Raw genomic sequence first — 113,563 nt, 5'->3', positions numbered from 1 at the left:
GGTCTGCGCCGCGCCGTGGAGCGCGCCGACACCGCGCCGTCGCCCTTCACCCAGCTCAAGCATGGCCTGCATGTGAGCATGGACATCGCCATCTCCGTGTACCCGGCGATGATGGTGATCGGCTGCCTGGGCCTGTCCCTGGTGGAGTTCACGCCGCTGTTCAAGTACCTCTCGATGCCGCTGGTGCCCTACATGGAGCTGCTGCAGCTGCCGGAAGCCGACAAGGCCGCTCCCGCGCTGCTGGCTGGCATGGTGGATAGCATCATGCCGTCGATCCTCGGGGCCAGCATCGAGAGCGAGGTGACCCGCTTCGTGATGGTGGGCGTGGCGGTGAACCAGATCATCTTCTTCACCGAGGCGGCCATCCTGCTGCTGCGCGCCAACATCGGCCTGCGCCTGCGCGACCTGCTGATGATCTATGTGGTCCGGGTCCTGGTGTCCCTGCCCATCCTCGCGCTGCTCGCCCACCTGATCGTGGGTTGAGCCTCCGGCCGGGGCGTCTCCCACGCCCCGGCCCGACAACAACATGCATTGCTTGTGGATTTCACTGCCATGGACAAACACACCGACTATCGCTCGTCGAACATTCCGGGCGCCCTGGGCGCCGCCGACCTGGTGCTCACCAACGGCCGCATCTACACCGTCGACGAGGCCAAGCCCTGGGCCGAGGCGGTGGCCATTCGCGGGGGGCATTTCATCGCGGTGGGCAGCAACGCCGAGATGGATGACCTGATCGGCCCGCGTACCGAGGTCCGTGACCTCAAGGGCCGTTTCGTCATGCCCGGGATCTACGACATGCACACCCACCCGGACCTGAAGCTGGCGCCCGGCTATGCCGGGTACCTGGAAGTGGGCGTGGAGGACCCGACCCCGGCGCAGGTGCGCCAGGCCATCCTGGACTACGCCGCCGCCCACCCCGGCGATGGCTGGGTCTACGGCCAGTACTTCGTCCGCTACACCTTCAAGCAGGCGGGCCTGGTGGCCGACCGCGACTGGCTGGACAGCGTCCTGCCGGACCGCCCGGTGGCCATCCTCGACCGTTCCTGGGGCTGCATGATGGTCAACTCCAGGGCCCTGGAACTGGCCGGCATCGACCGCGACACCCCGGACCCGCGCCACGGCTATATCGAGCGCGACAGCGTCACGGGTGAACCCACCGGCATCCTGGTGGACGGCGCCTACGCCATGGTCCACGCGGCCATGCCGCCGACGCCGCAGCACGCGCTCAAGCGTGCCTACCGCGAAGGCGTCTGGTTCCAGAGCGGCCACGGCGTAGTCGGCACCAAGTACGTGCACGTCTGCGAGCACCGCCTGAATGCGCTGAAGTCCATCGACCAGGCCGGCGAGCTGTCGGTGCGGGTGGAAGCCGCCATCAGCTGGCAGGACGACATCTTCCCGGTGAAGCGCCGCTGGGAGTTGCTGGCCGGCGAACGCCACTACTACCGCAGCGCCCGCCTCAACGCCAACGCGGTGAAGTTCCATTTCGACGGCACCCATGAATCCCGTTCGTCCTACCTGTCCAGCGCCTGGCCAGGGGACAGCAGCTGGCGCGGCCACCTCAACCTGACCCCGGAACACATCACCGACATGGTGGTGGACATGGACCGCAAGGGCATCCGGGTCATCGCCCACTGCACCGGGGATGGCGCCTCGGACCTGTTCCTCGACGCGGTGGCCGAGGCCCGCCGGCGCAACGGCGACAGCGGCGTGCGCCACCAATGCGCCCACAGCACCACCTTGCTGGACGCCAACCTGCCGCGCTTCGCCGAGCTCAAGGTCACCGCCGAGTTCTCCCCGGTGGGCTGGTTCCCCTCGTCCTTCGCCTATGCCCGCGCGGTGTTCGGCGAGGATCGCATGCAGCGCGCCTACAACTTCAAGGGCGTGCTGGAGCAGGGCGGCGTCGCGGTGATGGGCACCGACTGGCCGGTGTCCAGCATCAACCCCTGGATCGGCTTCGAGGCCATGGTCACCCGCGAGAACCCCTTCGGCGAGGAAGCCGGTCGCTTCTATGGCGAGCCGATCTCCCTCGAGCAGGCGATCCGCGTGATGACCCTCAACGGCGCCTGGTGCATGGGCATCGACGACAAGGCCGGCTCCATCCAGGTGGGCAAGTCCGCCGACCTGATCGTGCTGGACCGCAACCTGTTCGAGGTGTCGCCCAAGGGCAACATCCACAACACCCAGGTGCAGCTGACCCTCCTTGAGGGCGAGGTGACCTGGGATCGCCACGGCGAGTTCGACGACAGCCGCCACGCCGCTACCTGGCGCGGCGAGCTGCCGAACTTCTGAACCCATCCCACGGAGGCAGGACCATGACCAGACAGGCTCCCATTCCGGTCACCCTGGTGTCGGGATTCCTCGGCGCCGGCAAGACCACCTTGCTCAACCGCATCCTCAACAGCGATCACGGGCTGCGCATGGCGGTGATGGTGAACGACTTCGGCGCGATCAACATCGACAGCGACCTGATCGTCAGCCAGACCCAGACCACGGTGAGCCTGGCCAATGGCTGCATCTGCTGCACGGTGGAAAGCGACCTGATCGAGCAGCTCGCGCGCCTGCTGGATGATCGCCAGAACCGCCCCGAGTACATCGTCATCGAGGCCAGCGGTGTTTCCAACCCGAGCAAGATCGCCAACACCCTGCGCTATCCGCAGTTCCGCCAGGACCTGTCCATCGACAGCATCATCACGGTGGTGGATGCCGAGCAGTACGGCGACCTGCAGGGCGAGATGGCGCAGCTGGCCATGGAGCAACTGGACGTGGCCGACATCATCGTGCTGAACAAGCTCGACCGGGTGTCCGCCGAACAGGTGGCGGCACTCAAGGCCCGCTGGCTCTACCCCCGCGCCCGGGTGCTGGAAAGCCGCTACGGCGACGTGCCGCTGGAACTGGTGCTGGGCGTGGGTCGCTTCCGCAGTGCCTGGAGCTTTACCCCGGCTACGGCGGCGCCGCTGCTGGGGGACTCTCGACCGCAGGATCACTCGGCCCTGTTCGATACCTGGAGCTTCGCCTGCGACCGGCCGCTGTCCCTCAAGGCGCTGCGCCAGGCCCTGGCCAGCCTGCCGACGGAGATCTACCGCGCCAAGGGCGTGTGCCGGATCGCCGAAGTGCCAGACAAGCGCTGCGTGCTGCACCTGGTAGGTGCCCGCAGCGAGATCCTGCCGGAGCAGGGCTGGGCGGGACGTGAACCCGGCACCCGGCTCATCCTGATCGGGCGCCGAGGCGCCCTGGACCCGGCCGACCTGCAGGCGCGATTCGAGGCGTGCGTGGCCTGACAGGGCTGATTGGCATCGCAGGAGCCGGCTTGTCGGCGAAGGGCGCGGACTGCTTCGCGAGCGTGTGCGGGGCCTGGTGTCGTAGGAGCCGGCTTGCCGGCGAAGGGTGCGGACTATTTCGCGAGCCTGTGCGGGGCTGATGTCGTAGGAGCCGGCTTGTCGGCGAATAGCGCGGACTGCTTCGCGAGCGAGCTCGCTCCTACAAAAAAGCAGAAGGCGCCACAGGGGGCGCCTTCTGCCTTTCGAGGGGTGCATACATCGTGATTGCCTGCCTCTGAACGGTTGCGGAATCAGCTGATGCGGTTGGCGCCTACGCGGTCGGAGCCACCTTCAGCGACATCGAAGCCCTTGGTGCGGTCGGAACCACCTTCGGCGACATCGAAGCCCTTGGTGCGGTCGGAACCACCTTCAGCGACATCGAAGCCCTTGGTGCGATCGGAGCCGCCTTCAGCGACATCGAAGCCCTTGGTGCGGTCGGAGCCACCTTCGGCGACATCGAAGCCCTTGGTGCGATCGGAGCCGCCTTCAGCGACATCGAAGCCCTTGGTGCGGTCGGAGCCACCTTCGGCGACATCGAAGCCCTTGGTGCGGTCGGAACCACCTTCAGCGACATCGAAGCCCTTGGTGCGATCGGAGCCGCCTTCAGCGACATCGAAGCCCTTGGTGCGGTCGGAGCCACCTTCGGCAACATCGAAGCCCTTGGTGCGGTCGGAACCACCTTCGGCGATATCGAAGCCTTTGGTACGGTCGGAGCCGCCTTCGGCTACGCGGTGGATCGAGGTGCGGTCGGAACCACCTTCAGCGACGGTGCCCTGGGGCAGGGCGAAAGCAGTGGCGGACAGGCTGGCGATGAACAGGCTGGCAAGGATTTGCTTTTTCATGACGGGCACCTCGGTGAGGAAGGGGTTGGAATTCGTCTACGGGGCCCATGTTACCGATGAGATTTCGATGAAGAAGTGATCCTCGCTGATGGTTGCCATCGATGTCGGTGATAGTTGTTTTAATCCATATAAAACAATGTCTTATAAATAAAATCTGATCATTATCGCGCTTCGCTCAAGAGGCTTTTGCGTGGATATTTATAATCGATAGCATCGATATATAGGGCTGATAGGCTGCTGCAATGATTCCGCGAGGAACCGTCGAGAAAGGGTTCGAAGGGGCGGGAGCTGGGCGTTGGGGCGGGGAATGAGCCGGGCGCAAGGCCCGGCGAGGCGAGGGCGCTTGGGCCGTCGCTCAGCGTTTGCCCATGGAGCGGCGGGAGCCGCGAGGGGCGGGGTGCATGCGCTGGCCACGGTCGTGGCCCTTCAGGGTCTGGTGCCAGGGAATGTTCGGCTTCTTCGGCTTGGCCACGGGGGCTTCGGCTGCAGGGCTTTCCTGGTTCTGGGCGTCGGCCTGGTCGAGGTCTTGGCTGGTCATGGTGGTTCCGCTCGTTTCGGGCTTGGCCCGTGGTCGGGCCGGAGGCGCGCATCATACACCATGGGCGGGCCCCGGGCCTCCGGGGAGCATTCCGGAGGCCCGCGGATTCAGGCTGTTTGCGGGTGCGACGGGCCCGTGTGCTCCATGTTCGGGTCGACGTGGTTGATGGTGAAGAGGATGTGCTCGGGATCCGTCAGTGACGGCACCATGGTCCAGCGGTCGATGGGCTCGTTGCCCACGCGCACCATCCCGGTGTGGCTGAGCTGGTTGGCATCCACCTGCGGGTCGACATCGTAGAAGCCCAGGGCATAGCGCAGTTCCAGCATGTCCTGGGGGTCGCCGGTGAAGAAGTCCCAGTTGGGCCCGATCCGGTAGCGATCGATGTATTCCTGGAGGTGCCTTGGCTGGTCCAGTTCCGGCTGCAGCGTCAGCGAGTACATGAAGACGTCCCGCCCCAGCCGGTCTCCCAGCATCCGCTGCACCTTGCGCAGGTTGGCGATGGAGGTGGGGCAGCTGTTTCCGCAGTTGGTGTACATCATGTTCAGGGCCACCACCTTGCCGCGCACCAGGTCGTCGTAGAAGGCGAACCGGCGCCCCTGCTGGTTGAACAGGGGCGTATTGGGCAGGTTGCGGGTACCGGGCCGCCCCGGTCGGGTTTCCCGGCTGCCACCCAGGGCGCCCAGGGCCATCAGCCCGAGCACGCCAGCGCCGAGACCGCCGATGAGGTTTCTTCGAGTGTTCATGGTCGATTCCTCCCGGGCTACTGGACGTCGAAGCGCAGCATCATCGCGTGGTCTTCGTGGATCAGGTTGTGGCAGTGCATGACGTACTTGCCGGCGTAGTCCCTGAAGCGGATGAAGATCCGGATGGTCTCGTTCTCGTGGATGGTGTAGACGTCCTTTCGTCCCCGTTCGTATGGGGGGATAGGCAACTGCTGGCCATCACGTGATCGCGAGAGGATGCGGCCTTCCTCCAGATGGATATGGATGGGGTGGGACCAGCCGTTGTCGATATTCATCAACTCCCAGATCTCCCCACGCCCCTTGGGCACGACGAAGCGCGGCGAACTGAGGTTCACGAACTGCCCGTTGATCGCCCACATGTTCTGCCGGCGTTCGAAGACGAAGCGGCGTACCGGCGCGGCGGCCAGTTCCGCCGGATCAATGGGGGGCAGGGGGCGCAGGTTGGCTGGCACCTGGCTGAGGTCCTGGGCGCTGGGCCAGCGGTCCACCACGATCTTCAGCACGCGGACACCGGGCTCCTTAATGTCCTTGGGCCGTCGGGTTTCCTCCTGGCGCATGCGATTGACCAGGTAAAGGGTGGTGCCCACCAGGTACTTGGAGAAATCCACCACGATATCCGCCCGCTCGGCGACGCCCAGTGTGATGTTCTGCATGTTGAGCAGGGGATTGGGCAGCAGGTTGCCGTCGTTGCCGATGTAGGTGAACTTCTGCTTGACGTTGTTGGGGTTGACCAGGGCGAAGTCGTAGAAGCGGCTTGGCCCGGCGTTCAGCAGGCGGAACCGGTAGCGCCTTGCGGCCACCTTCAGCACCGGTTCGATCAGGCCGTTGACCAGGATCTTGTCGCCCAGCACGCCCTCCGGGTTCACCTGGTCGTAGTAGAGCCGCCCCGAAGCGTCGAACAGCCGGTCGGCGAACATCAGGGGGTAGTCGTAGGGATGGCTGGGCAGGCGCAGGGCGCCCGGCGTGGGATCGGCCTCGTTGCCGGAGTCCAGGTGGTCGTAGAGCAGGTAGAAACCGGCCAGCCCGCGATAGAGGTTGGGGGCGGTGAAGTCCAGAGTGTGGTCATGGTAGAAGAGCGTGCCCAGGGCTTCGCGATAATCGCCCGTGCTGTTGGGCGGTGTGTCGAACCCCGCGTAGGCATTGGGGTAGAGGTGGTCCTTGAACTTGCCCGGAGCGGTGAGGCTGGGGCCCGCCTTGGTGGCGCTGTAGTAGTCCCCGGGGAATCCGTCGCTCTCCGAGCCGCAGTGCAGGTTGTGCAGGTGCGTAGAGATTTCCGGAGTGCCGAACCCGGTGTGGTTGGCCGGCAGGTCGTTGTAGATACGACACAACGTCGGGGTGCCGTAGTGGGCCATCACCGTGGCGCTGAACTCGTTGGACGGGGTGTTCGCGGCACGGTAGCTCCAGATTTTCTGGGACGGATAGGCCGGGTTGAACACCCAGTTGACCTCCTTCGCCCTCAGTTCGTAGTACTCGGCGCCCGGGCGGAACCTGGCCCAGTGCTGATGGCGCCCGCGCCCGGCTTCGCCACCGGCCACGTTGGCCAGCTCGGTGGGCGCGGGGGTGAGGTAGGGGACGTTGGCTGCCGGCACTATCTGCTTGGGCAGTTCCATCACCCAGGGGCTGGTGGCCGGGCTTGGCGGGAGGATGGGGGCCGCGGCGGCCGCTTGCGGCGACCTGAGCAGGGCTGGAGTGGCTGCGGCCAGCGCCGACAGCTTGAGAAAGTCCCTCCGGTCCTCATTGATCGGTTTGTCTTTCGCTTTCTTGTTTTCTGCCCTGGATGATCTGTTTTTCATGGGTGTACTCCACCTCCCCTCAGCGAACTCGCGCGCACGGCCTGCCCTGGATGCAATGCTCCAGGACTCGTTGTCCCCATCCGTTCGCACGAAGGTGCAGGCCGCCAGTTGAAACTGCTCGCGCGACCTAAGCGCCAATAAGCCGACTAAAGACCTTTCACTTGGGATATTCAAATGGCGAAATGCCAAGAATTTGCCGTTCCATGGTGGCCAGTGGCTTCTGGCACTAGGCATGGCGGCGAATGTTGCAGATTTTGCAAAAAGACGGGCGGTGAAGATCGAAGGGCGGGCGGTAGAGCGGTTTGCGAGGTGCGGGAGCAGCCGGCAGCACGGGGTGCCGGCCATCTCCCCGGAGGAGGTCACTGGTACTTGGTGCGGAACAGCGCGATCTGTTTCTCGGGCTTCGGTTCTTCCTTGCCCAGGACGTAGACGACGCGCTGACCTTCAGGACCACCGCCGATGTCGACGTAGCTGAAGGTGGGCTCGCCGATGCGATACATGTCCATCATGTCGCCGTAGCGGCTGAAGACGTAGATGACGCCTTCTTCATCGCGCAGTTCACCGTAGAAGGGCTCGGCGGGCGGCAGGCTGATATCGAGGAAACGCTTGGCCGACAGGGCGTTCTGTGCCTTGCCCTGATCGGCGGCCTTGAGCACCAGGACGATGTTGCGGCCGAAGCCGTCCTGTCGCTCCAGTGCCTGCTTGACGGGGGCCTGACCGGATTTCAGGAACTCGCGGTAGGTGGCGTAGTCGTCGAAAACGAAGAGCTCTTTCTCGGTCCGTACCTGGTACCAGTCTTCGTTGTCCAGGGCGACGAGCTTGGACGGCGTCGGCGCCTGCAGGCTGCAGCCGCCGAGCAAGGCCAGCAGCAGGGCGGCGGAAAGGGGCTTGATCAGGCTTTTCTTGTGGTTCATCGGAGGTCCTCCCCAGGATGTGGAGCAGAGAATCTGCCTGGGGTACGTGACCGGCTGATGACGGGAGTGTGTCGGTTTGGCGATGGAGCGAAACCATTCAAGCTCAATGCCTTACATGGTTTTCCTCGAACGCTTCGAGAGGGCGAACCCAAGAAAAAGGGTGAAGCCCCTTGGGGGTCACCCTTCAAGGCCCCGCCTGGGCGGGGCAGTCGAGGGACTCGGATCAGCCGCGGTAGTAGCGCTGTGGCACGAAGGGGGTCTTGGCGACTTTCATCGCCACGCGCTTGCCGCGCACCAGGGCCCAGACCTCGGTGTCCAGGGCGGCATGGGCGCTGGCCAGGTAACCCATGGCGACCGGGGCACCCAGGCTGGGGCCGAAACCGCCACTGGTGACACGGCCGATCACGGCACCCTCGGCATCGACGATCTCGGCGCCTTCGCGCACCGGCACGCGCTCCTGGGGCAGCAGGCCGACGCGTTTCTCGGCAACGCCGTCGCGTTGCTGGGCGAACACCTGTCCGGCGCCAGGGAAGTTGCCGGCGCGCACGCCGTCGACGCGACGGGCCTTGGAGATCGCCCAGCCGAGGCTGGCCTGGATCGGGGTGGTGGACTGGCTCATGTCATGGCCATAGAGGCACAGGCCGGCCTCCAGGCGCAGCGAGTCGCGGGCGCCAAGGCCGATGGGCTGGACTTCCGGCTGGGCCAGCAGGGCGCGGGCCAGGGCTTCGGCCTGGGCCACGGGCACGGAAATCTCGTAGCCGTCTTCACCGGTATAGCCGGAGCGGCTGACGTAGCACTCGGCGCCTTCCAGGCGCACGCTGCCGAACTGCATGAAGGTCATGTTCTTCACTTCAGGCGCCAGGCGCCCCAGCACCTCTGCGGCGGCCGGACCCTGGAGCGCGAGCAGGGCGCGGCTCTCGAACAGCGACTCGATCTCGCACTGGTCGCCGATGTGCGTCTGCAGGTGGGCCAGGTCCTGGTCCTTGCAGGCGGCGTTGACCACCAGCACCAGGTGATCGCCGGCATTGGCCACCATCAGGTCGTCGAGGATGCCGCCGTTATCATCGGTGAACAGGGCGTAGCGCTGGGTGCCCACCGGCAGGTCGAGGATGTCCACCGGCACCAGGGTTTCCAGGGCGCGGGCGGCATGCTCGCCCCGGAGGATGATCTGGCCCATGTGGGAGACGTCGAACAGGCCGGCCTGCTCGCGGGTGTGCAGGTGCTCCTTGAGCACGCCGAGCGGGTACTGCACCGGCATGTCGTAGCCGGCGAAGGGCACCATGCGGGCGCCGAGTTCGAGGTGCAGGGCGTGCAGCGGGGTCTTGGCGAGGGTTTCAGTAGTCACGCGGAATCTCCAGTAGGGTGCGCCATGCGCACCGATGAACGTCTGTGGTGCGCGCGGCGCACCCTACATAAGGTCAATCAGCATTCGATGATGTTCACGGCGAGTCCGCCGCGAGCGGTTTCCTTGTACTTGCTCTTCATGTCGGCTCCGGTCTGGCGCATGGTGCGGATCACCTTGTCCAGGGAGATGAAGTGCTGGCCGTCGCCGCGCAGGGCCATGCGGGCGGCGTTGATGGCCTTCACCGAGCCCATGGCGTTGCGCTCGATGCAGGGCACCTGGACCAGACCGCCGACCGGGTCGCAGGTCAGTCCGAGGTTGTGCTCCATGCCGATTTCGGCGGCGTTCTCCACCTGCTGCGGGGTGCCGCCCATGACTTCGCACAGCGCGCCGGCGGCCATGGAGCAGGCCACGCCCACCTCGCCCTGGCAGCCCACTTCGGCGCCGGAGATGGAGGCGTTCTCCTTGTAGAGGATGCCGATGGCGGCGGCGGTGAGCAGGAAGCGCTCGACACCGTCGTCATTGGCGCCGGGCACGAAGCGCGTGTAGTAGTGCAGTACCGCCGGGACTATGCCGGCCGCGCCGTTGGTGGGTGCGGTGACCACCCGGCCGCCGGTGGCGTTTTCCTCGTTCACCGCCAGGGCGTAGAGGTTGACCCAGTCGAGCACGCTGAGGCTGTCGCGCAGGGCGGCTTCCGGGCTTTCGCTGAGCTGGCGGTAGAGTGCGGCGGCGCGGCGCTTGACCTTGAGCCCGCCGGGCATGATGCCTTCCTTGCGGCAACCGGCCTTCACGCAGTCCTGCATCACTTTCCAGATCTTCATCAGGCCGGCGCTGGTGTCCTCCGGGCTGCGCCAGACCTTTTCGTTCTCGCGCATCAGGTCGCTGATGGCGAGGCCGCTGGTGGCGCAGTGGGCGAGCAGGTCGCGGGCGGTCTTGAAGGGGTAGGGCAGCGGCGTGCGGTCCTCGACGATCCGGTCCAGGCCGGCGGCTTCCTCGTCCACCACGAACCCGCCACCCACGGAGTAGTACTCGCGGGAACGGATCTGGATGCCGGCGTCGTCGAAGGCGCGGAAGATCATGCCGTTGGGGTGGTAGGGCAGCGGCTTGCGGATCAGCGCCAGGTGTTCCTTCTCCACGAAGTGGATCGGACGGTCGCCGCCGAGGCGCAGTTCACCCGCTTCGCGGATGGCCTTCAGGCGTTCGTCGACGCTTTCGGTGTCAACGGTATCCGGTTGTTCGCCTTCCAGCCCGAGCAGCACGGCCTTGTCGCTGCCGTGGCCCTTGCCGGTGGCGCCCAGGGAGCCGTAGAGCTCCACCTTGAGGCTGACCGTGTCATCCAGCAGGTTTTCCCGGCGCAGGCCCTCGACGAAGCGCGCTGCGGCACGCATCGGGCCCACGGTATGGGAGCTGGAGGGGCCAATGCCGATCTTGAACAGGTCGAAGACACTGAGGGACATGTCGCGCTCCTGAGCTCGCGCTCGGCTCATTCTTATTAGTCAGCGTAGACAGCGTGACGGTCGAGGCCGTGCGGCCCGACCGTCGTGCTTCTTGTCTTCTGTCCGGCCACCGTAGGAGCGAGCGTGCTTGCGAATGGCTCCGGCAGAGCGCATCGCCAGCAAGCTGGCTCCTACGGAGGATGGCCGTCAGGCGTCCTGGTAGGCCTCGATGGGCGGGCAGGCGCAGACCAGGTTGCGGTCGCCGTAGACGTTGTCCACGCGGCCCACCGGCGGCCAGTACTTGCCGTCCACCAGGCTGGCGGTGGGGTACACGGCCAGTTCGCGGCTGTAGCGGTGGTTCCACTCGCCCACCAGCTCGGCTGCGGTGTGCGGGGCGTTCTTCAGCGGGTTGTCGTCCTTGTCCAGTTCGCCGCTTTCCACCGCACGGATTTCCTCGCGGATGCGGATCATGGCATCGCAGAAGCGGTCCAGTTCTTCCTTCGACTCGCTTTCGGTCGGCTCGATCATCAGCGTGCCGGGCACCGGGAAGCTCATGGTCGGGGCGTGGAAGCCGTAGTCGATCAGGCGCTTGGCCACGTCGTCGACGCTGATGCCGCTGCTGTCCTTGAGCGGGCGCAGGTCGAGGATGCACTCGTGGGCCACAAGGCCGTTGCCGCCGGTGTAGAGCACCGGGTAATGCTCTTCCAGGCGACGGGCGATGTAGTTGGCGTTGAGGATCGCCATCTGGGTCGCGCGGCGCAGGCCGTCGCCGCCCATCATGCGGATGTACATCCAGGTGATGGGCAGGATGCTGGCGCTGCCGAAGGGCGCGGCGCTGACCGCGCCGGTCTTGCGTTCCATCTGCGCATGGCCGGGCAGGAAGGGCGCCAGGTGCGCCTTCACGCCGATCGGGCCGACGCCCGGGCCGCCGCCGCCGTGGGGGATGCAGAAGGTCTTGTGCAGGTTCAGGTGGGACACGTCGCCGCCGAACTGGCCCGGGGCGCAGAGGCCGACCATGGCGTTCATGTTGGCGCCGTCGATGTACACCTGGCCGCCATTGGCATGGATGATCTCGCAGATTTCGCGGATGCCTTCCTCGAACACGCCGTGGGTGGACGGGTAGGTGATCATCAGCGCGGCGAGGCGGTCCTTGTGCTCCTCGGCCTTGGCCTTGAGGTCGGCGATGTCCACGTTGCCGCGGGCGTCGCAGGCGGTCACCACCACGCGCATGCCGACCATGCTGGCGGTGGCCGGGTTGGTGCCGTGGGCCGATTGCGGGATCAGGCAGATGTCGCGCTGGTCCTCACCACGACTCTGGTGGTAGGCGCGGATGGCCAGCAGGCCCGCGTACTCGCCCTGGGAGCCGGCGTTGGGCTGGAGGGACACGGCGTCGTAGCCGGTGGCCTTGCAGAGCATGCTTTCCAGCTCGCGGGTCAGTTCCAGGTAGCCCTGGGACTGCTCGGCGGGCGCGAAGGGGTGCAGGGCGCCGAACTCGGCCCAGGTGATCGGGATCATTTCGCTGGCGGCGTTCAGCTTCATGGTGCAGGAGCCCAGCGGGATCATGCTGCGGTCCAGCGCCAGGTCCTTGTCGGCGAGCTTGCGCAGGTAGCGCATCAGCTCGGTTTCCGAGTGGTAACGGTTGAACACCGGGTGCTCGAGGATGGCGCTCTGGCGCAGCAGCGCGGTCGGCAGGCGGCTGGAGACACCGGCGGCCAGGGCGGCGAAGTCCGGCAGGGCCTGGCCGTCGGCGAACAGCGCCCAGAGCTGCTCGACGTCGGCCCGGGTGGTGGTTTCGTCCAGGGACAGGCCCAGGCGCTGGTCGTCGATCTGGCGCAGGTTGATGCGCAGGGAGCGTGCCTTGGCGTGCAGTGCGGCGGTCTTGTCGCCGGTGGCGAGCGTCAGGGTGTCGAAGAAGTGCTGCTGCTGGACGGCGAGACCCAGCTTGCCCAGGCCCTCGGCCAGGATCGCGGTGAGCTGGTGCACTCGCTGGGCGATGCGGGTCAGGCCCTTCGGGCCGTGGTAGACGGCGTACATGCTGGCGATGTTGGCCAGCAGCACCTGGGCGGTGCAGATATTGCTGGTGGCCTTCTCGCGGCGGATGTGCTGCTCGCGGGTCTGCATGGCCAGGCGCAGGGCCGGCTTGCCGTGGCGGTCGATGGAGACGCCGACCAGGCGGCCGGGCATGTCGCGCTTGAAGCTGTCGCGGGTGGCGAAGTAGGCGGCATGGGGGCCACCGAAGCCCAGCGGCACGCCGAAGCGCTGGGCGCTGCCCAGGGCCACGTCGGCGCCGAACTCGCCGGGCGGGGTGAGCAGGGTCAGCGCCAGCAGGTCGGCGGCCACGGCTACCAGGGCGTTGGCGGCGTGGAAGCGCTCCACCAGCTCGCGGTAGTCGAACACATCGCCATCGGCTGCCGGGTACTGCAGCAGGGCGCCGAAGTAGGCGGCGGCGTCGGTGATCTCGCGCTCGTCACCGATCACCACTTCGATGCCCAGAGGCTCGGCGCGGGTGATCAGCACATCGAGGGTCTGCGGGTGGCAGTGGCGGGAGGCGAAGAAGGCGTTGCTGCCCTTGTTCTTCGACAGGCGCTTGCAGAAGGTCATGGCTTCGGCGGCGGCGGTGCCTTCGTCCAGCAGGGAGGCGTTGGCCACCGGCAGGCCGGTGAGGTCGCTGACCAGGGTCTGGAAGTTCAGCAGGGCCTCCAGGCGGCCCTGGGAGATTTCCGGCTGGTAGGGCGTGTAGGCGGTGTACCAGGCCGGGTTTTCCAGCAGGTTGCGCAGGATCGGGCTGGGGGTGTGGCAGGGGTAGTAGCCCTGGCCGATGTAGTTCCTGAACAGCTGGTTCTTGCCGGCGATGGCCTTGATGGCGGCCAGGGCCTCGGCTTCGCCCTGGCCAGCCGGCAGGTCGAGCACGCTGGTGCCCTTGATGCTGTCGGGGATGACGCTGGCGGTCAGGCCTTCCAGGTCGGCGTAGCCGAGCAGCTCGAGCATGGCCTGGGTATCGGCGTCACGCGGGCCGATATGACGCGCGATGAATTCGTTGGTGGTGGCGAGGGCCGGGGTTTCGATGCTCATGGCGTGTCCTCAGCCGTTGGCTTTCAGCAGGTTTTCGTAGGCTGCGCGGTCCAGCAGGCCTTCCAGGGCGCCGGCGTCGGCGGGCTGCATGCGGAAGAACCAGCCCTTGCCCAGCGGGTCTTCGTTGACCAGTTCGGGGCTGTCCACCAAGGCTTCGTTGATTTCCAGCACCTCGCCAGCCAGGGGCATGACGATGTTGCTGGCGGCCTTCACCGACTCCAGCACGGCGACTTCCGCGCCCTGGTCGTAGCCCTGTACGTCCGGCAGTTGAACGAAGACCACATCGCCCAGCGCGTCCTGTGCGTACTCGGTGATGCCAACGGTGACGCTGCCATCCGCTTCCAGGCGAAGCCATTCGTGGTCGGCGGTATAACGCAATTCGCTCATCTTTCGTCCTCAACTCGATTGACGCGCCCGTTTCTGTCGTCAGGCGCTTTAGCCCCGCGCGCGGTCGTTGCCGCGCACTGTCGCCGGCCCTTTAGCAAGGGTGGTGCCAGGAGGCTGAAACCCCTGTAAATCATGGGCTTGCAGCGTTTTTCAGAGATACGACTCGAAATTACGCGTAATGAAAACGCTACAGGATAGAGGGCGGACCTTACGGATATGGCTGGAAAGCCGGTTGCGGCGGAGCTTTCACGCTGCTGTAGCGATATCGTTACGATGTAGCGATATCAATACACAGGTTGTGGCTCTCGGATTGAAATGCAATCGAATCAGTAGCTTGGGATGACTATTTCATTCTGCTTGTGCTGTTTTTCGTGTCGCACAGCCGGTCGCTCGCGCCGAACGCCCCCGGGCGGGCCCATGTCGCCCGGCTTCAGATTTCGGGAGGGTGGAATGATTACCCGGAATCCGTGCGCTGAGTTCTTTCTATTCAATGGCTTGCAGGCAAAACCATAAGTTTTTTCTCAGCTTTTTCCCGGGATCCCGTACTTGCGCAACCGGTGGGCGATGGCGGTGTGGGAGGTTTGCAGGCGCGCCGCGAGTTGCCGGGTGGAGGGGTAGCTGACGAAGAGCTTCTCCAGCAGGGAGCGCTCGAAGTTCTCCACGGCTTCTTCCAGGCTGCCCACTTCGCCATCGCTCTGGCGGGCCACGGCGGTGCCGGCGATATCCAGGTCGCCGATCTCCACCAGGCTGCTCTCGCAGATGGCGGCGGCGCGGAAGATGACGTTCTGCAGTTGCCGCACATTGCCAGGCCAGCGGTTGCCCAGCAGGGCCTGGAAGGTGCCGGGGGCGAGGCGGCAGGCGGGGCGCTGGATCTGGGTGCAGGCCTGCTGCATGAAGAAACGCGCCAGGAGCAGGATGTCCTGGCCGCGTTCGCGCAGGGGCGGCACCTCCAGGTTCAGCACATTGAGTCGGTAGAAGAGGTCCTCGCGGAAGCTGCCTTCGCTCACCATCTTCTCCAGGTCGCGGTGGGTGGCGCTGAGGATGCGCACGTTCACCTTGAGTTCGCGATCGCCACCGACGCGGCGGAAGCTGCCATCGCTGAGGAAGCGCAGCAGCTTGGCCTGGAGGTAGGGCGACATTTCGCCGATCTCGTCGAGGAATACCGTTCCCTGGTGGGCCAGTTCCAGCAGGCCCGGCTTGCCGCCCCGCTGGGCGCCGGTGAAGGCGCCGGGGGCATAGCCGAAGAGTTCGCTTTCGGCGAGGTTCTCCGGCAATGCCGCGCAGTTCAGTGCCAGGAAGGGTTGGTTGCGGCGATCACTGGCGGCGTGGCAGGCACGGGCCACCAGTTCCTTGCCGGTGCCGGTCTCGCCCCGGATCAGCAGCGGCGCGTCCAGGGCGGCCACCCGTTGGGCGCGTGCCTTGAGGGTGGCCATGGCGCCGGACTCGCCCAGCAGCGCGTCGAAACCTTCGGCGGCGTGGTCGTGGTGCAGGGCGGACAGGCGTTCGCCGATGCGATTCGGCGGATAGAGGGTGAGCAGGGCGCCGGCCAGTTGCTCGCCTTCGGTGATGGGCACGGCGTCCAGCAGCAACGCCTGCCCCTTCAGGGTGATTTCCCGTAGCGGCAGGCGAAAGCCCTGTTCCAGCAAGGCGCGGTGCAGGCTGTCATCACCGAACAACTGCGCCAGCGGCAGGCCCTCGGGTTCCGAACCGTGCAGGGCGATCAGCGCGGGATTGGCCAGCAGGATGCGCCCGGCACCGTCCACCGCCAGCACCGGGTCGCTCATGGCGGCGAGCAGGGCATCCAGTTGCAGGCGGCGTCGCTGTCCCGGAAGGATGTCCACCACGGTCACTTCCTGCACGCCCTGGACGGCGTGAAGGGCGCCGCGCAACTCCTCCAGCACTTCGGGGCTCAAGGTGGGCGCATCGATGTAGACGTTGGGCGGAACCATTTCCACCGCGTCCAGGTTGAGGTTGCGGCTGCCAAGCAGCGCCAGGACCTCCTGGGTGATGCCGACGCGGTCGATGAAGGTGACGTGGATTCGCATGGAAACGCTGGGCTGCCGGGGGGAGCGGCGAATTATGCCCGGTCTGTCGCCCCGAGGTAACAGCTTGTCGCCACCCGTTACCGAGTCGTTGTCGTGCCGTCGGGCCTGGCCAGGGCCCTGAAACGAAAGAGCCCCGCGGGTGCGGGGCTCTTCATCTCGGGCTGCGAACTCAGCATTTCAGGGCCTTCTGTGTCCGGTCGATCACGGTTTGCAGCAGGTCTGCGTCGCCATAGTGCTCCGGGTACAGGCGCTCGCTATGACGGGCGACACCGAACTGGTTGACCACGGTGAAGCTGAAGTTGCCGTTGCGAGCGGCGGTGATATGGCAGGTGAACGGCGCGAAAGCACGGGTCAGGGTGCTGATTGCGGCTTGGGCTTGATGATGAATGGTCATCGTGTTGCTTCCTTCAGGGTGCGGCCAATCGGCCGCCAGGTAATAGACTCCGAATCCGCCGAGCAACAGGCTCAGGTCGGATGATCCTTATCGGAGCAAGGGTGCCGGCGCTTGGTTCCCCAAATCGGGAATCTGGCTCTGGCAGCTGGTACTTGGGATGCCAGGTTCTGCTCCAGGCAAGGGTCTGGCCTGGTCTGCAGTCCTGGTCAATCTACCGGGCGCTCATGACAGCCTGCTGACATCGCGGGTTGCGATGGCGCTGTCGTCGAGTCTTCGGGGGAGGCCGGGTCCCTTTGGTGAAGCCCGTGCGGGCGAGGGATCGGAGGCCGGATTGACTTACAACTTGGTACTAACGGCGGCGACCCTAGCGGATCGCGCGCAGGAATGCAAGTTCTCAGTGACTCTGCGGCAGTTGGCTGATGTCGATTTCGGTGACCAGGGAGGTCCGCTTGGGCGGTGTGCGTGCGAGCAACGGACAGAAGCGATCCAGCGACTGGATCAGGTCCCATTGCAGCTCCAGGTCATGGCCCAGGCCGGTGATCCTGTCCAGCAGGCCGACGGACGCGCTTTGCAGAGTGTCGTCCCTGGAGTTGGCCATCTGCGCGGTCACCTGGGCCAGCAATGTGGTGATGGCGGTCATATTGCGCGTGGTCAGGGCCAGGATATTGGCCAGCAGGGCGATTTCGCTCTGGGGAATCTCTTGGGGCGTCTCGTCCATAGGTGCTCCGGTCGGGCCATCAGTCCAGATGGCAGGTTGCCATTATCGTGTTGAGATGACACGGCCGACGATGGAGTCACGTCCATGGATGGCACAGGTGATTGCCTGATAAAGATGTAGGAAATTGACCATATAGCCCGAGAACCTGGCGGAGGAACCAAAGGATTAGCCCGAAAGAAGCATTGCCTCACCCTGGTTCCCCCCTGAAGCTGACGGGGACTCAAATCTTTCCGGATACCCCCGTGAGCGAGATCCTGGACCTCCACCTGGACAATGGCTTGCGCACGCGCCTTCTGCAGAGCCCGGACACCGCCCTGGCCGCGGTGGTGGTGGACATCGCGGCGGGCAGCCACGACGAGCCGGCGAGCTTTCCCGGGATGGCCCACTTCCTCGAACACCTGGTGTTTCTCGGCAGCCGCCGGTTCGCACCCGGCGATGGCTTGATTCCCTTCGTCCAGCGCCTGGGGGGACGGGTGAATGCCACGACCCGCGCCCGAAACACGCGCTACTTCTGCGAGGTGCCTGCCGCCTGCCTGGATGAAGCCCTGGATCGCCTGCTGGACATGCTGGTCGCCCCCTTGCTGGAGCCGCAGGCCCTGGTTCGCGAGCGTGAGGTCTTGCAGGCGGAGTACAGCGCTCGGGCGGGAGATCCGCAGACGCTCTGCGAATCGGCCCTGTCTAGCGCGCTGGCCCCCGGCCACCCGCTGGGCGACTTCCACGCGGGGAATGCCGCGAGCCTGGCACTGGAGCACCCGGACTTCCTGCCGGCCCTGCACGCCTTCCACCGTACCCACTACCAGCCCGCCTCCATGACCCTGACCCTGGCGGCGTCCCGTCCCCTTGGCGAGTTGCGGGAGCTGGCGATCCGGCGCTCCTCGTGCCTGCCGCCCGCATTTCATCGCCCTCCGGTGCAGGTGCCGCCCCTGTTGCCATTGCGCGCCCATCACCTGCGGCTGAGCCTTCCAGCGGGCGGCGGTCGGCGACTGCTGGCCTTCGCCCTCGAAGGTGAACTGCCGGAGCTGGAGGCGGCCAGCGGGTTGCTCGACGACCTGCTGCAGGACGAGTCGCCGGGTGGCCTGCTGGATCGCCTGGGCGCCGAGGGCCTGTGCGATGACCTCCGGGTTCGCCTGCCCTATGCCGCCTCCCGGCAGGGCCTGCTGCTGATGGAATTCGACGGCGCGGCCGACCTCGACGGCGACCGGCTCTGCGACCGGGTGCTCGACTGGCTGGACGTCCTGCGCGACCGCTTCCCCTGGCCGGGCGCCTGGAATGACTGGATCCGGGCACGCCGGTGGCGCCTCCAACGCCTGGCGCCCCTGGATGCTGCATTGGACCCGGGCCTTCCCGCACGGACGTCGCTGGCCGGCCTTCTGGCGCAACTCCGGCCGGAGCGGATGATCCGCCTCGACACCCAGGCGAATGGCCGGGGAACCACCGTCGAGGCGGCGGGTTTTCCGGTGTGCCTCGACGTCCTGACGGCGCCACGGATAAGGCGCCGTCCGGGTACGCCCTGGCAACTGCCGGGCGCCAACCCCTATCTCGATCCCGCCGTGCAGCCGACCACGCCCCTCGTCCCCCTGGACTGCCTGCCCGGAGCCGAGGGCCAGGGCGTCCTCTTCCTGGGCTGGCGGACGGATCCGCCGGAGCTTCCAGCCGGGCTGGAGCAGAGCCTCCAGCGCGCGCTGCGCCCCATCCTGCGCAAGGCCGCCGCCGCCGGGGTCGACGGACAGTTGCGATCCGGTTGGGACGGCTTGGGCCTGGCGCTCGAAGGACCGGCCCCGGTGCTGCGACCGGTGGCCCGCGACCTGCTCGAAGCGCTTCGGCAGCCACCGGCGCGGACACTGGCCGAAGGACCCCGCCTGGAACGGGAGGCCCGGTGTCGACTGGCCGGCGAACTGCCCATCCGGCAATTGCTGCAGCGATTGCAGCTTGGCCCCGGACCCTCGATCGAGGCGGCTCCGATCCTGGACCCGCAAGGGCTGGAGCGTTTCTGGGCAGGCGTGACCTGGGACGGGATGGGCGCAGGGGAGGTCTGCCTCGACCAGGCGCCACCCGGCTTGCGCCAATCCCGCGCCGGCCCCTTGCCCTCGACGCCGGGCGCCTGGAACCACCTCGAGATCCCCGGCGAGGCGGCGCTGCTGGCCTTCCATCCCCTGGAGACGCCCAGTGCGCGGGCCGAAGCCGCCTGGCGCCTCCTGGCCACCTGGCTGGAGCCCGCCTTCCATCAACGCCTGCGCGGCGAGCTGCAACTGGGTTATGCCCTGGCGTGCGGTTTCCGCCAGCTGGATGGCCATCGCGGGCTGTTCTTCGCCGTGCAATCGCCCAAGGCGACGGTGGCGGAGCTGGACCGGCACCTGCGGGCGTTCCTGACACAGCAGCGCGCGGTGCTGGCCCGCGTCGACGACGAAGCCCTGGGGCGCGCCCAGGCGTCGCTGCGCCGGCAGTTGCAGGACAGGACCTTCGTCGATCGCGCCCGCCAGGGGTGGCACGATCGCCTGGCCGGATTGCCGGCCTTCCACGCCGATTCGGTGGCCGAGGCACTCTCGTCGCCGATCATCGATGAGCTGCTGGACGCCTTCGATACCCTGGCCAACCCCGCTTCCCGCCTCGTGCTGGCCAACGCCGGCGATCCCGCCTTCGCCTGACGACCGCTCCGAAACCTCCCTGCCAACTCCTTCCGAAGGACGAGCCCACCGGCATCGTCCCTTGGTGCCTGCGCCCCATGGATTACGACCTCGGCAGCGTCCGGTCCTACGCCTTGCAGGCGCGGCTTGCACGACCCGGCCAAAGCACCGCCGAACCGCTGCCAATGCAGCCTATGGCCGGCATCCGGGCGTTTCGATAATCGCCTCCGACACGACTGACCTGCCGGTCGTCCACCCACAGCGGAGAGCGTCATGCACAACAAGAAGATCGCCCAAGCCCGTTTGTCCCGCCTCGCCCTCGCGGCGGCGGTTGCCCTGGCCAGCCAGCAGGCCGCCGCCGAGATCGTCCTCTACGACAAGGACGACACCACTTTCTCCACCGACGGGTATGTCAACGCCTTCTACGTCAACAGCGACGTCGACCGCGACGGCGAGCAATTCGACCGCCGCCAATCCCGGGTGAAGATGGGGTTCCTGCCCAACTGGATCGGCTTCAACATGGGCAAGCAGGTGGATGGCCTGCAACTGGGCGCGCGTTCGTCCTTCTGGGTCACCATCAACGACAGCGAGACCAATGGCACCGCCACCGCCATCGACGTCCGCCAGTTCTACGGCACCGTGACCGGCGACTGGGGTGAAGTGCTGGTGGGCAAGGACTTCGGCCTCTTCGCCCGCTCCAACATCCTGCTGGACGAACTGCTGGCGGGTTACGGCCAGGTCAGCGACACCCTCGGCCTGGTGGACGGCGGCGGCGTGTCCTTCGGCAACATCGGCAGCGGCTACCCCTATCCGTTCCCCACCTCACAGATCACCTACCGCAGCGTGAAGACCGATGGCCTGCGCGCCGCCGTGGGCATCATGGACCCGGTGGACACCAACGACGACAGCCCGACCGGCAAGGCCTACCAGGAAAACCCGCGTTTCGAGACCGAGGTCACCTACGAATTCGAGCTGGGCGGCGCGCAGATCTACTCCTGGGTCAACGGCGCCTACCAGACCTCCGAGAACACCGATCCGGCGGTGGACAGCGTCACCTCCAAGGGCCTGGGCTACGGCGTCCAGGCCAAGATGGGCGCCTTCACCGTCGTCGGTTCGGGCTTCCAGGCCAAGGGCATCAACCCCTTCTTCACCAACAACGCCGGCGAGCCGACCCTGCGCGAAGTGGACAGCGACGGTTACCTGCTGCAGGGCTCCTACCGCTTCGGCAAGAACCGCCTCGCCCTGTCCTATGGCAAGACCAAGGACGACGGCAACGGCGTGGTGAACACCGGCGCCGATTACGAAACCCGTGGTATCGCCCTGTTCCGCGACATCAACGACAACCTCAAGCTGGTGGCCGAGTACAACCAGTTCGAGATCGACGGCCATGAAGGCAGCGCCCAGAACGAGGACACCGACACCTTCGCCGTGGGGGCCGTGCTGAGCTGGTAAGCCGCTTTTCCAGGATTGCTCCGGTTTTGGCGGGAGAGACGGTCGTCCTCCCGCCTTTTTTGTGTGCGCGAAACTTCCCTCACCCCTGGCCCCTTTCCCAGGGGGAGAGGGGAAAAGCCGCCTCCTACCTTCGGACTAAGCGTCCCGCTACCCAAGGAGGATAGGGCACCGCCGGCCCGCTCCGTAGAATTTCCCCACGATCCACAGGCTTATCGGGTACTACGGAAGATGCGTGAGGAACCGGCAGAAGGCGTCGTCACCGCCATGTCCCAGGCCAGCGAGGCCGAGGCGGTGGCCCAGGACCTGGCGCGACAGCTCATCCATCCCCATCTGGGCTTCGTGCTCTTCTTCTGCTCCGCCGAGTACGACCTGGAAGCCCTGGGCCACTCACTGGAGCAGTACTTCGGCGGCGTGCGCCTGGTGGGCTGCACCAGTGCCGGCGAGATCACCGACCAGGGCTACGGCCGCAACTGCGTCAGCGCAGTGGGTTTCGACCATCGCCACTTCTCCATCGCCAGCGCCCTGGTGGACGAGATGGACCGCTTCGGCCTGATCGACGCCCAGCAGCTGGTGGAGCGCCTGGTGCAGGATTGCCGGGCCAACTCCCTGGCGCCCATCAAGGACCACAGCTTCGCCCTGACCCTGCTGGACGGCCTGTCCAGCCGCGAGGAAGTGGTGCTGGCCGCGCTGGCCGCCGCCTTTGGCAGCATCCCCCATTTCGGTGGCTCGGCGGCGGACGACAACCACCTGCAGAACACCCATGTCTACTACGAAGGCCAGTTCCACGCCGGCGCGGCCGTGGTGGTCCTGGTCAACACCGCGCTGGATTTCGAGGTCTTCAGCACCCATCACATCCTCCCCGGTACGGAGAAACTGGTGGTCACCCGCGCCGACAACGCCAGCCGGCGGGTCTTCGAGCTCAACGCCGAACCTGCGGCCCAGGCCTACGCGGACATGATCGGCGTGCCCGTCGAGCGACTGGACCACCGGGTGTTCGCCGCCCATCCGCTGGCCGTGCGCCTGGGGGATTCCTACTACGTGCGCTCCATCCAGCGGGTGCATGCCGACCTCAGCCTGTCCTTCTACTGCGCGGTGGAGAACGGCATCGTGCTTTCCGCCATGCGTCCCGGCCCACTGGTGCCGAACCTGGAGGCGCTGTTCCAGCGTCTGGGCGAGCGCCTCGGACCACCCCTGATCACCCTCGGCTGCGACTGCTTCCTGCGCCGCCTGGAAATCGAGGGCGACCCGGAAACCGTCGCCCTGACCAGCGCCGTGCTGCGGCGCCACCGGGTGATCGGCTTCAACTCCTACGGAGAGCAGTTCAATGGCATGCACATCAACCAGACCTTCACCGGAGTCGCCATCGGGCGCCGGGGGCGCAATGGCATCCGATGACTGCGAGGCGCGCATCGCCAGCCTGGAGGAGGAGAACCGCAAGCTGCGGCGCATCAACGCCGCCCTGATCGAGCGGGTCGAGTCCAGCGCCTCCAGCCGCGCCGACAGCTACGCAGCCTTCCAGCACTCGGTGGTGCTGGCGGAACAGGTGCGCGAACGCACCGATGCTCTCAACCAGGCCATGGCCGAACTCAAGGCCAGCAACCGCCTCCTGAGCGACGCCCGGTTGCGCGCGGAAACCGCCCACCAGCACCTGATCGACGCCATCGAGAGCATCTCCGACGCCTTCGTGCTGTTCGACCGGGACCAGCGCATCATCCTCTTCAACAGCCGCTTCAAGTCCTTCTGGGCACGCACCCGCGCCCGCATCTCGGCGGGAACGCGTCTGGCCGAGATCCGCCGCCTGGCCGAAAGCACCGGGCTGATCGTCGAGGAGCACCGGGGCAGCGACGACAACATCCTCTACCGGCTGCATGACGGACGCTGGGTCCAGGTCAGCGAGCGGCCCACCCGCGAGGGTGGCCTGGTGATCCTCTACACCGACATCACCGAGGTGAAGCTGAGCGAGACGGCGCGCCGTGAACAGGCCCTGGCGCAGAAGTCGCGCCTGCTGCAGCGCGCCGTCGACAACCTGTCCCAGGGGGTGGCCATGGTCGGCGCCGACGGCGTGCTGGAACTCTGGAACCATCGTTTCCTGGAACTCTGCGGGCTGGCGCCGCTGGAGGCCCACCGCAGCTTCGCCAGCGTCATGGCCGACAGCGAACTGCCGCTGCTGACGCCTGCGACGCGCGACGCCAATGGCCGGTCGATCCGCGAGATGGAACAGCGCCTGTTCAACGGCCGTGTGCTGGAAGTGCGGACCCATCCACTGCCCACCGGCGGCTTCGTCAACACCTTCACCGACATCACCGAACGCTATCGCCACGCCGAGACCCTGGCCGAGAGCGAACGCTGGATACGCCTGATCACCGATCAGGTCCCGGCGCTGATCGCCTACCTCAGCGCCGACCTGGTCTACGAGTTCACCAACAAGGTGTACGAGGAATGGTACCGCTGGCCTCGGGGCGCCATGCTCGGCCAGAACCTGCGCGAGGTGCACAGCGACGAGCACTGGCGGCGCCTCGAACCCTATGTGGAGCGCGCCCTGGCGGGGGAAAGCCTGTCCTTCGAGGTGACCGAGACCAACCACAGCGGCCAAGAACGCTGCATGCTGCGCTCCTACGTGCCCAACCGGCTGGCCAACGGCGAGGTGGTGGGCATCTTCGTGCTGATCCGCGACATCACCGAACGCCGTCGCACCGCCGAAGCCCTGCACCAGGCCTACCAGAACCTGGAGCAGCGGGTGCGGGAGCGGACCTCGGAACTCACGGCGGTCAACAACCAGCTGCGCCACGAGATCGACGAGCGCACCCAGGCCGAATTGCGCCTGCGCGAAGCCAAGGTGGAAGCGGACCGGGCCAACCTGTCGAAAACCAAGTTCCTCGCGGCCGTCAGCCACGACCTGCTGCAACCCCTGAACGCCGCCCGGTTGTTCACCAGCGCCCTGCTGGAACAGCGTGAGTCCCGCTGCAACCTGGCGCTGGTGCGCAACGTCAGCAATTCCCTGGAAGACGTGGAGAACCTGCTGGGCACCCTGGTGGACATCTCCAAGCTGGACGCCGGGGTGATCAAACCCGACATCGCCACCTTCGCCGTGCGCGAACTGCTCGACAACCTGGCCGTCGAGTACCGCCAGGTCGCCACCAGCGAAGGCTTGCGGCTGGACTTCGTGGCCAGCTCGGCGCTGGTCCACAGCGACCTGCAGCTCCTGGCGCGGATTCTCCGCAACCTGCTCAGCAACGCCATTCGCTACACCCCGAAAGGCCGCATCCTCCTCGGTTGCCGGCGGCGTCGACAGAGCCTCTGGATCGAGGTGCGCGACACCGGTGTGGGGATTCCCGCCGACAAGCTCGGCGAGATCTTCCAGGAGTTCAAGCGCGGCGATGCCGTACGCGAGAAGCAGGACCGGGGCCTGGGACTGGGCCTGGCCATAGTCGACAAGATCGCACGGATGCTGGGGCATCGCATCCACGTCGCCTCGACGCCCGGCAAGGGCTCGCTGTTCGCCGTCGAGGTGCCGCTGGCCAGGCGCATGCCCCGTCAGAAACAGGCACCGGACGAGCCCCGCGCGGTGCTGGAGCGGCTCGTGGGCGCGCGGGTCTGGGTGCTCGACAACGACGCCTCCATCTGCGCCGGCATGCGCACCCTGCTGGAAGGCTGGGGCTGCCGCGTGACCACCGCGCTCTCCGAGGAAGACCTGGCCCGCCAGGTGGACAACTTCCACGCCGAGGCGGACCTGCTGATCGCCGACTATCACCTGGACGACGATCGCAATGGCGTCGACGCCGTCGCCCACATCAACGCCCGCCGCAGCCAGCCGTTGCCGGCCCTGATGATCACCGCCAACTACAGCAACGACCTCAAGCAACAGATGCGCGACCTTGGCCACACCCTGATGCACAAGCCCGTGCGCCCGATGAAGCTGAAGACGGCCATGAGTCATTTGCTGGGGCAGTGAGCGGTGCGCGCGGCGTTCGGCCGAATGTGGGTGCGCCGCGAGGTCACTCGCCGAAAGCACCGCCTATATCGCCACAGCCGCCCCAGTCCTGCGGATACACCCCCTCCCGCACCAGTCGGTGGAAACTCGACCAGGGCCAATCGGCGACCCGTTGAACCAGCCCGTGCCTGACCGGATTCCAGTGCAGGTAATCCATGTGCCGGCGGTAGTCCACCTCGTCACGTATCCGATGTTCCCAGAATCTCCGCTGCCAAAGCCCCAGCTCTCGACGACCGGCACGGCTGGCGCTAAGCGCGCCGTCCCGCCCGACCTGCTGGCTGACCCGTCGCTTGATGATCGACCAGCGCAAGCCAAATTCCTCGTCACCCAATGGCAATTGCCAGATGCAGTGCAGGTGATCCGGCAACAGCGCCCAACCGTGGATCCGGAACGGATAGCTTGCGCGTACCTCCTGGATCGATTGGCGCAATGCCTGGCGAAGCGGAACCGTGGTGAGCACCGGCTGGCGCCGGTGAGTGACCAGGGTAAAGAAATAGATGGCCCCGGGCTCCCTGGAACGGCGGTAGTTGGACATGGTCGGCTTCCTGCCTGGAATTAGCGGATCAACATAACCAGGCACCCGAATCATTGCGCCCCCACCCACTCCCCGAATACGCCGATTCGCCCGTAGGGTGCGCCGCGCGCACCACGGTTTCGGCGGACGACAGCGTATTCCCGGAGCCTCTGGCGGTGCGCATGGCGCACCCTACGCGGTGGTTGCGAGCCTCATGGGTGGCGGAACGAGACCCAACGGGCGGAGCACGGTCCCGGCGCGATGCGCGGAGCCGGCATGGGGCCCCTCAGCGCCGCAGGTAGGCGCTGAAATCGATATCGCCGGCGGAAAGGATGGCCTGCACCCGGTTATGCACGTTCAGCTTGCGCAGGATGGCCGACACATGGGCCTTCACCGTGGTCTCGGCGATGTCCAGGTTGTAGGCGATCTGCTTGTTCGACTCGCCCCTGGTCATGCGCTCCAGCACCAGCAACTGCTTGCGGGTCAGGGCCTGCAGCAGCTCGGGCGGGATGCTCGGCTCCTCGTGGTGCCGGCGGGGCGAGGATTTCTGGGTGCGGATGATGTCGGAGGGCAGGTAGACGTTGCCGTTGAGGATCTGCTCGATGGCGTCGGTCATCTGCGCGCGGGGCGAGGACTTGGTGATGAATCCCACCGCGCCATAGGTGATGGCCTGCAGCACCACCTGCTTGTCCTGTTCGGCGGAGACGATCACCACCGGCACCGTGGGGGCCTCGTTGCGCAGGTTGATCAGGCCGTTGAGGCCGTGCATCCCGGGCATGTTCAGGTCCAGCAGGATCAGGTCCAGGTCGTCGTGCTCCTGGGTCAGTGCCAGGGCGCTGTCCAGGTCGGCGGTTTCCATGACTTCGCTTTCCGGAAAGCCGTCACTGATGACGTTGTGGATGGCTTCGCGGAAGAGTGGGTGGTCGTCGGCAATCAGGATCTTGTACACGGCCTTTCACCTCGTTGTTTTCATTATGGTGCGGCTTGCCCGGTGCGCCGGGTCAGGGGAAGGGTTGTGGACGAGCGGGCGTCAGGGGCAGGCCGGCCTGCTCCCAGGCATCGATGCCGTCACGGTACCAGTAGAGATTGTTGTAGCCCAGCGCGGCGGCGCGCTTCACGGCGTTCCAGCTGAGCCAGCAATCGGAGCGGCAATAGAAGACCAGCGGTCGATCCGGCTGACCGCCCGTGGCCTCGTGCAGGTTGCGGCTGAAGTAGGCCTGCCATTGCGGGCTGAGATGGCCGTCGCCGGTATTGGCCAGCCACAGGCTGCCCGGCAGGTTGGCGTGGGGCTCCTCCTCGACGAAGCGCCCGTGCAGCCAGGGGCGGCGATAGACGTCGATCAGCAGGGTGTCGGGGTGGGCGGCCAACTGGGCCTGGAGCTGTTCGGTGTCCAGGGTCCGGGCCGGCTCCACCTGGGCGGGCGTGGGGCTGCGGTAGCGGGTCTGGCGGTAGCCGTCGCTGGAAAACAAGGCGGTATCGGCCCCGTCGTCGGCGATGACGGGCAGGGCCAGGACAAGGCAGGTCAGGCAGGCGAGAAAGCGCTTCATGGCGGTCTCTGTACTTTTGTTATGTCGGCATTACAGGCCAGTACTGGCGCTTTGGAAATTCGACGATGAGAGGGGGAAACCCGTACCAAAGTAGTAATTTCCCCGACTCGACTCAGCCGGACTTGCGCAGCGCCGCGTGCTGCGGGTTGAAGGTGACCACCGCCGCCAGCGCGAAGGCGAGCGTCAGTCCCAGGCAGACCGCCGCCGCCAGTGGATTGAAGCGCTCGTAGAGGGCGAAGCGCACCAGCTCCACGGCGTGGCTGAAGGGATTCAGGGCGCAGAGCCAGTAGAGCCACTCGCTGGCCTCGCGCATCTTCCACAGCGGGTAGAGCGCCGAGGACAGGAAGAACAGCGGGAAGATCACGAAGTTCATCACCCCGGCGAAGTTCTCCAACTGGCGGATGCCGTTGGAGAGCAATAGGCCCAGTGCGCTGAGCAGCAGCGCCGCGAGCAGCAGCGCCGGCAGGGCCGCCAGCAGGCCGCCCAGGGGCGGCTGGACGCCCCAGAACCAGGCGATCGCCAGGAAGGCGTAGACCTGCAGCAGCGACACCAGGGCCGTGGCCAGCAGCTTGGCCAGCAGCAGGAAGGGCCGGGGCAGGGGGCTGGTGAGCAGCAGGCGCATGCTGCCCATCTCCCGGTCGTAGACCATGGACAGCGAGCCCTGCATGCCGTTAAACAGCAGGATCATGCAGGCGAGCCCCGGGACTATGTAGGTCTCGTAGGTGATGTAGGTGTCGTAGGGCTCGATGATGGCGATCCCCAAGGCGGCGCGGAAACCGGCGGCGAACACCAGCAGCCAGAGCAGGGGACGGACCAGGGCGCTGAGGAAGCGGGTGCGCTGCAGGACGAAGCGCAGCCACTCCCGCAGGAGGATGCCGCGCAGGCATTGCCAATAGGAGGTCAGCATGGGGCGTGTTCCCGATTCTCGGTGCGCATGGCGCCCCCTGCATGGGGGGCATTCGGCGTGGGGTGCGCCGCGCGCACCTTCCCCTGGCCCGTTCATGAGGGCGCCTTCGTGGTGGTGAGGCGGTCGAAGGCGTGCGCCAGTCCGTCCGCTCGATGGCCGCCAATCGCACCCGCGCAGTCGTCGGCAATGACCCGGCCCTGGTGCAAGAGCACCAGGTGGTCGTCCGGCTGTACTTCATCCAGCAGGTGGGTGGCCCACAGCACCGCCATGCCCTGCTCGCGGCAGAGCTGGCGCACATGCCGGTTGAGGCCGTCGCGGCTGGCCGGGTCCAGGCCGCTACTGGCTTCGTCGAGCAGCATCAGGCGTGGCTCATGGAGCAAGGCCCGGGCGATCTCCACCCGCCGACGGTGGCCGCCGTTGAGCAATCGCACCTTGTCCCGGCGACGGGGCGTCAGCTCCTGGCGTTCCAGTTCCCGCTCGATGCGCTCGGCGGCCAGACGGCGCGGCAGGCCATGCAGGCAGGCGTGGTAGGCGAGGTTCTGCTCCACGGAAAGGTCGAGGTCCAGGGTGCTCTGCTGGAACACCACGCCGAGCCGGGCCAGCGCCTGGCGCGGCGCCTGGCGCAGGTCGTGCCCGCAGACCCGGACCTCGCCCCGTTGCAGCTCGTAGAGGCGTGTGAGCAGGGCGATCAGGCTGGACTTGCCCGCGCCGTTGGGGCCCAGCAGCGCGGTGAAGGTGCCGGGCTCCAGGCTGAAACTCACGCCGTCCAGGGCCCGGCGCGATCCGTAGGCGAAGCCGAGGTCGCGGAGCTCCAGGGTGTTCATGGCGTCACCACCACGCCCCAGGGATAGCGTCCGACCTTGATCGACTTGCTGACCTTGAGGCTGTCCACGTCGATCACCGAAACGTCGTCGCTGACGCCGTTGGTGGCCAGCAGGCGCTTCTCGTCCGGGGTGAACGCCATGTGCCAGACCCGCCGGCCCACCAGCAGGTAATCCAGCACCTCATAGGTCTTCGCATCCACCACGGCGACATGGTTGGCCGGCCCCAGGGCGACGAAGGCGTAACGGCCGTCGCGGGTCAGCTTCACGCCCACCGGCTGCACCTTGTCCGGGTGAACGCCCTTGATCTCGAAGCGCAGGACCTTCTGCACCTGGCGGCTGTCGACGTCCACCACGGTGACGCTGCCGCCGATCTCGGCCGAGGCCCAGAGCAGCTTGCCGTCCTGGCTGAACTCCACATGGCGCGGACGCTGGTCCACCAGGGTGTTGTCCACCAGGCCCTGGGTCGAGGTGTCGATCCAGTGCAGCATGTTGGTGGTTTCGCTGGTGTTGATGGCCCATTTGCCGTCCGGGCTCACCGCCATGCCTTCGGGCTCCACGCCCACGTCGATCTGGGCCAGCACCTGGTCGCTCTGGGTGTCCACCACGGTCACCAGGGCGTCGTCCTCGTTGGAGATGTAGAGCCAGCGGTCATTGGGGTGCAGGGCGAACTGCTCGGGGTCGGCGCCGGAGGGCAGTTCCTTGACGATGGTGCGAGTCGCCAGGTCCATCACCTGCACGGTGTCGGAGTCACTGGCGCAGATGTACAGCAGCTTGTTGTCGCTGGACAGCAGCAGGCCCCGGGGGCGCTTGCCCACCGGCAGGCTGGCGGTCACCTCCAGGCTGTCCAGGTCGATCACGCTGATGGCGTTGTCCTTCTCGTTGGAGACATAGGCGGTGGCGGCCAGGGCCTGGCCGGCGGCGAGCAGCAGGGCGGATCCGATGGCGGCGGCGAGGGGCAGGTACATGGCAGTGATCCTTTCTTGTTGGGGTCAGCGGGCCTCGGTGAAGGCCTTGCAGGTGCTTTCCGGGCGGTCCTGGCCCAGCGTGTCCAGGTCCGTGACGGGGTGCAGGAATCCGTCCTGGGGCGACGTGCTCACCAGGGCACGGGGGTGGACCAGGGGGATCGGCTGGCGAAGCTGGCCGTCCCACTCGCGGTAGCTCAGCTTGCGGCCCTTGAAACCATCCAGGGGCAGCTCGGTGGACAGGGCCAGACGGCGGATCGCCGCGGCGTCCGTGGTCTTCAGGCGGGTGACGGCGCTGGCGATGCTGCGCACGGCGATCCAGGCGGCGAAGTCGCGGTCGTTCATCCAGCGCCCGGCCAGGGCTTCGAAGCGCTTCTGCAGCTGCGCGGCGCCGTAGGTTTCCACCGTCTTGTGCCAGCCGGTGGGCGTCAGGCCCTGGGTACCGGCCACCGGTCGCGGGTACCAGGTGTTGTAGGGCAGGTACTCGCCGAAGTCGCCGCGCTCGTCGGCCACCAGCACCACGTCGTACTCCGGGCCCTGGGTGAACAGCGGCATGTCCGCCTGGGCACTGCGGCGCTGGTCGTTGTCGAAACTCCAGGGCTTCTCCAGCACTATCCTGGCGCCGAAACGCCTGGCGGAGCGGCGCAGGGCCTCGGCGTAGGCCCGGTCGTCCTCGGTCTGTCCGGTGACCAGCAGCCAGCGCTGCCAGCGGCGCACGGCGAGGAACTGAGCCAGGGCGTCGGCCAGCATGGCGCGGTCCGGCAGGCTGTGCAGCAGGTTCGCCCGGCACTGGTGGCCGCGCAGCGCATCGCTGGCACTGCCGGCGTTGAACAGCAGGCTGTCCGGCAGGGCATCGGCCAGTCGCAGCAATTCGGCTTCCGGGGCGTTGACCACGAACAGGCGCACGCCCTGGCCATGCAGGGCGCGGGCCCGCTCCAGCAACGCCTCGGGGGTTTCCGGGCGCTCCACCTGCAGGCTGTAGCTGTGCTTTAGGAAGCGACCGGTGCTGTTGCTGTCGGTGATGGCCAGTTCGGCCCCACGGAGCCCGGCGTCCTCGGGCTCCGGGATCACGTTGGACAGCAGGGGACCAGACTCCGGCTCCCAGCCCAGGTAGCCGATGCGCACCTCGAGCGGATCGGCCGCATGGGCGCCGTTGGCGAGGAGGGCGGCGCCGGCCAGGGCCAGCAGCCAGCCCAGGCCGTGAAGCAGGAAGTGACGCATGTTCGTGGCTCCTTCGACAGTGGAGCCAGCTTAGGAAGGGGGCGGGCGCGGGAAAATATGCAGAAAGTACCGGTCGGCCGGTACCAAGGTAGTAGTCATTTGCGACTGGAAGCGCCCTAGCATGGCGGCATAAGAACCAGAACAGGGAGGCCGTCATGCGCATCCTCAAGCACCTGCTGTTATCCGCCCTGCTGATCCTGAGCCTGCTGGGCTTCGATCGCCCCAGATCCGCCGATGCACCCCGGCTCGAACCTGTGCGGTCCGTGCAGGTGATCTGGATCGGCGAGTGACCTCGGCCGTGTCCGCCCTCTGGCGCATCAACCTGCTGGTGACCCTGTTCTTCGCCCTCGTCGGTGCCTTGTGCCTGGCCCTGATGCTGCGCCAGGCGGCGGAGGACGTGCGCCGCGAACTCCGGGCCGCGGAGGCGGTGGCCGACTACCTGAGGGACGCCGCCCAGCGCGATCCCGCCGCGCTGCAGCCCCATCTGGTGGCCAACCTGCGCCACGTGCGGGTCCTCAGGCTCGACCAGCCCGACGCCGAGCCCGCGCCCGACCCGCTGGACCGCTGGCTGGCCCTTTGGCTCTACCCGGCGGCCCAGCACCCCGGCGAGGCCCTGGCGCTGGCCGACGGTAGTCGCGTGCGGATCAGCGTCGACCCCCAGGACGAGGTGGGCGAGATCCGTGATTCCCTCCAGCAACTGGTGTTCCTCTTCGGCCTGGCCCTGGGCCTGAGCCTGCTGGCCATCCGCTGGGCGGTGAAGCGCGGGCTGCGGGTGCTGGATGAGTTGCTGGGCGCCTTGCAGCTCATCACCCGGGGCGACCTCCGGGCCAGGCTCCCGGCGCACTCCAGTGCCGAGTCCCAGCGCCTGGCGACCCACTTCAACCGGATGGCGGGTGCCCTGGAGCGGGTCAACCAGGAGAACGCGGCGCTCACCCGCGCCCTGCTGGACTTGCAGGAGCGCGAGCGCCGGCAACTGGCCCAGGCGCTCCACGACGACCTCGGTCAATACCTCGCGGGTATCCGTGCGCAGTTGTTCCTGCTGCGCACGGTCACCGGCCAATTGCCCCTGGTGAACCAGACCGCCCAGGCCCTGGAGAGCCACTGCCAGCATCTGCAGGATGGCTTCCGCGCGCTGGTGCGAGACCTCTATCCGGTGATGCTCGAGCGCCTGGACCTGACCGAAGCCGTGCGGTTGCTGGGCGAACAATGGCAGCAGGCCCACGGCATCCAGTGCCGGATGAACCTGGCCAACGACCTGCCGCCCCTCTCGGGGGAGACCAAGTCCCACCTCTACCGGTTGTTGCAGGAGGCGCTGACCAACGTGGTACGCCATGCCGGTGCCAGCCAGGTGCGGGTACGCCTGCGGGCCGGCCGGGGCCGGCTGCGGGTGATGGTCCGCGACGACGGTCGGGGCGCCGAGTGCCTGGGCGCGGGCGGCATCGGCCTGCGCTCGATGCGTGAGCGGGCCCGTTGCCTGGGCGGTGAACTTCGCGTGCTGACGCGGCCGGGCGCGGGCCTGACCCTCAGCCTCAACGTGCCCCTGGAGGGACTGGGACCATGAGGATCCTGCTGGTGGACGACCATGCCGTGGTGCGGCAGGGCTATGCGGCGCTGCTTCGCGCCTTGCTCCCCGAGGTCCGTGTCAGCGAGGCGGGGAGCGGCGAGGAGGCCTTGCAGAAGGTGCAGGACGAGATACCCAGCCTGGTGATCGTCGATGTCGGCCTGCCGGGCATCAGTGGGCTGGAAGTCACCCGCCGCCTGCGGCAGAAGCTGCCGCAACTGCGGGTGCTGTTCTTCAGCATGCATGACGAGCTGCCCCTGGTACGCCAGGCCCTGGAGGCCGGTGCGTCCGGGTACATCACCAAGAGCTCGTCGCCCGAAGTGCTGCTGGAAGCGGTGCGCCGCATCCTCGCCGGCCATCCCTACATCGAACAGCCGCTCGCCACCCAACTGGCCTGCCAGCCCGCCGAGGACCCCCGCCTGAAGGGCATCACCCAACGCGAGTTCGAGATCTTCGTGATGCTCGCCCGTGGCCTGCCCGCGCGGGAAATCGCCGAGCGGCTGTGCATCAGCGGCAAGACCGTCTCCAACTACCTCACGCTGCTGAAAAGCAAGCTGCAGGTGGAATCCCAGGCTGAACTGGTGCACCTGGCCATCGACACCGGCGTGCTGCGAGTGGCCGCGCTCTAGGCGCGCAGCCGGCGAGCAGGGCGAGGCGAAGCGCTGTTCGCAGGATGGGTTGAGCGCAGCGAAACCCATCACCCTGCCTACGCCCGGCCCCGATGGTGGGTCGGTGAAGCGTGACCCACCCTACGAGAGCCGGCCTGCGCCCGTAGGATGGCGTAGAGCGCAGCGAAACCCATCACCCTGCCTACGCCCGGCCCCGATGGTGGGTCGGTGAGACGTGACCCACCCTACGAGAGCCGGCCTGCGCCCGTAGGATGGCGTAGAGCGCAGCGAAACCCATCACCCTGCCCACGCCCGACCCCGATGGTGGGTCGGTGAAGCGTGACCCACCCTACGAGAGCCGGCCTGCACCCGTAGGATGGCGTAGAGCGCAGCGAAACCCATCACCCTGCCTACGCCCGGCCCCGATGGCGGGTCGATGAAGCGTGACCCACCCTACGAGAGCCGGCCTGCGCCCGTAGGATGGCGTAGAGCGGAGCGAAACCCATCACCCTGCCTACGCCCGGCCCCGATGGTGGGTCGGTGAGGCGTGACCCACCCTACGAGAGCCGGCCTGCGCCCGTAGGATGGCGTAGAGCGGAGCGAAACCCATCACCCTGCCCACGCCCGACCCCGATGGTGGGTCGGTGAAGCGTGACCCACCCTACGAGAGCCAGCCCGCGCCCGTAGGATGGCGTAGAGCGCAGCGAAACCCATCACCCTGCCTGGGCCAGTGGAGTGGCCTCAATCCCAACCGCTCGGGCAGGCCTTGCAGCCCTGCATGTTGGTCGCCTGGAAGGTGGCGTAGTGCTTGCGGGCGCCGGTGAGGTCGGCGTTCTCCAGGTTGGCTTCGCCGATCTTGGCTTCCTGCAGGTTGGCGTCCTTGAGGTCGGCGTTCTTCAGGTCGGCCTTGCTCAGCCAGGCCATCTCCAGATCGGCGGCCTCCAGTGTCACGTCGTGCATCCTGGCGCCCGAGAGGCGGGAGAACTCCAGGTAGGCGCCGGTCAGGTCGGCACCGCGAAACTGCGCGCCCTGGGCGAACAGCCCCCAGCCCTGGATGGCCACCAGGCGGCTGCCGGACAGGTCGGCCCCTCGCAGGTTGGCCTGCTGCACGCTGGCCCGGCTGAGGTTGGCGCCGGCCAGGTTGGCCTTCTCCAGGTTGGCCAGGTCGAGCCTGGCATGGCGCAGGTCGGCCCCCGCGAGGTTGGCGCCCGACAGGTCCATCTTCGACAGGTCCTGGTTGGCCAGGTTGGCGCCGCGCAGGTCCGCGCCGGGGCAACGGCTTTCCGGGGCGATGCGGCAGCCGTCGATGCGCAGGTCGCCGTCCGCCAGGGCGAAGCCTCCGGCCAGCAGCAGGGCGAGGGGCAGGTAGAGGTGCAGGTGGTTCATGGCAGTGTCCTCGGAAGGGGAAGGCTGGAACGCGAACCGGGGCGCAAGGCGCCCCGGTCGGTCACTCAACGCTGGGCGGTCTTGTCCCAGCTCGGCAGCTTGAAGACCCAGAAGGAGCCGCCCTGGGCCACCGGCTTGGTCAGCTCGGCCATGTCGCCGCCCCAGAGGGGCACCGCACCGCCATAGCCCACGGTCACGCCGATGTACTGCTCGCCGTCCTGTTCCCAGGTGATGGGCGGGGAGACGATGCCGCTGCCGGTCTGGAACTTCCACAGCTCCTTGCCCGACCTGGCGTCGAAGGCCTTGAAGAAGCCGTCGCCGGTGCCGGTGAACACCAGGTTGCCCTGGGTGGCGAGCACGCCGGCCCAGAGCGGCAGCTTCTCCTTGTGCTCCCAGACCACCTTGCCGCTGGTGGGGTCCATGGCCCGCAGCACGCCGACGTGGTCGTCGTACATGCGCTTGATGCGGAAGCCCTGGCCGAGGTACGCCGAGCCTTTCTTGTAGGCCACTTCCTCGGTCCAGTAGTCCTCCTTCCAGTGGTTGGCGGGCACGTAGAACAGGCCGGTGTCCTGGCTGTAGGCCATGGGGTTCCAGTTCTTGCCGCCGAGGAAGGGCGGCGAGACTTCCACCGCCTTGCCATGCTTCTGGCCCGGCTCCGGCAGCGGCGGGCGCTGGCCCGGGTTCTCCACGGGGCGGCCGGTCTTCAGGTCGATGTGGCTGGCCCAGGTGATGTTGTCGACGAAGGGGAAGGCGTTCTGCAGCTTGCCGTTGTTGCGATCCACCACATAGAAGAAGCCGTTGCGGTCGGCGTGGGCGGTGGCCTTGACGGTCTTGCCGTCCTTGTTCCTGTAGTCGAACAGCACCAGTTCGTTGTTGCCGGAGAAGTCCCAGGCGTCGTTCGGGGTGTGCTGGTAGAACCACTTCACTTCGCCGGTGGTGGGGTCCACGCCCACCTGGCCGGAGGTGTAGAGGCTGTCGTAGTCCTTCGGATCGCCACCGTCGGCGGTACGCGCCCAGCCGTTCCAGGGGGCCGGGTTGCCGGCGCCGACGATGATGGTGTTGGTCTCGGGGTCGAAGCTGGCGCTCTGCCAGGGGGCGCCGCCGCCCTGGCTCCAGGCCTCCTTCTTGCCGGTGGGGTGGTTCTTGTCATCCGGCCAGGACGGCGCCTTGATGTCGCCGGTGGGGGTGCTGTCCTTGCCGTTCAGGCGGCCCATGTGGCCTTCCACGAAGGGGCGCATCCAGACCTCTTCGCCGGTGTCCGGATCACGGGCGAAGAGCTTGCCCACCACGCCGAACTCGTCGCCGGAGCTGCCGTGGATCAGCAGGACCTTGCCGGTCTTGCCATCCTTCACGATGGTCGGCGCGCCGGTCATGGTGTAGCCGGCGCTGTGGTCGCCGAACTTCTTGTTCCAGACCACCTTGCCGGTCTTCTTGTTCAACGCCACCACGCGGGCGTCCAGGGTGCCGACGTAGATCTTGTCGCCGTAGATGGCGGCGCCACGGTTGACCACGTCGCAGCAGGGGCGGATGTCGTCGGGCAGGCGGTGGTTGTAGGTCCACAGGCGCTGACCGGTCCGGGCATCCAGGGCGAAGACGCGGGAATAGGACGCGGTGACATAGATCACGCCGTCGCTGACGATGGCCTGGGATTCCTGGCCGCGCTGCTTCTCGTCACCGAAGGAGTAGGACCAGGCCGGGGCCAGTTTGAAGACGTTGTCGGCGTTCACCTGGGCCAGCGGGCTCCAGCGCTGGGCGTTGGTGCCCAGGCCGTACTGCAGCACGTCGCCGGTGGTGATGTGGTCGTTGGCGATGTCTTCCCAGGTGATGTCCTTGGCGACGGCACCGCCGGCGGCGGCCAGGCCGCCCACCAGCAGCAGGCAGCGGATGGCAGCCGACAGCGGGCTGGCGGAGCAGGGTAGCGATCTTGTTGTCATGGTTGCGATTCCCATAGTCGATGGATACGGGGCCAATGGCAGGCCCGGCGTACAGATGGTGGGATTCGCGGCGTCCTCGCCGATACGGAAAAGCTCCCGCACGAGCCGGGAAAACTTCCCAGCCCGGGCATGACTTGGCACTGCTGCCAAAGCGGCAGGCCACTCCTGCCGAAGCACCAGGACCAAGGGATATAGGACGTCCACTGACCCAAGGTAGGGGGCGGGCGATACCAAGGTACTAAGGTCGGGGCCGGCTCGCCGTCCTAGCCTGACAGTCAGGGGAACCTGCCAGAGGATTCCGTCATGACCCTCGTCAAGCACCTGTTTCTGCCGCTGCTGCTCGTCTACGCCCTGCTCGAGTTCGGACTGAGCAGCGCCTCCAGCGAAGCCACACGGCACCAGTTCTACCTGCCGAGCCTGTCCCTTTCTCTGCTCGCGAACTGATCCCCGACCCACCCAGCCCCCATTCCGATCACAGCCAGCCTGCTGGCGAACAGCGCCCCCGCCGTTCGCCGGCGCGCTGGCGTTCCCGTGGCTGAAGGGGCCAGCGCATTCGCCGGCCTCCCCTCGCACTACTACCAAGGGAGGAGGGTGCGGCCACCAAAGCAGCATTCGGGGCCCGTCGAGCGCTTCTTACCATGTCCCCACGGCGCTCCGAAGGGAGCGCGCCTTGCCCAGCAGCTCTATGAGGATGTACGTGATGAACAAGAACAGCGCACTGCGCGGCCTCGCATTCCTGGCCAGCCTGACCCTCAATGGCGTGGTCCTGGCCCACGGCGACGTCGTTCCCCAGGCGGTCAACGTGGACGGCCTGGAGCCCCTCGGCAAGGAGTGGCGCGAGGAGAACCCCTACCGCGCGCCCTACGCCAATCATGATCTCGCCGTGGAGATCGGCGCCTCCGCCTACAACCAGAACTGTGCCCGCTGCCACGGCCTCGAAGCCAAGTCCGGCGGCATCGCCCCCGACCTGCGCTACCTGGAGACCGACGCCAGCGGCGACGAGTGGTTCAAGGAGCGGGTGATCAATGGCGCGGTGCGCGACGGCGCCGTGTACATGCCGAAGATGGCCGACTTCCTCAGCCAGGAAGCGCTCTGGGCCATCCGCACCTACCTGGAAAGCGTCCACGTCGAAGAGTGATCGCCATGCGCGCGCTGCTCCTGCTGTGCTGGCTGCTGTGCCTGCCGATCGCGCAGGCACAGGTTCGGCCCTATGACGACATCGTCGATTCCGGCGTGCTCAAGGTCGCGGTCTACGAGAACTTCGCACCCTACAGCTTCAAGGAGGGCGAGCAGCCGCGCGGCGTCGACGTCGACCTGGCCAGGGCCCTCGCCGAAAGCCTGGGCCTGAAGCTCGAACTGCTCTGGGTCAGCCCCGGGGAAAAGCTCGACGACGACCTGCGCAACGTCATCTGGAAGGGGCACTACATGCGCCCCGGCGTGCTCGCCGACCTGATGCTGCGGGTGCCCTACGACCGCGACTACTCGCAGAAACGCAACGACGTGGGCGAGCTGGCCAACGAGCAGGTGGTGATGTTCGGCCCTTACCAGCGCGAGCGCTGGCAGGTGGCCTACGACAGCCGCCGCCTGAAGGAGGTGCCCACCATCGGCGTGTTCCAGTACCACGCCATCGGCGTGGAGCTGGAAAGCGTGCCGTCCTTCTACCTGACCTCGGTGCTCGGCGGGCGACTGGCCGGCAAGACCCGGCACTACCCCGGGTCGGCGGCGGCGTTCGAGGGCATGCGCAAGGGCGAGGTGGATGCGGTGATGGCCCTGCGCGGCGAGCTGGACTGGCTGGAGTTTCAGGCTCGCGACCCGCAGGTCCGCAACGCCGACAACACCTACCCGAACCTCGGCCAACCGGAGTGGGACATCGGCATGGCGGTGCACGAAAGCAATCGCCAACTGGCCAATGCCCTCGACGAAACCCTCGATGGCATGGTGCGCGACGGCCGCATGCAGAAGCTCTACGCCTCTTACGGGCTGCGCTATGAGCTGCCGGGGTTCTACCAGGACGTGCAATGAGCGGAGGTGCGGGATGCACAGGCGTTCGCTGTTGATGCTGGGCCTGCTGGGCGCGGTCGCGCCGGCCTGGCCCGCCGGGGACGACCCGGTCGAATCGGTGATGTGGGCGTTCTTCCACCAGCGCCTGCTGGGTGGGCAGGCCTTCGTCCATGACCCGAAGGTGCTGCTGGAGGCGCCGCCCTTCGCCGAGGATTCGCGTCAGGTGCCGATCCAGGTGGATGCGCGCGCCTACGCCGGCCAGGTGGTGAAGATCATGGCCTGGGCCGAGCTGAACCCCATCCCGCAGATCTTCGTCTTCGAGCCCGGCGAGCGGGTCGCCCCCATGCTGGCGATCCGCATCCGGGTGGAGCAGGCGACGCCCCTGCGCGCCGCCGTGCTGACCCGCGACGGCCTCTGGCATATCGGCTCCACCCGGGTGGAGGCCGCCGGCGGTGGCTGCACGGCCCCCAGCGTGGTGCGAGCCCAGGCCGGCTGGGAGGATCGGCTGGGCCAGGTGCATGGCGCGCGCTTCCCCGAGGGGGACTTCGACCGCCTGCGCCTGCGCATCGACCATCCCATGGATAACGGCCTGGTGGGCGGCATCCCCGAGTTCTTCCTCAACCAGGCGCAACTGCGCAGCGACGACGGTCAGGTGCTGGCCAACCTCGAACTCTTTCCCGCCGTCGCCGAGAACCCCACCCTGAGCCTGGAAGTGCAGGGCGCCGAGCAGGCCCGCCTGTGGCTGCGGGACAACAATGGCAACGAGTTCGAAGCCCGCTTCTGAGGAGGGACCATGCGCCTGATCGTCCTGTTACTGGCCTGCTTCAGCCTCACCGCCCGGGCGTCGCTGGAATACTCGCTCGAACCACGCCAGATCGCGGAATCCACCTGGGTGCTGGAAGGCAGCACCGACAACTTCGACCGCGCCAATGGCGGCAACATCGTCAATACCGGGTTCATCGTCACCGACGACGGCGTGGTGGTGATCGATACCGGCCCGTCCCGGGCCTATGGCGAAGCCATGCGCCAGGCGATCGGGCGGGTGACCGACAGGCCCGTGACCCTGGTGCTGCTGACCCATCATCATCCCGACCACGTGCTGGGCAACCAGGCCTTCGCCGATGTGCCCATCGCCGCGCTGGCGGGCACCCGGGAACTGCTGGCGCAGCAGGGCGACGCCATGGCCGAGAACCTCTATCGCCTCGTGGGCGACTGGATGCGTGGCACCGAAGTGCTGCTGCCGAGCGAAACCCTGGAGCCGGGCGTGCGCGAGGTGGGTGGGCATCGCCTGCGCCTGCTGGCCCTCGGCGGCCATACCGGCGCCGACCTGGCGATCCTGGACGAACGCAGCGGCGTGCTCTTCGCGGGCGACCTGGTCTTCTACCAGCGGGCGCTGACCACGCCCAACAGCCCGGGCCTCGACGTCTGGCAGGCGGACCTGGCGACCCTGGAGAAGCTGCCCTGGAAGACCCTGGTGCCGGGCCACGGCCCCATCGCCCGCGACGCCGCGCCCTTCGGGCAGATGCATGACTACCTGGGCTGGCTGGACGGCCTGCTGAAAGGCGCCGCCGCCAGGGGCGAAGACATGAACGAGGTGATCCGCGCGCCCATTCCCGAGCGCTTCGCCCGGGTCAGCCTCAACCGCTACGAGCTGATCCGCAGCGTCAGCCACCTCTACCCGAAGTACGAGCTGACGCGCATGCCGAGGGTGGATGTCGCGCCGCAGTGAGGCACCGGTCGCGCCCGGTAGGGCGCGGCCGATCCGCGAACCCGGCTACACCAGCTGCGCGTGCTTCAGCTCGCTTTTCAGGTAGGCGTAGTAGATGGGCGCCGCCACCAGGCCCTGGAGGCCGAACACCGCCTCGAAGGCCAGCATCGCCAGCAGCAGCTCCCAGGCCTTGGCGCTGATCTGGCCGCCGACGATGCGGGCGTTGAGGAAGTACTCCAGCTTGTGGATGGCGATCAGGTAGCCCAGCGCCCCCACCGCCACCCAGAGCGACACCGAGAAGCCGGCGATGAAGATCAGGGTGTTGGACATCAGGTTGCCGATCACCGGCAGCAGGCCCAGCAGGAAGGTCAGCAGGATCAGCACCTTGGTCAGCGGCAGGTGGATGTCCATCAGTGGCAGCACGACGCCCAGGAAGATGCCGGTCAGGGTGGTGTTGAGCAGGGAGATCTTGATCTGCGCGAAGACGATGTTGCGGAATGCGGTCACCACCAGGGCCAGGCGCTCCAGCAGCAGCCGGCTGAGGGGTTTGAGGGTTTCGAAGTTGGGGATCGGCTGCAGGGCGATGATGGCGCCGAGGATCATGCCGATCAGCATGGTGACGAAGGTGTGTGCCGCGCCCTTGCCCAGCAGTTGCAGCTGGCCGACATGGGCCCGCAGCCAGTCCATCAGCTCCCGGCGCAGTTCATCGGCGTTGGCCGGCAGGTAGTTCTCGACGGACGCCGGCAACTGGGCCCGGGCCTGCTCCGTCAGCACGATGAACTTCTCCAGCAACTGGCCGGGGTTGTGCACCTCCTGCATCACCACGCCGGTGATCCAGACGAAGAACAGCGTCAGCAGGGTCACCACCAGGGTGCCCAGCAGGGCCACGGCTAGCCAGCGGGCGCGGCGGCCGCCCGGGATCACCGGTTGCAGGCGCGGGGCCAGGCTGATGACCAGTTCGTAGACCAGCAGGCCGGACAGCAGGGATGGCAACAGCCGGAAGGGCAGGATCAGCAGCAGGGCCAGGAGCACGATGGCCCAGCTGGCCAGGAGCAGTTGACGATCGGAGAACACTTGCATGGTGCCGGGGACTACCTGAGACGGGGCAGGGCGGCAGTCTGCCAGCCCGGGGGGCATCGGCACAATCTCCGCTGCGTCCGGCAGGTATTGCTACCAACGGAGGAGCGAATTCCGCACTGCGTCCAATTGGCGGGTGGGGCCGTGCAACCAAGAATCTGCGACAGATCGGGAAATTTTCCCGACCCACAACAACAAGCCCGCAGAGGTAGCCTCCATGACTCTCGCCACACCCCACCAGCCGTTTGCCCGGACGCTGCTGTCCGTCGCCCTGCTGCTGACCAGCAGCCTGGCCCTGGCCGGCGTCACCGACCAGGACATCCTGGACGACGCCAAGACCCCCGACCAGGTCGTGACCAACGGGCTGGGCCTGAAAGGCCAGCGCTACAGCACCCTGGATGCGCTCAACAGCGATAACGTGCAGCAACTGCGCCCGGTGTGGGCGCTCTCCTTCGGTGGCGAGAAGCAGCGCGGCCAGCAGGCCCAGCCGCTGGTGAAGGATGGCGTGATGTACGTCACCGGGTCCTACTCCCGGGTCTTCGCCGTGGACGCCCGCACCGGCAAGAAACTCTGGCAGTACGACGCCCGCCTGCCCGACGGCATCATGCCCTGCTGCGACGTGATCAACCGGGGCGTGGCGCTGTACGACGACCTGGTGATCTTCGGCACCCTCGACGCCAAGCTGGTGGCCCTGAACAAGGACACCGGCAAGGTGGTCTGGCGCAAGACCGTGGCCGACTACAAGGCCGGCTACTCGATTTCCGCCGCGCCCCTGGTGGTCAAGGGCAAGCTGATCACCGGCGTCGCCGGTGGCGAGTTCGGTGTGGTCGGCAAGATCGAGGCCTACAACCCGAAGAACGGTGAGCTGCTCTGGTCCCGTCCCACCGTGGAAGGCCACATGGGCTACGTCTACAAGGACGGCAAGAAGGTCGAGAACGGCATCTCCGGTGGCGAAGCCGGCAAGACCTGGCCGGGCGACCTCTGGAAGACCGGCGGCGCCGCGCCCTGGCTGGGCGGCTACTACGATGCCGACACCGATACCCTGCTGATCGGCACCGGCAACCCCTCGCCCTGGAACTCCCACCTGCGCCCCGGTGACAACCTCTACTCCTCCTCGCGCCTGGCGCTGAACCCGGAAGACGGCTCCATCAAGTGGCACTTCCAGACCACGCCCCACGATGGCTGGGACTTCGACGGCGTGAACGAACTGGTGTCCTTCGACTACCAGGACGGCGGCAAGACCGTGAAGGCGGCGGCGACCGCCGACCGCAACGGCTTCTTCTATGTGCTGGACCGCACCAACGGCAAGTTCATCCGGGGCTTCCCCTTCGTCGACACCCTGACCTGGGCCAAGGGTCTGGACAAGGAAGGCCGCCCGATCTACGACGACGCCAAGCGCCCGGGCGCGCCCGGCGCCGACGGCAAGCACGGCAGCTCGGTGTTCGTCGCGCCGTCCTTCCTCGGCGGCAAGAACTGGATGCCCATGGCCTACAGCCAGGACACCGGCCTGTTCTACGTGCCCTCCAACGAGTGGGGCATGGACATGTGGAACGAGAACATCGCCTACAAGAAGGGCGCGGCCTACCTGGGCGCCGGCTTCACCATCAAGCCGCTGAACGAGGACTACATCGGCGTGCTGCGCGCCATCGACCCGAAGAGCGGCAAGGAAGTCTGGCGCTACAAGAACTACGCGCCGCTCTGGGGCGGTGTGCTGGCCACCAAGGGCAACCTGGTGTTCACCGGCAACCCCGAGGGCTACCTGATGGCCTTCGACGCCAAGACCGGCAAGAAACTCTATGAGTTCAACACCGGCTCCGGCGTGATCGGCTCGCCCATCACCTGGGAAATGGATGGCGAGCAGTACGTCTCCGTGCTCTCCGGCTGGGGTGGCGCCGTGCCCCTGTGGGGCGGCGAGGTGGCCAAGCGCATCAAGGACCTGAACCAGGGCGGCATGCTCTGGACCTTCAAGCTGCCCAAGGAGGCGGTGGTCGCCAAGCGCTGATGCATGACAAGGCCCGCTCCGGCGGGCCTTCGCTTCTTTGCAGGCCCGTAATTACACACGCACCGGACGCATCCGAGGTTCCAGGACCAAGGGAACATGTCGTACAGCCCGACGTTTCTCCGCTTGATAGGGCCGTCAAACGCACCGGACCTGCCCGGGTTCTACGACCAAGGAACCATGTCCTCTTCCGACGTTTCGCCGCTTAATAACCCCCAAACAATGACAATCAAGGGATGCGCGATGCGTTACTGCCTGACCTACAGCCTCCTGGTCCTCTTCATCGGCGCGGCTGTCACCTTCGCCGGGCTGCCGCCCTGGCTCGGCTTCCTGCTGTTGCTGCCGCTTCCCTGGGCCCTGCGCCGCAAGCCGCGCGAGCCGGCGCGAGTGGAGGAGGGCGATGACCTGTCGCGGCTGACCCGCGACCTGTCCCGCACCACCAGCCACAACGCGCTGTCCGCCGCGGGCGTCGCCTGGTCGGTGGACCGCCTTTCCGAGCGCCTCCAGTCCCAGTTGCAGGCCGCCGAACGCATCGTCGCCGGTGCCGAGGTGATGATCGCCACCGAGGCCGCCACCTCGGCCCTGAGCCAGCAGGCGCTGTCCGCCTCCCTGGACGCGCGCCAGAGCAGCGACGAAGGGCGCCAGGTGCTGCAACAGGCCATCGGCCTGATGCACCAGCTGAGCGCGCGGGCCAGCGGCAGCCGCGAACTGATCGCCGCCCTCAGCCAGCGCAGCGAGGAGATCCAGCGCGTCGCCCAGGTGATCCAGTCCATCGCCAGCCAGACCAACCTGCTGGCCCTGAATGCCGCCATCGAGGCCGCCCGCGCCGGCGAGCACGGCCGTGGCTTCGCGGTGGTGGCCGACGAAGTGCGCGGGCTGGCCGGCCGCACCGCCAGCGCCACGGAGGAAGTGGGGCAGATGGTGGCGGACATCCAGCGCCAGACCGCCCTGGTGGTCGAGCAGATCCAGCAGCTTTCCGTGGACCTGGACGCGGGGGTCGGCCAGGTCGAGCTCACTGGCGAGCAACTGGCGAAGATCGCCGACCTGGCCGCCGCCGTGGAAGGCCAGGTGGAGGAGATCGCCCGAGGCGCCACCACCAATCGCGACCAGTTGGCCGGGCTATTCGAGGCGGTGGCGCAGATGCGTGGCGACCTGGCCGAAAGCGATGCGCAGACCCGTCGGCTGGCGGAAGCGGCGGGGCACCTGGAAGGCCAGGCGGAAACCATCAGCGAGCGCCTGGCGGAAGTCGGCCTGGATGACTACCACCAGCGCGTCTACGACCTCGCCCGCCAGGGAGCGGCGGCCATCGCGGCGCGCTTCGAGGCGGATATCGACGGCGGACGCATCCGCCAGGAGGACCTCTTCGACCGGCGTCTGGAGCCCCTTCCCGGCACCCGGCCGCAGAAGTACGGATCGCGCTTCGACCGCTACACCGACCAGGTCCTGCCGGATATCCAGGAGCCCCTGCTCAGGCAGCATGAGGGCCTGGTGTTCGCCATCGCCTGCACGCCGGAAGGCTACGTCCCCACCCATAACCAGGCCTTCAGCCAGCCCCTCAGCGGCGACCTGGAGCGGGACACGGCCCAGAGCCGCAGCAAGCGGCTGTTCAACGACCGCACCGGCCTGCGCTGCGGCACCCACCAGCAGCCGCTGCTGCTGCAGACCTATACCCGCGACACCGGTGAACTGATGCACGACCTGTCGGTGCCCATCTTCGTCAAGGGCCGCCACTGGGGTGGATTGCGCCTGGGCTACAAGCCGGAGCCGGTGGGCGCTCCCGCACACCGCGAGTCCCGCAGAAAGGTCGCCTCCCGTGCGGGAAGGGCTGATCCAGAGCCTCTGGTGTCTACTACCAAATAACGAGGGCGCCGCTCCCATGGGCGCATACCGGGGGACGGGCGGGGCTGACTAAGATCGGTCCACAACCTGCCCGACCGGGTGGGCCCCGACAGAGAGAGCACCGTCATGATCTATGCACAGCCAGGCACCCCCGGTGCCGTCGTCAGCTTCAAGCCGCGCTATGGCAACTTCATCGGTGGCGAGTTCGTGCCGCCGGTGAATGGCCAGTACTTCACCAACACCACCCCGGTCACCGGCGAAGTCATCGCCGAGTTCCCGCGCTCCAGCGCCGAAGACGTCGAGAAGGCCCTAGACGCCGCCCATGCCGCCGCCGATGCCTGGGGCCGCACCTCGGTGCAGGATCGTGCGCTGATCCTGCTGAAGATCGCCGACCGCATCGAGCAGAACCTCGAAGCCCTGGCCGTCGCCGAAACCTGGGACAACGGCAAGGCCGTGCGCGAGACCCTCAACGCCGACGTGCCGCTGGCCGCCGACCATTTCCGCTACTTCGCCGGCTGCATCCGCGCCCAGGAAGGCTCGGCGTCGGAAATCAACGAACACACCGCCGCCTACCACTTCCACGAGCCGCTGGGCGTGGTCGGCCAGATCATCCCCTGGAACTTCCCGCTGCTGATGGCCGCCTGGAAACTGGCCCCGGCCCTGGCCGCCGGCAACTGCATCGTGCTGAAACCCGCCGAGCAGACCCCGCTGTCCATCATGGTGCTGGCCGAGATCATCGCTGACCTGCTGCCCCCGGGCGTGCTGAACATCGTCCAGGGCTTCGGCAAGGAAGCGGGCCAGGCGCTGGCCACCAGCAAGCGCATCGCCAAGATCGCCTTCACCGGCTCCACCCCGGTGGGCGCCCACATCCTCCACTGCGCCGCCGAGAACATCATCCCGAGCACCGTGGAGCTGGGCGGCAAGAGCCCGAACATCTTCTTCGAGGACATCATGCGGGCCGAGCCCGAGTTCATCGAGAAGGCCGCCGAGGGCCTGGTCCTGGCCTTCTTCAACCAGGGCGAGGTCTGCACCTGCCCGTCGCGGGCGCTGGTGCAGGAGTCGATCTTCGAGCCCTTCATGGTCGAGGTGATGAAGAAGATCAAGGCCATCAAGCGCGGCAATCCGCTGGACACCGACACCATGGTCGGCGCCCAGGCTTCCGAGCAGCAGTACGACAAGATCCTCAGCTACCTCGACATCGCCCGGCAGGAGGGTGCCGAGCTGCTCGCCGGCGGTGCTTCGGAGCGCCTGGAGGGCAACCTGGCCAGCGGTTACTACATCCAGCCGACCCTGCTCAAGGGCCACAACAAGATGCGTGTGTTCCAGGAAGAGATCTTCGGCCCGGTGGTGGGCGTCACCACCTTCAAGGACGAAGCCGAGGCCCTGGCCATCGCCAACGACACCGAGTTCGGCCTGGGCGCCGGCGTCTGGACCCGCGACATCAACCGCGCCTACCGCATGGGCCGTGGCATCAAGGCCGGCCGCGTCTGGACCAACTGCTACCACCTGTACCCGGCACACGCCGCCTTCGGTGGCTACAAGAAGTCCGGCGTCGGTCGCGAGACCCACAAGATGATGCTCGACCACTACCAGCAGACCAAGAACCTGCTGGTCAGCTACGACATCAACCCGCTGGGCTTCTTCTGAGCCCGGACCAACCCTTGTCGACCCCGTGGCGCGCCGGTTCGGGCGCCACGCTCCTTGGGCGAACAGGCCTGCCAGCGGGATCTAGCGCCCCCCACTCCTAATGCCCGGCAGGGCCTTGTCGCGACGCGGTCTCCGGGCCGCGTTTTTCTTTTTGCGGGCGCATAATCCATCGGCGGGGCCGGACGCTACCAAATCAGGAGGAAATCTCCTCCGAAAGTACCATTCGGCCCCCTCCGGCCCGGTGTTTAACTGGTCTTGCCGGAATCCTCCGGCGCATAACAAGAGGATTGCCACATGTGGACTAAACCCGCCTTCACCGATCTGCGCATTGGTTTCGAAGTGACCCTGTACTTCGCCAACCGCTGATCCGCCTCGCCCCGGCTCTGCCGGGGCCCTGGCCTGGGAGTCTCCCATGCATATCCAGATTCTCGGCTCCGCCGCCGGCGGCGGCTTTCCCCAGTGGAACTGCAACTGCCGCAACTGCCGGGGCGTGCGCAGCGGCAAGGTACGCGCGCAACCGCGCACCCAGTCCTCCATCGCCCTCAGCGCCAACGGCACCGACTGGGTGCTGTGCAACGCCTCCCCCGATATCCGCGCCCAGCTGGAGGCCTTCCCGCCGCTGCAGCCGGCGCGCGCCCTGCGGGATACCGGTATCGCCGGAATCATCCTGATGGACAGCCAGATCGACCATGTCACCGGTCTGCTGAGCCTGCGCGAGGGCTGCCCCCATTCGGTCTGGTGCACCGACATGGTCCACCAGGACCTGTCCACCGGCTTCCCGCTGTTCACCATGCTCCAACACTGGAACGGCGGCCTGGCCTGGAACCTCATCGACCTCTCGGCGCCGACCTTCGCGATTCCCGCCTGCGAGGGCCTGCGCTTCACCGCCATTCCCCTGCGCAGCAGCGCACCGCCGTACTCGCCGCACCGGGGCGATCCGCACCCGGGCGACAACATCGGCCTCTTCGTCGAGGATCTCGGCACCGGCGGCGCGCTGTTCTACGCGCCGGGCCTGGGGCAGGTGGACGAGAACCTGCTGGGCTGGATGCGCCGCGCCGACTGCCTGCTGGTGGACGGCACCCTCTGGCGCGACGACGAGATGCGCCACTGCGAGGTGGGCGACAAGCTCGGCAGCGAGATGGGCCACCTGCCCCAGAGCGGCCCGGGCGGGATGATCGAGGTGCTGGACGGCATCCCGGGCCCGCGCAAGGTGCTCATCCACATCAACAACACCAACCCGATCCTCGACGTCGATTCCGCCGAGCGCGCCGAACTCGGCCGTCACGGCATCGAAGTGGCCTGGGATGGGATGCACATCCCGTTGTAGGGTGCGCCGTGCGCACCATGATCCGTTTCCGGTGCGCACGGCGCACCCTGCGAGGATACCGAGCATGAGCCAGACCGCCATGACCCCCGCCGAATTCGAGCAGGCGCTGCGCGCCAAGGGCGCCTGCTACCACATCCACCATCCCTTTCACCGCGCCATGTACGAGGGCCGCGCCACCCGCGAGCAGATCCAGGGCTGGGTGGCCAACCGCTTCTACTACCAGGTATGCATCCCGCTGAAGGACGCCGCCATCCTCGCCAACTGCCCGGACCGCGACACCCGCCGCGAGTGGATCCAGCGCATCCAGGACCACGACGGCGCGCCCGGGGAGGAGGGCGGCATCGAGGCCTGGCTGCGCCTGGCCGAGGCCGTGGGCCTGGACCGTGAGCAAGTGCTGTCCCAGGAACTGGTGCTGCCGGGGGTACGTTTCGCGGTGGACGCCTACGTCAACTTCGCCCGTCGCGCCAGTTGGCAGGAGGCCGCCAGCAGCTCGCTGACCGAGCTGTTCGCGCCGCAGATCCACCAGTCGCGGCTGGACAGCTGGCCGCAGCACTATCCCTGGATCGACGCCAGCGGCTACGACTACTTCAGGAAGCGCCTCAAGGAGGCCCGTCGCGACGTGGAGCACGGCCTGCGCATAACCCTCGACCACTACCGCACCTTCGAGGCCCAGCAGCGCATGCTGGAGATCCTGCAGTTCAAGCTGGACGTACTCTGGAGCATGCTCGACGCCATGAGCATGGCCTACGAACTGGAACGTCCGCCCTACCACACGGTGACCCGCGAGCGGGTCTGGCATCGGGGGATCAGCCTGTGAGCGATTTCAACCTGCAACAGGTGCCGCACCTGCGCCGTGGCTTCCGCCTGCAATGGGAGCCGGCCCAGGGCTGCCATGTCCTGCTCTATCCCGAAGGCATGGTGCGGCTGAACGACAGCGCCGCGGAAATCCTCCTGCTGGTGGATGGCGAGCGCAACGTCGGAGGCATCATCGACGACCTGCGGCTGAAGTTCCCGGACGTGCCGGGACTGGACGAAGACATCCTGGCATTCATCGAGGTGGCCCATGCCCAGTTCTGGCTGCAGCTCAACGCCTGACCCGAAGCCCGGCCCGCCGTTCTGGCTGCTGGCCGAGCTGACCTACCGCTGCCCGCTGCAGTGCCCCTATTGCTCCAACCCCCTGGACTTCGCCCAGCACAAGGAGGAGCTGACGACCCAGCAGTGGATCGAAGTGTTCCGCCAGGCCCGCGAGCTGGGGGCCGCTCAGCTGGGCTTCTCCGGTGGCGAGCCGCTGGTGCGCCAGGACCTGGAGGAACTGGTGCGGGCGGCCCGCGACCTGGGCTACTACACCAACCTCATCACCTCCGGCATCGGCCTGTCGGAAGCCCGCATCGAGGCCCTGGCCAAAGCCGGGCTGGACCATATCCAGGTGAGCTTCCAGGCCGCCGACGAAGAGGTGAACAACCTGCTGGCCGGCTCGCGCAAGGCCTTCGCCCAGAAGCTGGCCATGGCCCGTGCGGTGAAGGCGGCGGGCTACCCCATGGTGCTGAACTTCGTCACCCACCGGCACAACATCGACAACATCGAGCGGATCATCGAACTCTGCCTCGAGCTGGAAGCGGACTTCGTCGAACTCGCCACCTGCCAGTTCTACGGCTGGGCCGAACTGAACCGCGCCGGGCTGCTGCCCACCCGCGAGCAGCTGCAACGGGCCGAACGCATCACCAACCAGTATCGGGACAAGCTGGCCGCCGAACGGCACCCCTGCAAGCTGATCTTCGTCACCCCGGACTACTACGAGGAGCGCCCGAAGGCCTGCATGAACGGCTGGGGCAGCCTCTTCCTCGACATCACCCCGGACGGCACCGCGCTGCCCTGCCACAGCGCGAGGCAGTTGCCGGTGCAGTTCCCCAATGTGCGCGAACACGACCTTCGGCACATCTGGTACGAGTCCTTCGGCTTCAACCGTTTCCGGGGCTACGACTGGATGCCCGAGCCCTGCCGTTCCTGCGACGAAAAGGAGAAGGACTTCGGCGGCTGCCGCTGCCAGGCCTTCATGCTTACGGGCGACGCCGCCAACGCCGATCCGGTGTGCGCCAAGTCGCCCCATCACCACAAGATCCTCGCCGCCCGGGACGAAGCGGAACGGGCGCCCTGGGGCATGGAGCGGCTGACCTATCGCAATGAGCGCGCCTCCAACATCATCTGCCGGTCCTGAGGTCCGGCCCTTCGGCTTCTGGGACAGCGACTGGAGCGCCCAGCGGGCCGTCGCCGCCAGCCGGGACTTCGCCGAGCTGCGCTGCGGGCCGGATGGCCTCTTCTGGACCCTGTTCGACCCGGCCGACGGCCGCACCACGCTCTGGCGCTGGCTGGACGGGGAGGCTCATTGCCTGACGCCGGCGGGGTTTTCCCTGCGCAGCCGGGTCTACGAATACGGCGGCGGCGCCTTCTGCCTGGTGCCCGGCGGGGTGGTGTTCGTCAACGAGGCGGACCAGCAGCTCTACCACCAGCGCCTGCACGGCCGGCCGACGCGGCTGACCGACCGGGCGGGGTGCCGCTACGGCGACCTGGAGTGTGCGGCGGGCCAGGTCCTGGCCGTCGAGGAGGATGGCCAGCGGCATCGCCTGGTGGCCATCGCCCTCGACGACGGCCAGTGTCGGGAGCTGGCGGCGGGCGCGGATTTCTACGCCGCGCCGCGCCTGTCGGCCGACGGCCAGTGCCTGGCCTGGATCGAATGGGATCGGCCCCATCAGCCCTGGACCTCCACGCGCCTCTGTCGTCGACACCGCAGTGGCGACGGCTGGAGCGCGCCGGACATCCTGGCCGGCGCCGACGGCGGCGAGTCGCTCCAGCAACCCCGCTTCGACGACCGGGGCCGACTGCATTGCCTGAGCGACCGGCACGGCTGGTGGCAGCCCTGGCGCCTGGACGGCGAGGGCCTGAGGCCCCTGCCGGCGGCCTTGGCCGACCACGCCCCGGCGCCCTGGCAGCTTGGGCTCAGCAGCCACTTGCCTGAGGTGGGATTGCGCAGTTGGCTGGCGGACGGGCAGGGCTTCCTGTCCGGGACCTCGGGTGTTCCCCTGGCGACCGACTTCAGCCGCTTCCGCCAACTGGCCGCGGACGACCGCCACTACTACTGCATCGCCGCCGGCCCGGCGCGGTCCAGCGCGGTACTGGCGATCGAACGGCAGGGCGGCGGGGTACGGACACTGGCGGGCGGCGAGGCCCCCGAATCAGCGGTTTCCCGGCCCCGCGCCCTGCGCTTTCCGGTGGCGGCGGGGGAGTGGGCCCACGCCTTCTTCCACGCGCCCTGCAATCCGCGATTCCAGGGCGGCCGGGGCGAGCGGCCACCCTTGCTGGTGTTCTGTCACGGCGGCCCGACCTCCGCCTGCCAGCCGGTACTCGATCCACGCATCCCGTTCTGGACCCAGCGCGGGTTCGCGGTGGCGGACCTCGACTACCGGGGCAGCAGCGGCTACGGCCGCGCCTACCGGCAACGGCTGGAAGGCGCCTGGGGCGAGCTGGATGTGGCGGATGCCGCGGCCCTGGTTAAGCACCTGGCGGCCCTGGGCCTGGTGGACCCCGGGCGGGCCTTCATCCGGGGGGCCAGCGCCGGAGGCTTCACCACGCTGCTGGCACTGATGGGCGACACGCCGTTTCGCGGTGGGGCCAGCTACTACGGCGTCAGCGATCCCCTGGCGCTGCGGGCGACGACCCACAAGTTCGAGGCCGACTACCTCGACTGGCTGATCGGCGATCCCGTGCGCGACGCCGCGCGTTACCGCCAACGCAGTGCGGTGTCGCGGGCCGGCGAGATCGAGGCGCCGTTGATCCTCTTCCAGGGTGGCCAGGATGCCGTCGTGGTGCCGGAGCAGACCGCCAGCCTGGTGGCGGCCCTCGAAGCCTCGGGTCGGACGGTGGCGTGCCATGTCTACCCGGACGAGCGCCACGGCTTTCGCAACGCCGTGAACCTGGCCCACGCCCTGGAGGCGGAGCTGGCGTTCTACCGGGGGTTGCTGGGTTGAATAGCGCGCGCACCGAGCCCTCACGCGGGTCTCCCTCTCCCGCCGGTAGAGGGCTGGTGCGAGGGAAGCCCGCCGGGCTCGGGCCTGGGCCAGGGTGGCGGTGACTTCTGGATCGAAGACGGAAACGTCCTAAGGTCTGATTGAAATGCCCTAGGAATCAAGTAGGCTGACTCCTACTCACCGTATAACTACAAGAAAGAGCTGTCTTGATGCGTCACGATATCAGCCCGCTTCGCAAGTTCGTTTCCCCCGAGATCATTTTCGGTGCCGGCTGTCGGCACAACGTCGGCAATTACGCCAGCACCTTCGGTGCGCGCAAGGTCCTGGTGGTGTCCGACCCCGGGGTGCAGGCCGCAGGCTGGGTGGCCGACGTGGAAGCCAGCCTCCAGGCCCAGGGCATCGACTACTGCCTCTACACCCAGGTGTCGCCCAACCCCCGCGTGGAGGAGGTGATGCTGGGGGCGGAGGTCTATCGCAGCGCCGGTTGCAACGTGATAGTCGCCGTGGGCGGCGGCAGCCCCATGGACTGCGCCAAGGGCATCGGCATCGTCGTCGCCCACGGGCGCAGCATCCTCGAGTTCGAGGGCGTGGACACCCTCACAGTGCCCAGCCCGCCACTGATCCTCATCCCCACCACCGCCGGCACCTCCGCCGACGTGTCGCAGTTCGTGATCATCTCCAACCAGCAGGAGCGGATGAAGTTCTCCATCGTCAGCAAGGCGGTGGTGCCGGACGTGTCCCTGATCGATCCGGAAACCACGGTGAGCATGGACCCCTTCCTCTCCGCCTGTACCGGCATCGACGCCCTGGTGCACGCCATCGAGGCCTTCGTCTCCACCGGCCATGGCCCGCTCACCGACCCCCATGCCCTGGAGGCCATGCGGCTGATCAACGGCAACCTGGTGGCGATGATCGCCAATCCCCATGACATCGCCCTGCGGGAGAAGATCATGCTCGGCAGCATGCAGGCCGGCCTGGCCTTCTCCAATGCCATCCTCGGTGCGGTGCATGCCATGTCCCACAGCCTGGGGGGCTTCCTCGACCTGCCTCACGGCCTGTGCAACGCCGTGCTGGTGGAGCATGTGGTGGCCTTCAACTACAGCGCCACGCCGGAGCGCTTCAAGGTGATCGCCGAGACCTTCGGCATCGATTGCCGGGGGCTGAACCAGAACCAGGTGCGCCAGCGCCTGGTGGAGCACCTGGTGACGCTCAAGCATGCCGTGGGCTTCCACGAGACCTTGCGCCTGCATGGTGTCGGCACTTCGGACATCCCCTTCCTGTCGCGCCACGCCATGGACGATCCCTGCATCCTCACCAACCCGCGCCAGTCCAGCCTGCGGGATGTCGAGGTGGTGTATGCCGAGGCCCTCTGAGGAGCAGCACGACGCCCTCACCGGGTTGCTGGGCCTCGGCAGCCACTCCGCGCGCAAGAGCCATTACCCGGAACTGATCGCCCGCCTGGAAGAGCTGGAGACCGAGCGCAACCGCTACAAGTGGCTGTTCGAGCACGCCGTGCACGGCATCTTCCAGGCCAACCTCAAGGATGGCCTGCGAGCGGCCAACCCGGCCCTGGCCTGGATGCTCGGCTACGGTTCGCCCCAGGACTGCCTGGAGCGGCTCACCGACCTTGGCCGCCACCTGTTCGCCGGTGGCGCCGACGAGCTGGCGGCGATCCGTCGCCAGTTGCAGCGCGAAGGCGGCCTGTTCGGCTATGAGACCCGGCTGGTGCGCAAGGACGGCAGCCATGTGGACGTGCTCATGAACCTGCTGCAGAAGCCGGACGAGGACGGGCTGGTGGAGGGCTTCGTCGCCGACATCACCGAACGCATCCTGGCGCAGCAACGGCTGCAGACCCTGAATGACGAGCTGGAGCAGCGGGTGCTGGAGCGGACCCGGGAACTGGAGGCGCTCAACGCCCAGTTGCGGGAAGCCCGCGACGCCGCCGAAGCGGCCAACCTGTCCAAGGACAAGTACCTGGCGGCGGCCAGCCATGACCTGCTGCAACCCCTCAACGCCGCCCGCCTGCTGGTGTCGACCCTGCGCGAGCGGGCCTTGCCGGCCTCCGAGAAACAGTTGGTGGAGCGCACCCACCAGGCCCTTGAGGGCGCCGAGGACCTGCTGGCCGACCTGCTGGACATCTCCAAGCTGGACCAGAGCGCCATCAAGCCGGACCTGGATACCTACCACCTCGACGAGGTACTGGGGCCGCTGGCCTCGGAGTTCCAGGGCGTGGCCGAGGCGGCCGGGCTGGAACTGCGCACGCGCATTCCGCGCCTGAACATCACCACCGACTTCCGCCTGCTCACCCGCATCCTGCGCAACTTCCTCAGCAACGCCTGCCGCTACACCGAGCGGGGGCGCATCCTGCTGGGGGCGCGGCGCCGGGGCGACCGCTTGAAGCTGGAGGTCTGGGACAGCGGGCGGGGCATCCCGGAAGACCAGCTGGAAGCCATCTTCCTCGAATTCAACCAGCTGGACGTGGGGCGCGCGTCCGAGCGCAAGGGCGTGGGCCTGGGACTGGCCATCGTCGATCGCATCGCCAGCATGCTGGAGTACCGCGTCGAGGTGCGTTCCCAGGTCGGGCGCGGCTCGGTGTTCAGCATCGAGGTGCCGCTGACCGGCGCCCTGCCGCCGGAGAGGCCCAATGTGGAGGCCCGGCCGGTGACCGGTGACCCGTTGCCCGGCCAGCGCCTGCTGGTGGTGGACAACGAGCCCGGCATCCTCGAAAGCATGTCGGCGCTGCTCGGCCAGTGGGGCTGCCAGGTGCAGACCGCCACGGACCTGGAAGGGGCTGTGGCGGTGCTGGACGACCGGGCGCCCGACCTGATGCTGGTGGACTACCACCTGGACCACGGCCAGTTGGGCTGCGATGTGATCCGCCAGCTGCGCCAGCGATTCGCCCGGTCCATACCGGCGGTAATCATCACCGCCGATCGCTCCGACCAGTGCCGGCGCGACCTCCTCAACCTCGGCGTGCCGCTGCTCAACAAGCCGGTGAAGCCCGGCAAGCTGCGGGCGGTGATCAGCCAGCTGATCGGTCCGGCCGGCTGATCGCGCCTACTGCGCTATCCGTAGCGCCGGGCGATCAGGTGATCCAGCGACAGCCGTCCCGGTCCCTGGGCGATCAACAGCAGCAGGCAGGCGGCCCAGACGCCGTGGGTGGGGTAGGCACCGGGATAGACCAGCAACTGGATCACCAGGGTCATGCCCAGCAGCGCCAGGGCGGAAAAGCGCGTCGCCAGCCCCAGCAGGATCAACAGCGGAAACAGGTGTTCGGCGAAGGCCGCCAGATGCGCCGCCAGCGCGGGGGAGAGCAGGGGCAGGCGGTATTCCTCGGCGAACAGGGGAATGGCGGACGCCGACAGCTGCGGCACGCCGAGCTGGAAGGTGCCTTCCACCAGGTCGATGGCCAGCCCCTCCACCTTGGTCTGGCCGGATTTCCAGAACACCGCCGCGATCGAGAAACGGGCGACGAAGGCCACCAGGCTGTAGGGCAGCCGTTGGCACAGCGCCACCCCCTGGCGCACCAGGCGCACGGGCAGCGGATCGATGTGGGACCGGGTCGCGGTGTTCATGCCGGGTACCTCGCGGGGTCGAGAGCGAAATGGGTGAGGGCGTCGCCGGCCAGCAGGAGGGCCAGGGCCGCGCCCGGGTCGAATCCGGGCTCCACGCCCAGGGCGGCGCCGACCGCCGCGCCGAGCGGCGTGGCCTGGCCCAGCGACCTGACCAGGGCGAGCGTGCCAGGGCTGCAGCGCTGCACCTCCACCTCCAGGCCATTGCGCAGCACCAGCGCGCATTCCGGTTCGGCGGGGTTCACGGTGGACAGCTCGAGAAGGCCCTGGTGAGCGCCCCAGAGCGAGGCGATGGCATAGGGCGACTGCAGCGCCTGGAGCGACGGATGCAACCGGAACACCAGGTGGGGCACGGCCTCGGGATCGGCGAGCACGGCGCCCAGGCCGGCCTTGTCCAGGGGCGCCACCTCCGCCGCGTGATAGGCGCGGACGCGGGCCCGTTCCAGTCGCGCGACGTCGGCGAGGTAAGGCACGCAGGCTGCGGGCTCGAAGCCCTGGATGAAATCCGGGAAATCCTCGCCGTAGAACGCCAGGACCGGGTTGCGGGGCGGGGAGGCCTGGGCGTGCAGCCTCGCCATGTCGGTGAAGAACCCGTCGCCCACCAGCTGCTTCACGACGGGGAATCCATCGGCCAGGGCGTTGATCAGCGAGGCCAGCACGTTGTTGCGATAGACGGCGAAGCGCTGGGCCGGGTCCGAACCGTTCCAACTGCGCAGTCCCGGCGGACAGCTGCATTGCGGGTCGAGCAGGGCGTGGGCGAAGTCGGCCTGGTTCATGCCGCCTCCCTGCTCAGCAGGTGCGCGGCCCGCTGCGCTTCGTCCACCAGCTCGGCGAGCGGGGGAATGGCATTGTCGCGTTCGATCAGGGTGGGCAGTGGGCCCAGGCGCGCAAGGGTTTCCCGGTAGAGGGTCCAGACCGCCTCGTCCACCGGGGCGCCGTGGTCGTCGATCAGGAGGGGCGCGCCGGCGGCATCGCGGTCCTCGGCGAAACCGGCCAGGTGGATCTCGCCCACGGCGTGCAGCGGCAACGTGGCCAGGTAGGCGCGCGGGTCGCGGTGGTGGTTGGTGCAGGACACGTGGAGGTTGTTCAGGTCCAGCAACAGGCCGCAGCCGGTGCGCGCGACCACCTCGGCGATGAACTGGGCTTCGTCGATTCCGCTGCTGGCGAACTCGACATAGGTCGCCGGGTTCTCCAGCAAGAGGCGCCGCCGCAGGCGCTCCTGTACCTGCTGTATGTGGCGGCAGACGCACTCCAGGCTGTTCTCGTCGTAGGCCAGTGGCAGCAGGTCGTTGAAGAACCGGCCGCCGTGGGTGGACCAGGCCAGGTGTTCGGAGAAGGATTCGGGCTGGTAGCGCTCCAGCAGGGTCGCCAGCCGATCCAGGTGCGCCGGGTCCAGGGGGCCTTCAGCGCCGATGGACAGGCCGACGCCATGGACGGACAGGGCGTACCGCTCGCGGATCAACCCGAGGTAGTGATGGAAGGGGCCGCCCTCCACCATGTAGTTCTCGGCATGGATCTCAAGAAAGCCGAGGGCGGGTCGGGTATCGAGAAGGTCCCGAAAATGCTGGGGCTTGAGCCCGATCCCGGCCCGCGCCGGCAGGGCGCCGGCAGGAGCGCTGGGGGAAGCCTGGTGTTTCATGGGCGGTGCTCCTGCCGGATAGGTTCAGCCCTGGCTCACTTCCTTGAAGGCCTGGAGCTGGCCGAAACCGGTGGGGGAGGTGGGCGACGCGGTTTTCTCGCAGGTGCCGGCCGGCACTTTCTTCCAGGCGTTGCCCTGGTAATCCTTGGTCGAGGTTCCCGCGCAGGTGGTGCCGGCACCGGCGGCGCAGTCGTTCTTGCCCTTCATGGCGATGCCGAAGCACTTCTCGGTATCGGCAGCCTGGGCGGCCGTGGGCACGGTGGCCAGGCCGATGGCGGTGCTCAGGGCAAAGGCGAGGCTGGCAGCGGAGAGGACGGTGGTCGAGGTTTTCATCGGGTATGTCTCCAGGCGTGTTGGGGTGATCGGGGCGTTCCGGCGGAGGCCGGCGTGGCGCCTTCGTAAAGGGAGACTGGACAGCCCGCCGGGCGTTACAGCACAGGCGTTAAATTTATCGAGCGCGCTTCGTCGTCTCTCCCGGTCCTCCCGTCTCGGGCAGCCTGCGTCTGTCTTGACTCCTGATACGACCCCACGAAACTCAGGCGGCGGGCGACGATAAAACCTCTGCCAACGATAGCCCGTCGCAGCATGACTGGACGCGCGCCGTCCGGGAGGAGGTTGTTCATGTGCCTTTCCGTGGAAGTCAGCGGGCTCTTCACCATCGAAGGCCTGCGCCAACTGATCCAGTACACCGATGCGGACGCCGCGCTGCCGATCCAGGATCCGGCACGGGGCATCCTGTGGCTGCCCTGGGGACGTCGCCGGGAGGAATCCGGGACCTTGCCCGCCACCGGCTGGCTGGTCGACGCCGAGTCGCTGCCGGAGGGCTGGGAGCGTTTCAGGCCAACTCCCGTGCAGGCGCGTGTCTGCCGCTTCATGGAAGTGACCGAGGATGGCGAGGAGCGCTGGTTCGAGGTGGACGATGGCCAGACCCTGCGATGCCTGCTGCTCCGCCATGGCGATGAGCAACGGGTCTACGTGGTGACTGCACGGGACGCCGGCGAGCGCTATCGAAGCCGGCCGGCGACTCGGGCACTGGCTGAATGCGGAGGTTTCGGTGCGCTCAGCTGAGCGCACCCTGCCGCAGGGGAGCCGACCTGTTCTTTTTTTGTGAATGATTTCTTCTCGATTATTCGTTTTACCTGAATCGGTGCCTCGCATAACGTCTGTTCGACGATTCACCGGAGCCGGAAACGGCCCAGACGTACAACGAGGACACCATGACCCAAGCCGCCGCCATTTCCCGGAACCCCGCCACGGGCGCCGAACTCGCTCGCTACCCCTACCAGGACGCCGTCGCCCTGGAAGCCAGCCTGGCTTCCGCCCAGCGCGGCTTCGAGACCTGGAGCCAGACCCCCGTCGAGGAACGTGCCCAGGCCCTGTTGCGCATGGCCAAGGCCCTGCGTGCCAATGCCGAGACCATGGCGCGCATGACCACCAGCGAAATGGGCATGCCCATCAGCCAGTCCCGGGGCGAGATCGAGAAGTGCGCCAAGCTCTGCGAGTGGTACGCCGAGCACGGCCCGGCCATGCTGGCCGACGAGCCCACCCTGGTGGAGGACGACAAGGCCGTGGTGGCCTACCTGCCCCTGGGCCCGGTCCTGGCGGTGATGCCCTGGAACTTCCCGGTCTGGCAGGTGATGCGCGGCGCGGTGCCGATCATCTTCGGCGGCAACAGCTATGTCCTGAAGCACGCCCCCAACGTCATGGGCGGCGCCCATTTGCTGGGCCAGGCCTGGGCTGAAGCCGGGCTGCCGGAAGGCGTGTTCGAGGTGATCAACGTCGAGCCGCCGCTGGTGTCGGTGGCCATCGCCGATCCGCGCATCGCCATGGTGGCGGTCACCGGCAGCGTCGGCGCGGGTGCCGCCATCGCCGCCCAGGCCGGTGCGGCGCTGAAGAAATGCGTGCTGGAACTGGGCGGTTCCGACCCCTTCATCGTGCTGGCCGACGCCGACCTGGACGCCGCCGTCAAGGCCGCCGTCACCAGCCGCTTCAACAACGCCGGCCAGGTCTGCATCGCCGCCAAGCGCATCATCCTCGAGGCCCCCATCGCGGAGGCCTTCACCGAGCGCTTCGTGGCCGCCGTCCAGGCGCTGAAGATCGGTGACCCGCAGGCGGACGACACCTTCATCGGCCCGATGGCGCGCTTCGACCTGCGCGACGAACTGGATGGCCAGGTCCAGGCCACCCTGGCCGAAGGCGCGAGCCTGCTGCTGGGTGGCCACAGGCTGGAAGGCGAGGGCAACTACTACGCGCCGACCATCCTCGGCGACGTGACCCCGGACATGACCGCCTTCCGCAAGGAGATCTTCGGTCCGGTGGCCTCCCTGATCGTCGCCCGCGATGCCGAGCACGCCGTGGAACTGGCCAACGACAGCGAGTTCGGCCTGGGTGGCGCCCTCTGGACCCGTGACGACGCCAAGGCACAGAAGCTCGCCCGTCGCATCGTCAGCGGCGCGGTGTTCATCAACGGCTTCACCGCCTCCGACCCGCGCGTGCCCATCGGTGGCGTGAAGAAGAGTGGCTACGGGCGCGAGCTGTCCCATTTCGGCCTGCGCGAATTCCTCAACGTGCAGACCATCTGGCGCGATCGTCGCTGATCGGGACGGGTACAGGACAAGGGGCTGCCAGGTGCAGCCCCTTCCGCTTTCGGGGCGAGGGGCGTGGCCGGGTTCCTCGGTAACGGCACCCTGGGGGCCGTCAGCCGGAGGGCGACGCAGCGGATTGCCGACGGACGCCGGGCAAGACCCTTGGTCGGTTGCCCGGGTGAAGAAAAAGCCCTGTGCTATATCCGAAAGGGAGCAAGACAGCTGCCGACCTTCGGTTGGCCCTCTCTGCCACGCCCGCGCAATTCCGGCTGCGGGCCTTCAACAAAGAGGTAGCGCCCATGAGTACCCTGCAGTGTGTCCACCGCAACCACACCATAGTCGCCGATGTCTTCGAGCATCCCGGCATCCCCACGCCCTGGGCGGCGGGCTGCCATATCACCGCGCCTGACGGCCAGACCACCCGGCGCATCGCGTTGCCGGCCAACTACGCCTTCCTGGCGGAGCTGGAGAAGGCGCAGCACGCGTCCATCGCCCATGGCCGCTGGCTGGTGGACCAGTACCTGGATAACGGTCGCGAACTCTTCCGCAAGAGCGCCTGAGCGCGACGGGGCAGGGAAGCCCCAGGTCAATCCGGTTCAGGCCGCCTCGTCCCGAGGCTGGTGTTCCCGGCAGATCAGCTCGGCCGCCGGTCGACTCAAGGCTTCCCCGGTCAGCCCGCAATGGGGTTCGCCATCCCGTTGCTGGTGGAAGCGGCAGGTCTTGCAGACGCCGAAGCCCGGCACATCCTCCTGCTGCTGGATGGTCCGCAATAACCTGGCGAGCAAGCGCTCCAGCTCGGCGGCGTCCCCCTCCATCGCGGCCAGCGCCCTGGCGAGGAAGTCGGGAGGGGTCAGCTCGCGCAACAACTCCCGTGCCAGCGGCGTCAGCACCAGGTGGACGCTGCGCTTGTCCGCCAGGTCCGGCCGCTTCTCGATCAGCCCCTTTGCCTCCAGCACCTTCAGGGACTGGGACACCGTGCCCTTGGTCAGCCCGAGGTAGTCGGTCACGGCCAGGGGCGTGTCGGAGTAGCCATTGCAGCGGGACAGGTACTGCAGCGCGCTGAGCTGCACGGGTTGCAGCTCGGCCAGCAGCGGGTGTTCCCGATGCCAGATGCGCATCAGGCTGGAAAGCCGCTCGAACAGGTCGAATAGGGTGCTCATGAATCACCTCCGCCGATAAATAGTATCGACTTCAAACCATGTTGACAAAGGGGCCGGCGCAGGTAGTCTTGTTACGGTATCGATTCGATACCAAAATACAAGGAGACCCGAAAATGACCACCGCTCGCTTCTATCACGCTGGATGCCCTGTCTGCGTATCCGCCGAACAGACCCTGCTGAACCTGCTCACGCCCGACGTAAAGGTCGAAGTGGTGCACCTGGGCGAAGCCCCCGCGCGCCTTGCCGAAGCCGAAGCCGCCGGCGTGCGGTCCGTACCCGCCCTGGTGGTGGATGGCCAGGTGCTGCACATCAACTTCGGCGCCGCCATCGCCGACCTGAAGTAAGGACGTCGAGATGCAGGATCTCCACGTTCTTTCCTGCCCGATCGAAGGCTGCTGAGGAGGCGCCATGTATCAACCCCTGGACTGCGACCTGCACGACCTGCTGGAAATCGCCTGCCTGTATCGCTACCTGCTCAGGGTCGAACTGGTGGATGGCGGCGGCTTCGAGGCAAGGGCGCTCACGACCCACACCAGCGCTGATAAGGAAGAGTTCTTCGTGCTGGAAGTGGAGGATGGCCCTTGTTCCGTGCGCCTGGACCGCCTGCTGGCCATCACGCCCCTGGAAAGCGGGGCCCGCTTCGGCCGGGTGGAGCTGGCTGGGCGGGTGTGCAGTGCCTGAGGCCGCCGGGATCGGCCTCGCGCAGGGTGCGTTGCCCCTCGGGAAACGCCACCCTGCGGGTCCGAGCCTGATGCGCCATGCGCGCCAAGGCCCGCGCCGGAATCCGTCGAATGAATCCGCTCCTCTGCAACGCGGCTTTGCGCTAGCCTTCCGTTGCCAGTCGTCTCCAGGATCCGCCGTTGAATATCGATACCCGCATCAAGTTCCGCCACCTGCTGTGCTTCCTCGAAGTGGCCCGCCAGGGCAGCCTGGCCCGCGCCGCGAATCAGTTGGCGGTGAGCCAGCCAGCGATCTCCAAGACCCTCAAGGAACTGGAGGAACTCCTCGACGCCACCCTCTTCGATCGCAGCAAGAGCGGCGCCAGCCTCACCGAAGCCGGGCTGGCCTTCATGCGCTACGCGGGGCCCTGCGTGCAGGCCCTGCGGGATGGGGTGAGCAGCTTGCGGGAAGGTGAGTATGCCGCCGGCACCGTGCGCCTCGGCGTGCTTTCCACCGTCGAGGGACTGCTGGTGCCGGAGGTGGTGCGCCGACTCCACGAGCGCCACCCGTCCCTGGTGATCAGCGTGTTGACCGGGCCGGGCGCCTACCTGCTGTCACAGCTGCGGGTCGGGGAACTGGACCTGGTGGTGGGCCGCATGACCGACAACCCGGAAGTGCAGGGGCTCACCTTCGAGCATCTCTACAACGAGTCCCTGACCCTGGTGGTCCGCAGCGGCCATCCCTTGCTCGCACCCGGGGCCGATCGTCGAAGCCTGGAAGGTTTTCCCCTTGTCCTGCCCCTGGCCGGAACCACCATCCGCAAACATGCGGACGCCTTCTTCGTGCAGAGCGGCATCAGCGCGCCCCGCCAGCGACTGGAAACCCTGTCGCTGGCCCTCAGCCGGCGCTACGTGGAAGCGGGGGATGCGGTGTGGATCGCGCCCCTGGACGCGGTGCGCCTCGACCTGGCCCGAGGCGAGCTGGTGGAACTGGACCTGGGCTTCAAGGAGCCCGGCGGCTCCGTGGGCATCTGCAGCAACGCCTCCCTGCCGCTCTCCCTGGCGGCCCACTGGACGGTGGAGACGCTGCGGGAGGTGGCCCTGGACTATCGCGAAGGGCGCCTTGCATAACCGGATGGTTATGTAAGCGAAGCGTGAATTCAATTTTCCTCCGGTGCCGGCTCGACGACACTGCGCCCCAAGGGCCCACTGCCTGCCAACCGGGCCGCTCCATAACTCCAACAAGAGGAAAACCTGATGTCCGATGCGGAAAACAGCCGCTTCGTCATTCGTGACCGAAACTGGCACCCGAAAGCCCTCACCCCCGACTACAAGACGTCCGTTGCCCGCTCCCCGCGCCAGGCACTGGTGAGCATCCCGCAATCGGTCTCCGAGACCAGCGGCCCGGACTTCTCCCACCTGAAGATGGGCGAGCACGACAACGACCTGCTGCTCAACTTCAACAACGGCGGGCTGCCCATCGGCGAGCGCATCATCGTTTCCGGCCGGGTCATGGACCAGTTCGGCAAGCCGGTTCCCCATACCCTGGTGGAAATGTGGCAAGCCAACGCCGGCGGCCGCTATCGCCACAAGAACGATCGCTACCTGGCGCCCCTGGACCCGAACTTCGGCGGTGTCGGCCGCGCCCTGACCGACAGCGAGGGCCGCTACATCTTCCGCACCATCAAGCCGGGTCCGTACCCCTGGCGCAACGGTCCGAACGACTGGCGTCCGGCCCACATCCACTTCTCCATCAGCGGGCCGTCCATCTCCACCCGGCTGATCACCCAGCTGTATTTCGAAGGTGACCCGCTCATCCCGATGTGCCCCATCGTCAAGAGCATCGCCAACCCCGACGCGGTGGAAACCCTGATCGCCAAGCTCGACATGAGCAACGCCAATCCCATGGATTGCCTGGCGTATCGCTTCGACATCGTCCTGCGCGGCCAGCGCAAGACCCACTTCGAAAACCGCTGAGGAGACACGCGCATGCCTATCGAACTGCTGCCGGAAACCCCCTCCCAGACCGCCGGCCCCTACGTCCACATCGGCCTGGCCCTCGAAGCCGCCGGCAACCCGACCCGTGACCAGGAAATCTGGAACCGCATGGCCAAGGCCGATGCGCCGGGCGAGCACATCCTCCTGATCGGCCACGTCTACGACGGCAACGGCCACCTGGTGCGCGACTCCTTCCTGGAGTTCTGGCAGGCCAACCACGAGGGCGTCTACGACACCGCCTTCGACCTGGAGAAGCCCTTCAACAGCTTCGGCCGTACCGCCACCACCTTCGACGCGGGCGAGTGGACCCTGCACACCATCAAGCCCGGCGTGGTGAAGAACGCCGCCGGCGTGCCCATGGCGCCGCACATCAACCTGTCGCTGTTCGCCCGGGGCATCAACATCCACCTGCAGACCCGCGTCTACTTCGACGACGAGGCCGCCGCCAACGCCGCCGACCCGGTGCTGAACCTGATCGAGCAGCCCCAGCGCCGCGAGACCCTGGTGGCGCGCCGCTGCGAAGTGGACGGCAAGCCGGCCTACCGCTTCGACATCCGCATCCAGGGAGAAGGGGAAACGGTGTTCTTTGACTTCTAGGGAACCCGCACCCGCCGTCGATGGGCTGGCCGAAGCCGTTGGCCCGCGCATCGAACGGCACTTCGAGGCACTGCTGGAGGCCCGGGGATACCGGGCCGACGCCGCCCAACGCACCGCCATTGCCCGTCTCGGCCAATGGCTGGAGGCGTTTCTCGCCGGCAGGAAGGGTTGGCTGCGGCGGCCCCCCGCCGGGCTCTATCTCTGGGGCGGAGTAGGGCGGGGCAAGAGCTTCGTCATGGATGCCTTTTTCGCTGCGGCGCCTCTCGCCGCCAAGCGACGGGTGCATTTCCACGCGTTCCTCCAGGAGTTGCAGGGACGCATGGCGGCCTTCGCCGGCCAGCCCGATCCCCTGGCCCTGGCCGCCCGGGCGCTGGCCGAGGAGACCCGCCTGCTGTGCTTCGACGAATTCCACGTCCACGACATCGGCGACGCCATCCTGCTCGGCCGCCTGCTCAAGGTGCTGGTGGAGGAGGGCGTGGGCCTGGCCTGCACCTCCAACTACCACCCCGACGGGCTCTGTCCGAATCCGCTGTACCGGGAACGCTTCAAGCCGGCCATCGGACTGATCGAGAAGCGCTTCGAGGTGTTCAACCTCGATGCCGGCGAGGACTATCGCCAGCGCCAGGGTGAACTGGAGGCCTGGGGGAGCTACTGCTGGCCGCAGTCGGGGTTCCCCGAAGGCTGGGTCGAAGCACGCCTGGGAGTGGGCGATACCGCCCAGCGCGACCTGGAACTGGCCGTGAACCAGCATCCCTTGCGGGTACGCGTGGCGGGAGACGACAGCGCCTGGCTGGAGTTCGACGAACTGTGCCGACGCCCCCATTCCAGCGCCGACTTCCTCTGGCTGTGCCGGCGTTTCCAGCGCCTGGCCATTACCGGCGTGCCTTGCCTGGGCGAGGAAGCCATCGACGTGCAACAACGCTTCGTCAACCTGGTGGACATCGCCTACGACGCCGGCAACCGCCTGTTGCTGGCCAGCGAGGCGAGCCCGGACGAACTCTGCCGTGGCAAGCCCCATATGGATTTCTCCCGGACCCGCAGCCGCCTGCAACAGCTGAGGCCGCTGCAACCGGATCAGTGGAACTGACCCCATGCTGCAAATCCTCGGCATCACCGGTCCGATCTTCATCCTGATCGGCATCGGCTACCTCTCCGCCCGTGGCGGGCTGGTCAACCCCATCCAGGTACAGGGGCTGGGCAAGTTCGTCATCACCTTCGCCCTCCCGGCGCTGGTGATCCACGCCCTGCTGGAGAAGCCCCTGGGCGAGGTCTTCGACCCGCTCTACCTGCTGGCCTACGGCATCGGTTCGCAACTGGTGTTCTGGGGCGGTTTCCTGTTCTCGCGCCTGGTACGCCGCGACAGCCTCAGCGGCAGCGCGCTCGCCGCCCTGGGCATGTCGGTGTCCAACAGCGGCTTCATCGGCTACCCCATAGTGGCCATGGTGCTGGGCCCTCCCGCGGCGGTGGCCCTGGCCCTCGGCATGCTGGTGGAGAACCTGCTGATGATCCCGTTGGCCCTGGCCATCGCCGAGCTCGGCCGGCAGAACGGCAGCGGCGCGCGGGCGGCATTGCAGGAGACCTTCAGCCGGCTGGTGCGCAACCCGGTGATCATCTCCATCAGCATCGGCCTTGCCCTGGCGCTGCTGGACCTCAAGCTGCCCGGGGTGCTGGCCAAGGTGATCGAGATGCTGTCGTCGGCTTCGGCGCCGGTGGCGCTCTTCGTGATCGGCGCGAGCCTGGTGGGGCTGCGGGCCGGCGGCCTGCTCAAGGACGTGGCCCAGCTCAGCCTGGGCAAGCTGCTGCTGCACCCCCTGGCGGTGCTGCTGTGCTTCCAGCTGCTGCCACCGGTGGACCCGGCGCTCAAGGTGGCCGGCGTGCTGTTCGCCAGCGCGCCGATGATGAGCATCTACCCCATCCTCGGCCAGCGCTTCGGCCTGGAAGGGCGCTGTGCGGCGGCCCTGGTGGTCTGCACCGTGCTGGCCTTCGCCAGCGTGAGCCTGTTCATCGGAGTGATGCGCTGAAGAACGGCCAGTGCCAGCCCCGAACGCGCGGGTGGCGCGCCGGGGTGGTGGCCTCTACGGGGGGATTCCGGCCAGCGCCTCATGAGCGAAGCCGTTGCCGGGCGCCGAGGTACCTGATCAAACCGGGGCGCCCTGTGGCGGCGGCAAAAGTACGAGCCGTGGCGGGCGGGGTCAATTGCGATAATCGAACTTTGGTTCGATAATCGGCCGACCCTGCCCTGAGTGCGATCCACCAAGGACAACAAGAATGAGCGAAGAACTGCGTACCGCGCTGCCTCCCCTGGCACCCCCGATCATCGCCTCGCCGGCCAAGCGCATCGAGGCCTTCACCGGCGACCCGAACTTCATGACCTCCCTGGCACGGGGCCTGGCGGTGATCCATGCCTTCCAGGAGCGCAAGCGCCACCTGACCATCGCCCAGATCAGCCACCGCACCGAGATTCCCCGTGCGGCCGTGCGCCGTTGCCTGCACACCCTGATGAAACTGGGCTATGTCACCACCGATGGTCGCACCTACTCGCTGTTGCCCAAGGTGCTGACCCTGGGCCACGCCTACCTGTCCTCGACGCCGCTGGCGGTCACCGCCCAGCCGATCCTCGACCGCCTCAGCGACCAGCTTCACGAAGCCTGCTCCATGGCCACCCTGGAGGGCGACGAGATCCTCTACATCGCCCGCTCCGCCACGCCCAACCGCCTGATCTCGGTGGACCTGTCCGTGGGTAGCCGTTTGCCCGCCTACTGCACCTCCATGGGACGCATCCTGCTGGCCGCCCTGGACGACGCGGCCCTGGACGACTACCTGGAACACGCCGACCTGCAGGTGAAGACCAGCCGCACGGTGCACACCGTCGAGGGACTGCGCGCCAGCATCGCCGAGATCCGCCGCCAGGGCTGGGTGATCATCGACCAGGAACTGGAGATGGGCCTGCGCTCGGTGGCGGTGCCGGTGCGGGATTCCGCAGGCCAGGTACTGGCCGCCCTGAACGTGGGCACCCATGTTGGCCGCATCAGCCGCCAGGAACTGGAGTCGCGTTTTCTGCCGGCGCTGCTGGAAGCCAGCAAGGAGCTGAGCACGCGGCTGTTCCATTGAGGGGCCGCTGCCGGTTCCGCGCAGGCGTGTACCGGCGCGATCGAATGGCCGCAAACCTGTTCGACTATCGAACGCTTTGCCGATTATCGAATTGAACGGCTGATCGCCTCTTCGTAAGGTCTGCACTGCCGCGCCACCCGCCCGCGCGGCCGATAAGAACAATGAGAGTCCGCCCTGGCGCGAAGCCTGTCGCACCCGGGCACGCCCTCATTCCTGTCCAATCCGAGTCTTCCCCGTCAGAGATCGCGTAGAACGATCCACACCCGGAGGAGGGCCCCAGCAGGAATCCTTGCATGACCAGCCCAGCCCACGTGCCCGCCGCAGGCACGCTCGATGTCCAATCCTTCATCAACGCCCAGCCGTTGTCCGCCTACCAATGGCGCATCGTGCTGCTCTGCTTCCTGATCGTCTTCCTCGATGGCCTGGATACCGCCGCCATGGGCTTCATCGCCCCGGCGCTGACCCAGGACTGGGGCATCGATCGCGCCAGCCTCGGCCCGGTGATGAGCGCCGCGCTCATCGGCATGGTGTTCGGCGCCCTGGGGTCCGGCCCCATGGCGGACCGCTTCGGCCGCAAGGTGGTGCTGGTCAGCGCCGTCTTCCTCTTCGGCCTGTTCAGCCTGATCTCCGCCTTCAGCGCCAACCTCGAACAACTGCTGGTGCTGCGCTTCCTCACGGGCCTGGGCCTGGGCGCCGCCATGCCCAACGCCACCACGCTGCTCTCCGAGTACACCCCGGAGCGCCTCAAGTCGCTGCTGGTGACCAGCATGTTCTGCGGCTTCAACCTGGGCATGGCCTCCGGCGGCTTCGTCTCCGCCTCGATGATTCCCGCCTATGGCTGGCACAGCCTGCTGCTGCTTGGCGGCGTGCTGCCGCTGGTGCTGGCCGTCGTGCTGCTGCTCTGGCTGCCGGAGTCGGCGCGCTTCCTGGTGGTACGCAACAAGGGCACGGAAAAGGTGCGCAAGACGCTGCAGCCCATCGCGCCGGCCGAAGTGGCCGTGGCCACCGGCTTCAGCGTGCCCGAGCAGAAGACCGTGCAGAGCCGCAACGTCTTCCAGGTCATCTTCTCCGGCACCTACAGCGCCGGCACCCTGCTGCTCTGGCTGACCTATTTCATGGGCCTGGTGATCGTCTACCTGCTGACCAGTTGGCTGCCGACCCTGATGCGCGACAGCGGCGCGAGCCTGGAGCAGGCCGCCTTCATCGGAGCGCTCTTCCAGTTCGGCGGCGTGCTCAGTGCCGTCGGCGTGGGCTGGGCCATGGACCGTTTCAACCCGCACAAGGTGATCGGCATCTTCTACCTGCTGGCCGGCGTCTTCGCCTACTGCGTGGGCCAGAGCCTCGGCGAGGTGACCCTGCTGGCCACCCTGGTGCTGCTGGCGGGCATGTGCGTCAACGGCGCCCAGTCCGCCATGCCGTCGCTGGCGGCGCGTTTCTACCCGACCCAGGGCCGGGCCACCGGCGTGTCCTGGATGCTCGGCATCGGTCGCTTCGGCGCCATCCTCGGTGCCTGGATCGGCGCGACCCTGCTGGGGCTCGGCTGGAACTTCGAACAGGTGCTGACCGCCCTGGTGGTACCGGCGGCCATCGCCACCGCCGCCGTGGTGATCAAGGGCCTGGTGAGCCACGCCGACGCCACCTGATCCTTCGGCGACCATTCTGTAACCGTTCATCTCTCCCGGAGACAGGTAGGAAAAGGCTCACATAGAATCGCAAGACGGGATCGCGGGCGCTTGCCGAACGGCATGACGCCCGCGACATACAACAACGACAAGAGTGCCTGTTGATGGATAGTCGCCTGCTGAGTGAGCGCAGTAGGGTGTTCGAGCGTGCGGACCCCTATGCCGTGTCCGGATATGTGAACCAGCATGTCGGGTCGCACTGCATCCGCCTGCCCGCCGCCGGCCATCCCCAGGCCAGCCTCAACCACCGCAAGTTCGCCAACCTCGACCTCTGCCGCATCAGCTACGGCGGCAGCGTCCGGGTCACCTCGCCGGCACTGGAAACCATCTACCACCTGCAGATCCTGCTGAGCGGCCATTGCCTCTGGCGCGGCCACAAGCAGGAGCACTACCTGGCGCCGGGCGAACTGCTGCTGATCAACCCCGACGACCCGGTGGACCTCACCTACTCGGACGACTGCGAGAAGTTCATCCTGAAGATGCCCATCGGCCTGCTGGAGTCCATCTGCGAGGAGCAGCGCTGGCAGCGGCCGAATCCGGGCGTGCGCTTCCTCAGGAACAACTACCGTCTGGACGAACTGGAGGGTTTCATCAACCTGCTCGCCATGGTCTGCCAGGAGGCCGAAGCCAGCGATGGCCTGCCGCGCGTGCAGGAGCATTTCGCGCAGATCGTCGCCAGCAAGATGCTGTCGCTGATGCAGACCAACGTCAGCCGCGAGAGCCTGGGCTCCCAGACCGCCTCCTTCGAGCGCATCCTCGACTACATCGAGCGCAACCTGAGGCAGGACATCTGCACCGAGACCCTGGCCCAGCAGGCCAGCATGAGCCAGCGCTCGCTCTATGGCCTCTTCGAGCGCCACCTGGGCATGACGCCCAAGCACTACATCCGCCAGAAGAAGCTGGAGCGCATCCGCGCCTGCCTCGCCGACCCCAGCTGCAACGTCCGCAGCGTCACCGAGCTGGCCCTGGACTACGGCTTCCTGCACCTGGGCCGTTTCTCCGAAACCTACAAGGCGCTGTTCGGCGAACTGCCCTCGGACACCCTGAAGCGCCGGGGGCTCTGAGCCCATTCGCGAGCCCCCCGAACGGCTGTAGCCCGCCGGATTGTCCATGGACCTCCCCGGGGGCGATGGCAGAGGGATGCCGGAAAGGCACGTCGGCGAGTCTTTCTCCCGCTGCGGCGGTAAGCGCGGCGCGCCCTGCGGGCTGATGCCCGGCCATTTGTGACAACTTCAACCGCCCTGCAAAAAACGGATAGCGGTCTGCAAAAAGCGGATATTGCCGCTGTCCGTCGATCCCTAACCTGACCTGGCCTGAACAATAACAACGGAGGCCCTGGCCATGTCCCTGGGATTCGACTTCCTTAATGCCCTGCTTGAAGAAGACAAGGAAAAGGGCGTCTACCGCTGCAAGCGGGAGATGTTCACCGATCCGCGCCTGTTCGAACTGGAGATGAAGCACATCTTCGAAGGCAACTGGATCTACCTGGCCCACGAAAGCCAGATTCCAAACGTCAACGACTACCTCACCCTCACCATGGGGCGTCAGCCTATCTTCATCGCGCGCAACAAGGAGGGCCAGCTCAACGCCTTCCTCAACGCCTGCAGCCACCGTGGTGCACAGCTGTGCCGGCACAAGCGCGGCAACCGTTCCTCCTATACCTGTCCCTTCCACGGCTGGACCTTCAACAACTCCGGCAAGCTGCTGAAGGTGAAGGACCCGGCCGAGGCCGGCTACCCGTCCAGCTTCAACTGCGAAGGCTCCCACGACCTGACCCGCGTCGCGCGCTTCGAGTCCTATCGCGGCTTCCTCTTCGGCAGCCTGAACCCGGATGTGAAGCCCCTGGTGGAGCACCTGGGCGAATCCGCCAAGATCATCGACATGATCGTCGACCAGTCCCCCGAGGGCCTGGAAGTGCTGCGCGGATCCTCCAGCTACATCTACGAGGGCAACTGGAAGCTGACCGCCGAGAACGGCGCCGACGGCTACCACGTGAGCTCCGTCCACTGGAACTACGCCGCCACCCAGAACCAGCGCAAGCAGCGCGAGGCCGGCGAAGAAATCAAGACCATGAGCGCCGGCAGCTGGGCCAAGAACGGCGGCGGCTTCTACTCCTTCGAGAACGGCCACCTGCTGCTCTGGACCCGCTGGGCCAACCCCGAGGATCGCCCGCTGTACGAGCGCCGCGACGAGCTGGCCCGCGACTTCGGCCAGGCCCGCGCCGACTGGATGATCCAGAACTCGCGCAACCTCTGCCTGTACCCCAACGTCTACCTGATGGACCAGTTCAGCTCGCAGATCCGTATCGCGCGGCCGATCTCCGTCAACCAGACCGAGATCACCATCTACTGCATCGCCCCCAAGGGAGAGAGCAGCGAGGCCCGCGCCAAGCGCATCCGCCAGTACGAGGACTTCTTCAACGTCAGCGGCATGGCCACCCCGGACGACCTGGAAGAGTTCCGCTCCTGCCAGCTGGGCTACGGCGCCGGCCGTGGCTGGAACGACATGTCCCGTGGCGCCGCCCACTGGGTGGAAGGCGCGGATGAAGCCGCCAAGGAGATCGACCTGCGGCCGGAACTGTCCGGCGTGCGCACCGAGGACGAGGGCCTGTTCGTCCTGCAGCACCTGTACTGGCAGCAGACCATGCTCAAGGCCGCCGAGGCCGAGCAGCAACTGATCCCCGTGGAGGCCGTGCAATGAGCATTTCCTATGAAGCCGTGCGCGACTTCCTCTACCGCGAAGCCCGCTACCTCGACGACAAGGATTGGGACAACTGGCTGGAGCTGTACGCCGCCGACGCCAGCTTCTGGATGCCGTCCTGGGACGATGACGACGAGCTGACCACCGACCCGCAGACCGAGATCTCGCTGATCTGGTACGGCAACCGGGGCGGTCTGGAAGACCGCGTCTTCCGCATCAAGACCGAGCGTTCCAGCGCGACCATGCCGGACACCCGCACCTCCCACAACATCAGCAACATCGAGATCCTCGACGTCGCCGATGGCCTGTGCCAGGTGCGCTTCAACTGGCACACCCTGAGCTTCCGCTACAAGACCGTGGACAGCTACTTCGGCACCAGCTTCTACACGCTGGACGTGCGCGCCGAGCAGCCGCTGATCAAGGCCAAGAAGGTCGTCCTGAAGAACGACTACGTACGCCAGGTCATCGACATCTACCACATTTGACGACTCGTTCCGGGTTGATCGCGCCCGCTCGGCGCGGCCACCCGGACCCTGTTCCGCGGAGCTCATCATGACTCACAAGATCGCACTGACCTTCGAAGATGGCGTCACCCGTTTCATCGACGCCAACCCCAGCGAAACCGTGGCCGACGCGGCCTATCGCCAGGGCATCAACATCCCGCTGGACTGCCGCGACGGCGCCTGCGGCACCTGCAAGTGCTTCGCCGAAGCCGGCCGCTACGACATGGGCCAGGACTACATCGAAGACGCGCTGAGCGAGGACGAAGCCGCCCAGGGCTACGTGCTCACCTGCCAGATGCGCGCCGAAAGCGACTGCGTGGTGCGCGTGCCGGCCTCCTCGGAGGTCTGCAAGACCCAGCAGGCCAGCTTCGAGGCCGCCATCAGCGAAGTCCGCCAGCTCTCCGACAGCACCATCGCGCTCTCCATCAAGGGCGAGTCCCTGTCGAAACTGGCCTTCCTGCCGGGGCAGTACGTCAATCTCCAGGTGCCGGGCAGCGACCAGACCCGCGCCTACTCCTTCAGCTCCCTGCCGAAGGATGGCGAGGTCAGCTTCCTGATCCGCAACGTGCCGGGCGGCCTGATGAGCAGTTTCCTCACTGGCCTCGCCAAGGCCGGCGACAGCATGACCCTGGCCGGTCCCCTGGGCAGCTTCTACCTGCGGGACATCCGTCGCCCGCTGTTGCTGCTGGCCGGCGGCACCGGCCTCGCGCCCTTCACCGCGATGCTGGAGAAGATCGCCGCCGAGGGCAGCGCGCATCCGCTGCACCTGATCTACGGCGTGACCCACGACCACGACCTGGTGGAGATGGACAAGCTGGAGTCCTTCGCCGCGCGCATCCCCAACTTCACCTTCAGCGCCTGCGTGGCCAGCCCTGACAGCAGCTACCCGCAGAAGGGCTATGTCACCCAGCACATCGAGCCCAGGCACCTCAACGAGGGCGACGTGGACATCTACCTGTGCGGCCCGCCGCCCATGGTGGAAGCGGTCAGCCAGTACATCCGCGAGCAGGGCATCGCACCGGCGAACTTCTACTACGAGAAATTCGCCGCCAGCGCGGCCTGATCCCACGCGATTCCCCGTAGGAGCGAGCTTGCTCGCGAACCGCCGCGCGCCATTCGCCGGCAAGCCGGCTCCTACGTGCATTGCATCGGTTACATGCCATTTTGCAGGGGTTGCCATGAACAAGAGATTCCAGGACAAGGTCGCGCTGGTCACCGGCGCGGCCCAGGGCATCGGCCGCCGCGTCGCCGAACGCCTGGTGGAGGAGGGCGCGCGCGTCGTCGCCGTGGACCGCTCCGAACTCGTCTTCGAACTGGTCGAACAACTGGGCGGCGAGCACCTGCTGGCCCTGACCGCCGACCTCGAGCGCTTCGACGAATGCCACCGCGTGGCGGCCGCCGCCGTTGAGCGCTTCGGCCGTCTCGACATCCTTATCAACAACGTGGGCGGCACCATCTGGGCCAAGCCCTACGAGCATTACCAGGAGCAGGAAATCGAGGCCGAGGTGCGGCGCTCGCTGTTCCCGACACTCTGGTGCTGCCACGCCGCGCTGCCCTACATGCTGGAGCAGGGGCAGGGCGCCATCGTCAACGTTTCCTCCATCGCCACCCGCAGCGTCAACCGCGTGCCCTACGGCGCGGCCAAGGGCGGCGTCAACGCACTGACCGCCTGCCTGGCCTTCGAGAACGCCGAACGTGGCATCCGCGTCAACGCCACCGCCCCCGGCGGCACCGAGGCACCGCCCCGGCGCATTCCGCGCAACAGCGCCCAGCAGAGCGAGCAGGAGAAGGCCTGGTACCAGCAGATCGTGGACCAGACCCTCGACAGCAGCCTGATGAAACGCTACGGCAGCATCGACGAGCAGGTGGGAGCGATCCTCTTCCTCGCTTCCGACGAAGCCTCCTACATCACGGGCGTCACCCTGCCGGTGGGTGGAGGTGACCTGGGCTGAGCAACGCGGGCCCATCGCCACGAAACAACCGGCCGGGCACCGTCACGCGCCCGGCCTCGCGGTTACAACACAACAAAAACAAGAGACCCAAGCCATGCGAAAAATCGACGTTCACGCGGTGATCGACAACGCGCGCTTCAGCCCCTTCCACTGGATGGTGATGTGCTGGTGCGCGCTCCTGCTCATCTTCGACGGTTACGACCTGTTCATCTACGGCGTGGTCCTGCCCGTGCTCATGAAGGAATGGGGCCTGACGCCCCTGGAAGCGGGTGCCCTGGGCAGCTACGCGCTGTTCGGGATGATGTTCGGCGCGCTGGTGTTCGGCTCCCTGGCCGACAAGATCGGTCGCAAGAAGGGCATCGCCATCTGTTTCGTGCTCTTTTCCGGCTTCACCGTGCTCAACGGATTCGCCACCAGCCCTACCGAATTCGGCATCTGCCGCTTCATCGCCGGCCTCGGCATCGGCGGACTCATGCCCAACGTGGTGGCGCTGATGAACGAGTACGCGCCCAAGCGCCTGCGCAGCACCCTGGTGGCCGTGATGTTCAGCGGCTACTCCCTGGGCGGTATGCTCTCGGCCGGCGTCGGCATTTACATGCTGCCGCGCTTCGGCTGGGAAGCCATGTTCTTCGCCGCGCTGCTGCCGCTCCTGCTGCTGCCGCTGATCCTCTGGTACCTGCCGGAATCCGTCGGCTTCCTGCTGCGCCAGGGCCGCGTGGACAAGGCCCGCGCCATCCTCCAGCGCATCGCCCCCGAATCCCGCATCGACGACCAGGACGAACTCGTCCTGAACGAGGTGAAGGCGCAGGGCGCTCCGGTCCTGGAGCTGTTCCGCGAAGGCCGTGGCCCGCGCACCCTGATGCTCTGGGTCGCGTTCTTCTGCTGCCTGCTGATGGTCTACGCGCTGAGTTCCTGGCTGCCGAAGCTGATGGCCAACGCCGGCTACAGCCTGGGGTCCAGCCTGTCCTTCCTCCTGGCGCTGAACTTCGGCGGCATGTTCGGCGCCATCGCCGGCGGCTGGCTGGGGGATCGTTTCAACCTGCCCAGGGTGGTGGTGGCCTTCTTCGTGGTGGCCGCGGTATCCATCAGCCTGCTGGGCTTCAAGAGCCCGACGCCGGTGCTCTACCTGCTGATCGGCATCGCCGGCGCCACCACCATCGGCACCCAGATCCTGTTGTACGCTACCGCCGCGCAGTTCTATGGGCTGGCGTTCCGCTCCACCGGCCTTGGCTGGGCCTCGGGGATCGGTCGCAACGGCGCCATCGTCGGACCGCTGCTGGGGGGTGCGCTGCTGGGGATCAACCTGCCGCTGCAGCTGAACTTCATGGCCTTCGCCATTCCCGGCGCCATCGCGGCCCTGGCCATGTGCTTCGTCCACCAGCGGCAGCCCAAGGCAGCGCCCCTGGCCCCCGCCACCTGAGAAGGTACGGGGATCGATCGGTAAACCTGCAACTGGCCCGGAGGCAGCATGGCTAGCCTGTTCAAGGATTGTTCATTGTCCGCCGTGGTGGCGGGGTTCATCGCCACCCTGATTTCCTACGCCGGCCCCCTGGTGATCGTCTTCCAGGCGGCGGAAAGCGGTGGCATGCCGGCGGATCTGCTGTCCTCCTGGGTCTGGGCGATCTCCATCGGTAGCGGCGTGCTGGGGATAGTCCTCAGCCTGCGCTACCGCGTGCCGGTGATCATCGCCTGGTCGGCGCCGGGCTCGGCCCTGCTGGTGTCCATGCTGCCGGGGATCAGCGCCGGGGAAGCGGTGGGGGCCTATGTGATGGCCAACGCCATCATCCTCGCCGTTGGCCTCTCGGGCGCCTTCGACCGCATCGTCGGCAAGCTGCCGCCCGCCATCTCGGCGGCCATGCTCGCGGGCATCCTGTTCAGCTTCGGCACCCGGCTGTTCACCTCGCTGGACGACGAACCGGTCATGGTGATGGCGATGTTCCTCACCTACCTGGTGGTGCGGCGCCTGTCGCCGCGCTACGCGGTGATGGCGGTGCTGCTGGTGGGCTGCGCCATCGCCGCCGGCAAGGGCCAGCTCAACACCTCGGCCCTGGTGATCGGCTTCGCCACGCCGGAATGGGTGACCCCGGCCTTCACCTGGCACGGCCTGTTCAACATCGCCCTGCCGCTGGTGATGGTGGCCCTGACCGGGCAGTTCGTGCCCGGCGTGGCGGTGCTGCGCAACGCCGGCTACCGGACGCCGGCGAGCCCGATCATCTCCGCCAGCGGCCTGGGCAGCCTGCTGTTGGCGCCCTTCGGCTGCCACGGACTGACCCTGGCCGCCATCACCGCCGCCATCTGCACCGGGCGCGAGGCCCATGAGGATCCGTCCCGGCGCTATGTGTCCGGCGTGGCGGGCGGGGTGTTCTACCTGCTGCTGGGCATCTTCGGCGCCACCCTGGTGTCGATCTTCACCGCCTTGCCCAGGGAACTGATCGCCGCCCTGGCGGGCCTCGCGCTGTTCGGCGCCATCGCCGGTGCCCTGGCCGGTTCCATGGCGGTGCCGGAGGACCGCGAAGCGGCCCTGATCACCTTCCTGGTCACCGCTTCGGGAATGTCCTTCCTGGGGCTGTCGGCGGCGTTCTGGGGATTGATCTTCGGCATCGTCGCCCACCTCCTGCTGACGGCCCGTCGCGGGCCCCGGCTGAAAACGGAACGGGAGGAGGTTCTCGAACCCAATCCCTGATCCACTCCGGCGCCGGAGTCATCGCGGGAGCTGTCCGCGACCGGCGTTCCACCTCCCCAAGCCTGCGTGGCGGCCCCTGTAACCGGGGGCCGTGGGGGAGCTTTGCCCCAATAAAAACAAGAGTGATGACATGACCCACTATTCGAGCAAGCTGTGCGTTCTCCTGTCCGCCGGTGTCGGCGCCGGCCTGGCCCAGGCCGCCGAGTCCGGATTCCTCGCGGACTCCACCGCGACCCTGCAGGCCCGCAACTATTACTTCAGCCGGGACTTCTCCGATATCCGCGGACCGGAGCGGTCGAAGGCGGAGGAGTGGGCCCAGGGCTTCATCCTCAACTTCAAGTCCGGCTACACGCCCGGCCCCGTGGGCTTCGGCCTCGACGCCATCGGCACCCTCGGCATCAAGCTGGACAGCAGCCCCGACCGGGTCAATACGGGGCTGCTGCCGGTCAAGGAGGACGGACGGGCCGCCGACGACTACAGCCGCCTCGGCGTGGCCGGGAAGATGCGCGTCTCCAAGACCGAGCTGAAAGTGGGCGAGCTGCAGCCCAACCTGCCGGTGCTGGTGTTCAGTGACATCCGCCTGCTGCCGCCGAGCTACCAGGGCGCCAGCATCACCTCCGGCGAGATCGACGGCCTGACCCTGCAGGGCGGCCACCTGACCAGCACCAGCCTGCGCAACGAGGCCGGCGACGACAAGCTCCAGGCCATGCTGGGCCACAGGCCCCAGCGCCAGGCGTCCAGCGATGCCTTCAACTACGCCGGCGCCGACTACGCCTTCAACGGCAACCGCACCACGGCCAGCGCCTGGTACGCGCAACTGGAGGACATCTACGACCAGCGCTTCTTCGGCCTCAAGCACAGCGAGCCGGTGGGCGATTGGGTCCTGGGGGCGAACATCGGCTATTACGACGCCGCCGAAGACGGCAAGAAGCTGATCGGCGAGATCGACAACCAGGCCTTCTTCTCCCTGCTCTCGGCCAAGCGCGGCGGGCATACCTTCTACCTCGGCTACCAGGCGATGTACGGCGACAGCGCCTTTCCCCGGGTCTTCGCCAACGTCAGCCCGCTGGGCAACGAGGTGCCCACCTTCGAGTTCGCCTCGCCGGACGAGCGTTCCTGGCAGGTGCGCTATGACTACGACTTCGCCGCCCTCGGCGTGCCCGGCCTGGTGGCCAGCACCCGCTACATCACCGGCGACAATGTGGACACCGGGCTGGGGTACGAAGGCAAGGACTGGGAGCGCGACCTGGACCTGAGCTACGTGGTCCAGGGCGGCGCCCTCAAGGGCCTGGGCGTGCGGGTGCGCAACGTCACCGCGCGCTCCAACTACCGCACCGACATCGACGAGAACCGGCTGATCCTGTCCTACACCTGGACGCTCTTCTAAGACCGACCGCCGTGGCCCGGCAGGGACACGGCCCGCTTTACCTGTGGGGGTGAGTGCATTGGCGAAACAGTCCGCAGGACTGTGTTGTTCAGGCCCAAGGGGCAGCTTCGCTGCCCTTCGCGAATGAATTCGCCCCCACAGATCTTTGTCTCCAGCCATGCCAGAAGGAAATCCATCCCATGCCCCGCAAGACCCTGGCCGCACTGCTTCTTGGCAGTGGCGGCCTTTCGTGCCTCTTGGCCTACCTGATCCTGAACCCCTGGCTGCTGGGCGTCGGCCTCGCGCTGATCGCCATGGGCGGGCTCGCCTACCAGGGGGCCGCGCCCCGGGAGGTGGAGGTCCGGGTGGAGGTGCCGGTGCTGGTGCCGGCATCCCCCGTCGAGGTTGCGGCACCCCCCGTGCCGACGGCGCAGCGGACCCCGCCGTTGCAGGGACCGCTGTGCGAACTGCTGGAGGCCATCCAGCACTGCGAAGCCGATATGCAGTACGCCAACCAGCTGGCCCGCGCGGCCGGGGAGAAGGTCCAGCTCGGCGCCGACAGCCTGCAGTCCACTGCGGCCGTCATCGCCGAGCTGGACGCCTACATGAGCCACGTCGGCCAGGTCTTCAATGAACTGGGCGCCCAGTCCATGCGCATCGGCGCCATCGTCGGCAGCATCCAGGACATCGCCCGCCAGACCAACCTCCTGGCGCTCAACGCCGCCATCGAAGCCGCGCGTGCCGGCAGCCATGGCCGGGGTTTCGCGGTGGTGGCGGACGAGGTGCGCAACCTCTCCCTGCGGGCCAACGAGTCCAGCGGACAGATCCGCCTGATCGCCGAGGGGTTGCAGAAGGCCGCCGAAGAGGCGAGGGCGGGGATGGAACAGGCCAACGGCTCCACCCGCGCAGGCCTGGAAAGGTCCGCCACGGCGCTCGCGGCCATGGGCGAGATGCGCGAGGGCGCGGCGGCGCGGGTGGAGATCGTCGAACGCATCGTGCAGCGGCTGGAAGGGCAGCGGCACCTGGCGCAGCGGATGGTGGAGCTGCTGTAGCCGGGGCGAGGCGAGGGGGCCGTTACCGAGGTACGAGGCAGGGCACCCTGGGCGAATCGGGCACTTCGTTAGCAGGCGACACATTCGTTCGATAATCGAACCAATAGTCGATTATCGGATTGTTTGCCGGGAATGGCGGGGGTACCTTCACATCACCCGGCGCACCCACGCCCTGGATAACAACACGAGATCGACCATGGCTGAAATCATTTCCCTCCGCGAGGCCGTCGAGCGCTTCATCAACGACGGCGACAAGGTAGCCCTCGAAGGCTTCACCCATCTGATTCCCACTGCCGCGTCCCACGAGATCATCCGCCAGGGCAAGAAAGACCTGCACCTGGTGCGCATGACGCCCGACCTGGTCTATGACCTGCTGATCGGTGCCGGTTGCGCCCGCAAGCTGACCTTCTCCTGGGGTGGCAACCCCGGCGTCGGCTCGCTGCACCGCCTGCGCGACGCCGTCGAGAAGCAGTGGCCGAACGCCCTGGAAATCGACGAACACAGCCACGCCGACATGGCCAACGCCTATGTCGCCGGCGCCTCGGGCCTGCCGTTCGCGCTGCTGCGCGCCTACGCCGGCTCCGACCTGCCGAAGGTCAACCCGAACATCAAGTTCATCGAGTGCCCCTTTACCGGTGAAAAGCTGGCGGCCGTTCCCTCGGTACGCCCGGATGTCACCGTGATCCACGCGCAGAAGGCCGACCGCAAGGGCAACGTGCTGCTCTGGGGCATCCTCGGCGTGCAGAAGGAAGCGGCCCTGGCGGCCAAGCGCTGCATCGTCACCGTGGAAGAGATCGTCGACGACATCAACGCGCCGATGAACGCCTGCGTCCTGCCGACCTGGGCCCTGACCGCGGTGTGCCACGTCCCCGGCGGCGCCAGCCCGTCCTACGCCCACGGCTACTACGAGCGCGACAACCGCTTCTACCAGGCCTGGGACCCCATCGCCCGTGACCGCGAGACCTTCACCGCCTGGATCGACGAATACATCCGTGGCACCGAGGATTTCGCCCAGTTCCAGCAGAAGATTGCGGAGGCCAAGTGATGAGCGCCCAGTACAGCACCAATGAAATGATGACCGTGGCGGCCGCCCGCCGCCTGAAGAACGGCGCCGTCTGCTTCGTCGGCATCGGCCTGCCGTCCAAGGCCGCCAACCTGGCCCGCCTGACCTCGTCCCCGGACGTGGTCCTGATCTACGAATCCGGCCCCATCGGCGCCAAGCCCAGCGTACTGCCGCTGTCCATCGGCGACGGCGAACTGGCCGAGACCGCCGACACCGTGGTCCCCACCGGCGAGATCTTCCGCTATTGGCTGCAGGGTGGCCGCATCGACGTGGGCTTCCTCGGTGCCGCCCAGGTGGACCGTTTCGGCAACATCAACACCACCGTGATCGGCGACTACCACAACCCGAAAGTTCGCCTGCCGGGTGCCGGCGGCGCGCCGGAAATCGCCGGCTCCGCCAAGGAAGTGCTGATCATCCTCAAGCAGTCCCATCGCACCTTCGTCGACAAGCTGGCCTTCATCACCTCCGTGGGCCACGGTGAAGGCGGCGACCACCGCCAGCAACTGGGCCTGCCCGGCAAGGGCCCGGTGGCCATCATCACCGACCTCTGCATCATGGAGCCGGAAGCCGGCACCAACGAGTTCATCGTCACCTCGCTGCACCCGGGCGTGACCCGCGAGCAGGTGGTGGCCAACACCGGCTGGGCCATCCGCTTCGCCGACCAGGTGGGCGAGACCCTTGCCCCCAACGAGGTGGAGCTGAGCGCCCTGCGTGCCCTGGAGGCCCGCACCGCCGCGGCCCACGGCCAGCAAGGGGGTGAGGAATGAGCCGCGACGTCTTCATCTGCGACGCCGTCCGCACGCCCATCGGTCGCTTCGGCGGCGGGCTGGCCCCGGTTCGCGCCGACGACCTGGCCGCCGTCCCGCTGAAAGCCCTGGTGGAACGCAACCCGCAGGTCAAATGGGACCAACTGGACGAAGTCTTCCTCGGCTGCGCCAACCAGGCCGGCGAGGACAACCGCAACGTGGCGCGCATGGCGCTGCTGCTGGCGGGCCTGCCGGACAGCATCCCGGGCGTGACCCTGAACCGTCTCTGCGCCTCGGGCATGGACGCGGTGGGCACCGCGTTCCGCGCCATCGCCTCGGGCGAGATGGAACTGGCCGTCGCCGGCGGCGTGGAATCCATGTCCCGCGCGCCCTATGTGATGGGCAAGGCCGACAGCGCCTTCGGCCGCACCCAGAAGATCGAAGACACCACCATCGGCTGGCGTTTCATCAACCCGCTGATGAAGGCCCAGTACGGCGTCGACGCCATGCCGCAGACCGCTGACAACGTGGCCGACGACTACCAGGTTTCCCGCGCCGACCAGGACCTGTTCGCCCTGCGCAGCCAGCAGCGCGCCGGTCGCGCCCAGGCCGAAGGCTTCTTCGCCGAGGAAATCGTCCCGGTGGTGATCAAGGGCAAGAAGGGTGAAACCGTGGTGGACCAGGACGAGCACCTGCGTCCGGACACCACCCTGGAAGCCCTGGCCAGGCTCAAGCCGGTCAACGGCGAGGGCAAGACCGTCACCGCCGGCAACGCCTCGGGCGTCAACGATGGTTCGGTCGCGCTGATCCTCGCTTCCGCCGAAGCCGTGAAGAAACATGGCCTGACCCCGCGCGCCAAGGTGCTCGGCATGGCCAGCGCCGGCGTCGCGCCGCGCGTCATGGGCATCGGCCCGGTGCCGGCGGTGCGCAAGCTGCTGGAGCGCCTGAACCTGGGCATCGACCAGTTCGACGTGATCGAGCTGAACGAAGCCTTTGCCGCCCAGGGCCTGGCCGTGATGCGTGAGCTGGGCCTGGCCGACGACAGCGACAAGGTCAACCCCAACGGCGGCGCCATCGCCCTCGGCCACCCCCTGGGTGCCAGCGGCGCGCGCCTGGTGCAGACCGCGCTGCACCAGCTGGAGAAATCCGGCGGCAAGCTGGGCCTGGCCACCATGTGCGTCGGGGTAGGTCAGGGACTGGCCCTCGCCATCGAGCGCGTCTGACTCCGCCTGGTGCGCACGGCACACCCTACGTAGGGTGCGCCGTGCGCACCGGCCATTCCGCGCAAAGGCTGGCCCCGAACGGCCGGCTGCTATAAAACGAATCACCATCCCGCATTCCGGAGCACTGGCTTGAACAGCCCGAGCAACCAACTCTTCGATACCTACTTCACCGCGCCGGCCATGCGCGCGATCTTCTGCGACCAGGGCCGGGTCCAGGGAATGCTGGATTTCGAGGCCGCCCTGGCCCGGGCCGAGGCGCGCGTGGGGCTGATCCCCCGCGAGGCCGTCGCGCCCATCGAGGCCGCCTGCCGCGCCGAGCTCTACGACTTTTCCGCCCTGGCGGTGGCCATCGCCACGGCGGGCAACTCCGCCATCCCGCTGGTCAAGGCCCTGGGCAAACGCATCGCGGCCGCCAGTCCCGAGGCCGAGCGTTACGTCCACCTGGGCGCCACCAGCCAGGACGCCATGGACAGTGGACTGGTATTGCAACTGCGTGCCGCCCTCAACCTGATCGAGGCCGACCTCGCGGCCCTGGGCGATGCCCTGGCGCTCCAGGCCGAGCGCCACGCCGACACCCCGCTGGCCGGCCGCACCTGGCTGCAGCAGGCCACGCCCGTGACCCTCGGCATGAAGCTGGCCGGCGTCCTGGGCGCGGTCACCCGCCATCGCCAGCGCCTCGCCGAACTCAAGCCGCGCCTGCTGTGCCTGCAGTTCGGCGGTGCCTCCGGCAGCCTCGCCGCCCTGGGCGAGCAGGCCTGGCCGGTGGCCGAGGCCCTGGCCATCGAGCTTCGACTGAACCTGCCCGACCAGCCCTGGCACACCCAGCGTGATCGCCTGGTGGAACTCGCCAGCCTGCTGGGGCTGATCGCCGGCTCCCTCGGCAAACTGGGGCGCGACCTCAGCCTGCTGATGCAGACCGAGGCCGGGGAGGTCTTCGAACCCGCCGCGCCGGGCAAGGGCGGCTCGTCCACCATGCCCCACAAGCGCAACCCGGTGAGCGCCGCCGTGCTCATCGGCGCCGCCACCCGCGCGCCGGGCCTGGTGTCCACCCTGTTCGCCGCCATGCCCCAGGAACACGAGCGCAGCCTCGGCCTCTGGCATGCCGAATGGGAAAGCCTGCCGGAACTCTGCTGCCTGGTCTCCGGTGCCCTGCAGCAGGCGCTGCTGGTGGTGCCTGGCCTGGAAGTGGACGCCCCGCGCATGCGCCGCAACCTGGAGCTGACCCAGGGCCTGGTGCTGGCCGAAGCGGTGAGCATCGAGCTGGCCCAGCGCATCGGTCGCGACGCCGCCCATCACCTGGTGGAGCAGTGCTGCCGCCAGGCCGTGAAGGAGGGCGCCCACCTGCGCGCGGTGCTCGGCGCCAACGCCGAAGTCACAGCGCAACTTTCCGCCGCCGAGCTGGACCGCCTGCTCGACCCGGCCCATTACCTGGGACAGGCCCGCCGCTGGGTGGACCGTGCCCTCGCCGAACACAAGAACCTTTCGCGCTAGGAGATCTGCATGCCTGCCGTACGTCTCGCCGATGGCGATCTGAACTACCTCCTCGAAGGCCCGGCCGGTGCGCCGGTCCTGGTCCTGTCCAACTCCCTGGGCACCGACCTGCACATGTGGGACGCGCAGATCCCGGCCTTCACCCGGCACTTCCAGGTGCTGCGCTACGACACCCGTGGCCACGGCCAGTCCCTGGTCAGCGAAGGCCCCTACAGCATCGAGCAACTGGGCGGCGACGTGCTGGCCCTGCTGGATGCCCTGGATATCCCGAAGGCGCACTTCTGTGGCCTGTCCATGGGTGGCCTGATCGGCCAGTGGCTGGCCATCAACGCCCCCGAGCGCATCCAGCGCCTGGTGCTGTGCAACACCGCCGCCAAGATCGGTACCCCGGAGGTCTGGAACCCGCGCATCGACACCGTGCTCGCCGGCGGCGCCCAGGCCATGCGCGACCTGCGTGATGCCTCCATTTCCCGCTGGTTCACCCCTGACTTCGCCGAGGCGCAGCCGGAGAAGGTAGAACCCATCGTCGGCATGCTGGCCCAGACCTCGCCCCAGGGCTACGCCGCCAACTGCGCCGCCGTGCGCGATGCCGACTACCGCGAGCAGCTCGGCCGCATCAGCGCCCCGACCCTGGTGGTCTGCGGCAGCGGCGACCCGGTAACCACGACCGAGCACGGCCGTTTCATGCAGGAACGTATCGCCGGCGCCGAACTGGTGGCGTTCCATGCGGCGCACCTGTCCAACGTGCAGGCCGGCGACGCCTTCAGCCAGCGCGTGCTGGACTTCCTCACTCAGTGAACTCGCTGGTGCGCGCGGCGCACCCTACCTCGCCGTAGGGTGCGCCATGCGCACCGCCCCCGATCCGGAGCCCGCAATGGACGAGAAAGAACGCTACGAAGCCGGCATGCAGGTCCGCCGCGCGGTGCTGGGCGACGCCCACGTGGACCGCAGCCTGCAGAACCTCACGCCCTTCAACGAAGAGTTCCAGGAAATGATCACCCGCCATGCCTGGGGTGATATCTGGACCCGCCCGGGCCTGCCGCGCCATACCCGCAGCCTGATCACCATCGCCATGCTCATCGGCATGAACCGCGAAGGCGAGCTCAAGCTGCACCTGCGGGCCGCCAAGAACAACGGCGTGACCCGCGAGGAGATCAAGGAAGTCCTGATGCAGAGCGCCATCTACTGCGGCATTCCCGCCGCCAACGCCACCTTCCACCTGGCCGAGGCCGTGTGGGACGAGCTGGGCGTGGAATCGCTCCAGGGCTGACCCCCGAGCAACACCAGGACGCCGCCCGGACCACGCATCCGGGCGGCGTTTTTTGTCGGGGGGTCATCGTTGGGGGGCTTGTAATTGGATGGGTAGAGCCTGCGAAACCCATCGATATCGCTGATGGGTTTCGCTTCGCTCTACCCCATCCTACGGTTCCCGCTCCCTATCGCCTCGCTGTACGTCGCAGCCTTGTAGGATGGGTAGAGCCTGCGAAACCCATCGACATCGCTGATGGGTTTCGCTTCGCTCTACGCCATCCTACGGTTCCCGCCCCCTATCGCCTCGCTGTACGTCGCAGCCTTGTAGGATGGGTAGAGCCTGCGAAACCCATCGACACCGCTGCTGGGTTTCGCTTCGCTCTACACCATCCTACGGTTCCCACTCCCTATCGCCTCGCTGTACGTCGCAGCCTTGTAGGATGGGTAGAGCCTGCGAAACCCATCGATATCGCTGATGGGTTTCGCTTCGCTCTACACCATCCTACGGTTCCCACTCCCTATCGCCTCGCTGTACGTCGCAGCCTTGTAGGATGGGTAGAGCCTGCGAAACCCATCGACACCGCTGATGGGTTTCGCGTCGCTATGCGTCGCCGTGGACACCGGCGGCATGGCGGCCGGCGATGTAGCCGAAGGTCATGGCCGGGCCGAGGTTGATGCCGCCGGACGGGTAGTGGCCGCCCAGCGCGCTGGCCATGTCGGTGCCGGCGGCGTAGAGGCCGGGAATCGGCTGGCCCTGGTCATTCAGCACCCGCGCCTGGCCGTCGGTCCGCAGTCCGGCGAAGGTGCCGAAGCAGCCCGGCTGCACCTTCACGGCGTAGAAGGGCCCCCGCTCGATGGGCGCGACGCAGGGGTTGGGCCCCCGGTGCAGGGCATCGCCGCTGCGCCGGTTGAACGGGGTGCTGCCGCGGCCGAACTCGGGGTCTTCACCGCGACGGGCGTGGTGATTGAACGCGGCCACCGTGGTGGTGAGCCCCGCCGCATCGATGCCGCAGGCCTCGGCCAGCTCTACCAGGGTGCGGCCACGCTTGAGGTAGCCATTGCGCAGGTGTGGCCAGAGCGGCAGCGGCGCCGGCCGGGCGAACCCTAGGCCGTAGCGGCGCTGGAAACGGTGGTCGCAGATCAGCCAGGAACAGGCTTCCTCATCCTCGGGAACGGCGCGGAGCATGGCGTCGACGTAGTCGTAGTAGCCGCCGGCCTCGTTGACGAAGCGCCGGCCGTTCTTCAGCACGCCGATGATCCCCGGCTTGCCCCGGTCGATGATGTGGGGGAAGTGCCCGAAGCTGCCGTCGGACCAGGGCACCCGTGACACCGGGGCCCAGGCCACGGGCGAGCGCAGGTCCGTGGCGACCCGGCCACCGGCGGATTCGCCCAGGCGCAGGCCATCGCCGGAGCAGGACGCCGGCGGCAGGGCGAGGTTGTCCTGACCGCTGGCGTCCCGGGGGAAGAGCGCCTTGCGCCGCGCCGCGTCGTTGGGGAAGCCGCCGGCGGCGAGCACCACGGCTCCGGCGCGGATCTCCAGTTCCTCGCCATCGCGCAGCACCACGGCGCCACGCACCGCGCCGTCTTCCAGGAGCAGCCGCCGGGCCGGGCTGGACTCCATCAGGGTCACCCCCAGGTCGGCGGCGGAGCGGGCCAGCCGCGCCACCAGGGCGACACCATTGACCAGGTGCATGGCGCGACCGTGGCGGGCCAGGTGATAGAGGTGCGTGGCGAAGCGCCGCGTAACGTGAAGGAAGGCTTTCGGCGAGCGGGTCATGGACAGGAAGGCGGCGAGGTCGGCGCCCGCCATGATGGGCATTCCCAGGAAGGAGGTTTCGCGCATGGTCTTGCGCAGGCGGGGCAGCAGGTCCAGCACCAGGCGGCCGTCGCAGGGCGCGGCGATCACCTGATGGCCACCGGTGGCGGCGCCGGGTGTATCGCCATGCATATCGGGGATGCCATTGCCGTCGACGAAGCTGAGGGCAGTGTGCCGCTCGAAGAACTCCACCATCTGCGGGGCCTGTTCCAGGAAGGCATCCACCAGCTCCGGGCGATAGTGTTCGCCCAGCTCATGGCGCAGGTAGGTGCGCGGTTGCTCGATGTCCTCCCGGATACCGGCGCGACGGGCCAGGGGGTTGCGCGGCACCCACATCCAGCCGCCGGACCAGGCGGTCGCACCGCCGAACACCGGCTCTTTCTCCACCAGGATCACCCGTTGCCCGTGGTGGGCGGCGGTGACGGCGGCAGCCAGGCCGGCGGCGCCGGAGCCTATGACCAGCAGGTCGCATTCCAGAGGCGCGGGGGAGGGGGATGTGGCAGGCATCAGAGTGATCCTTAGAAAATGGAACTGTGTTCCGTATTCTATGTCTGGCGTCCGTGGGCACCAAGGCGTCGTGCCGGCAAGTGGCCGGTCAGCGAACGGAAATCACACCGCTGGCATTCCCGCCCCCATGAAAAAGCCCGCCATAAGGCGGGCTGAAGGGGTGGTCAAAGCACGCGGACCAAAGGATTAGAGGAGCGAGAGCGGGTAGCTGATGATCAGGCGATTCTCGTCGAAGCTGGTGTTGGCGCCCCAGTCGCGGCGCATGCTGGAGTTGCGCCATTTCACGCTGAGGGCCTTGAAGGCACCGGACTGGACCACATAGGCCAGCTCCGACTCCCGGCCCCATTCCTTGCCATCGGTGACTGCGCCGACATGCACGTTGTCGCCGCTGATGTAGCGGTTCATCAGGGTCAGGCCGGGGATGCCGACACCGGCGAAGTTGAAGTCGTGGCGCAGTTGCCAGGACTTCTCCTTGGCGTTGTCGTAGCTGGAGTTGTAACTGTCGTTGGCCAGGGTGCCGCCGCTGGTGCCGTTCACCCGCATCCAGGCGTCATCGCCGCTGACCTTCTGCAGGCCGACGTAGAAGGTGTTGCTGCCGTACCTGGCGGAGAACAGGCCGGACCAGGTGCGGTTGTCCAGGTCGCCGGCCAGCGCCGAGCCGTCTTCCTTGCCGTTGAAGAAGCCGAGGTTGGCGCCCAGGGTCCAGTCGCCCACCGGCTGGCTGTGCATCAGCTGCAGGTACTGCTGCTGGTAGATGTCTTCCAGCTCGGCGTACCAGAGGCCGACCAGGGTGCGGTTCTCGTTGAAGGCGTATTCGCCGCCAGCGAAGTTGAAGCGGTCGGAGGTGAAGGCCGCCTTGCCGTTCATGGACAGGTCTTCCAGGCTGGCGTCGTTGCGCGGACTGTTCTGGCGGAACTGGCCGCCGTAGAGGGTCAGGCCGTCGATCTCCTTCGAGGTGACCTGGCCGCCCTGGAAGGTCTGGGGCAGGGAGCGGCCGTCGTCGGCGCGCAGGATCGGCAGCACCGGCATCCATTCGCCCACCTTCAGTTCGGTCCTGGAGATGCGCATCTTGGCGGCGGCGGCCAGGCGGCCGAAGTCGTCGGCGGGACGGCCATCGTCATGCACGGGCAGCAACTGGGTGCCCCTGGTGCCCCTGCCGCCATCCAGCTTCACCGACAACAGGCCGAGGGCGTCGACACCGAAGCCGACCGGGCCCTGGGTGAATCCGGACCTGTAATCGAGGATGAAGCTCTGGGTCCATTCCTCGGCCTTGCCCTGGGTGGCGGAATCACCGACGAAGTTCCGGTTCAGGTAGAAGTTGCGCAGGTTCAGGGTGGCGGTGGAGTCCTCGAAGAATCCGGACTCCTCGGTGGCCTGGACGGGCAGGGCGCCCAGGGTGACGGCGGCGGCGAGGAGGCTGGGTACGAAGATGTGGCGGGTGCGGGTCATGCTCTGTCTTGCCTCTTGATTGTTTTTTCGGGTGCGCGGGCGCCCCTTCGCGGCGCGGGCGCGAATACGACTGAACGTCGGGATTACGGGCGGATCAGCGGACCGTGCGGCGCTCGATCAGGCGCTGGATGCAGCGATGCATGCGGCCGCACAGCGTTTCACCGCCGGCCAACTGGACCAGGGCGACGGAGGCGAAGGAGGACGCGCAATCGAAGACGAACCCTGAGGCGGGCGGGGAGGCATGGGCGTTGTTGGGCTGGAACATCGTGGTGGACCTTTATTGTATTTATGAAAAGTCGAGGCGCCGCTGGGGTCGCAGGCTGGTTGCGGCAGCGCCTCGAACATGGAGCCGATAGTGAGTGGCGCAGGCCCGTCATTCAATTCGCCAAGGACGCTTTCGTTCGATCATCGAACAAAAACTAACCGGTCCGTACATTATCGTCGTCACTCAGCCGCCTTCCGCCGAGGCTGTTCCAGGTTTCACGTCGATGGCCTTGTCTTCTAGAATCGCCGGAAACACGACAAGGACCCTTCCCCCATGGCCGGTAGCCAGATCGAACGTGCCTTCAACCTGCTGGAACGCCTCACCACCGACCCTCGCGGCCTGCCCATGCAGACCCTGGCGGACGAGCTGGACATTCCGAAAAGCGCGACCCATCGCATGCTCGCGGAGCTGATCCGCCTGGGGTACGTGCGCCAGAACCCCGAGAACAGCCGTTACCAGCTGTCCACCCGCCTGGTGGCCATGGCGTTCCGCTACCTGGCCAGCAGCGGCGCCGACATCGTGCAGCCGATCCTTGACCGCCTGGCCCAGGAGACCGGCGAACTGGTGCGCCTCGGCGTGATCGAGGGCGACAGCCTGACCTGGATCGTCAAGTCCCAGGGCGCACGGTCGGGCCTGCGCTACGACCCCGACATGGGCCGCGAGGCGCCCCTGTTCTACACCGCGTCCGGCCATGCCTGGCTGGCCTGCCTCAGTGACGCTGAAGCCCTCGGGCTGGTGGAGCGCCAGGGCATCGCCGACCCCGCCGACTTCGGTCCCAACGCGCCGCGCTCCAATATCGAGTTGCTGGAGCGCCTGCGCCTGGCCCGCGAACAGGGCTACGCCTGGGTGGTGGAAAGCTCCTCGGTGGGCATGTCGGCCCTGGCGGCGGCGGTGCGCGATCCCCGCAGCGGCAGGGCGATCGGCGTGCTCAGCGTGGCCGGCCCCACCGCACGCCTGCCCGAGTCCCGCATGCATGAGGTCGCGCCGCTGCTGCTGGCCGCCGTCGAGGAGCTGTCGGCCGCCAGCCAGGCGTCCGAATTCTTCGTCTGACTCCCCGAGCAAAGGGCTGAAGGAGCCCGCTTGCGGACGAACGACGGGAGGCTTCCTGCTCGCTTCCCCCTCAGGGTCCCCATGCCGAACGGCATGGCCGCCAGGCGGTCGCATTTTCTTCTTGCACAAAAACGGAACCATGTTCTAAATATCGCTAAACAGATTCTGGAACCTGATTCCGAGTAGCAGATGACCGAGCGAATCTTCTCCCTGGCCGCCTTGACCGTCCTCGAACTTTCCCCGCCCGAAATGGTGGAAGTGGCTGCGCGCACCGGCTACAGCCACGTGGGCCTGCGCCTGGTGCCGGCCACGCCCGAAGAGCACCACTTCCCGCTGGTGGCCGATGCCGCGCTGCGACGCCAGACCCTCGATCGCCTTCGCGACACCGGGGTGAAGGTGCTGGATATCGAGATCCTCCGGCTCAAGGCGGAGACCCGTGTCAGCGACTTCGAAGCGGTGCTGGAGGCCGGTGCGGCGTTCGGTGCCCGCGAGCTACTGGTGGCCGGCAATGACGCCGACGAAGCGCGCCTGACGGAGAATTTCGCGGCCCTGTGCGAGCTGGCGTCCCGTTTCGGCATCCACCCGAGCCTGGAGTTCATGCCCTGGACCGACGCCCGCGACCTCACCCAGGCCCGGCGCATCGTCGAGAACGCCGGCCATCCCGGCGGCGCCATCCTGGTGGACGCCTTCCATTTCAATCGCTCCGGCTCGCGGCTGGAGGACCTGGCGCAGGTGGCGCCGGCACGTCTGCGCTACGCGCAACTCTGCGACGTCGCCGGTCCGCGCCCCGACGACATGGAGGAAATCCTCCGCCAGGCGCGCAATGAACGCCGCTTTCCCGGCGATGGCGACTGCGACCTGGCGGGCCTGCTGCGAACGCTGCCGGCGCACGTCCCCTTGAGCCTGGAAATCCCGACCCGGCAACTGATGGAGCAGGGCGTCAGTGCCGAGGCGCGGGCCCGTACGGCGCTGGACAAGACCCGGGCACTGCTCCAGCGCATCTGACTCCCCCTTTCACGCGGCCGGCTGGGCCGCGCTTTTTCTTCAGGACGACCATGGCCGCCAGTACGCCGCTGTCCGGGGCCAACCAACCGTTGCGGGGCATCCTGCTGGTGGTGTTGGCCACTTTCCTCTTCGCCGGGCATGACGCCCTGTCCAAATACCTCGGCGGCCTCTACCCGGTCATCATGGTGGTCTGGGCGCGCTACCTGGTGCACACCCTGTTGATGGCCGGCATCTTCCTGCCCAGGGCCGGCCTGCGGGTCCTTCGCAGCCGGCGTCCGGGGCTGCAGGTGCTGCGGGCACTGAGTCTGCTGAGCACCAGCCTGCTGTTCACCGCCGGCCTGCAATTCATTCCCCTGGCGGAAGCCACGGCGGTCAACTTCCTCGCCCCCGTGCTGGTGACCGCGCTTTCGGTGCCGCTGCTGGGGGAGAGGGTCAGCCTGGTGCAGTGGCTGGCGGTGGTGATGGGCTTTATCGGGGTGCTGGTGATCGTCCATCCGGGCGGCGAGCTCTTTACCCCGGCCATCCTCTTTCCCCTCGGTTCGGCCCTGGGCTTCTGCTTCTATCAATTGCTCACCCGCAAGCTGGCGCCCCACGACAGCCCCACCACCAGCAATTTCTTCGCCGGGCTGTGCAACACCCTGGTGATGAGCGCCCTGGTGCCGTTCTTCTGGCAATTGCCGAACTGGGAAGGGTGGTTGTTGCTGCTGGCCCTGGGGGCCGCCGGAATGACCGCGCACCTGCTGCTGACCCAGGCCTTCCGTCACGCCGCCCCCGCGCTGCTGGCTCCCTTCGGTTATTGCCAGATCGTTTTCGCCGGCCTGCTGGGCTTCCTGGTCTTTTCCCACACGCCGGAGGCCAGCACCCTGGCCGGCATCGCCATCATCTGCCTCAGCGGCCTGGGCGCCGCCTGGATGCAACGCAAGGCATGAGCCAGGCGGTGCCGATCACGCCATCGAAAGTGCCGGACGGAAAAGCAGGAAGGCCCCGCGAGGGGCCTTCCTGGTGGATCGGTGGGATGGGATCAGTGGCTGACGGCGCGCATGCTGCTTTCGCGACTGGCGTCGTACTGGACCTTGTCCATCGGCTTGGCGTCGGGGTCGCCAAGGTCGTCCATGGCCAGGCGATGGGTTTCCGGAGCCAGGTAGGCGGCCAGGGCGCAGACGCAGGTGATGATGAAGGCCAGGCTGCCGATCACCACCGGGATGTTGTCCGAGCCGGGCGGGGCGACGGCGGCGAACAGGGCCGGGAGCATGGCGGTCAGCATGGTGCCGATGTTCTGCGCGATGGCCATGGCGGAAACGCGGTAGCGGGTCTGGAACAGCTCCGGGAAGAAGCTCGGGAATACCGCGTTGTAGCCCTGGTAGACCATGCCCCACATCAGGATCGACAAGCCGAAGGCCAGCGGTACGTTCTGGATGCTGATGGCGTAGAGGTAACCGAAGGCCAGCAGGCCGGACCCCAGGCAGCCGGCGATCATGGTCGGACGACGGCCGATCTTGTCGGAGAGGTTGCCGACGAAGGGGATCACCAGCACGGCGACGATGTTGCCCACCACCGGAATCCACAGGTAGACGCTCTTGTCGAAGCCGATGCCGTAGGCGGGCTGAACGGCGTAGGCGGCACCGAAGATGGTGGCGACCACCGGGATCACGTTCATCAGGGCCATGAACATCACCAGCACCATGTGCTTCCAGCTGTGGCGGAAGGCTTCGGACACCGGAGACTTGGCGACCTTGTGCTGGCTCTCTTCCTGGACGAAGGCCGGGGTTTCATGGACTTCGCGACGGATGATGAAGCCGGCCACCAGGACGAAGGCGCTCATCAGGAACGGAATCCGCCAGCCCCACTCGTTGAAGGCCTCACTGGGCATGAAGTAGGCCAGGGGCAGGAACACCGCCGCCGCCATCACCTGGCCGGCCTGCACGCCCTGGAGGGTGAAGCTCGCATAGTAGCCGCGTCGCCCGAAGGGGGCGTGCTCCATGATCATGGAGCTGGCACCGGAGATCTCGCCGGCCACGGCGAAGCCCTGAACCAGGCGCAGCAGTACCAGCAGGATGGGCGCGAGCATGCCGATGTCGTGGTAGGTCGGCAGCAGGCCCACCGCCATGGTGGAAATGCCCATCAGGAACATGCACAGCAGCAGGACGTTCTTGCGGCCACGGGTGTCGCCCCAGTGGCCAAGCACGAAGGCCCCCACCGGACGGGCCAGGTAGCCAACGCCGTAGGTCGCCAGGGAGGCGATGATGGCCATCTTGGGGTCGGTGTTGGGGAAGAAGATCTGCGGGAAGATCAGCGCTGCCGCCTGGGCATAGATGAAGAAATCGTAGTACTCGAGTGCGGACCCGATCCAACCGCTGGCGGTTGCTTTCTTGGCTTGTGAGGAGGAGGTAGCCATCGTTGTCTCCGTTGTTTTTGTTAGGTAGCCGGACACGCGTTCCCCTGGCGCCGGGCCGGGTGGGTACGCGAGCACGCTGGCGGTAGCGGGGCTCCGTGGGAGCGGCCCGGCGAACGCCGTCCGGGGTGTGTCAGGGAGTCAGGTCAGAGGGGCGACGTGGCTGTCGCACTCGATCTGGATGCCGAGGCAAGCCGGCGGGAGGGAGGGGTTTCGTTCAGGTAGCTGGTAGTGAGCATGAGCTGTTACCCGTTTCTTGAAATTGTTATGTCGTGACGCCTGGTTGTGATCGCAGGTCCGTTCGGGCGACTGGGCTGGCAGTGGGTCCACCCGGCGGTTTGGCTGCAACGTGGAAATCATGTTGCGCAGTGATCGAAAAAGCGTCAATTCGATAACCGGCCTTTTGTTCGTTAATCGAACACAAAACTAACTGGTTCGTACATATTGAATTGCTGGGCTGACTTTACGCGCGAATAATCGATCCAGCTACGAAAACAAGCCGTACGGTCCGCTTTCGTGGGAGTGGATTCAGTCGCGAACGAACTCGCTCCCACAGCCCTGCCGGGGGCGTCACCCATGCCCCCGGACCACCGAGCCGGCGCCCACCCACGAGGAGCTGAACATGCAGCGTTCCATTGCCACCGTCTCCCTGAGCGGTACCCTGCCGGAAAAGCTCGAGGCCATCGCCGCCGCCGGGTTCGACGGAGTCGAGATCTTCGAGAACGACCTCCTGTACTACGCCGGCAGCCCCCGGGAGATCCGCCAGATGTGCGCGGACCTGGGCATCGCCATCACCCTGTTCCAGCCGTTCCGCGACTTCGAGGGCTGCCGCCGCGACCGCCTGCAGAAGAACCTCGACCGCGCCGAGCGCAAGTTCGACCTGATGGAAGAACTGGGCACGGACCTGGTGCTGGTGTGCAGCAACGTCCAGGCCGACGCCCTGTCCGACGAGCGCATCCTGGTGGATGACCTGCGCCTGCTGGCCGAACGCGCCGGCGCGCGCAAGCTGCGGATCGGCTACGAAGCCCTGGCCTGGGGGCGCCACGTCAACAGCTGGCAGCAGGTCTGGAACCTGGTGCGCCAGGCCGACCACCCGGCCCTCGGCGTGCTGCTGGACAGCTTCCACACCCTCTCGATCAAGGGCGACCCCGCCGGTATCGCCGAGATTCCCGGCGACAAGATCTTCTTCGTGCAGATGGCCGATGCGCCGCTCCTGCAGATGGACGTGCTGGAATGGAGCCGGCACTTCCGCTGCTTCCCCGGCCAGGGCGAGTTCGACCTGCCGGGCTTCCTGGCCCCGATCCTGCGCAGCGGCTATCGCGGCCCGCTGTCCCTGGAGATCTTCAACGACGGCTTCCGCGCCGCGCCGCCCCGGGGCAACGCCGCCGACGGCCTGCGTTCGCTGCTCTACCTCGAAGAGAAGACCCGCGCGCTGCTGGAGCGCGACCCGACGCCGCCGGCGAACCTGGACATCCTCTTCTCGCCGCCGCCCGCCAGCCGCTACGACGGTGTGGAGTTCCTCGAATTCGCCGTGGACGAAGCCCAGGGCGCCAAGCTGGCCAGCTGGCTGGAGCGCCTGGGCTTCGCCCGCGCCGGCAAGCACCGTTCCAAGGACGTGAGCCTGCTGCGCCAGGGCGACATCAACATCGTCCTCAACGCCGAGCCCTATTCCTTCGCCCACGGGTACTTCGAATCCCACGGTCCGTCCCTCTGCGCCACCGCGCTGCGGGTGAGCGACAGCACCCGCGCGCTGGAACGCGCCCGGGAGTTCAAGGGCCAACCCTTCCGTGGCCTGGTCGGCCCCAACGAGCGGGAGATTCCCGCCGTGCGCGCCCCCGATGGCAGCCTGATCTACCTGGTGGAGCAGGCGCCGGCCGGGCAGACCATCTACGACAGCGACTTCATCCTCGATCCGGCGGCGGTACAGACCGGCGAGCTGGACCGCATCGACCACATGGCGCTGGCCCTGCCGGCCGATGGCCTGGACAGCTGGGTGCTGTTCTACAAGACCGTGCTGGACTTCGAGGCGGACGACGAAGTGGTCCTGCCCGACCCCTACGGACTGGTGAAGAGTCGCGCCCTGCGCAGCCGCTGCAGCAGCATCCGCCTGCCGCTGAACATCTCGGAGAACCGCAACACCGCCATCTCCCACGCCCTGTCCAGCTATCGGGGATCCGGCGCCCACCACATCGCCTTCTCCTGCGAGGACATCTTCGCCGAGGTCAGCCGCGCCAAGGAGGCGGGCGTGCCGCTGCTGGACATCCCGCTCAACTATTACGACGACCTGGCGGCGCGCTTCGACTTCGACGACGAATTCCTCAGCGAACTGGCCTACTACAACGTCCTCTACGACCGGGACGCCCAGGGCGGCGAGCTGTTCCACGTCTACACCGAGCCCTTCGAAGGCCGATTCTTCTTCGAGATCCTCCAGCGCAAGAATGGCTATGCAGGCTATGGCGCCGCCAACGTCGCGGTACGCCTGGCGGCCATGGCCAAGGCCCGCAGCGGCGCCATCCCCAAGGCCAGGCTGTAGGGCAGGGGAGGTCCGGCGCGCCCAGTGCGCCGGGCTTCCTTCGGGTTGCGCCCCAGCCCATAATCGACGCCAGTTTCTACTGGCCGTGAGCCGACGATGACAACAAGTACCGAACTCCCCGAACTGCCCGCCGAAGCCCCCCGAAAAGGGCGCAAGAACAACCCCGAGAAGACCCGCGAGAACATCCTCCAGGCGGCCATCGCCGAGTTCGTCCAGCAGGGCCTTTCCGGTGCCCGCGTGGACGCCATCGCCGAGCGCATGCACACCTCCAAGCGGATGATCTACTACTACTTCGGCAGCAAGGAGCAGCTCTACCTGGAAGTGCTGGAGAAGCTCTACGGCGATATCCGCAGCACCGAAGGCAAGCTGCACCTGGCCGAACTGGGCCCTCGCGAGGCCATCCAGCGGCTGGTGGAGTTCACCTTCGACCACCACGACCGCAACGTCGACTTCGTCCGCATCGTCTCCATCGAGAACATCCATTACGGCGAGTTCGTCCGGCAGTCCAAGACCATCCGCACCATGAGCACCAACATCCTCGACGCCATGGGCGAGATCCTTCAGCGCGGACAGGCCGAGGGGCTGTTCCGCCAGGGCATCGAGCCCCTGGACCTGCACCTGCTCATCAGTTCCTTCTGCTTCTACCGGGTGTCCAATCGCAACACCTTCGGCCAGATCTTCCAGATCGACCTCACCGACGAGGCGGTCAAGGCGCGGCACAAGGCGATGATCTGCGACTCGGTGCTGCGCTACCTCCAGGCCTGACCCGCGTCAGGCCGTGCCGGCACCTTGGGATAGCGCGGCGCGGGAAATGGCTGGCCCGGATTCCATCCGAACTGCGGGCTTGTAGGAGCGAGCTCGCTCGCGAACCTTCGCCGGCAAGCCGGCTCCTACGAATCCGGGGCCTCGATGGGTTTCGCTTCGCTCTACGCCATCCTACGAACGCAGCCGGTAGGAGCGAGCTCGCTCGCGAACGGGGCCGCGCCATTCGCCGGCAAGCCGGCTCCTACGAATCCGGGGCCTCGATGGGTTTCGCTTCGCTCTACGCCATCCTACGAACGCAGCCGGTAGGAGCGAGCTCGCTCGCGAACGGGGCCGCGCCATTCGCCGGCAAGCCGGCTCCTACGAAGCCGGGGCCTCGATGGGTTTCGCTTCGCTCTACGCCATCCTGCGAACGCAGCCTGTAGGAGCGAGCTTGCTCGCGAACGGGGCCGCGCCCTTCGCCGGCAAGCCGGCTCCTACAGGCGGAAGATGCCTCAAGCCCGGACTCCATCCGGGCTGCGGGGGCGGGCCTGACCCGTCAGGCGTTCATGCTGGCGAAGTGTTCCATCATGCGCTGGGCATCGGCGTTTCGCCCGCTGAAGAGCTCGAAAGCCTTCACCGCCTGGAACACCGCCATGGTGCTGCCGTCCAGGGTGCGGCAACCGATGGCGCGGGCATCGCGCAGCAACTCGGTTTCCAGCGGGAAGTAGATGATCTCCGCCACCCAGAGGTCGGCTCGCAGCAGTTCCGCCGGCACCGGGCTGCCCGGCAGCTTGGCCATCCCGATGGGCGTGGTGTTCACCAGGCCGTCGGCTTCGGCCATGGCGTTGGCCAGGTCGGTGCCCAGCGCGGCGCGGCCGGCGCCGAAGTGCTGGTTGAGGTTGTCCACCAACGCCTGGCCACGGGCGGCGTCCACCTCGAACAGGGTCAGGCGCTCGACGCCTTCGGCCAGCAGCGCGTGGGCCACGGCTGAGCCGGCGCCGCCGGCGCCCATCTGCACCACCTGGCGACGCTGGACATCCGGCAGGCCACGGCGGAAGCCTTCGCCAAAGCCCAGGCAATCGGTGTTGTGGCCGACGCGCTTGCCGTCCTTCAGCACCACGGTGTTCACCGCGCCGATACCGGCGGCCTCGGGGGACAGTTCATCCAGCAGCGGAATGATCGCCTGCTTGCAGGGGAAGGTGATGTTGAGGCCGGTGAACCCCATCCGCTCGGCGCCGCTCAGCAGGTCGGGGAGGGCGGTGCTGTCGAGCGCGAGGGCGTCCAGGTCGATCAGCCGATAGAGATAGCGCAGCCCCTGGGCGTCGCCTTCACGCTCGTGCAGGGTCGGGGTACGGGAGGCCTGGATGCCGGAGCCGATGAGGCCCGCCAGCACGGAATTCTGGTGGTTGGACATGGTGCTCACCCCTTGCTGAACAGTTGGCCGAAGTGCTGGAGGGCCAGGCTGTAGCCCTGGCTGCCAAGACCGCAGATGACGCCGACGGCGATGGCGGAGACGAAGGAGTGGTGACGGAACGCCTCGCGCTTGTGGACGTTGGACAGGTGCACTTCGATGACCGGCAGTTCGGCGGCCACCAGGGCGTCGCGGAGGGCGACGGAGGTGTGGGTCCAGGCGGCGGGATTGATCAGGATGCCGGCGCAGCGGCCGCGGGCCTGGTGGATCCAGTCGATCAGTTCGCCTTCATGGTTGGTCTGGCGGAAATCCACCTCGAAGCCGAGGCCGGCGGCGGTGCGAACGCACTGGTCGGCGATATCGGCGAGGGTTTCATGGCCATAGGTGGCGGGCTCACGGGTGCCGAGCATGTTGAGGTTCGGGCCGTTGAGCACCAGGACGGTGCGGGTCATTACAGCAGGTCTCCATTGTTGTTCTGGTCCGGATCGAGGCGCCGGACTGGATGACCTAGAAAATGTACTAACCAGTTAATTACGTCAATTTGCCACACCGGGTTCGGTGCGGTTATCGGACGGAATCACGGGCCGCTCCTCGGGATCGCCGACGGCGGCAGCGCTCCGAGCAGTGGCGCACCTCGTGCCAGCAGCGGGCCCACTTCTTCCTCCAGGTGAAGGGCAGGCCGCAGGTGGCGCACAACTTCTGCGGCAGCTCGGATTTCTTCACAGGGCCTCACCCGCGTCGAGCCGGGCGAGCAATGTCTCACCCCGCTGCCAAAGCGCCTGTTGCCTGGCTTCATCCATGCGCTCCAGATTTCGATAGACCATGCCCAGGCGATGGTTGCCGCGCAGTTGCGGGCGGTGGCGCATGAGGAAGTGCCAGTAGAGCGCATTGAAGGGGCAGGCACGCTCGCTGGTGCTCTCGCTGACCTTGTAGTGGCAGTCGCCGCAGTAGTCGGACATCCGCTTGATGTACTGGCCGCTGGCGCAATAGGGCTTGGAGCCCAGGTACCCGCCGTCGGCGTGCATCACCATGCCCAGGGTGTTGGGCAGTTCGACCCAGTCGAAGGCGTCCATGTACACCGCCAGGTACCAGTCGCAGATGTCCTTGGGCAGGATGCCCGCCAGCAGGGCGAAGTTGCCGGTCACCATCAGCCGCTGGATGTGGTGGGCATAGGCATGCTCCAGGGTCTGGCCGATCGCCTGGCGCATGCAGTTCATGCGGGTGTCGCCGGTCCAGTAGAACTCCGGCAGGCGCCGGCTGTTGCCGAAGGCGTTGCGCTCGGCGTAGTCCGGCATCTGCAGCCAGTAGATGCCCCGCACGTACTCGCGCCAACCGATGAGTTGCCGAATGAAGCCTTCCGCCGCGTTCAGTGGCACCTCGCCCCGGCGCCAGGCGCTCTCGACATCGGCGCAGAGCTGGCGCAGGTCCAGCAGGCCGATGTTCAGGGCCGCGCTGATGCGGGCGTGGAAGAGGAAGGGCTCGCCGCTGGCCATGGCGTCCTGATAGTCCCCGAAGGCCGCCAGGCCGAAGTCGAGGAAGTGCCGCCAGAGCGCGTCCGCCGCTTCAAAGGTCACCGGGTAGTCGAAGGCGCTGAGGGTGCCGTAGTGATGGGAGAAGCGGGCCTGGACCAGGTCCAGCACCTCGCGCGTAAGGGCGTCGGCCGGGAAGTGCGGCGGCATCGGCGCCTTCACCTTGCGCGGCAGCGGCTTGCGATTCTCCTCGTCATAGTTCCAGTCCCCACCGGCGGGCGTGCCGTCAGGCTCCATGAGCAGGCCGGTGCGCCGGCGCATCTCCCGATAGAACAGCTCCATGCGCAGCTGGCGGCGGCCACCGGCCCAGCGCGCGAAGTCGCGGCGGCTGCACAGGAAACGATCATCGTCGTACCAGACGATGGGCAGGCCGCTCTCCGCCAGGGCCCGCTCCACACGGTATTCGCCGCACTCGGTGAGGTGGATTTCGCCGACGTCCAGGCGCTCGCTCCAGCGACGCAGTTCGCCGGGCAGCGTGCCGCTGTTGTCCGGGTCGTCCAGGCGCACGTAATGCACCGTCCAGCCGCGCCCCCGCAGCGCCTCGGCGAAATGCCGCATGGCGGCGAAGATCAGGGCGATCTTCTGCGGGTGATGCGGCACGTAGCTGGCTTCCGCCATCACCTCCGCCATCAGCACCGGGTCACGCTCAGGATCGAGCGAGCGCAGGCTGGCCAGGTTGAATGACAGCTGGTCCCCCAGCACCAGGGCGAGGCGCTTCACCATGGCAGCGCTTCGCCGTTGTAGCTGAAGAAGCCGCCACTGGCGGAGGCCTCCAGACGGTCGATGACCTCCAGCAGGTCGGCGGCCGCATCGGCGGCCGGGCGGCCGATCCGTGCGCCGGAGAAGGGCCGGGACAAGCCGGAATCGACGGTGCCGGGATGCAGGGCCACGACACAGGTGTTGGGGCGCGTGCGGGCCAGCTCGATGGCGGCGGTTTTCACCAGCATGTTCAACGCCGCCTTGGACGCCCGGTAGCTGTACCAGCCGCCCAGGCGGTTGTCGCCGATGCTGCCGACCTTGGCCGAGAGCAGGGCCAGCACCGAGCGCTTGCGGTCCAGCAGCGGCGCGAAATGCCGCAGCACCAGCGCCGGCCCGAACGCATTGGCGCGGAAGGTGGCCAGGAGCTGTTCGTAGGCCAGATCGCCCAGTTTCTTCTCCGGCATGAAGCGCTCGCTGTGGAGAACCCCCGCGGCGTTGACGATGAGCTGGAAGGGCCCCGACGCGCTCAGTTGCCGGGCGGCCACGCCGATGCTGTCCTCCTGGTCGAAGTCGATCATCGGATCGCTGCGACGATTCAGGCCAATGGCCACGGCGCAGTCCGGGTCGGCCCGCAGGGCATCGAGCAGGGCACCCCCAATGGCGCCGGAGGAGCCGATTACCAGCGCGCGGTAACCGGCGGGAAAGGAGTCCAGCATCGGGCGGGGCCTCTCATCTTGTACAAGTAATGGACAAGATTAGGCCAGATAATTGTACGAATGAACATTACGTACAATTAAATCTGGAGGGCGACGTACTGGGATTTCTCAGGCGCGGGTAATCACCACTTCCAGGTACTCGCTGGGCAGGATCAGTGAATCCGGCCCGGCACGATTCAGGCGTTCGATCAACTCGATCAGGTCGTTCTCCAGCGCCTGGGCGGATTCGGCGGGCAGGGCGGCGAAGGCCTTGTGGATCGGGCCGTACCAGGTGCGGAAGACTTCGAGGAAATGCTCAGCCGACTGGTAGCGGAAGTTGAACAGCCGGGGCGTGGTGACGATCTCCGCCGCGCTGTCGCCGAAGAGCGCCCGCAGGTGGCTCTCCGTGCCCCAGAGCGACGGCGGACGCACGCCGGGTGGCGGCGGCAGGTGCCGGCCGAGTGTCTTGAACACCTGGCCGATGAAGCCCTCCGGGGTCCAGTTGGCCAGGCCGATGCGGCCACCCGGGCGGCAGACCCGCGCCAGTTCGGCGGCGGCCTTCTCCTGGTCCGGGGTGAACATCACGCCGAAGGTGGACAGCACCAGGTCGAAGCTGGCGTCGGCGAAAGGCAGGTTTTCGGCATCGGCGACATGGAACTCCACCTGCAGGTGCTCGGCACGGGCGCGCTCCTGGCCGCGCTCCAGCAGCGCCGGCACATAGTCGGTGGAGGTGACGCGGCCACCCCGGCGGGCGGCGGCGAGGGTGGCGTTGCCATTGCCAGCGGCGACGTCGAGCACGGACTCGCCATAACGGATGTCGCAGGCTTCGGCGAGCAGTTCGCCCACCAGTTGCAGGGTGGTGCCGATGACGGCGTAGTCGCCGCTGGCCCAGGCGGCCTGCTGGCGGGTCTTGAGGACACTGAAATCGGTTTCGCTGGACATGGATCGGACTCCCTGGCGCGGGTAGGGGGAAGGGCCGACTGACCACTATCCGCCCAACCCCGGATGCCGTCCCGCCCCAATCGTCCGAATCCGCACCGGTCGTCAGGTCGGCAGGAGGCCCCGGCGCGACTCAACGGGATGACAGGTTCGCGCGCAGCTTGCGCAAGGCGCTCGCCAGTGCGTCCACCTCGTCCTGGTCCAGCCCCTGAAGGGCTTCCGCATGGAGCCGGGCATCCGCCGCCCGGATATCGCCCAGGGCCCTTTCCGCGTCGTCACGCAGATAGACGCGATGCGCGCGACGGTCCTCCGGGTCGGGGCGGCGCTCCACCAGTTCGCTACGCTCCAGCTGGTCCAGCAGGCGGGCGAGGGTGATGGGCTTGATCTCCAGTTGCTCGGCCAGTTCCACCTGCCGACAGCCCTCCTGACGCGCCACCCGCGCCAGGGCACGGGCCTGGCTGAGGGTCAGGTCGCTGCCGGTGATCTTCTGCTCGAACGAGCGACGCATGAGGCGCGATACGTCGGCCAGCAGAAAGCCGATGCTTTCTTCGAAGGCGGCCATGATGAGGACTCCACATAATAAGCACCGCTTACGATAGGTGCGGAAAACCCGGACCGTCAAAGGCTGAGGGTGCCGGTATCGTGCGGGGCGGAGCTTGGGCGTCGGTGAGGAGCTGCCACCGCCCTCGGTCTCCGATCGCGGATGAACCCGCAATCGGGGTGGCCAAACCGGCAGGGGCAGCTCCAGCGGGGGACCTAAACCTTCGCGAGGGGGTAATCGAGGCCGGCGGCCTCGGCGTGCATGTAACGGGGCACCTCGATCCAGGGCATCCAGAGTTCCCCCTGCCAGTCCAGCAGCAGGAGCCGCTGGGATTGCCAGCTCAGCACTATCCGGCGCGGATGGCAGCAGTCGTCGTCATGGCGGTCACGGAGCAGCGGAATCGCCTCGCGGCTCAACCATTCCTCAAGCCCCTGGCACTCGGGATGGCCGAAGCGCACCAGCGCCTTGTACAGGCCCGCCTCGCTGATGACCTGCACGGCCTCCACGCCGCCTGAGGCGTTCATGAAGTTCACCCGCCGGGTATCGAAGGGCCTCAGTCGGCGGTGCAGGGCCTGGGGATGGTGCAGCCCCAGCAGGCGGGCGAAGTCGTAGGCGCTGAACCAGGGCTGGTTATCGATCAGCACGCCCCGCAGGGGACGGTTGTGACGAACGAAGTGTGTGGGGACATAAGCATCGTGCATGGTGGAACTCCGTGGTTGATTGAGGAGCTGCCACCGTCGTCGCTAATCGAAAGGGGTGGCAGACCGCAACGGGGTTAGCGAACCGGACCACGGGCCGGCAGACCCCGAAGGGTCTCCCCGCGCGGCCTGCCATAGGGGGCGTGCAGTGTAAGGAACCGCACACTGGAGCGGTTCCGCAGGAAACGTCCGTCGTTTCCCGCTGGAACCGTAGGCAGAACACACACGTGGTTGCAGGTCGCTAAACCCGGTCGCGGCTTGACCGCGACCGGGGCACCTTAGAAATGCGACTGTCCCCGAACAAGCCAGGCAAGTTGGTTTCGGAAACTTCCCCAAGTGATTCAGCCCAAGGGGTGCGCTTCGCGCAGCGTGCGCCTTGGTCGCAGGTTCGGCGGTGCTTCTGTTCGGCCGCGTAGGGTGCGCTGCGCGCACCTGGGGGAGTTACAAAAAAAATGTCAAAACCGGCCGGAATTATGATTTTCCTGGTTTCGTCAGGAAAAACTTGAACGTCATGAGCGCCTCAGCGAGCGGCAGGCGTTCCCGGCCGGAGAATTACCTGGCCTCGATTAGAGCCCGTGCCGCGCCCGGCTGGCCTGCACCACCCGCTGGGCGGGCACCCGCAGCTGCGCCAGCAGGTACTCGGCGAAGTCGGGGGAGAAGGGTTGCAGGGCGATGGCCCGGGCCATGCAGCCCAGCCAAGCCTCGCTGAGGGCCTCGTCCACCGGCCATTGGGCGTGGAAGGACGGGATGGAGATGGAGCCGTACTTCTCGCTGAACAGCCGGGGGCCGCCCAGCCAGCCGCTGAGGAAGCAGGCCAGCTTGTCCCGGGACTGCTCCAGGCTTTCCGGGTGCAGGCGACGCAGGTCGGCGGCCTCGGGCAGCTCGTCCATGAGCCGGTAGAAGTCGTCCACCAGGCGGCGCAGGCCATCGATGCCGCCGGCGGCCTGGTAGGAGGCATCGCCGGTGCCGAAGGGAGGGGATGGGTTCATGGTGGCTCCAGTCAGTGTTGCGACAGCACGGATCGCTCGGCGGCCTGCTCGTCGCGATCCTCCAGGAATTGGGTGGGCTCGCGGCCATCGGCGTTGAGCTGGTAGATGCGCGTCGGCCGGCCTCCCTCGTCGAAGAACACCTGGCCCAGGCCGGCGGAGTTCCACAGGCGCTCGCCAGCCTGGCTGTGTTCTGGCGTCAGCGGCGTCACCTTCATCGGCCGCCGCTGGGTGAACCAGTTGAGCGGCGAGCGCGGGGCGTAGAGCCAGCGGTTGAGGCGGTCGAACAGGTCCAGCAGGCGACGGGGGAATTCGTTCTTCACGCCGCTGCTGGTGACCTGCCAGAGGGTGGGCCCCTGCCGACGGTGGCGGATACGCACCTGGTAGACGAAGGAGTAGTGCACGTCGCCGGAGAGGATGGTGTAGCAGCCCGGCGTGCGGGAGTGACGGAAGATGTTCAGGATCACCTGGGCCGCGCCGCGATGGGCCATCCAGTTCTCCGCATCCACCAGCAGCGGATGGCCGAAGAAGCTGAAGATCCGCTGCACCGTTTCGATCAGCTTGACCCCGAACACCGGCGCCGGGGAGACGACGATGGCGGAGGGGTGGTCCAGCAGTTCCTGCTGCAACTCCGACAGGGCCTCCCAGTCCAGCAGGCCGGAGGGGCGCTTGAGGTCGATCTCACTGCGCCAGCGCCGCGTGCGGGTGTCCAGCACCACCAGGGCCGGCGTGCTGGGCAGCACGTACTGCCAGCGATTGAAGCTCAGCAGCCGGTCAATGAGGGCGTCGAGCAGGGCGCTGTCGAGCCGGCCGGCGGCGTCCCGTTCGGCACAGAGCTGGCCAAGGTCGTCCTGCAGCACGTCGAAGGCATCCGGGTCGTTGCCCCAGCCCTGGCAGAGCAGGTAGGCCAGCAGGGCATTGCCGATGATGCGCTTGGAGAAGGGATGGCCGTAGGCGGTCAGCTCCCACTGGGCGGAGAGGTTCCAGTCGTCGGTGATGTCGTGGTCGTCGAAGATCATCAGCGTCGGCAGGTGCGCCAGCACCCGGGCGACACCGGGCAGTCCCTCGCGGAAGCCGGCCAGGCGCTGCTCCTCCAACTGGTAGCGCGCGCGTTTATCCGCATCCAGTTCGGGCATCTCCGGGTCGACCAGGGCCCAGGGCAGCGGCGACCAGACCAGCAGGTACATGGCGATGACCTCGGCCAGGGTCACCAGGTGATTCTCGGCATTGCTGCTGGTGAAGATGGGCTTGCGGGCGCCGCCGAAGAAGCGCTCACGCAGGGATTCGTTGCTTTCCAGGGCCGGCAGGAGGTCGGCGCGGTGGTAATAGCCGGCCGGATGGCGGAAGAGCGCCTCGCTGTCGGCCACCACGGCGCCTTCCAGCTGCTCGCCGAACAGCCCCAGTCGCTCGATCAACTGGTGGATGGCTCGCAACATGGGGCCGGCCACGTCGTCGGCATAGACCTGGTCGCCGGTCAGCATCAGCAGCGCGGGACGCTGCTCGGGCGCGGGGCCCGCCGCCAGCAGGCGATCCGCGCAGAGCAGCCCGTCCGCCGCCGGGTGATGGGGCTTGCGGCACGAGCCGTGGAGCAACTGGTCGATGCGCGAACGCAGCACGAAGGCCGGCAGCCGCTCGTGGCCATAGAGCAGGTGCGGCGCCCAGTCGGCGATGCCCCGGCCGTCGATGAGCAGGTCGTAGGCGATTTCCTGGTCCAGCGGCAGCGGCTCGTCGAGCTTCAGGTCGATCAGGTGGACGAAGGCGTGCTGCCCCAAGGGCAGGATCCGACAGGCATCGCCGCCCAGCTGGAACTCCCGGTTCCGCTCCGCCGTCGTCAGCCGCAGCACCGGTTCCAACGCCGTCGACCCCACCAGCCAGAGCACCAGGCGCTGTGGCTCCAGCCGACGCAGGATGGGGCCGGCCAGGACGGCGGGAAGGGTTTCCGGGGAAGCGACTGCGGACATCGGGACAACGGACCTGATGGAAATGGGCGCAACAGGATAGCGCGGCGTGTCAGCTCCGAGGATGGCCGGGGTAGGAAAATTCAGCTCATTTTAAGGTGCGCCCGACGTCGTCGTGGCAGCGGACAGGTTCGCGGAGGCCGGCCCGGAAGGCGGCGAACTCTCGCTGCGGGTAGTCCATTGCACCACCAGCATGCCGGCGAGGATCAGCGCGACCCCGAGAATCCTCCCACCGTTGGCCTGCTTGACCGGTAAACCCATCAGGCCGAAATGGTCGATCAGCAGGGAGGCGAGCATTTGTCCGGCGATCACGCAGACGATGAAGTTTCCGGCTCCGACCCGGGGAGTCAGCAACAGCGCGGCAGTGATGTAGATGACCCCGGCGACGCCACCGAGCCAGGCCCAGGCGGGCAACTGGGCGGCAGGCCCCAGGAGCGGCGCCGGCACGCGCATGGCGAGGAGCACCGGCAGGACCACCAGCAGGCTCACCAGCAGGGATGTCACGGTCGCCCAGAGCGGGTGACCGAGGGCCCGACCGAGGGCTGCATTGCTGCCGGCCTGGAAGGGAACCAGGGCGCCGGCAACCAGGGCCGCGCAAGCCAATGCGAGGGCGGTAAGGGGGATCGGGGAGTTCATGGAGTCACCTCAGGCGTGTCCGTTCTGACTGAGGGAGTATTGGTGCATCAGAAATTCGAATGGAAATTCGTAATCGAGCAGCCTTAAATTCGTCAAATGAATAATCTTCGACGCATCGACCTGAACCTGCTGGTCACTCTCCATGCCCTGCTGGTGGAAAAGCACATCTCCCGCGCAGCCCTGCGCCTGCACCGGAGCCAGCCCGCCGTCAGCCACGCCCTGGCCCATCTGCGCAAGCTGTTCGATGACCCCTTGCTGGTTCGTCGTTCGGGCAAGCTGGAGCTGACCGCCAGGGCCCACGAACTGATGCAGCCGCTGACCGAAGCGCTCGGTCAACTCGGGGCGCTGCTGGAACCGCCACGGTTCGATCCGAGCCGGGCGGAGCGGACCTTCCGCCTGGCCATGTCGGACTACGGTGCGCGGGTCGTGCTGCCCGGCCTGGTGCGGACCCTGCGCCAGATGGCCCCTGGCGTCGAACTGGCAGTGAGCCAGGCGAGCCGCGAGGCGATGCTGGCTGACGTGATGGATGGCGAGACCGACCTGGCACTGGGGGTCTTTCCCGACCCTGGGCCCGCCTCATTGCGCAGCCAGACGCTGTTCACCGAAAGCTTCGCCTGCCTGGCGGACGCCTCGACCTTGCCCGAAAGCGGCGTGCTCAGTCGTGAAGCCTGGCTGGCCAGGCCCCACGTCCTGGTGGCCGTGCGGGCCGCCGCCGACGGGGAGATAGACCCGGTTCTGGCCCTTGAAGGACTGAGCCGGCGCGTCTCCGTACTGCTGCCCCACTGGAGCGTCGCCAATGAACTGATCGCGGGCACCGACCTCGTGCTGACCGTGGCGCGGCGCAACCTGGCGGGCATCGACGCCGACCCACGCCTGAAGGTGTTCGAGCCGCCCCTGGCGATCCCGCCCTTCGACTTCAGGATGGTCTGGCACCCGCGCCGCGATCCCGACCCCGCCCATGGCTGGCTCCGCCAGCTGGTCACGGACCTGGTGACCGAGAGCTGACAGGGCAGCACTCTCGACGGGCGATCCATCCGCAGATTGACGCTCATGGACCGCGCGCCCCTGCAGTTCGCCGCAACCTGACACCTCGGCAACCGCTGGTCCTGCCCGGGTAGCGCTGCGTCGCTTGGGCAGGCTTGCCACGCGGTGTTCACGCTGTCCCGACCTAAGCTTTGAAACACACCCAGAACGGGTTGTTGCCGGGTAGCTGTGGATGAAGAACCGTAATTCGATTCGTGGCCGAATGGTTGCTGCCTTTGTGCTCTTGGCGGCGATCATCGGTGGCGTGTTCGCGGGCTCGGCTTTCTTCGTGATTGAGCTAATCGAACACCAGTTGATCGACAAGCGTCTCACGCGCGTCGCCGAGTCCTGGACGTCAGGCTCGAACAGTGCGGCGCAGCTGCAGGCGAGCGACCTGAACCTCTACGTCGGCCAGCAGATCCCGCCGCCCTTGCAGCGGTTGACTCCGGGTGTCCACGAATTGCGTCTGAACGGTCGGACGCTGCACGCGTTGATCAGTGAGGCGGACGGCCAGCGCTATGCGGTAGTGGATGACGAAAGCGATTTCGAAGCGATTGAGGACCGTACCTATCTTGCCTTGAGCCTGGCGTTTCTGGGCGGCCTCGCATTGGCGTTGCTGATCGGACGGGCCAGTGCAAGCCGGGTGATTCTCCCCCTGACCGAACTGGCCTCCGCAGTACAGGACGAAGGGCGTGAGGTAGCGCTTCCCGGCCTTGATGCAGTCGACGAGATCGGTGTGTTGGCTCGCGCGATCGAGGACCGCACCCATCAGCTCAGCCATGCGCTCCAGCGTGAGCGCTGGTTCACCGCTGACATCAGTCATGAACTGCGTACACCACTGACGATCATGCTCGCCGCCTCGGAGGTGCTGGGACGGCGATTGAGGCGTCATCCCAGGTTGCTGACGATAACTGAGCATATTCGGCATAACGCGGCGGATATCACGCGGCAGATGACCGCCCTGTTGGAGCTGGCGCGGGTTCCCGAGAGTACGCACCCCCTCCGCATCGCCCTGCGCCCGCTGATCGAGCAGGAGCTGGAACGTTGGCAACCGTTGCTGGCGGGTAAACCCCTGGAGATCAGGTTGATCGCGACTGAGGACGTGCAGGTTCCCGCCATTCCGGAGTTGGTTGCCATCGCGCTGAACCACCTCCTGCGAAATGCCTGCCTGCACGCTGAAGGCGGCGTGATAGCCGTCCATCTGAACGCCAGCGGGATCGCCATCGAGCACAACGGAACCCGGGGACCGGACGCCCCCGAAAGAGGCCGATTCGATGGTCCGCCACGTGCTCATGACGACACCAACGAGCTCGGCTTGAGTTTGTCCATCGTCAAGCGCGTGGCCGATCACTTGGGTTGGACAGTGCGCCATACGTTCACGACGCCGGGAAGTAGCCGATACACCCTGGAGTTCAACCTCAAGCAGGGCCAAGCGCTGCCTACGGCGCGTACGGGATGAGAGCGTGACTGAGCACAGAGGCTGTGGCCGCAGTCTTCGACAGGCCGCTAGCCTTCCGATCACCGAGGTCGCAGCGGGGGCGATCAGGAAGCCATTCGCCGAAGGTGAGACTCGGACGCAAGTCACGTGGCTGTTCCTTCAGTTCGCGTATGGAAAACCGCAGAGCGTTTTCCACCATCGATCGTCCAGGCTGCCTCGATTGGTACACCACCTGGAGCACAACCAAGTGGTGTACTGCTGTTAACGAAGGCTCCCCGGATCGGCTAGTTCAGATCGCCTCGCTCGGCCCCTGGCCAGCCGGCCTGACGCAGGGCTTTCAACAGTGTGGCGGCGTCCAGTCCACGTGCCGTGTGGCCATTTCCTTCGGTGGTGGTGGCTGCCAACAGCGCATTGATGATGGCTTCCTCCACGGCCTCCGAGGCAGCGAGGAACAAGTCGCCGATATGGTCGTTGTTGACCATGCGCAGGCCGTCGCAGGTGAAGGCGCCCTTGCGCTCGTAAGCGGTTGCCTCAAGCTGCTGGTTGCCGGTGGAGAAGGCGACGAAGATATCGCCGCTGCAGTCTTCGTTACCTCCGCCGGTGCGGGCGATGCCGATGCTGGCGCGCTGGGCCAGGCGGGTGCACTGGTGCGGCAGCAGCGGCGCATCGGTGGCCAGGCAGACCACGATCGAGCCCATGCCGGGATGCGGCAGATCGGCACGGAGGAACGGCGAGGTGGCCTTTTCCATGTAGCGTCCCACCGGATAGCCATCGACGCGCAACTCGCGGCGCGTGCCGTGGTTGGCCTGGACTATGGCGCCGACTGTCCAGCCGCCCTGCGCGGCGCTCAGACGTCGCGAGGCGGTGCCGATGCCGCCCTTGTACTCGTGGCAGATCATGCCGCTGCCACCGCCGACCGCACCTTCGGCCACCGGGCCGCCGACGGCGCGGTCCAGGGCTTCGGCCACATGCTCGGCGCGTACGTGGAAGCCGTTGATGTCATTGAGCAGGCCGTCGAAGGTTTCCAGCACCACCGGCATGTTCCAGTACAGGCGCCCGTCATCGGGCCGATCCTGGCGGTCCAGGGCAACCAGCGCGTCGCGCACCACACCAACGCTGTGGGTGTTGGTGAAGGCGATCGGGCTGGTCAGCAGGCCGGCCTCGCGAATCCACTCCAGGCCCGTGGCATCGCCATTGCCGTTGAGGATGTGCACGCCAGCGAAACATGGCTGCTGGGTGGTGGAACCCGCACGTGGCTCTATCACAGTGACGCCGGTATTGATGTCGCGGCCGTTGGCTGTGCGCCCCCGCACATTGCTGTGACCGACGCGGACGCCGGGTACATCGGTGATGGCGTTGAGGGGGCCGGGTTGCAGTTGGCCGAATTGGATTTGCAGATCGCGGGCACGAGATTTCATGGTCTCTCTCATGGTCAGGTGGATTTCAGGAAATGTCCGGGTGGTTCACTGGCCGCTCTTCACCTTGCTCCAGACGCGGGTGCGGATGCGCTCGGTCTTCTTCGGCAGGGGCTCCAGGGTGAACAACCTGGCCATGGTCTCTGCCGACGGATAAACGGCCGGGTTGTTGCGGGTCTCGGCGCTGACCAGGGGCGTCGCGCTGCGGTTGCCGTTGGGGTAGCGCAGGTAGTCGGTAATCGGCGCGATGACTTCCGGGCGCATCAGGTAGTCGATGAAGGCCAGCCCCTGGGCGGGGTGGGGCGCCTGCTTGAGCAGTACCAGGGTGTCGAACCACAGCGGCGCGCCTTCCTTCGGCAGGCTGTATTCGATGCGCACGCCGTTACCGGCCTGCACGGCGTTGGCCTTGGCGTCCAGCATGCCGCCGGCCCAGCCCACCGCCACGCAGATATCGCCGTTGGACAGGTCGGTGATGAATTTGGACGAGTTGAAGTAGGCGATGTGCGGACGCAGCTTGAGCAGCAGCGCCTCGGCCTTCTGGTAATCGTCGGGGTTATTGCTGTTGGGTGGCAGCCCCAGGTACTGCAGGACGATGGGCAGTATCTCGGAGGGCGAGTCGAGCAAGGCGACGCCGCACTGGCTGAGCCTGGCCAGATTTTCCTCCTTGAACAGCAGATCCCAGGAGTCCACCGGGGCCTGCTCGCCGAGGGCGGCGCGGACCTTGTCGACGTTGTAGCCGATACCATTGGTGCCCCACATGTAAGGCACGGCATAGCGGTTGCCCGGATCGTTGCTGGCCAGCTTGGCCAGCAGCTCAGGGTCTATGTGCTTGAGGTTCGGGAGTTTGGCGGGATCCAGGGGCTCGAGGACGCCGGCCTTGATCAGCGTCGGCAGACTGAAGTTGCTGGCTACCACCACGTCGTAACCGCTACCGCCGGTGAGCAGCTTGCTCTCCAGGATTTCAGCGCTGTCGAAGGTGTCGTAGATGGGCATGATGCCCGTGTCGCGCTTGAAGTCTTTCAGGGTTGTGGGACCGATATAGTCATACCAGTTGTACACATGCACGCTAGGGGAATCCGCTGCGGCGGCCGCTATCCAGGCCGATAGGCAGGCACCCATTCCGAGGTTGAGATACGAGCGGTGACGACGCATGATGTGGCGCTCCTGGCCTGCTGTAGGCCGGTGAAGATCGGGAGGATGCAGCGTATCCGCAGGGGTGGTACTCACCCATTCCCATCATGGGTTACTCGAAAGGGGTAGTGCGTGGAAGCCTTGTTGAAAGAGTTGCCCATACACCAGAGCCTGGCGCGGGTATTCGGCGCCCTGGGCCAGGACGGATTCTGGCGCTGCCTGGTGGACACCCTGCGTCTGTTGGTGCCGCTGGACAATGCCCTGGTGACCCTGAACCAGCCAGGCCGGGTGCCGCATCTTCTGGCCGACTTCGAGTTCCGCGCCGGGGTGGACGAGCGAGAGGATCTGGCGGACTACTGCGCCGGCATGTACCTGCTCGATCCGTTCTACCAGGCCGCCTGCAGCGGCATCGCCGATGGCCTGCACAGCCTCGAGTCGGTAGCGCCCGACCAGTTCCAGCAGAGCGAGTACTACCTCAGCTACTTCCGCCCGGTGGTTGGCAGTGGTGAACTGCAGTTCATCTGCAAGCTCGAAGGCGCCGTGCTCGGTCTGTCTCTGGGGCGCTCCACCGCCTTCGGCCACGACGAGCAGGGCCGCCTGTTGTGCGTGCGCGACTGGGTGCTGGCCGCCATGCGTCGGCACTTGCAACTCTTGCCGCCGACGGGCCGGGTCGCCGCGGCTGCGACCGGCGATCTAGCGACCCTGCTGGACCGCTTGGACGCGCGCCTGTCCGCGCGCGAGCTGGAAACCGCCCAACTGATTCTGCAGGGGTTCTCCAGCAAGGCAATCGCCCAACGCCTGGGCATCTCCCCGGAAACGGTGAAGGTGCACCGACGCAATCTCTACCACAAGCTCAGCGTCAACGGTCACGCCGAGCTCTTCGGCCTGCTGCTACAGCCGCGTTGAGCAGCCGCTGAGCATCAGTCGGCCAATCGCTGGGGGCCAGGCCACGTCCTGCAAAGTCAGGCTCATGACTCC

The 113,563-nt window shown here is 67.1% G+C and carries 105 protein-coding genes (1 of these 105 only partly in view); 61 read left to right on the top strand and 44 right to left on the bottom strand.

The window, feature by feature from the left end; all coding sequences use genetic code 11:
• The 3 genes from KF707C_RS14820 to KF707C_RS14810 form a co-directional block, all read left to right on the top strand.
• Positions 1–483: the 3' end of a YjiH family protein gene (locus KF707C_RS14820; protein WP_003454580.1), read on the top strand. It extends 909 nt beyond the left edge of the window; only the last 483 of its 1,392 coding nucleotides appear in the window; its start codon lies off the left edge, out of view; its stop codon occupies positions 481–483.
• Between the two features lie 69 nt (positions 484–552).
• Complete coding sequence (locus KF707C_RS14815; protein ID WP_003454578.1) at positions 553–2,289, top strand: amidohydrolase; 1,737 nt, start codon at positions 553–555, stop codon at positions 2,287–2,289.
• A 23-nt stretch (positions 2,290–2,312) separates the two neighbouring features.
• Positions 2,313–3,278 (top strand): CobW family GTP-binding protein, encoded by a 966-nt coding sequence (locus KF707C_RS14810; protein WP_003454575.1) that lies wholly within the window; start codon positions 2,313–2,315, stop codon positions 3,276–3,278.
• Between the two features lie 290 nt (positions 3,279–3,568).
• Here the strand turns inward: KF707C_RS14810 and KF707C_RS14805 are convergent, their stop codons facing one another.
• From KF707C_RS14805 to KF707C_RS14745, 12 genes are all read right to left on the bottom strand, one after another.
• Entirely contained in the window at positions 3,569–4,159 is a 591-nt protein-coding gene (locus KF707C_RS14805) for a hypothetical protein (protein WP_096368033.1), read from the bottom strand.
• Between the two features lie 355 nt (positions 4,160–4,514).
• Entirely contained in the window at positions 4,515–4,697 is a 183-nt protein-coding gene (locus tag KF707C_RS14800; protein ID WP_003455898.1) for a hypothetical protein, read from the bottom strand.
• A 107-nt stretch (positions 4,698–4,804) separates the two neighbouring features.
• Positions 4,805–5,440, bottom strand: coding sequence for an SCO family protein (locus KF707C_RS14795; protein WP_003455899.1), 636 nt, complete (start codon positions 5,438–5,440; stop codon positions 4,805–4,807).
• Positions 5,441–5,457: 17 nt separating this feature from the next.
• A complete protein-coding gene (locus KF707C_RS14790; protein WP_036993910.1) occupies positions 5,458–7,233 on the bottom strand; it encodes a multicopper oxidase family protein in 1,776 nt (591 codons plus the stop codon).
• A 359-nt stretch (positions 7,234–7,592) separates the two neighbouring features.
• The gene (locus KF707C_RS14780; RefSeq protein ID WP_003455905.1) at positions 7,593–8,147 is read right to left on the bottom strand and encodes a hypothetical protein; all 555 of its coding nucleotides are present in this window, start codon (positions 8,145–8,147) and stop codon (positions 7,593–7,595) included.
• Between the two features lie 223 nt (positions 8,148–8,370).
• Positions 8,371–9,492 carry a glycine cleavage system aminomethyltransferase GcvT gene (gcvT, locus tag KF707C_RS14775; protein WP_003455906.1) on the bottom strand — a complete coding sequence of 374 codons (1,122 nt, stop codon included), beginning with the start codon at positions 9,490–9,492 and terminating at the stop codon, positions 8,371–8,373.
• Between the two features lie 77 nt (positions 9,493–9,569).
• On the bottom strand, positions 9,570–10,946 hold the full coding sequence (locus KF707C_RS14770; protein ID WP_003455907.1) for an L-serine ammonia-lyase: 1,377 nt from the start codon (positions 10,944–10,946) through the stop codon (positions 9,570–9,572).
• 186 nt (positions 10,947–11,132) lie between these two features.
• Entirely contained in the window at positions 11,133–13,997 is a 2,865-nt protein-coding gene (gcvP, locus tag KF707C_RS14765) for an aminomethyl-transferring glycine dehydrogenase (protein ID WP_003455908.1), read from the bottom strand.
• A 9-nt stretch (positions 13,998–14,006) separates the two neighbouring features.
• The gene (gene gcvH / locus KF707C_RS14760) at positions 14,007–14,384 is read right to left on the bottom strand and encodes a glycine cleavage system protein GcvH (RefSeq protein ID WP_003455909.1); all 378 of its coding nucleotides are present in this window, start codon (positions 14,382–14,384) and stop codon (positions 14,007–14,009) included.
• 521 nt (positions 14,385–14,905) lie between these two features.
• Complete coding sequence (locus KF707C_RS14755; RefSeq protein ID WP_003455911.1) at positions 14,906–16,429, bottom strand: sigma-54-dependent transcriptional regulator; 1,524 nt, start codon at positions 16,427–16,429, stop codon at positions 14,906–14,908.
• Positions 16,430–16,598: 169 nt separating this feature from the next.
• Positions 16,599–16,823 (bottom strand): hypothetical protein, encoded by a 225-nt coding sequence (locus tag KF707C_RS14750; protein WP_003455917.1) that lies wholly within the window; start codon positions 16,821–16,823, stop codon positions 16,599–16,601.
• Positions 16,824–17,217: 394 nt separating this feature from the next.
• Positions 17,218–17,541 carry a hypothetical protein gene (locus KF707C_RS14745; protein WP_003455918.1) on the bottom strand — a complete coding sequence of 108 codons (324 nt, stop codon included), beginning with the start codon at positions 17,539–17,541 and terminating at the stop codon, positions 17,218–17,220.
• A gap of 242 nt (positions 17,542–17,783) precedes the next feature.
• On the opposite strand from KF707C_RS14745, the gene pqqF reads away from it, so the two are divergent.
• From pqqF to nahK, 4 genes are all read left to right on the top strand, one after another.
• Positions 17,784–20,186, top strand: a complete 2,403-nt coding sequence (gene pqqF / locus KF707C_RS14740; RefSeq protein ID WP_003455919.1) for a pyrroloquinoline quinone biosynthesis protein PqqF — start codon at positions 17,784–17,786, stop codon at positions 20,184–20,186.
• A gap of 252 nt (positions 20,187–20,438) precedes the next feature.
• Complete coding sequence (locus tag KF707C_RS14735) at positions 20,439–21,617, top strand: porin (protein ID WP_003455920.1); 1,179 nt, start codon at positions 20,439–20,441, stop codon at positions 21,615–21,617.
• A 228-nt stretch (positions 21,618–21,845) separates the two neighbouring features.
• Positions 21,846–23,012, top strand: a complete 1,167-nt coding sequence (gene nosP / locus KF707C_RS14730) for a nitric oxide-sensing protein NosP (RefSeq protein WP_003455921.1) — start codon at positions 21,846–21,848, stop codon at positions 23,010–23,012.
• Positions 22,942–25,569, top strand: a complete 2,628-nt coding sequence (nahK, locus tag KF707C_RS14725) for a hybrid sensor histidine kinase/response regulator NahK/ErcS' (RefSeq protein WP_081608130.1) — start codon at positions 22,942–22,944, stop codon at positions 25,567–25,569. Before nosP ends, nahK begins: the two co-directional genes overlap by 71 nt.
• Positions 25,570–25,612: 43 nt before the next feature.
• Here nahK and KF707C_RS14720 read toward each other — a convergent pair whose 3' ends face one another.
• The 7 genes from KF707C_RS14720 to KF707C_RS14690 form a co-directional block, all read right to left on the bottom strand.
• Positions 25,613–26,143 carry an REP-associated tyrosine transposase gene (locus KF707C_RS14720; protein ID WP_003455923.1) on the bottom strand — a complete coding sequence of 177 codons (531 nt, stop codon included), beginning with the start codon at positions 26,141–26,143 and terminating at the stop codon, positions 25,613–25,615.
• Positions 26,144–26,408: 265 nt separating this feature from the next.
• The gene (locus KF707C_RS14715) at positions 26,409–27,071 is read right to left on the bottom strand and encodes a response regulator transcription factor (protein ID WP_003455924.1); all 663 of its coding nucleotides are present in this window, start codon (positions 27,069–27,071) and stop codon (positions 26,409–26,411) included.
• 52 nt (positions 27,072–27,123) lie between these two features.
• Complete coding sequence (locus KF707C_RS14710) at positions 27,124–27,669, bottom strand: PQQ-dependent catabolism-associated CXXCW motif protein (RefSeq protein ID WP_003455925.1); 546 nt, start codon at positions 27,667–27,669, stop codon at positions 27,124–27,126.
• Positions 27,670–27,781: 112 nt separating this feature from the next.
• On the bottom strand, positions 27,782–28,573 hold the full coding sequence (locus tag KF707C_RS14705; protein ID WP_036993930.1) for an ABC transporter permease: 792 nt from the start codon (positions 28,571–28,573) through the stop codon (positions 27,782–27,784).
• 95 nt (positions 28,574–28,668) lie between these two features.
• Entirely contained in the window at positions 28,669–29,400 is a 732-nt protein-coding gene (locus KF707C_RS14700) for an ABC transporter ATP-binding protein (RefSeq protein ID WP_003455928.1), read from the bottom strand.
• Positions 29,397–30,365, bottom strand: a complete 969-nt coding sequence (locus KF707C_RS14695) for a YVTN family beta-propeller repeat protein (RefSeq protein WP_003455931.1) — start codon at positions 30,363–30,365, stop codon at positions 29,397–29,399. The genes KF707C_RS14700 and KF707C_RS14695 overlap by 4 nt, the downstream gene beginning before the upstream one ends.
• Positions 30,366–30,389: 24 nt before the next feature.
• A complete protein-coding gene (locus KF707C_RS14690; RefSeq protein ID WP_003455933.1) occupies positions 30,390–31,583 on the bottom strand; it encodes an ABC transporter substrate-binding protein in 1,194 nt (397 codons plus the stop codon).
• A 155-nt stretch (positions 31,584–31,738) separates the two neighbouring features.
• On the opposite strand from KF707C_RS14690, the gene KF707C_RS29950 reads away from it, so the two are divergent.
• Genes KF707C_RS29950 through KF707C_RS14680 form a run of 3 tightly spaced genes read left to right on the top strand, consistent with a single transcriptional unit; the run spans position 31,739 to position 33,773 of the window.
• Positions 31,739–31,873 carry a hypothetical protein gene (locus tag KF707C_RS29950; RefSeq protein WP_003455934.1) on the top strand — a complete coding sequence of 45 codons (135 nt, stop codon included), beginning with the start codon at positions 31,739–31,741 and terminating at the stop codon, positions 31,871–31,873.
• Complete coding sequence (locus KF707C_RS14685; RefSeq protein ID WP_003455935.1) at positions 31,870–33,144, top strand: HAMP domain-containing sensor histidine kinase; 1,275 nt, start codon at positions 31,870–31,872, stop codon at positions 33,142–33,144. The genes KF707C_RS29950 and KF707C_RS14685 overlap by 4 nt, the downstream gene beginning before the upstream one ends.
• The gene (locus KF707C_RS14680; protein ID WP_003455936.1) at positions 33,141–33,773 is read left to right on the top strand and encodes a response regulator transcription factor; all 633 of its coding nucleotides are present in this window, start codon (positions 33,141–33,143) and stop codon (positions 33,771–33,773) included. Before KF707C_RS14685 ends, KF707C_RS14680 begins: the two co-directional genes overlap by 4 nt.
• A gap of 720 nt (positions 33,774–34,493) precedes the next feature.
• Here KF707C_RS14680 and KF707C_RS14675 read toward each other — a convergent pair.
• Positions 34,494–35,138 (bottom strand): pentapeptide repeat-containing protein, encoded by a 645-nt coding sequence (locus KF707C_RS14675; protein WP_003455937.1) that lies wholly within the window; start codon positions 35,136–35,138, stop codon positions 34,494–34,496.
• A gap of 65 nt (positions 35,139–35,203) precedes the next feature.
• Positions 35,204–37,072 (bottom strand): quinoprotein ethanol dehydrogenase, encoded by a 1,869-nt coding sequence (exaA, locus tag KF707C_RS14670; RefSeq protein ID WP_003455938.1) that lies wholly within the window; start codon positions 37,070–37,072, stop codon positions 35,204–35,206.
• A gap of 303 nt (positions 37,073–37,375) precedes the next feature.
• On the opposite strand from exaA, the gene KF707C_RS29350 reads away from it, so the two are divergent.
• The 5 genes from KF707C_RS29350 (at position 37,376) to KF707C_RS14650 (ending at position 40,802) form a co-directional block, all read left to right on the top strand.
• Positions 37,376–37,516, top strand: a complete 141-nt coding sequence (locus KF707C_RS29350) for a hypothetical protein (RefSeq protein ID WP_003455940.1) — start codon at positions 37,376–37,378, stop codon at positions 37,514–37,516.
• A 256-nt stretch (positions 37,517–37,772) separates the two neighbouring features.
• The gene (gene pedF, locus KF707C_RS14665; RefSeq protein WP_036993916.1) at positions 37,773–38,210 is read left to right on the top strand and encodes a cytochrome c-550 PedF; all 438 of its coding nucleotides are present in this window, start codon (positions 37,773–37,775) and stop codon (positions 38,208–38,210) included.
• Positions 38,211–38,215: 5 nt separating this feature from the next.
• A complete protein-coding gene (locus tag KF707C_RS14660; RefSeq protein WP_051050780.1) occupies positions 38,216–39,094 on the top strand; it encodes a substrate-binding periplasmic protein in 879 nt (292 codons plus the stop codon).
• Positions 39,095–39,107: 13 nt separating this feature from the next.
• Entirely contained in the window at positions 39,108–39,857 is a 750-nt protein-coding gene (locus KF707C_RS14655; protein WP_003455946.1) for a quinoprotein dehydrogenase-associated SoxYZ-like carrier, read from the top strand.
• A gap of 9 nt (positions 39,858–39,866) precedes the next feature.
• Complete coding sequence (locus KF707C_RS14650; RefSeq protein ID WP_003455947.1) at positions 39,867–40,802, top strand: quinoprotein relay system zinc metallohydrolase 1; 936 nt, start codon at positions 39,867–39,869, stop codon at positions 40,800–40,802.
• 45 nt (positions 40,803–40,847) lie between these two features.
• Here the strand turns inward: KF707C_RS14650 and KF707C_RS14645 are convergent, their stop codons facing one another.
• Positions 40,848–41,861 (bottom strand): AI-2E family transporter, encoded by a 1,014-nt coding sequence (locus KF707C_RS14645; protein ID WP_003455950.1) that lies wholly within the window; start codon positions 41,859–41,861, stop codon positions 40,848–40,850.
• A gap of 214 nt (positions 41,862–42,075) precedes the next feature.
• Here KF707C_RS14645 and KF707C_RS14640 point away from each other — a divergent pair, with 214 nt between their 5' ends.
• From KF707C_RS14640 to KF707C_RS14590, 11 genes are all read left to right on the top strand, one after another.
• Positions 42,076–43,860 (top strand): methanol/ethanol family PQQ-dependent dehydrogenase, encoded by a 1,785-nt coding sequence (locus tag KF707C_RS14640; protein ID WP_003455952.1) that lies wholly within the window; start codon positions 42,076–42,078, stop codon positions 43,858–43,860.
• Between the two features lie 240 nt (positions 43,861–44,100).
• On the top strand, positions 44,101–45,717 hold the full coding sequence (locus KF707C_RS14635) for a methyl-accepting chemotaxis protein (protein ID WP_003455953.1): 1,617 nt from the start codon (positions 44,101–44,103) through the stop codon (positions 45,715–45,717).
• Positions 45,718–45,822: 105 nt separating this feature from the next.
• The gene (exaC, locus tag KF707C_RS14630) at positions 45,823–47,343 is read left to right on the top strand and encodes an acetaldehyde dehydrogenase ExaC (RefSeq protein ID WP_003455955.1); all 1,521 of its coding nucleotides are present in this window, start codon (positions 45,823–45,825) and stop codon (positions 47,341–47,343) included.
• 294 nt (positions 47,344–47,637) lie between these two features.
• Entirely contained in the window at positions 47,638–47,709 is a 72-nt protein-coding gene (gene pqqA, locus KF707C_RS14625) for a pyrroloquinoline quinone precursor peptide PqqA (RefSeq protein WP_072432761.1), read from the top strand.
• Between the two features lie 46 nt (positions 47,710–47,755).
• Positions 47,756–48,670, top strand: a complete 915-nt coding sequence (gene pqqB, locus KF707C_RS14620; protein WP_003455957.1) for a pyrroloquinoline quinone biosynthesis protein PqqB — start codon at positions 47,756–47,758, stop codon at positions 48,668–48,670.
• 64 nt (positions 48,671–48,734) lie between these two features.
• The gene (gene pqqC, locus KF707C_RS14615; RefSeq protein ID WP_003455959.1) at positions 48,735–49,487 is read left to right on the top strand and encodes a pyrroloquinoline-quinone synthase PqqC; all 753 of its coding nucleotides are present in this window, start codon (positions 48,735–48,737) and stop codon (positions 49,485–49,487) included.
• Positions 49,484–49,765 (top strand): pyrroloquinoline quinone biosynthesis peptide chaperone PqqD, encoded by a 282-nt coding sequence (pqqD, locus tag KF707C_RS14610; protein WP_003455968.1) that lies wholly within the window; start codon positions 49,484–49,486, stop codon positions 49,763–49,765. Before pqqC ends, pqqD begins: the two co-directional genes overlap by 4 nt.
• A complete protein-coding gene (gene pqqE / locus KF707C_RS14605) occupies positions 49,734–50,885 on the top strand; it encodes a pyrroloquinoline quinone biosynthesis protein PqqE (RefSeq protein WP_003455970.1) in 1,152 nt (383 codons plus the stop codon). Before pqqD ends, pqqE begins: the two co-directional genes overlap by 32 nt.
• Entirely contained in the window at positions 50,851–52,692 is a 1,842-nt protein-coding gene (locus KF707C_RS14600) for an alpha/beta hydrolase family protein (protein WP_003455972.1), read from the top strand. The genes pqqE and KF707C_RS14600 overlap by 35 nt, the downstream gene beginning before the upstream one ends.
• 209 nt (positions 52,693–52,901) lie before the next feature.
• Positions 52,902–54,065: an alcohol dehydrogenase-like regulatory protein ErcA gene (gene ercA / locus KF707C_RS14595; RefSeq protein ID WP_003455974.1), complete on the top strand. Its 1,164-nt coding sequence runs from the start codon at positions 52,902–52,904 to the stop codon at positions 54,063–54,065.
• The gene (locus KF707C_RS14590; protein WP_003455976.1) at positions 54,049–55,743 is read left to right on the top strand and encodes an ATP-binding response regulator; all 1,695 of its coding nucleotides are present in this window, start codon (positions 54,049–54,051) and stop codon (positions 55,741–55,743) included. The genes ercA and KF707C_RS14590 overlap by 17 nt, the downstream gene beginning before the upstream one ends.
• Positions 55,744–55,757: 14 nt before the next feature.
• Here KF707C_RS14590 and KF707C_RS14585 read toward each other — a convergent pair whose 3' ends face one another.
• From KF707C_RS14585 to KF707C_RS14570, 4 genes are read right to left on the bottom strand one after another with little or no spacing between them, the layout of a single operon-like run.
• Positions 55,758–56,267 carry a DoxX family protein gene (locus KF707C_RS14585; RefSeq protein ID WP_003455978.1) on the bottom strand — a complete coding sequence of 170 codons (510 nt, stop codon included), beginning with the start codon at positions 56,265–56,267 and terminating at the stop codon, positions 55,758–55,760.
• Complete coding sequence (locus tag KF707C_RS14580; RefSeq protein WP_003455982.1) at positions 56,264–57,040, bottom strand: HvfC/BufC N-terminal domain-containing protein; 777 nt, start codon at positions 57,038–57,040, stop codon at positions 56,264–56,266. Before KF707C_RS14580 ends, KF707C_RS14585 begins: the two co-directional genes overlap by 4 nt.
• Positions 57,037–57,903 (bottom strand): MNIO family bufferin maturase, encoded by an 867-nt coding sequence (bufB, locus tag KF707C_RS14575; RefSeq protein ID WP_003455984.1) that lies wholly within the window; start codon positions 57,901–57,903, stop codon positions 57,037–57,039. The genes KF707C_RS14580 and bufB overlap by 4 nt, the downstream gene beginning before the upstream one ends.
• 24 nt (positions 57,904–57,927) lie before the next feature.
• A complete protein-coding gene (locus tag KF707C_RS14570; protein WP_003455987.1) occupies positions 57,928–58,236 on the bottom strand; it encodes a BufA1 family periplasmic bufferin-type metallophore in 309 nt (102 codons plus the stop codon).
• Between the two features lie 288 nt (positions 58,237–58,524).
• Between KF707C_RS14570 and KF707C_RS14560 the strand changes: the two genes are divergently transcribed.
• The 3 genes from KF707C_RS14560 (at position 58,525) to KF707C_RS14550 (ending at position 61,048) form a co-directional block, all read left to right on the top strand.
• Entirely contained in the window at positions 58,525–58,971 is a 447-nt protein-coding gene (locus tag KF707C_RS14560; protein ID WP_003455988.1) for a hypothetical protein, read from the top strand.
• A 149-nt stretch (positions 58,972–59,120) separates the two neighbouring features.
• Entirely contained in the window at positions 59,121–60,500 is a 1,380-nt protein-coding gene (locus KF707C_RS14555) for an aldehyde dehydrogenase family protein (protein WP_003455989.1), read from the top strand.
• Positions 60,501–60,787: 287 nt separating this feature from the next.
• Positions 60,788–61,048, top strand: a complete 261-nt coding sequence (locus tag KF707C_RS14550; RefSeq protein ID WP_003455990.1) for a hypothetical protein — start codon at positions 60,788–60,790, stop codon at positions 61,046–61,048.
• 36 nt (positions 61,049–61,084) lie between these two features.
• Here the strand turns inward: KF707C_RS14550 and KF707C_RS14545 are convergent, their stop codons facing one another.
• The gene (locus KF707C_RS14545) at positions 61,085–61,648 is read right to left on the bottom strand and encodes a MarR family winged helix-turn-helix transcriptional regulator (RefSeq protein ID WP_003455991.1); all 564 of its coding nucleotides are present in this window, start codon (positions 61,646–61,648) and stop codon (positions 61,085–61,087) included.
• A gap of 113 nt (positions 61,649–61,761) precedes the next feature.
• On the opposite strand from KF707C_RS14545, the gene KF707C_RS14540 reads away from it, so the two are divergent.
• The 24 genes from KF707C_RS14540 to pcaC all read left to right on the top strand — a co-directional run bounded on the left by KF707C_RS14540 (position 61,762) and on the right by pcaC (position 85,744).
• Entirely contained in the window at positions 61,762–61,992 is a 231-nt protein-coding gene (locus tag KF707C_RS14540) for a glutaredoxin family protein (protein WP_003455992.1), read from the top strand.
• 64 nt (positions 61,993–62,056) lie between these two features.
• Positions 62,057–62,329, top strand: coding sequence for a Rho-binding antiterminator (locus KF707C_RS14535; protein ID WP_003455993.1), 273 nt, complete (start codon positions 62,057–62,059; stop codon positions 62,327–62,329).
• Positions 62,330–62,508: 179 nt separating this feature from the next.
• Complete coding sequence (pcaQ, locus tag KF707C_RS14530; protein WP_003456005.1) at positions 62,509–63,438, top strand: pca operon transcription factor PcaQ; 930 nt, start codon at positions 62,509–62,511, stop codon at positions 63,436–63,438.
• A 126-nt stretch (positions 63,439–63,564) separates the two neighbouring features.
• A complete protein-coding gene (pcaH, locus tag KF707C_RS14525; RefSeq protein WP_003456007.1) occupies positions 63,565–64,284 on the top strand; it encodes a protocatechuate 3,4-dioxygenase subunit beta in 720 nt (239 codons plus the stop codon).
• Between the two features lie 12 nt (positions 64,285–64,296).
• Positions 64,297–64,902: a protocatechuate 3,4-dioxygenase subunit alpha gene (pcaG, locus tag KF707C_RS14520; protein WP_003456008.1), complete on the top strand. Its 606-nt coding sequence runs from the start codon at positions 64,297–64,299 to the stop codon at positions 64,900–64,902.
• Complete coding sequence (gene zapE / locus KF707C_RS14515) at positions 64,892–65,989, top strand: cell division protein ZapE (RefSeq protein WP_036993924.1); 1,098 nt, start codon at positions 64,892–64,894, stop codon at positions 65,987–65,989. The genes pcaG and zapE overlap by 11 nt, the downstream gene beginning before the upstream one ends.
• 4 nt (positions 65,990–65,993) lie before the next feature.
• Positions 65,994–66,923, top strand: coding sequence for an AEC family transporter (locus tag KF707C_RS14510; RefSeq protein ID WP_003456013.1), 930 nt, complete (start codon positions 65,994–65,996; stop codon positions 66,921–66,923).
• A 247-nt stretch (positions 66,924–67,170) separates the two neighbouring features.
• Positions 67,171–68,013, top strand: a complete 843-nt coding sequence (locus tag KF707C_RS14505) for an IclR family transcriptional regulator domain-containing protein (RefSeq protein ID WP_003456015.1) — start codon at positions 67,171–67,173, stop codon at positions 68,011–68,013.
• A gap of 293 nt (positions 68,014–68,306) precedes the next feature.
• A complete protein-coding gene (locus KF707C_RS14500; RefSeq protein ID WP_003456016.1) occupies positions 68,307–69,656 on the top strand; it encodes an MFS transporter in 1,350 nt (449 codons plus the stop codon).
• A 143-nt stretch (positions 69,657–69,799) separates the two neighbouring features.
• Complete coding sequence (locus KF707C_RS14495; protein WP_036993926.1) at positions 69,800–70,759, top strand: AraC family transcriptional regulator; 960 nt, start codon at positions 69,800–69,802, stop codon at positions 70,757–70,759.
• A gap of 277 nt (positions 70,760–71,036) precedes the next feature.
• A complete protein-coding gene (benA, locus tag KF707C_RS14490; protein ID WP_003456018.1) occupies positions 71,037–72,395 on the top strand; it encodes a benzoate 1,2-dioxygenase large subunit in 1,359 nt (452 codons plus the stop codon).
• Complete coding sequence (gene benB, locus KF707C_RS14485; protein ID WP_003456019.1) at positions 72,392–72,880, top strand: benzoate 1,2-dioxygenase small subunit; 489 nt, start codon at positions 72,392–72,394, stop codon at positions 72,878–72,880. Before benA ends, benB begins: the two co-directional genes overlap by 4 nt.
• Positions 72,881–72,947: 67 nt before the next feature.
• Complete coding sequence (benC, locus tag KF707C_RS14480) at positions 72,948–73,961, top strand: benzoate 1,2-dioxygenase electron transfer component BenC (RefSeq protein WP_003456020.1); 1,014 nt, start codon at positions 72,948–72,950, stop codon at positions 73,959–73,961.
• Between the two features lie 115 nt (positions 73,962–74,076).
• The gene (locus KF707C_RS14475; protein WP_003456021.1) at positions 74,077–74,850 is read left to right on the top strand and encodes a 1,6-dihydroxycyclohexa-2,4-diene-1-carboxylate dehydrogenase; all 774 of its coding nucleotides are present in this window, start codon (positions 74,077–74,079) and stop codon (positions 74,848–74,850) included.
• A 94-nt stretch (positions 74,851–74,944) separates the two neighbouring features.
• Positions 74,945–76,270, top strand: a complete 1,326-nt coding sequence (locus KF707C_RS14470) for an MFS transporter (RefSeq protein ID WP_003456028.1) — start codon at positions 74,945–74,947, stop codon at positions 76,268–76,270.
• Positions 76,271–76,318: 48 nt separating this feature from the next.
• The gene (locus KF707C_RS14465) at positions 76,319–77,533 is read left to right on the top strand and encodes a benzoate/H(+) symporter BenE family transporter (protein WP_003456029.1); all 1,215 of its coding nucleotides are present in this window, start codon (positions 76,319–76,321) and stop codon (positions 77,531–77,533) included.
• A gap of 130 nt (positions 77,534–77,663) precedes the next feature.
• Positions 77,664–78,920 (top strand): OprD family porin, encoded by a 1,257-nt coding sequence (locus KF707C_RS14460; protein WP_003456030.1) that lies wholly within the window; start codon positions 77,664–77,666, stop codon positions 78,918–78,920.
• A 179-nt stretch (positions 78,921–79,099) separates the two neighbouring features.
• Positions 79,100–79,951, top strand: a complete 852-nt coding sequence (locus KF707C_RS14455; protein ID WP_003456031.1) for a methyl-accepting chemotaxis protein — start codon at positions 79,100–79,102, stop codon at positions 79,949–79,951.
• A gap of 196 nt (positions 79,952–80,147) precedes the next feature.
• The gene (locus KF707C_RS14450; protein WP_003456033.1) at positions 80,148–80,996 is read left to right on the top strand and encodes a CoA transferase subunit A; all 849 of its coding nucleotides are present in this window, start codon (positions 80,148–80,150) and stop codon (positions 80,994–80,996) included.
• Positions 80,996–81,781: a CoA-transferase subunit beta gene (locus KF707C_RS14445; RefSeq protein ID WP_003456034.1), complete on the top strand. Its 786-nt coding sequence runs from the start codon at positions 80,996–80,998 to the stop codon at positions 81,779–81,781. The genes KF707C_RS14450 and KF707C_RS14445 overlap by 1 nt, the downstream gene beginning before the upstream one ends.
• Entirely contained in the window at positions 81,778–82,983 is a 1,206-nt protein-coding gene (gene pcaF, locus KF707C_RS14440) for a 3-oxoadipyl-CoA thiolase (RefSeq protein ID WP_003456041.1), read from the top strand. The genes KF707C_RS14445 and pcaF overlap by 4 nt, the downstream gene beginning before the upstream one ends.
• A 129-nt stretch (positions 82,984–83,112) precedes the next feature.
• Positions 83,113–84,474: a 3-carboxy-cis,cis-muconate cycloisomerase gene (locus KF707C_RS14435; protein WP_003456042.1), complete on the top strand. Its 1,362-nt coding sequence runs from the start codon at positions 83,113–83,115 to the stop codon at positions 84,472–84,474.
• 9 nt (positions 84,475–84,483) lie between these two features.
• Positions 84,484–85,272 (top strand): 3-oxoadipate enol-lactonase, encoded by a 789-nt coding sequence (pcaD, locus tag KF707C_RS14430; RefSeq protein WP_003456043.1) that lies wholly within the window; start codon positions 84,484–84,486, stop codon positions 85,270–85,272.
• A gap of 76 nt (positions 85,273–85,348) precedes the next feature.
• Entirely contained in the window at positions 85,349–85,744 is a 396-nt protein-coding gene (gene pcaC, locus KF707C_RS14425; RefSeq protein WP_003456044.1) for a 4-carboxymuconolactone decarboxylase, read from the top strand.
• A gap of 582 nt (positions 85,745–86,326) precedes the next feature.
• Here pcaC and KF707C_RS14420 read toward each other — a convergent pair.
• The 3 genes from KF707C_RS14420 to KF707C_RS29345 all read right to left on the bottom strand — a co-directional run bounded on the left by KF707C_RS14420 (position 86,327) and on the right by KF707C_RS29345 (position 89,762).
• Positions 86,327–88,048, bottom strand: coding sequence for an FAD-dependent oxidoreductase (locus KF707C_RS14420; RefSeq protein ID WP_003452257.1), 1,722 nt, complete (start codon positions 88,046–88,048; stop codon positions 86,327–86,329).
• Between the two features lie 186 nt (positions 88,049–88,234).
• A complete protein-coding gene (locus KF707C_RS14415; RefSeq protein ID WP_096368031.1) occupies positions 88,235–89,497 on the bottom strand; it encodes an OprD family porin in 1,263 nt (420 codons plus the stop codon).
• 94 nt (positions 89,498–89,591) lie between these two features.
• The gene (locus KF707C_RS29345; protein ID WP_003450168.1) at positions 89,592–89,762 is read right to left on the bottom strand and encodes a hypothetical protein; all 171 of its coding nucleotides are present in this window, start codon (positions 89,760–89,762) and stop codon (positions 89,592–89,594) included.
• Between the two features lie 273 nt (positions 89,763–90,035).
• On the opposite strand from KF707C_RS29345, the gene KF707C_RS14410 reads away from it, so the two are divergent.
• The 3 genes from KF707C_RS14410 to KF707C_RS14400 all read left to right on the top strand — a co-directional run bounded on the left by KF707C_RS14410 (position 90,036) and on the right by KF707C_RS14400 (position 92,746).
• Positions 90,036–90,812: an IclR family transcriptional regulator gene (locus KF707C_RS14410; RefSeq protein WP_003450165.1), complete on the top strand. Its 777-nt coding sequence runs from the start codon at positions 90,036–90,038 to the stop codon at positions 90,810–90,812.
• Between the two features lie 189 nt (positions 90,813–91,001).
• On the top strand, positions 91,002–91,817 hold the full coding sequence (locus tag KF707C_RS14405) for a sugar phosphate isomerase/epimerase family protein (RefSeq protein ID WP_003450163.1): 816 nt from the start codon (positions 91,002–91,004) through the stop codon (positions 91,815–91,817).
• A 50-nt stretch (positions 91,818–91,867) separates the two neighbouring features.
• The gene (locus KF707C_RS14400) at positions 91,868–92,746 is read left to right on the top strand and encodes a DMT family transporter (RefSeq protein WP_003450161.1); all 879 of its coding nucleotides are present in this window, start codon (positions 91,868–91,870) and stop codon (positions 92,744–92,746) included.
• 92 nt (positions 92,747–92,838) lie between these two features.
• On the opposite strand, the gene KF707C_RS14395 is transcribed toward KF707C_RS14400, so the two are convergent.
• Positions 92,839–94,212, bottom strand: a complete 1,374-nt coding sequence (locus KF707C_RS14395) for an MFS transporter (protein ID WP_003450158.1) — start codon at positions 94,210–94,212, stop codon at positions 92,839–92,841.
• 619 nt (positions 94,213–94,831) lie between these two features.
• Between KF707C_RS14395 and quiC the strand changes: the two genes are divergently transcribed.
• Together quiC and KF707C_RS14385 are read left to right on the top strand one after the other, a co-directional pair.
• Complete coding sequence (gene quiC, locus KF707C_RS14390; protein ID WP_003450153.1) at positions 94,832–96,742, top strand: 3-dehydroshikimate dehydratase QuiC; 1,911 nt, start codon at positions 94,832–94,834, stop codon at positions 96,740–96,742.
• A gap of 96 nt (positions 96,743–96,838) precedes the next feature.
• Positions 96,839–97,507, top strand: coding sequence for a TetR/AcrR family transcriptional regulator (locus KF707C_RS14385; RefSeq protein WP_003450150.1), 669 nt, complete (start codon positions 96,839–96,841; stop codon positions 97,505–97,507).
• Positions 97,508–98,042: 535 nt separating this feature from the next.
• Here KF707C_RS14385 and KF707C_RS14380 read toward each other — a convergent pair.
• The 11 genes from KF707C_RS14380 to KF707C_RS14330 form a co-directional block, all read right to left on the bottom strand.
• A complete protein-coding gene (locus tag KF707C_RS14380; protein ID WP_003452262.1) occupies positions 98,043–98,900 on the bottom strand; it encodes a shikimate dehydrogenase in 858 nt (285 codons plus the stop codon).
• A 5-nt stretch (positions 98,901–98,905) separates the two neighbouring features.
• Positions 98,906–99,349 carry a type II 3-dehydroquinate dehydratase gene (gene aroQ / locus KF707C_RS14375; protein WP_003452263.1) on the bottom strand — a complete coding sequence of 148 codons (444 nt, stop codon included), beginning with the start codon at positions 99,347–99,349 and terminating at the stop codon, positions 98,906–98,908.
• A gap of 112 nt (positions 99,350–99,461) precedes the next feature.
• Positions 99,462–99,620, bottom strand: a complete 159-nt coding sequence (locus KF707C_RS14370; protein WP_081608085.1) for a DUF2256 domain-containing protein — start codon at positions 99,618–99,620, stop codon at positions 99,462–99,464.
• Positions 99,617–101,149 carry a cryptochrome/photolyase family protein gene (locus KF707C_RS14365; RefSeq protein ID WP_003452264.1) on the bottom strand — a complete coding sequence of 511 codons (1,533 nt, stop codon included), beginning with the start codon at positions 101,147–101,149 and terminating at the stop codon, positions 99,617–99,619. The genes KF707C_RS14370 and KF707C_RS14365 overlap by 4 nt, the downstream gene beginning before the upstream one ends.
• A complete protein-coding gene (locus KF707C_RS14360) occupies positions 101,143–101,841 on the bottom strand; it encodes an SDR family NAD(P)-dependent oxidoreductase (RefSeq protein ID WP_003452265.1) in 699 nt (232 codons plus the stop codon). Before KF707C_RS14360 ends, KF707C_RS14365 begins: the two co-directional genes overlap by 7 nt.
• A 108-nt stretch (positions 101,842–101,949) precedes the next feature.
• Entirely contained in the window at positions 101,950–102,762 is an 813-nt protein-coding gene (locus KF707C_RS14355) for a class I SAM-dependent methyltransferase (protein WP_003452268.1), read from the bottom strand.
• A 130-nt stretch (positions 102,763–102,892) separates the two neighbouring features.
• Complete coding sequence (locus KF707C_RS14350) at positions 102,893–103,321, bottom strand: MarR family winged helix-turn-helix transcriptional regulator (RefSeq protein ID WP_003452269.1); 429 nt, start codon at positions 103,319–103,321, stop codon at positions 102,893–102,895.
• Positions 103,322–103,515: 194 nt separating this feature from the next.
• Positions 103,516–104,001, bottom strand: coding sequence for a BRO-N domain-containing protein (locus KF707C_RS14345; protein WP_003452271.1), 486 nt, complete (start codon positions 103,999–104,001; stop codon positions 103,516–103,518).
• Between the two features lie 563 nt (positions 104,002–104,564).
• Complete coding sequence (locus KF707C_RS14340) at positions 104,565–104,987, bottom strand: group II truncated hemoglobin (RefSeq protein ID WP_003452272.1); 423 nt, start codon at positions 104,985–104,987, stop codon at positions 104,565–104,567.
• An 11-nt stretch (positions 104,988–104,998) separates the two neighbouring features.
• The gene (locus tag KF707C_RS14335) at positions 104,999–106,945 is read right to left on the bottom strand and encodes an alkaline phosphatase D family protein (RefSeq protein ID WP_003452274.1); all 1,947 of its coding nucleotides are present in this window, start codon (positions 106,943–106,945) and stop codon (positions 104,999–105,001) included.
• Between the two features lie 90 nt (positions 106,946–107,035).
• Complete coding sequence (locus KF707C_RS14330) at positions 107,036–107,578, bottom strand: DMT family transporter (protein ID WP_003452276.1); 543 nt, start codon at positions 107,576–107,578, stop codon at positions 107,036–107,038.
• Between the two features lie 96 nt (positions 107,579–107,674).
• Between KF707C_RS14330 and KF707C_RS14325 the strand changes: the two genes are divergently transcribed.
• Together KF707C_RS14325 and KF707C_RS14320 are read left to right on the top strand one after the other, a co-directional pair.
• The gene (locus tag KF707C_RS14325) at positions 107,675–108,583 is read left to right on the top strand and encodes a LysR family transcriptional regulator (protein ID WP_003452278.1); all 909 of its coding nucleotides are present in this window, start codon (positions 107,675–107,677) and stop codon (positions 108,581–108,583) included.
• A 211-nt stretch (positions 108,584–108,794) separates the two neighbouring features.
• A complete protein-coding gene (locus tag KF707C_RS14320) occupies positions 108,795–110,060 on the top strand; it encodes a sensor histidine kinase (RefSeq protein ID WP_069776289.1) in 1,266 nt (421 codons plus the stop codon).
• Positions 110,061–110,323: 263 nt separating this feature from the next.
• On the opposite strand, the gene KF707C_RS14315 is transcribed toward KF707C_RS14320, so the two are convergent.
• Positions 110,324–111,457, bottom strand: a complete 1,134-nt coding sequence (locus tag KF707C_RS14315; protein WP_003452281.1) for a DmpA family aminopeptidase — start codon at positions 111,455–111,457, stop codon at positions 110,324–110,326.
• 45 nt (positions 111,458–111,502) lie between these two features.
• Complete coding sequence (locus KF707C_RS14310; RefSeq protein ID WP_003452283.1) at positions 111,503–112,606, bottom strand: polyamine ABC transporter substrate-binding protein; 1,104 nt, start codon at positions 112,604–112,606, stop codon at positions 111,503–111,505.
• Positions 112,607–112,717: 111 nt separating this feature from the next.
• On the opposite strand from KF707C_RS14310, the gene KF707C_RS14305 reads away from it, so the two are divergent.
• Entirely contained in the window at positions 112,718–113,491 is a 774-nt protein-coding gene (locus KF707C_RS14305; RefSeq protein ID WP_003452284.1) for a response regulator transcription factor, read from the top strand.
• Positions 113,492–113,563 lie beyond the last annotated feature (72 nt).

This window comes from Pseudomonas furukawaii, assembly GCF_002355475.1.
GTDB lineage: Bacteria > Pseudomonadota > Gammaproteobacteria > Pseudomonadales > Pseudomonadaceae > Metapseudomonas > Metapseudomonas furukawaii.
Note: the sequence above shows the minus strand (reverse complement) of the source record. Positions and strands in the feature narration are given on the sequence as shown.

Bases quoted from the DNA above. Each gene is read 5' to 3' on its own strand.
- KF707C_RS14695 (WP_003455931.1), bottom strand. From the start codon at position 30,365: ATGTACCTGCCCCTCGCCGCCGCCATCGGATCCGCCCTGCTGCTCGCC.
- KF707C_RS14700 (WP_003455928.1), bottom strand. From the start codon at position 29,400: ATGAACACCCTGGAGCTCCGCGACCTCGGCTTCGCCTACGGATCGCGC.
- KF707C_RS29345 (WP_003450168.1), bottom strand. From the start codon at position 89,762: ATGTTCCAGCCCAACAACGCCCATGCCTCCCCGCCCGCCTCAGGGTTC.
- pcaD (WP_003456043.1), top strand. From the start codon at position 84,484: ATGCCTGCCGTACGTCTCGCCGATGGCGATCTGAACTACCTCCTCGAA.
- KF707C_RS14455 (WP_003456031.1), top strand. From the start codon at position 79,100: ATGCCCCGCAAGACCCTGGCCGCACTGCTTCTTGGCAGTGGCGGCCTT.
- KF707C_RS14600 (WP_003455972.1), top strand. From the start codon at position 50,851: ATGAGCGCGCCTCCAACATCATCTGCCGGTCCTGAGGTCCGGCCCTTC.
- KF707C_RS14310 (WP_003452283.1), bottom strand. From the start codon at position 112,606: ATGCGTCGTCACCGCTCGTATCTCAACCTCGGAATGGGTGCCTGCCTA.
- KF707C_RS14640 (WP_003455952.1), top strand. From the start codon at position 42,076: ATGACTCTCGCCACACCCCACCAGCCGTTTGCCCGGACGCTGCTGTCC.
- KF707C_RS14720 (WP_003455923.1), bottom strand. From the start codon at position 26,143: ATGTCCAACTACCGCCGTTCCAGGGAGCCCGGGGCCATCTATTTCTTT.
- KF707C_RS14355 (WP_003452268.1), bottom strand. From the start codon at position 102,762: ATGTCCAGCGAAACCGATTTCAGTGTCCTCAAGACCCGCCAGCAGGCC.
- KF707C_RS14495 (WP_036993926.1), top strand. From the start codon at position 69,800: ATGGATAGTCGCCTGCTGAGTGAGCGCAGTAGGGTGTTCGAGCGTGCG.
- KF707C_RS29950 (WP_003455934.1), top strand. From the start codon at position 31,739: ATGCGCATCCTCAAGCACCTGCTGTTATCCGCCCTGCTGATCCTGAGC.
- KF707C_RS14535 (WP_003455993.1), top strand. From the start codon at position 62,057: ATGTATCAACCCCTGGACTGCGACCTGCACGACCTGCTGGAAATCGCC.
- pqqB (WP_003455957.1), top strand. From the start codon at position 47,756: ATGCATATCCAGATTCTCGGCTCCGCCGCCGGCGGCGGCTTTCCCCAG.
- KF707C_RS14745 (WP_003455918.1), bottom strand. From the start codon at position 17,541: ATGGACGAGACGCCCCAAGAGATTCCCCAGAGCGAAATCGCCCTGCTG.
- KF707C_RS14585 (WP_003455978.1), bottom strand. From the start codon at position 56,267: ATGAACACCGCGACCCGGTCCCACATCGATCCGCTGCCCGTGCGCCTG.
- KF707C_RS14735 (WP_003455920.1), top strand. From the start codon at position 20,439: ATGCACAACAAGAAGATCGCCCAAGCCCGTTTGTCCCGCCTCGCCCTC.
- benC (WP_003456020.1), top strand. From the start codon at position 72,948: ATGACTCACAAGATCGCACTGACCTTCGAAGATGGCGTCACCCGTTTC.
- KF707C_RS14780 (WP_003455905.1), bottom strand. From the start codon at position 8,147: ATGAACCACAAGAAAAGCCTGATCAAGCCCCTTTCCGCCGCCCTGCTG.
- gcvP (WP_003455908.1), bottom strand. From the start codon at position 13,997: ATGAGCATCGAAACCCCGGCCCTCGCCACCACCAACGAATTCATCGCG.
- benA (WP_003456018.1), top strand. From the start codon at position 71,037: ATGTCCCTGGGATTCGACTTCCTTAATGCCCTGCTTGAAGAAGACAAG.
- KF707C_RS14415 (WP_096368031.1), bottom strand. From the start codon at position 89,497: ATGACCCGCACCCGCCACATCTTCGTACCCAGCCTCCTCGCCGCCGCC.
- KF707C_RS14645 (WP_003455950.1), bottom strand. From the start codon at position 41,861: ATGCAAGTGTTCTCCGATCGTCAACTGCTCCTGGCCAGCTGGGCCATC.
- gcvH (WP_003455909.1), bottom strand. From the start codon at position 14,384: ATGAGCGAATTGCGTTATACCGCCGACCACGAATGGCTTCGCCTGGAA.
- KF707C_RS14560 (WP_003455988.1), top strand. From the start codon at position 58,525: ATGTGCCTTTCCGTGGAAGTCAGCGGGCTCTTCACCATCGAAGGCCTG.
- quiC (WP_003450153.1), top strand. From the start codon at position 94,832: ATGCAGCGTTCCATTGCCACCGTCTCCCTGAGCGGTACCCTGCCGGAA.
- KF707C_RS14385 (WP_003450150.1), top strand. From the start codon at position 96,839: ATGACAACAAGTACCGAACTCCCCGAACTGCCCGCCGAAGCCCCCCGA.
- KF707C_RS14470 (WP_003456028.1), top strand. From the start codon at position 74,945: ATGCGAAAAATCGACGTTCACGCGGTGATCGACAACGCGCGCTTCAGC.
- KF707C_RS14335 (WP_003452274.1), bottom strand. From the start codon at position 106,945: ATGTCCGCAGTCGCTTCCCCGGAAACCCTTCCCGCCGTCCTGGCCGGC.
- KF707C_RS14325 (WP_003452278.1), top strand. From the start codon at position 107,675: ATGAATAATCTTCGACGCATCGACCTGAACCTGCTGGTCACTCTCCAT.
- KF707C_RS14750 (WP_003455917.1), bottom strand. From the start codon at position 16,823: ATGACCATTCATCATCAAGCCCAAGCCGCAATCAGCACCCTGACCCGT.
- KF707C_RS14365 (WP_003452264.1), bottom strand. From the start codon at position 101,149: ATGGTGAAGCGCCTCGCCCTGGTGCTGGGGGACCAGCTGTCATTCAAC.
- KF707C_RS14590 (WP_003455976.1), top strand. From the start codon at position 54,049: ATGCCGAGGCCCTCTGAGGAGCAGCACGACGCCCTCACCGGGTTGCTG.
- pcaH (WP_003456007.1), top strand. From the start codon at position 63,565: ATGTCCGATGCGGAAAACAGCCGCTTCGTCATTCGTGACCGAAACTGG.
- KF707C_RS14465 (WP_003456029.1), top strand. From the start codon at position 76,319: ATGGCTAGCCTGTTCAAGGATTGTTCATTGTCCGCCGTGGTGGCGGGG.
- KF707C_RS14420 (WP_003452257.1), bottom strand. From the start codon at position 88,048: ATGCCTGCCACATCCCCCTCCCCCGCGCCTCTGGAATGCGACCTGCTG.
- KF707C_RS14570 (WP_003455987.1), bottom strand. From the start codon at position 58,236: ATGAAAACCTCGACCACCGTCCTCTCCGCTGCCAGCCTCGCCTTTGCC.
- KF707C_RS14405 (WP_003450163.1), top strand. From the start codon at position 91,002: ATGACCGAGCGAATCTTCTCCCTGGCCGCCTTGACCGTCCTCGAACTT.
- KF707C_RS14360 (WP_003452265.1), bottom strand. From the start codon at position 101,841: ATGCTGGACTCCTTTCCCGCCGGTTACCGCGCGCTGGTAATCGGCTCC.
- KF707C_RS14755 (WP_003455911.1), bottom strand. From the start codon at position 16,429: ATGCGAATCCACGTCACCTTCATCGACCGCGTCGGCATCACCCAGGAG.
- exaA (WP_003455938.1), bottom strand. From the start codon at position 37,072: ATGACAACAAGATCGCTACCCTGCTCCGCCAGCCCGCTGTCGGCTGCC.
- KF707C_RS14550 (WP_003455990.1), top strand. From the start codon at position 60,788: ATGAGTACCCTGCAGTGTGTCCACCGCAACCACACCATAGTCGCCGAT.
- KF707C_RS14350 (WP_003452269.1), bottom strand. From the start codon at position 103,321: ATGGCCGCCTTCGAAGAAAGCATCGGCTTTCTGCTGGCCGACGTATCG.
- KF707C_RS14555 (WP_003455989.1), top strand. From the start codon at position 59,121: ATGACCCAAGCCGCCGCCATTTCCCGGAACCCCGCCACGGGCGCCGAA.
- KF707C_RS14710 (WP_003455925.1), bottom strand. From the start codon at position 27,669: ATGAAGCGCTTTCTCGCCTGCCTGACCTGCCTTGTCCTGGCCCTGCCC.
- KF707C_RS14330 (WP_003452276.1), bottom strand. From the start codon at position 107,578: ATGAACTCCCCGATCCCCCTTACCGCCCTCGCATTGGCTTGCGCGGCC.
- ercA (WP_003455974.1), top strand. From the start codon at position 52,902: ATGCGTCACGATATCAGCCCGCTTCGCAAGTTCGTTTCCCCCGAGATC.
- KF707C_RS14395 (WP_003450158.1), bottom strand. From the start codon at position 94,212: ATGGCTACCTCCTCCTCACAAGCCAAGAAAGCAACCGCCAGCGGTTGG.
- KF707C_RS14510 (WP_003456013.1), top strand. From the start codon at position 65,994: ATGCTGCAAATCCTCGGCATCACCGGTCCGATCTTCATCCTGATCGGC.
- exaC (WP_003455955.1), top strand. From the start codon at position 45,823: ATGATCTATGCACAGCCAGGCACCCCCGGTGCCGTCGTCAGCTTCAAG.
- pcaF (WP_003456041.1), top strand. From the start codon at position 81,778: ATGAGCCGCGACGTCTTCATCTGCGACGCCGTCCGCACGCCCATCGGT.
- benB (WP_003456019.1), top strand. From the start codon at position 72,392: ATGAGCATTTCCTATGAAGCCGTGCGCGACTTCCTCTACCGCGAAGCC.
- KF707C_RS14635 (WP_003455953.1), top strand. From the start codon at position 44,101: ATGCGTTACTGCCTGACCTACAGCCTCCTGGTCCTCTTCATCGGCGCG.
- nahK (WP_081608130.1), top strand. From the start codon at position 22,942: ATGGCATGCACATCAACCAGACCTTCACCGGAGTCGCCATCGGGCGCC.
- pqqC (WP_003455959.1), top strand. From the start codon at position 48,735: ATGAGCCAGACCGCCATGACCCCCGCCGAATTCGAGCAGGCGCTGCGC.
- KF707C_RS14680 (WP_003455936.1), top strand. From the start codon at position 33,141: ATGAGGATCCTGCTGGTGGACGACCATGCCGTGGTGCGGCAGGGCTAT.
- KF707C_RS14580 (WP_003455982.1), bottom strand. From the start codon at position 57,040: ATGAACCAGGCCGACTTCGCCCACGCCCTGCTCGACCCGCAATGCAGC.
- KF707C_RS29350 (WP_003455940.1), top strand. From the start codon at position 37,376: ATGACCCTCGTCAAGCACCTGTTTCTGCCGCTGCTGCTCGTCTACGCC.
- KF707C_RS14650 (WP_003455947.1), top strand. From the start codon at position 39,867: ATGCGCCTGATCGTCCTGTTACTGGCCTGCTTCAGCCTCACCGCCCGG.
- KF707C_RS14815 (WP_003454578.1), top strand. From the start codon at position 553: ATGGACAAACACACCGACTATCGCTCGTCGAACATTCCGGGCGCCCTG.
- KF707C_RS14380 (WP_003452262.1), bottom strand. From the start codon at position 98,900: ATGTCCAACCACCAGAATTCCGTGCTGGCGGGCCTCATCGGCTCCGGC.
- KF707C_RS14450 (WP_003456033.1), top strand. From the start codon at position 80,148: ATGGCTGAAATCATTTCCCTCCGCGAGGCCGTCGAGCGCTTCATCAAC.
- KF707C_RS14315 (WP_003452281.1), bottom strand. From the start codon at position 111,457: ATGAAATCTCGTGCCCGCGATCTGCAAATCCAATTCGGCCAACTGCAA.
- nosP (WP_003455921.1), top strand. From the start codon at position 21,846: ATGCGTGAGGAACCGGCAGAAGGCGTCGTCACCGCCATGTCCCAGGCC.
- KF707C_RS14770 (WP_003455907.1), bottom strand. From the start codon at position 10,946: ATGTCCCTCAGTGTCTTCGACCTGTTCAAGATCGGCATTGGCCCCTCC.
- KF707C_RS14340 (WP_003452272.1), bottom strand. From the start codon at position 104,987: ATGAACCCATCCCCTCCCTTCGGCACCGGCGATGCCTCCTACCAGGCC.
- KF707C_RS14675 (WP_003455937.1), bottom strand. From the start codon at position 35,138: ATGAACCACCTGCACCTCTACCTGCCCCTCGCCCTGCTGCTGGCCGGA.
- aroQ (WP_003452263.1), bottom strand. From the start codon at position 99,349: ATGACCCGCACCGTCCTGGTGCTCAACGGCCCGAACCTCAACATGCTC.
- KF707C_RS14810 (WP_003454575.1), top strand. From the start codon at position 2,313: ATGACCAGACAGGCTCCCATTCCGGTCACCCTGGTGTCGGGATTCCTC.
- KF707C_RS14460 (WP_003456030.1), top strand. From the start codon at position 77,664: ATGACCCACTATTCGAGCAAGCTGTGCGTTCTCCTGTCCGCCGGTGTC.
- KF707C_RS14505 (WP_003456015.1), top strand. From the start codon at position 67,171: ATGAGCGAAGAACTGCGTACCGCGCTGCCTCCCCTGGCACCCCCGATC.
- KF707C_RS14410 (WP_003450165.1), top strand. From the start codon at position 90,036: ATGGCCGGTAGCCAGATCGAACGTGCCTTCAACCTGCTGGAACGCCTC.
- KF707C_RS14445 (WP_003456034.1), top strand. From the start codon at position 80,996: ATGAGCGCCCAGTACAGCACCAATGAAATGATGACCGTGGCGGCCGCC.
- KF707C_RS14795 (WP_003455899.1), bottom strand. From the start codon at position 5,440: ATGAACACTCGAAGAAACCTCATCGGCGGTCTCGGCGCTGGCGTGCTC.
- KF707C_RS14545 (WP_003455991.1), bottom strand. From the start codon at position 61,648: ATGAGCACCCTATTCGACCTGTTCGAGCGGCTTTCCAGCCTGATGCGC.
- KF707C_RS14800 (WP_003455898.1), bottom strand. From the start codon at position 4,697: ATGACCAGCCAAGACCTCGACCAGGCCGACGCCCAGAACCAGGAAAGC.
- KF707C_RS14540 (WP_003455992.1), top strand. From the start codon at position 61,762: ATGACCACCGCTCGCTTCTATCACGCTGGATGCCCTGTCTGCGTATCC.
- KF707C_RS14320 (WP_069776289.1), top strand. From the start codon at position 108,795: ATGAAGAACCGTAATTCGATTCGTGGCCGAATGGTTGCTGCCTTTGTG.
- KF707C_RS14790 (WP_036993910.1), bottom strand. From the start codon at position 7,233: ATGAAAAACAGATCATCCAGGGCAGAAAACAAGAAAGCGAAAGACAAA.
- KF707C_RS14400 (WP_003450161.1), top strand. From the start codon at position 91,868: ATGGCCGCCAGTACGCCGCTGTCCGGGGCCAACCAACCGTTGCGGGGC.
- pedF (WP_036993916.1), top strand. From the start codon at position 37,773: ATGAACAAGAACAGCGCACTGCGCGGCCTCGCATTCCTGGCCAGCCTG.
- pcaC (WP_003456044.1), top strand. From the start codon at position 85,349: ATGGACGAGAAAGAACGCTACGAAGCCGGCATGCAGGTCCGCCGCGCG.
- KF707C_RS14690 (WP_003455933.1), bottom strand. From the start codon at position 31,583: ATGCGTCACTTCCTGCTTCACGGCCTGGGCTGGCTGCTGGCCCTGGCC.
- pcaG (WP_003456008.1), top strand. From the start codon at position 64,297: ATGCCTATCGAACTGCTGCCGGAAACCCCCTCCCAGACCGCCGGCCCC.
- KF707C_RS14660 (WP_051050780.1), top strand. From the start codon at position 38,216: ATGCGCGCGCTGCTCCTGCTGTGCTGGCTGCTGTGCCTGCCGATCGCG.
- pqqE (WP_003455970.1), top strand. From the start codon at position 49,734: ATGCCCAGTTCTGGCTGCAGCTCAACGCCTGACCCGAAGCCCGGCCCG.
- KF707C_RS14805 (WP_096368033.1), bottom strand. From the start codon at position 4,159: ATGAAAAAGCAAATCCTTGCCAGCCTGTTCATCGCCAGCCTGTCCGCC.
- bufB (WP_003455984.1), bottom strand. From the start codon at position 57,903: ATGAAACACCAGGCTTCCCCCAGCGCTCCTGCCGGCGCCCTGCCGGCG.
- KF707C_RS14500 (WP_003456016.1), top strand. From the start codon at position 68,307: ATGACCAGCCCAGCCCACGTGCCCGCCGCAGGCACGCTCGATGTCCAA.
- KF707C_RS14345 (WP_003452271.1), bottom strand. From the start codon at position 104,001: ATGCACGATGCTTATGTCCCCACACACTTCGTTCGTCACAACCGTCCC.
- KF707C_RS14475 (WP_003456021.1), top strand. From the start codon at position 74,077: ATGAACAAGAGATTCCAGGACAAGGTCGCGCTGGTCACCGGCGCGGCC.
- KF707C_RS14655 (WP_003455946.1), top strand. From the start codon at position 39,108: ATGCACAGGCGTTCGCTGTTGATGCTGGGCCTGCTGGGCGCGGTCGCG.